This is a genomic window from Stutzerimonas frequens (genome assembly GCF_024448335.1).
GTDB classification, from domain to species: domain Bacteria; phylum Pseudomonadota; class Gammaproteobacteria; order Pseudomonadales; family Pseudomonadaceae; genus Stutzerimonas; species Stutzerimonas frequens.
Map to the genome: position 1 here is coordinate 56048 of NZ_JAMOHM010000011.1, position 103293 is coordinate 159340.

Below are 103293 nucleotides of genomic sequence, written 5' to 3' on the forward strand. Positions count from 1 at the left end.
CGCCGGGTCCAGACCGTAGTCGTGCACACAGCGGCGCCAAGAGCGCGCAATGATCGGATCGCGGTCAGCGGAAAGATGCGGCGCGTTGGCCAGCGTCAGCACCGCGTCGATGTGGCTCACGGGACCGGAGAGCAGGTTCATGCATCCTCCTCGAAGCGCTCGCAGCGGATGGCAACGGGCGCCTCAGCGAAACGCTTTATTGTTATGAAGTGTACTGAAGGATAAACGATTGAACCGTCAGGACCAGCCTGAACTTTGGAAGCATGCCTGCTTGGGCGTTTCAAATATTAGCCGCACGTTGTAAAGCGCTTTACAACGCTTTACGGGTGTAAAGCGCAACTTGCGTTACACCACCGTTACGACTATCCACTTCAAACAAGATAAATCCTTTAATTTCAGGCAGATAGGTAAATAAATATTCATACACGAAAGTTGGCATGACCCCTGCTGATCACCCTGTGCGGAACAAACTCTTCGCATAACAAGATCGCCAGCCGCCTGCTCCCCTCAGCGCTGTTGGTAATAATCAGGAGCTACTGTCATGCACGATTCAGCTCGTCCGCACGGCACGCTAAACCGTCGACGTTTTCTTTCTCTGTCCAGCCAGTCGCTGCTGGCGTTGAGCCTGAGCCAGTTGATCCCGGTGACCCTGCTCGCCGAGGAGCGGCAGGCGGAACTGCCTGACGGTCTGCTGCGCATGGGTCGCGACATCTTCCCCCACGATTTCATCAGCGATCGCCACTACGTACAGCCCCTGCTCGACCTCGCGGAACAGGAGCCGGCGCTGATCGGCGGCGGGCTCGACGAGCTGCAGCGTCAGGCACGCAAGGCCCACGGCAAGCGCTTCGATCAGCTGGACGAAGCCGAACGCGTGGCGCTGCTCAGCGACATCGAGGGCACCCCGTTTTTCAAGGCGGTGCGCAGCAGCCTGATGTTCGGCCTGTACGACAACAAGACGCTATTCCCGCTGTTCGGCTACGAGGGCTCGTCGTGGGAATACGGCGGCTACGTCAACCGCGGCTTCGACGATCTCAACTGGCTCTGAGCCAGGGCGCCTCGCGGCGCCGACAACAAGAACAAGAGAGGGATACCCCATGGCAACTTTTGCCCAGGACGACGATGGCATCGTGGTGATCATCGGCTCCGGCGCTGGCGGCGGCACGCTGGCCAACGCGCTGGCCAAACAGAAGATTCGTAGCGTGGTGCTCGAGGCGGGCAAGCGGCACACGCTGGAGGACATCGAGAACGACGAGTGGGCGATGTTCAAGAAGATCTCCTGGCTCGACAAGCGCATCGCCGCCGGCGACTGGCACCTGGCCGAGAACAACCCCAACCTGCCGGCCTGGATCGTCAAGGGCGTCGGCGGCAGCACCGTGCACTGGGCCGGCATCGCCCTGCGCTTCCGTGATTTCGAATTCAGGATGCGGAGCATCAACGGCGACATCGCCGGAGCCAACCTGCTGGACTGGCCGGTGACCCTGGAAGAAATGGCACCCTGGTACGAGAAGGCCGAGAAGCACATGGGCGTGACCGGCCCCAGCACCGGCATGGCCTATCACCCCTGGCACAACTCCTTCAAGGTGCTGGCCACCGGCGCCAAGCGGGTCGGCTACAAGGAGATCCTCTCCGGGCCGATGGCGATCAACACCGAGCCCTACGACGACCGCGCCGCCTGCCAGCAGATCGGCTTCTGCATGCAGGGCTGCAAGATGGGCGCGAAGTGGTCGACGCTCTACACCGACATTCCCCGCGCCGAAGCCAGTGGCTATTGCGAGGTGCGCCCGCAGTCGATGGTGCTGCGCATCGAGCACGACGCCAAGGGCAAGGTGAACGGCGTGGTCTATGCCGACGCCCAGGGCAACATCCAGCGGCAGAAGGCCCGGGTGGTCTGCGTGGCGGGCAATTCCATCGAGTCGCCGCGCCTGCTGCTCAACTCCGCTTCCTCGATGTTTCCCGACGGGCTGGCCAACTCCTCCGGCCAGGTCGGCAGGAACTACATGACCCACACCACTGCGGGCATCTTCGCCGTGATGCCCAAGCCGGTGAACATGCACCGCGGCACCACCTGCGCCGGGGTCATCTCCGACGAGTCGTACAACGATCCGTCGCGCGGTTTCGTCGGCGGTTACCGCCTGGAAATCCTCGCCCTCGGCCTGCCGTTCCTGTCCGCCTTCCTCGACCCGACGCCCAAGGGCTGGGGCCGCCAGTTCGCCTCGCGGATGGAAAAGTACAACCACATGTCCGGCGTCTGGCTGTGCGGCGAAGACCTGCCGCTGGAAAGCAACCGCATCACCCTGCACGCCAACGAGAAGGACCAGTACGGCCTGCCGATCCCGGTGGTGACCAAGAGCGATCACCCCATGGATGCCGCCATGCGCAAGCACGGCGTCGCCGCCACCGCCAGGTGCTACGAGGCCGCCGGCGCCACCGACGTGATCGAGCTGCCGCCCTACCCGGCCAGCCACAACATGGGCACCAACCGCATGAGCGCCAAGGCCCGTGACGGCGTGGTGAACAAGTGGGGCCAGAGCCACGACATCCCCAACCTGTTCGTTTCCGACGGCAGCCAGTTCACCACCAGCGGCGGCCAGAACCCCACCCTCACCATCGTCGCGCTGGCCCTGCGCCAGGCCGAGCAGATCGGCCGACTGCTCAACGAACGCGCGATCTGACCCGTCACTAAAAGGGAGTCCACCCATGACCCAGCCCACCCCCTCGCAGCGCCTGTGGATGTACGAGCAGATGCTGACCAGCCGCTACATGGAGGAATCCATCGAGCGCATCTACATGGAAGGCAAGACGCCGGTGTTCAACATGGCCAAGGGGCCGATTCCCGGCGAGATGCACCTCTCCAACGGCCAGGAGCCCTGCGCGGTGGGCGTCTGTGCCCACCTCGAGGCCGCGGACATCGTCACCGCCACCCACCGCCCGCACCACATCGCCGTGGCCAAGGGCGTCGACCTCAACGAGATGATGGCCGAGATCTTCGGCAAGGCCACCGGGCTTTCCGGCGGCCGCGGCGGCCACATGCACCTGTTCGATGGCCGGGTGAATTTCTCCTGCTCGGGGATCATCGCCGAGGGCATGGGCCCAGCCGTGGGTGCGGCGCTGTCGCGGCAGATGCAGGGCAAGCCCGGCGTGGCCGTGTCCTTCATCGGCGAGGGCGCGGCCAACCAGGGCGCTTTCCACGAAACGCTGAACCTCGCCGCGCTGTGGAAGCTGCCGGTGGTGTTCGTCATCGAGGACAACGCCTGGGGCATCTCGGTGGCCAAGGCCAGCGCTACCTGCATCAAGCAGCACCACGTGCGCGCCGCGGCCTACGGCATGCCCGGTGTGTTCGTCGAGAACAACGACCCGGACGGCGTGTTCCGCGCGGCCGGCGAAGCCATCGAGCGCGCCCGTGCCGGTGGCGGCCCGACCCTCATCGAGATCGAGACCTATCGCCTGGCCGGCCACTTCATGGGCGATGGCGAAACCTACCGCCCCGAGGGCGAGAAGGACGGCCTGATGAAAAAGGACCCGATTCCCGGCTACCGCCAGCGCCTGATCGACGAGGGCGTGATGACCGAGGCGCAGGCCGAGGACATCGCCGCGCGCGCCCGCGGCCGTATCGACGAAGCGGTCGAGTTCGCCCGCGAAAGCCCCTACCCGCGCCCGGAAGAGGCGCTCGAGCAAGTGTTCGTGTGAACCGATCCGAATAACACGAGGAACACCCCATGAACAGCCAAGCCACCATGACCGCCGCCGTCTGGCACGGCCGCAAGGACATCCGCCTGGAACAGGTGCCGCTACCTGACGCGCCGCAACCGGGCTGGGTGCAGATCCGCGTGCACTGGTGCGGCATCTGCGGTTCCGACCTGCACGAGTACCTCGCCGGGCCTGTGTTCATCCCGGTGGATGCGCCCCACCCGCTCACCGGCATCAAGGGCCAGTGCATTCTCGGCCACGAGTTCTGCGGCGAGATCGTCGCCCTGGGCGAAGGCGTCGAGGGCTATGCACCGGGCGACAAGGTCGCCGCCGACGCCTGCCAGCACTGCGGCCAGTGCCGTTTCTGCAAGACCGGCCAGTACAACCTCTGCGAGCAGCTCGCCTTCACGGGCCTGATGAATAACGGCGCCTTCGCCGAATTCGTCAACGTGCCCGCCGAGCTGCTCTACCGCCTGCCCGACGGCTTTCCGCTGGAGGCTGGCGCGCTGATCGAACCGTTGGCGGTCGGCATGCACGCGGTGAAGAAGGCCGGCAGCCTGTTGGGCGAGACGGTTGTGGTGGTCGGCGCCGGCACCATCGGCCTATGCACCATCATGTGCGCCAAGGCCGCCGGCGCCGGCCAGGTGATCGCCCTGGAAATGTCCGCTGCGCGCAAGGCCAAGGCGCTGGAAGTCGGCGCCACGCGGGTCATCGACCCCAGCGAGTGCGACGCCATCGCCGAGATCAAGGCACTCACCGGCGGCTACGGCGCCGACACCTCCTTCGAATGCATCGGCCACAAGGCCACCGCCAAGCTCGCCATCGACGTGATCCGCAAAGCCGGTCGCTGCGTGATGGTGGGCATCTTCGAGGAGCCCTCGGAATTCAACTTCTTCGAGATCGTCGCCACCGAGAAACAGGTGATCGGCTCGCTCGCCTACGCCGGCGAATTCGCCGACGTCATCGCCCTGATCAGCGACGGCCGCATGGACGTCACCCCGCTGATCACCGGGCGCATCGGCCTGGACAGCATCCTCGAGCAGGGCTTCGAGGAGCTGGCCAACCACAAGGACCGCAACGTCAAGATCATCGTCAGCCCCAGCGCGCTGGCCAGCTGAGCAGGAGACCACCATGACCACAGCAGTAAAGGAAAGAAAGCTCACCGTCGCCCGCGCCATGGCTGAAGCCGTGGCCCAGGAGATGCGCCTTGACCCGAAAGTGTTCGTGATGGGAGAGGACATCGGCCAGCTCGGCGGCGTGTTCGGCAACACCCGCGGGCTCTACGAGGAATTCGGCAAGGAGCGCATTCGCGACACGCCGATCTCCGAAACCGCCTTCATCGGCGCCGCCGTGGGTGCCGCCTCGGACGGCATGCGGCCGATCGTCGAGCTGATGTTCGTCGACTTCTTCGGCGTCTGCATGGACGCCATCTACAACCTGATGGCCAAGAATACCTACTTCTCCGGCGGCAAGGTGCCGGTGCCCATGGTGCTGATGGCCTCCACCGGCGCCGGTTACTCGGACGCCGCCCAGCACTCGCAGTGCCTCTACGGCACCTTCGCCCACCTGCCGGGCATGAAAGTCGTCGTGCCTAGCAACGCCTATGACGCCAAGGGCCTGATGACCGCGGCGATTCGCGATGACAACCCGGTGGTCTACCTCTTCCACAAGGCGCTGCAAGGCATGGGCTGGCTGGGCACCGAGAAAGGCGCCACCGTGCCGGTACCGGACGAGCCCTACATCGTCGAGATCGGCAAGGCCAAGACCGTGCGCGAGGGTCGTGACGTCAGCCTGGTCAGCCTCGGCGCCGGTGTGCATCACGCCCTGCGCGCCGCCGCGACGCTTGAGAAGGACGGCGTCAGCGCCGAGGTCATCGACCTGCGCAGTCTGGTGCCGCTGGACCGCGAGCACGTCATCGCTTCGGTGAAGAAAACCGGCCGGCTGATCGTGATCGACGAGGACTACCACAGCTTCGGCGTCAGCGGCGAAATCATCGCCAGTGTGGTCGAGCACGACATCGGCATGCTCAAGGCGCGCCCGCAACGGGTGGCCTTCCCCGACATCCCCATCCCCTTCACCCCGGTCATGGAGCAATGGGCCCTGCCCAACGCGGACAAGATCGTGGCCGCCTATCACGCCATGCATAAGGAATGACGTTTATGAGTACCCCCATCGTGATTGCAGACGACCTCTGGGAAGGCGACGCCGAAGCGGTGATCACCTCCTGGCTGGTCAGCGACGGCGCCGAAGTGGCCGCCGGTGACCTGGTCGCCGAGGTCATGTCGGAAAAGGCCCAGTTCGAGATCGAGGCGCCGGCTGCCGGCGTGCTGAAGATCCTCGAGGAAGAAGACGCGGTGATCGCCAAGGGTGCGGTCATCGGCCAGGTGGAATAGCCATGACTCGACTGGAAATCCTGCCCGAGCGCGCTTCCGAACGGGTGCCGCTCAAGGGCATGCGCAAGATGATCGCGGCGAAGATGCACGAAAGCCTGCAGACCACCGCGCAGCTGACCCACCACAGCGAATGCCGGCTGGATGCGCTGAAAACCCGCCGCGCCGAGCTGAAGGCCGAGGGCAGCGCGGTGTCCGTGCAGGACCTGTTGCTGCTCAAGGTGATCGAGACGCTGCAGGCCCACCCCAGCCTCAATGCCACGCTGGAAGAAGAGGTGATCCACCACCATGCGGCGGTGCATCTGGGCCTCGCCATTCCACTGCCGGGCGATCTGCTGGTCGCCCCGGCGTTGTTCAATGCCGAACAACTGGACGGCGAAAGCCTGTCCCAGGCGCGCAAGGCGCTGGTGGACAAGGCCCAGACCGGCAAGCTGTCGGTCAAGGAGCTGACCGGCGCCACCTTTACCGTCTCCAACCTGGGACTGTCGCGGGTGCACCACTTCACGCCGATCCTCAATCCGCCGCAGGTGGCTATCCTCGGGGTCGGTGGCATCCAGCGGCGGCTGGAACTCGGGCCGAGCGGCGAACTGGTGGAAGTCGAGTGGATGGGCCTGTCGCTGACCTTCGACCATCGCGCTGTCAACGGCTCACCCGCGGCTGAATTTCTCGATGATCTCTGCCGGCGCATCGAGGGGTACGCGGCATGAACGGCATCGCCCGGTTCAGCGTGGGCGCCGGCCTGAATGCCGAGCGGGCCTTGCTGCAGCGCGTCTGTGACGGACTGTTCGACTGCCAGCTGCTGCTCTGGCGCCCCACCGGCCAGGCACTGGTGATGCCCGGCAGCTTCGAGCGCCGCCCCGGTTTCGCCTTGGCCAGCCAACGCTGCGCGGCGCAGGGCTGGCCGATCCTGCTGCGCGACACCGGCGGCGAGCCGGTGCCGCAATCATCGGCGGTGCTCAACATCGCGCTGGCCTGCACCATGCCGGTCAGCGAGGAGACCGGCAAGCGCATCGTCGTCGCCTACGAGCGACTGCTCGATCCCCTGGCGCTGTGGCTCGCCGAACATGGTCTGCGGGCAGGAGTCGGCGCGGTTCCAGGCGCCTTTTGCGACGGCCGCTTCAACCTGACGTTGGAGGGCCGCAAGCTGGCCGGCACCGCGCAACGCTGGCGGCGCAGCTGCGACGGCCGCCCAGCAGTGCTCGCTCATGCGGCTGTGCTGATGGAGGACTGGCGCGAGCCCATGGCCGATGTCGTCAACCGCTTCTATCACGCCTGCGCCAGCGACCTCCGCTGCCAGGCCGACAGCCATCTGGCTCTCAGCGAGCGACTGCCGGCCGCGTGGAGCGAGGCCGAGTCATTGGCCGACCGTTATCAGCGCGTTCTGGCCTGGCAAGGTCTGCAGCTCGGCGCCCGCCCTTTGCCGTGCCCGACCGCAAGCGCGGTCGCCGGTCCCCCCTCCCCCTTGCTTTGAACAACAAAACGGTCAGCCATCCGGCCTGGCCATGCATCGGAGGCAACACCATGAGCTACCCCACCACCGCCCCGCCCAAAGTCCGTCTGCGCGACCAGCGCGGTATCCAGCCCTTCGGCCGAACAGCGCCGAACGTCAGGGAGTAAACACGTTTTAAAAACATTACCGGTAGATGCTCGCTTGACGCATGCCGGAAGCGCTGAACAACCCTAAACAAGGTAATAATAAAAATGAAATCAAGACGACCAACTCTAAGGGTACCTGTGTTAATGGCGGCTTCGCTTTTTGCAACTGCGCCATTGTATGCATCAGACAGGATGATTACCGACAAAGAACTGTCTGATGAATCAAACACTGCTGACTGGCTGGCTTATGGACGCACACACTCCGAACAGCGGTTCAGCCCCCTGAAAGATATCAATGTAGAAAATGTCAGCCAGCTGAAGCCCGAATGGTACGCCCCTCTTCCGGACCGATCCGATATGGTCGGCACGCCCTTGGTCGTCGATGGCGTCATGTATTACGTGGGCGAAATGAACAGAACGCGTGCGTTCGATGCGCGCACGGGCAAGAAGCTCTGGGAATACGACCCACAGGTTTCCAAAGAAATTCTCGACAACAACATGAAGAAGGTCTTCTGGAAACATAGCCGCGGACTTTCAACCTATGGTGACAAGTTGTTCATCGCCACCTGGGATGGCCGTCTTATAGCGATCAACAGAAAAGACGGCAAGGAAGTCTGGCAAACCCGAACCTTTGATCATGATCAGCCGTTGAATATCACCGGCCATCCCAAGGCCTTCGACGGCAAGGTATTTGTCGGTAACGGCGGAACGGAACTTGGCCCGATGCGCGGCTATGTGACCGCATATGATGCCGAAACGGGCAAGCAGGTCTGGCGTTTCTATATCGTCCCTGGCAATCCTGCCGATGGATTCGAGGATGCCGCCCAGGAAATGGCCGCTAAAACCTGGAGTGGCCGGTGGTGGGAGAACGGCGGCGGTGGCAATGCCTGGCACGGCTGGACGTATGACGAGAAATACAACCAGCTCATCTTTGGTACAGGTAACGGCGGGCCTTGGAATATCAAGGTTCGCAGCCCCGAGGGTGGCGACAACCTGTTCCTGTGCTCCGTCGTGGCTGTGGATGCGGATACAGGCGAATACAAATGGCACGTCCAGACTGCGCCAGGCGACACCTGGGACTACAACTCGAACATGGACATCGTGCTGGCCGATCTGAAAATCGACGGCAAGGATGTTGATGCTGTATTGCATGCGCCGAAAAACGGCTTCTTCTATACGATCGACCGTTCGAACGGCAAGGTACTGTCCGCCGAGAAATTCACCGATGCCAACTGGTCAACCAGGTATGACCTGAAAGAGCAGCGCCATATCGTTGCCGACGACGCCCGGTATCCCGATGGCGAGAAGAATATCTATCCTTCGGCATTCGGGGCTCACTCATGGCACGCGATGTCTTATAACCCCGAGTTGAATCTTGCCTTTATCCCAACCAACCATCTGGGCAATACCTTCAAGGATGACGGCAAGAACACGAAGTCTGACCACAAGATGGCAAGCCACAAGCTCTACCTGGGACTGACCGGTTGGGAGCTGACCAAAGACCCGCATGAAACTCGCGGTTCCTTGCAGGCCTGGGACCCGATCAAGAATGAGCGTGTGTGGCAAGTCAACCAGAAGAGCCCATGGGGTGGCGGCACCCTGACCACGGCCGGCAACCTGGTTTTCCAGGGCCAGCCTGACGGCCTGTTCAAAGCCTACGATGCCCGCACCGGCGACGAACTTTGGTCATATGACGTGGGCCTCGGTATCTCCGCACCACCGATCACTTACAAGTTGGATGGCAAGCAGATGGTTTCCCTGCTAGTGGGCCCGGGTGGCGCACTGGCCTCCAACTTCGGCGGCTCCGGTGAACTCGGTTTTGAAAGTCATGGCTGGAAATATGGTGCGCATGAGCGCCGCATCATGACGTTCTCGCTCGATGGAAAAGCGGTCGTTCCAAAACAGCCTGCGCCGCAACTTGCCAAGCCCATCATCGATGAGAAGTTCGAGGTCGACACCAAGAAAGCGGAGGCAGGCGCGGGCGTTTTTGCGGAAAACCTCTGTGTCGGCTGTCATGGCGCCGGAGCGGTTGCCGGTATGAAGGCACCCGATCTACGGGAGTCGCCGATATTGCTCACAGGCAGTGAGAAGGCGTTCGAGAGTGTCGTGCGCGGCGGCGCGTTACTTGCCAATGGCATGCCCAAGTTCCCGGATCTGACCGATGCCGAGCTGGAAAGCATCCGTCACTTCGTTCGCCGGCAAGCACACGACGGTGTGAAGTCTGGCGGCGGACATTAGGCCGGCAACTTTCGATCACCAACCAAACAGTTGAACCGGTAACGCCTGAATAGCCAGGCGTTACCAATAGCAGAAACGCACGCGAATACCGTGAATGCCCACAGGCATTGCGGCTAACGGTATTCGCTGCACGCGCACTGCTACATCCCAAAGGATCAGAACAATGACAACAAGCCTGCGCTTCGGCAGCGGCCTTCTCGCCGCCTGCCTGTTCACTTCTGCCCAAGCGGCCGAGTATTCACCCGATCAGTTCCTGTTCGGCGACTGGAACGGCAGCCGCACCCGCCTGCATGAGGCCGGCGTCGACCTGCAGATCACCTACGTCAACGAGCTGGCCTGGAACACGCAGGGCGGCGATGACCACACCGGCACCTATTCTGACCAACTGATGTTCGACGCCGCGCTGGACCTGGACAAACTGCTGGGCTGGTCCGGCGCCGGCTTTCATTTCACGGTAGTCAACCGCAACGGCGAGAACCTCAACGCCGAAGCCGACCTCGGCGTACTGCTGCAGCCGCAGGAAATCTACGGCTATGGCAGCACGACCCGGCTGGTGCAGTTCTATTACCAGCAGGCGCTGCTCGAGGACCGCCTGCTGATCAAGCTCGGCCGGCTGCCCATGAGCGGGGACATCTACCCCTTCGCCTGCCCGTTCCAGAACCTCGGCTTCTGCGGCACGGTGCCCGGCTACGTCACGCCCAACTGGTACACCTGGCCGATCAGCCAATGGGGCGCTACCGCGCGCTACCAGCTGAACGAAGAATGGTCGTTGCAGACTGCGCTTTACCAGGTCAACCCGCGCTTCACCGAGCGTGAGCAGGGCCTGAACTTCGGCAGCCCGTCGGGCACCACCGGCTACCACGCGGTCGCCGAACTCGGCTGGACGCCAACCCTGGGCGGGCAACCTGGCGCCTATAGGCTCGGCCTGTGGCGCAATACCGGTGACTTCGAAGACCTCTACCGCGACGGTGCCGGCCGGCCCATGTCGCTTTCTGGCGCCGCGGCCGCCGAGCACGACCACGCCACGGGCGGCTACCTGATGGCCGAACAGCAGGTCTGGCAGAGCGCGGCGCTGCCGGCGCGACGGTTGAAGCTGTTTGCCAACTTCATCCAGTCCGACCCGGACGTGACCTACATCGAGCGTATCTGGCAGGTTGGCGGCAGCCTCTCGGCCCCCTTCGCCTCGCGCCCGGATGACGAACTCGGCCTGGGCCTCGGCCGCCTGGAAATCAACGACGACGCCCGCAAGCGCCTGCGCGAACAGGGCGAGCCGGTGCCGGACGTGGAAGACCCCGCCGAGCTCTATTACCGCTTGGTGCTGACACCTGCGGTTTCGCTGACGCCAAACGTCCAATACTTCCACCGACCGGGCGGTTTCGACGAAGCGGAAGACGTGGTGGTGTTCGGGCTGAAGACGGTGATCAGCTTCTGACCGGCGCATGAAGCGCGGCGACCGCGCGCAAAGCCGGTCGCCGCCTGCCCTTCGCTCAAGCCTTACTCTCCACAGCTCCTCAATCTTCACCTTTGCGTACCCCCCGTGGGTGTGCCAAATCAGCGTGCTGCCGCATGAATATGGTCGTACCGATCGATGGTCCCGATCCTCTGCAGCAAGACCAGCTGGCGTAGGGATTAACCGCAGGCAATTTGAAACCGGCGGGCGGGTCGCCTCCTTTCACTGACTTGTTCCACTTGTTCTAACCGCGGCATCACCGACTGCGCCGCGTTGGGACGGCGTGACCCGGTGCGCACCATCGACGGGCGCCGAAGGGCTGGGAAGCCGCCTGATCAAGTGGTCAGCCGCAGGCCGAAATCCGTTCCCAAAACAGCAACATAGTTCCGATCCGCGGCGTTCTGGCACAGCCGGTGCACCTTCAAAAGCAGGCGTCATGCCCTGTTAGTACAAGTTGCTCAACCGCCAAGGTGAAGACAAATGGACAACCGGAATAGCCTGCTTGCGACCTCGTTACTCGGATCGGTACTGCTGTTCAGCGGCCCGCTGGCAGCGGAAACCATCCGCATCGGAATTGGCCATCAGAGCATGGTCACCAACACCGTTTCCGGCGGCATCGTGCTGGAGAAGCTCGACCTGCTGAACAAGCACCTGCCGCGAACCGGCAAGTATGCGGACGCCGACTACCGGATCGAGTTTCGCGACTACGATTCCGGCCCGCCGATCACCAACCAGATGCTCGCCGGCAAGCTCGACTTCGGTGTCATGGGCGACTACCCGCTGATCGTCAATGGCGCCAAGTTCCAGGCCACCGGCAAGCAGCAGACGCGCTTCATTGCCGTGACCGGCTACAACCTCAAGGGCACCGGAAACGGCATCGTGGTGCCCAAGGACTCACCCGTGCAGTCGCTTGCCGACCTCGCAGGCAAGAGCCTGTCCACGCCGGTCGGCAGTGCGGCCTGGGGCATGACCCTGAAGGTGCTGCGCGACGCAGGGCTGTCCGACAAGGTGACGCTGGTCAACCAGAGCCCACCGGTGGGCGCGGCGAACATTGCCGCCGGCAAGATCGACGCGCATGCCGACTTCTGCCCCTGGTCAGAGATCATGGAGTTCCGCGGCACCGCGCGGAAGATCTACGACGGCAGCGAGGCCGGCATCCCCACCTTCCACGGCATCGTGGTGCGCGACGACTTCGCCAAGCAGTACCCCGAGGTGGTCGAGGGCGTGCTCAAGGCCACCCTGGCCGCGCAGCAATGGATCAGCGACGACCCACGGCGCGCCGCGGAAAAGGTCGCCGAGTGGACCGGCGTGGAGAAGGAAGTGCTGTATCTGTATTTCAGCCAGGGCGGCATTTCGACCATGGAGGCGAGCATCAAGCCGCAGTGGGTCGAGGCGATGAAATACGACCACGCCCTGCTGCAGCAGGAAATGCAGATCCCCGATCTGGATTTCGCCGCCTGGATCGACGACAGCTACCTGAAGAAAGCCTACTCCGACATGGGCCTGGACTACGCCGCCGCGGTCGCCAGCGTGGTTAGCCCGGTCGCCCGCGCGCCAGGACGCAAACCGGCGGAGATCTGGTTCCAGGACCAGGGCATCGTCGCCTACGACAGCACCGCCGCCATGCTCGCTGCCGAAGCCAACGCCGAGGCGTCCGGCAACGCCATCAACGCCACCTACGTCTACGACAACCTCACCGGCCTGAAGCTGTTCGGCAAGGCGGCCTACCTGGTCAAGGACGCCAGCGGCGAGGTGCTGGCCTTCATGAAGAAAAGCGACTCGGAGCAGCACATCGCCCAGCACGGCGGCAACGCCCTGCTGACCGATGTACCCGTGGCGATGCTGGACTGAGCCCCTGCGCGGCCCGTGCCACGGGCCCGCCTCAAGCCGAGGAGTGACCGCATGAGCGTCAAACCGACCCCCCTGTTCGATAGCGATCCGGCAGCGCCAGAAGCCGACCGGCCGCTGCTGACCGCTGCGCCGGCTCCCCAGCCAGCGCCGGTTGCCACCCCTTCCGCGCCGCGTCGCCTGCCGCCGATGGCCGGGCGTTACCTAGTGCGCGTGCTGGCGCTGCTGGCAGCCTTGCTGATCTGGCACCTGGCGACCGCGACGGGCTTCAACCTGTTCATAAATTTCGAGAACGTGCCGGCACCGCTGCTGGTGGGCCAGACGCTGATCCAGCAGCTGGGCAGCAGCGAGTTCTACCTGCACATCGTCCACAGCCTGGAACGCATCGCGCTGGCCTATGCCTACGCCGTGGTGCTCGGCGTCCTTTGCGGCGTGCTGATCGGCCGTTCGCGCTGGGCCGAAGACATCCTGCTGCCCTACATCGAGCTGTTCCGGCCGATTCCGGCGGTGGCCTGGATTCCGTTGGCGATCCTGATGCTGCCAACCGAGCAGTCGAGCATCGTCTTCATCACCTTTCTCGGCGCCTTCTTCCCCATCGTGCTGAACACCGTGCACGGCGTGGAGCAGACGCCGGACGTGCTGGTGCGTGCCGCCCGCAGCCTGGGCGCCAGCGACCGGGCGATCCTCTGGCACGTGGTGATTCCCGGTGCGATGCCAAGCATCGTCGCCGGCCTGGCGATCGGCATGGGCGTAGCCTGGTTCTCGCTGCTGGCCGGCGAAATCATCAGCGGCCAATACGGCATCGGCTACTTCACCTGGACCAGCTACACCCTGGTCAAGTACCCGGAAATCATCATCGGCATGCTCACCATCGGCGGGCTCGGCACGCTCTGCACGCTGCTCGTGCGCAAGGCCTGCGTGCCGCTGCTGCGCTGGCAGCAGCAGGGGGGCCGGTCATGAATGCGATCGTCTCCGACAACCGCCTCGCCGTGCTCGATCACAGCCGGCTGCGCGCCAAGGCCGCGGCCAAGGGCGACGGGCGCGGCCATATCAGCGTGCGTGCGCTGTCCATCGAATTCGACCACGCCGGCGGCAAGCGCGCCGCGGTGCAACAGGCCAGCCTGGAGATTCGCCCCGGCGAGTTCGTCTGTCTGCTCGGCCCCTCGGGTTGCGGCAAGTCGACCCTGATGAACGCCATCGCCGGCTTCGTCAAACCCACCCGCGGCGAGCTGACCGTCGACGGTCAGCCCATCGCCGGACCCGGCCCGGACCGCGGCATGGTGTTCCAGCAGCACTCGCTGTTCCCCTGGAAAACGGTGCGCGAGAACGTCGCCTTCGGCCCGCTGATGGCCGGCGCCTCGCGGAACGAGGCCACCGGCGTGGCGCGCACCTTCCTTTCGCTGGTGGGGCTCGCCGCCTTCGAGGACGCCTACCCCGGCACCCTGTCCGGCGGCATGCAGCAGCGCGTCGGCATCGCCCGCGCGCTGGCCAACTACCCCAGCGTGCTGCTGATGGACGAGCCGTTCGGCGCACTGGACGCGCAGACCCGGATCATGATGCAGGAGAACCTGCTGGAGATCTGGCGCGAGTTCAGGAACACCGTGGTGTTCGTCACCCACGACATCGACGAGGCGGTGTTCCTCTCCGACCGCATCGTGGTGATGAGCGCCAGCCCCGGGCGGATCATCGCCGACATCCGCGTAGAGCTGCCGCGACCGCGCGAGCAGAGCCTGCTCACCGACCCTGCCTTCATCGACTACAAGCGCCAGTGCCTGGACCTGATCCGCCAGGAAACCCTGCGCGCCTTTCAGCAGCAGAACGGAGGCTGAGCCATGCATACCCTTCCCTTGCCTGCGCCCACGCTCGACATGACCTGTCATGACAGGCTGGAGCCACGCCCATGAGCCGCCTCGAACCGCTCGCCCCGGGTCAGTCGCCACTGCCGCTGTATGTGCAGATCCGCGACACCCTCAGACGCAAGATCCTCGAAGGCGACTATGCCGTGCATGAACGGCTGCCCTCGGAAAACGAGCTGATGACCGCCTTCGGCGTCAGCCGCATCACCATTCGCCAGGCGCTGCGCGACCTGCACAACGAAGGACTGGTGTTCAGCGCCCAGGGCAAGGGCACCTACGTCAGCAAGCCCAAGGCGGTGCAGAACGTGCAGCGCCTGCAGGGCTTCGGCGAGGCCATGGCCGCCCAGGGCTACGAGGCGACCGCGCGGCTGCTGTCGATTCAGGAGCGCAAACCACCCAAGCCGGCGGCTGCCGCGCTGAACCTCGCGCCCGGCGCGGATGTGGTCGAGGTCAAGCGCGTGCGCTTTCTCAACCGCGCCCCGGTGTGCCTGGAGCACAGCTACTTCCCCCTGGACATCGGCCAGCGCCTGTTCGGCCTGGACCTGTCCGGCGACATCTTCCCGCTGCTGGAGAACCGCTTCGGCATCGGCCTCGGCCATGCCGCCATCGGCCTCGACGCCACCCTGGCCGACGACGAACACCAGCCCTACCTCGGCCTCAAGGCCGGTGAACCCATCCTGCGCGTCGAGCGGCTGACCCATGACCGCAGCGGTCGGCCGATCGACTTCGAATACCTGTGCTACCGCGGCGACGCCTTCAAGTACCAGTTCCGGGTCGACCGGAAATAAGAGGAGACCACCATGACCACGATTCACGACATTCCCGTCATCGAAACCGACGTGCTGGTGATCGGCGGTGGCACCGCCGGCCCGATGGCCGCCGTCACCGTCAAGGAGCAGGACCCGACGCTCAAGGTGCTGCTGCTGGAGAAGGCCAACGTCAAGCGCTCCGGGGCGATCTCCATGGGCATGGACGGACTGAACAACGCGGTCGTGCCCGGCCACGCCACGCCCGAGCAGTACGTCAAGGAAATCACCATCGCCAACGACGGCATCGTTCACCAGCCGGCGCTGATGGCCTACGCCACGCGCTCGTTCTCGATGATCGAGCAGCTCGACGCCTGGGGCGTGCATTTCCAGAAGGACGAGACCGGCGACTACGACATGAAGAAGGTCCACCACCTCGGCACCTACGTGCTGCCGATGCCGGAGGGCCACAACGTCAAGAAGATCCTCTACCGCCGCCTGCGCCGGGTGCGCGTGGATATCGAGAACCGCTTCATCGCCACCCGCCTGCTGAAGGACCCGGACGGCAACATCGCCGGCATGATCGGGGTGAACACCCGCACCGCCGAGCCGATCATCATCCGTGCCAAGGCGGTGATCATGGCCACCGGTGCCGCCGGGCGCATCGGCCTGCCGAACTCGGGTTATCTCTTCGGCACCTACGAGAACCCGGCCAACTGCGGTGACGGCCACGCCATGGCCTACCACGCCGGTGCGGACCTGGCCAACCTCGAGTGTTTCCAGGTCAACCCGCTGCTCAAGGACTACAACGGCCCGGCCTGTGCCTACGTCACCGGCCCGCTCGGCGGCTTCACCGCCAACGCCTACGGCGAGCGCTTCATCGAGTGCGACTACTGGTCCGGGCAGATGATGCTGGAGTTCTTCAAGGAGCTCGAATCCGGCACCGGCCCGGTGTTCCTCAAGCTCGACCACCTGGCCGAGGAAACGATTCAAGAGATCGAGACCGTCCTGCACACCAACGAGCGGCCTTCACGCGGGCGCTTTCACGAAGGGCGGCACATCGACTACCGCCAGCGCATGGTGGAAATGCACATTTCCGAGATCGGTTTCTGCTCGGGCCACTCGGCTTCGGGCGTGTGGACCGACGAGACCGGCGCGACCACCGTACCCGGGCTGTTCTGCGCTGGCGACATGGCTTCGGTGCCACACAACTACATGCTCGGCGCCTTCGTTTACGGGCAGATCTGCGGCGAGAGCGCAGCGGCCTTCGTCAAGGACCGCGCCGAACCCCAGCTGGACGAAGCCTTCATCGCTGCCGAACTCGCCCGCATCCAGGCGCCGCTGAAAGTCACCGACGGCATCCCACCGGAGCAGATGGAATACAAGGTCCGCCGCCTGGTGAACGACTACCTGCAGCCGCCGAAAGTGACCAAGAAGATGGAGATCGGCCTGGAGCGCATCCTCGCCGTGCGCGAGGACGTCCCACGGCTGGCCGCCGCCGATCCGCACGAACTGCTCCGCGCGCTGGAAGTGCAGTCGATCATCGACTGTGCCGAGATGGCCGCCCGCGCCTCGCTGTACCGCACCGAGTCGCGCTGGGGGCTGTACCACTACCGCGTCGACCACCCCGAGCAGAACAGCGCCGAGTGGTTCTGCCACACCCGCCTGTTCAAGGACGCTAACGGCCAGATGGCCCACGGCAAGCGACCCATCGCCGACTACATCGTGCCGCTCGGCGAAGAGAAGGACGCCTACAACCGCCTGCGCGTGAAGAAGGCCGCCAATGCCTGACCGTGGGGGCGAACTCGTTCGCCCAACACCTGATGCCATGGGCGAATGAATTCGCCCCTACAGGCCGGCAGCGAGCCGACCGTACCGAGGAGATCAACCATGCCCGTCGCCACCCACCGTTCCGCCGTCCCGGTCATCGTGGACGAAGAAAAATGCATCGCCGAAAAGGGTTGCCGTGTCTGCATCGACGTCTGCCCGCTGGACGTCCTGTGGATCAACCCGGACACCGGCAAGGCGCACATGAAGTACGACGAATGCTGGTACTGCATGCCCTGCGAGGCGGACTGCCCGACCGATGCGGTGACAGTGAACATTCCCTACCTGCTGCGCTGAGGGCCGACCGATGAAAACCTACGACGACCCACTGCTGCAGGACATCGCCACCAACCTGGCCTCGAGCGACCCCGGCATCCGCCGCGTGGCCGTGCTCGAGCTGGTCGACAGCGGCGAACCGGAAGCCGCCGAGCTGCTGATCCTGGCGCTGAACGACCCGGACCCGTCGGTGCGCCAGGAGGCGGCCAAGGTGGTCGACGAGTTCGACGCCGCCGACATCGCCGACGCCCTGATTTCCGCCCTGCAGGACAGCGACGAGGTGGTGCGCAACGCCGCCGCCCACGCGCTGGCGGACCTCAAGGACCCGGCCGCCGCGCTGCCGCTGCTCGAAGCCTTGGCTGGCAGCGACGATCCCTTCGTCGTCGCCGGCATCCTCCGTGCGCTAAAACCGCTGCGCCATCCACAGGCGCAGGCGCCGGCTCTGGTGCGGATGCAGCACGCCGACCCGGGCGTGCGCCGCGAAGCGGTGGCGGTGATCGGCTGGCTCAAGCAGCCGGCCAATCTGCCGGCGCTGATCGAGCGGGCGCAGCACGACGACGATGCCGACGTCCGCCGCGCCGCCACCGGCGCGCTGGTCTATGCCGCGCCCGAACAGGTCGGCCCGGCGCTGATCGGCATCCTGCGCGACGAACACTGGCAGGTGCGCGTCGAGGCCGCTGTGAGCATCGGCAAGCTCGACTACCAGGCCGCACTGCAGCCCCTGGTCGAGGCCACGCACGACAGTTTCTGGCAGGTCCGGGAAAAGGCCGTCGATGCGCTCGGCAAGCTCGGTGCGGTGGGTGCGATCCCGGCGCTCGGCGTCTGCGCCCGCGACCCGATGAGCAACCTGCGCAAGGCCGCCATCGGCGCGCTGGGCGCCATCGCACACAACGATGGCCGCCCCTTCGTCGAACTGGCCATGGACGACCCCGACCCGGACGTCCGCAAGCTCGCCCGCTGGGCCATGTCGAAACTCGAGGCCGCGGCCTGATTTTTATGCGCTTTTTGTTGCACAGAACTTGAAGCCGAAACGTCACGAGCGCAGCGGGGCGGGGGCGCCCAGCCAAGGCGAAGGTCGCGCGCGGGAGCGGAGTTTACAGGCCGTAAATGAGCATCCCGCGCGCCGCCTTCAACGCAGCATCCGCAAGCGCAGTGGTTTCGAGGAGAACGAAATGACCTACGTCGTTACAGAGAACTGCATCCGCTGCAAATACACCGACTGCGTGGAAGTCTGCCCGGCCGACTGTTTTCACGAAGGCCCGAACTTTCTCGTCATCAACCCCGAGACCTGCATCGACTGCAGCCTCTGCGCGCCGGAATGCCCGGCCGATGCGATCTTCGCCGACAACGCCTTGCCCGAAGGCCAACAGCACTTTCTCGAACTCAACGCCGAGCTGGCCGAAGTCTGGCCGGTGATCACCCAGAGCGCCTCGCCGCTGGCCGAGGCCGAAACCTGGGTGGACCAGGGCGGCAAGCTGGCCTTTCTGGAGCGCTGAAGCATGCCCCAACTTGTCATGACGAGTGGGTTGCGCCACGGCGTACTGGCCCTGGTCACGGTCAGTGCCGCCGCGCTCGGCAGCGCCCGTCCGGTGGACACGCCGGAACGTTTCGTGCGAAGCCCGGAAGCACCCACGCTGCTCGTCAGCGGTGGCCCGGCGCCCATGCCGCGCGGCTTCGTCATGCCGTTCATTCGCTAGAGGCCGCTGGCCCGGAGAGATTCATGAACGCCTTCACCGCATCGAATCACGACGCCAACCCCCACATCGCACAGCCCCAGCGGCTGATCGACCCACCTCTCGAGATCCGCCTGCGCAAGGTGCAGCGCGTGCTGGAACTGACCTGGGCGGATGGCGCGCAGAGCCGCATCAGCTGCCTGACGCTGCGGCGGGCCTGCGCTTGCTCCAATTGCCAACGCCTCCAGCAGACCGGCGCACTGACGCTGATCGACGCCGAGGTCGGCGTGAACCGCCTGGAACTGTCCGGCATCAGCGGTCTGCAGCTGTATTTCAGCGACGGTCATTTCCGCGGCCTGTACCCCTGGGCCTACCTACGTGATCTAGGCGATCCGGCATGAATGCCCGGCTCGAGGCCCTCGCCCCACCCGTCGCGCTGTGCCGCAAGCACTACCCGGGCCTGGCCCTGTGTGCGGTGCTGGCACTGGCCGGCAGCTTTCTTGCCGATCACTACGGCGCGCCCGCGCTGCTGATGGTGTTGCTGCTAGGCCTGGGTTTCGCCAGCCAGGGCAGCGAGGCACGCATGCAGCCGGGCGTGGCGTTGTGCAGCCGGCAACTGCTGCGCATCGGTGTGGCGCTGCTCGGCGCGCGCATCGGCGTCGCACAGCTGGAAGCGGTCGGTGCACGACCCTTGTTGCTGGTGCTCGTCACGGTGCCGCTGGTGCTCGGCCTGGCGCTGCCGCTCGGCCGGCTGCTGCGACTGCCGACCCTGCACAGCCTGGTGGCGGGCGCGGCGGTGGCGATCTGCGGCGTGTCGGCGGCGATTGCCGTGGCGGCGGTGATCCCGGCCGGACGCCTGGAAGAGCGCCGGCTGCTCGCCGTGGTGGTTGGGGTGACGGCCCTCGGCACGCTGTCGATGCTGCTCTACCCGCCGCTGACCGACCTGCTCGGGCTGGATGCGCTCGACAGCGGCCTGCTGCTCGGCGCCAGCATTCATGACGTCGCGCAGGCGGCCGGTGCCGGGTACCTCGTCTCGGATACCGCCGGCGACGTCGCGACCCTGACCAAGCTGTTGCGGGTCGCCCTGCTCGCGCCGCTGGTGCTGGTGCTCGGCCTGCTGCTGCGTCGGCAGGAACCGGGCAGCCCGGATTTTCCGCTGTTTCTGCTCGGCTTTCTCGGCCTGTTCACGCTGAACAGCCTCGGCTGGCTACCGGCCTGGCTGCGCGAGGCGCTGGTCACCGGCTCGCAGGCCTGCCTGCTGCTGACCATGGCCGCGCTCGGCATGCGCACCCGAGTCGGCGAACTGTTTGCCCAGGGCTGGCAGCCCTTCGCCCACCTGGCCCTGCTCAGCGTCGCGCTGTTACTGGCGACGAGCCTGCTGCTGACCCTGTTCTGATCGACTCAAACCACGAGAGAGGAAGGCCCCATGTCTGCACTCGGCACCGAAAGCGTTCTATCCGTGCATCACTGGAACGACACCCTGTTCAGCTTTCGCACCACCCGCGACCCGGCGTTGCGCTTCGAGAACGGCCACTTCGTGATGATCGGCCTGGAAGTCGACAGCAAGCCGCTGATGCGCGCCTACAGCATCGTCAGCGCCAACCACGACGAGCACCTGGAATTCCTCAGCATCAAGGTGCCAGACGGCCCGCTGACCTCGCGCCTGCAACACCTGAAGGTCGGTGACTCGCTCATCGTCAGCCGCAAGCCGGTCGGCACCCTGGTGATGCATGACCTCAGGCCCGGCAAGCACCTCTACCTGCTCGGCACCGGCACGGGACTGGCGCCGTTCATGAGCATTGTTCGCGATCCGGAAGCCTACGAGCGTTTCGACAAGATCGTGCTCGTGCACGGGGTGCGCGAGGTCAGCGAGCTGGCCTACCACGACTACCTCACCCAGGAACTGCCGGCGCACGAATTCCTTGGCGAAGCGGTGCGGGCCAAGCTGCTCTATTACCCAACAGTGACCCGCGAGGCGTTCCGCCACACCGGCCGCATCAATGCGCTGATCGAGACCGGCAAGCTCACCGACGATCTCGGCCTGCCGCGGCTGAACCCCGAGAGCGATCGCGTGATGCTCTGTGGCAGCCCGGCGATGCTCGACACCCTCACCGGCCAGCTCGACGCCCTGGGCTTCCAGGCCTCGCCCAGTCAGGGCGTACCGGGTGATTACGTCATCGAGCGGGCGTTCGTTGAAAAGTAAGCGCATCTGAACAGGCGAGCCGGCTAGCGTCGCATCGAGGTGCTCACTAGCCGGCTCGCCTGCCTGGACACCACGCCAGCCCTCGATCGCGATGCGCTTCGCACGCCGCCGTCTCAACAGGTGGCTTCTACCACTCCAGCCACCTCCGTTCGCCTGTCCGCCTGCTTGCCGAGCTGCCAGCCGAGATAGCCCCAGAGCAGTGCGCAGAGTGCGCCGGCCACGGCGACCAGACCGGCGCCCTGCCCGAACATGTCCAGCGCCGTCTTCCCCCAACCGCTGACGGCATCGCCGGCGCGGTAGACGACGGTGTCGATGACGTTCTTCGCCTTGTACTTACTCTCCGCATCCAGCGGCGCGAAGAGCATTTCGCGGCCGGGCCGGACGAACGCGTACTCGCCGATGCGGCGCACGATCATCAACGTCGCGAGCACGGCGAAGCTGGGCATCAGCGCGAGGCCGACAAAGCCGACGCAGACCAGCAGCGGCACGATGGCCAGCAGCACGCGCACGCCGAGTTTCTGCGCCAGGCGGCCGGTGATGAAGAGTTGCGACAGCAGCGCGCCCGCCTGGACGACCACGTCGATGATGCCGAACACGCGAACCTGGGCAGCACGGTCAGGGAACAGCTCGGCCACCAGGCGCGCCTGCTCGAAGTAGAGAAAGGTGGTCACGGTAGCCAGCAGCACCACGAAACCGGCGATGCCGAGCAGATAGGGCGACTGCATCACCCGAGTCAGGCCGCTGAAGGGGTTGCCGGGCACCGGCCGACGCGTACTCTCCGCCGGAGCCGCGCCGGGGCGCCCTGCTCCGCCGATTTCGCGCCAGCGCATCAGCGAGAACTTGAGCGCCAGCGCCGCGCCCAGCAACAAGGCGGCCAGCAGCATCAGCCCCGACTCGCCCAGGCTGCCGACCAACAGCGCGCTGAGCGCCGGCCCGACCAGCCCGCCGACGCTCGCGCCGGCAGCAATGAAGGCGAACAGCCGCTTGGCCTGGGCGCTGTCGAACACATCAGCCATCAGGCTCCAGGCCACGGACACGACGAACAGGTTGTAGACCGAGATCCACACGTAGAACACCCGCGCCAGCCAGGCGCTGTCACCCCGCAGCAGAAACAGCACGGAGAAGCCCAGCAGGTTCAGGCAGAAGAAGCCGTACACCCAATCGACGAAATGCAGGCGCGGTACGTGAGTACTGAGCCAGGCAAACAGCGGTACGGCCACCAGCATGACGAAGAAGGTCGCGGTGAACAGCCATTGCAGGTTCTCCACGCCGGCGGCGATGCCCATCGACTCGCGGATCGGGCGCAGCATGAAATAGCCGGCGAACAGACAGAAAAACAGCAGGAAACCACTCAGTGCCGGACGCAGCTCATGCGCTTCGGCATTGATCACGGCACTCAGGCGATGCACAACGGATGGCGTGCTCATAGGCGCGCTCCTGAAGAATGAAGTGAGAACAGGGCGCGAGCTCAAGGCCGCGCCCGAGGATTCAGGGGTAACGCACGCCGGTCAGGCGTTCCGACAGCTGCCACAGCCGGGCGGCATCCGCTTGGTTCGCGGCGGCGTCGGGAACCCTGGCAAAGCCCAGCGGCCCGCGTTTTTCTTCCTCGCCGGTCGGCCCGTAGTAGGCACCGCCAATGGCGTCAGGCGCAGTGGCGGCATACAGCGTCGGCAGCGCGCCCTGGGCGGCGGAGTGGTAGTTGTCGCGGTCCTTGGCCCAGTTGGCGGCGAACTCACTGTCCAACCCGGGTCCGCGCTCGACCAGCTCGGTGACGGCGACCCCCGGGTGCGCGGCGATGCTGAGAAGGCCCCAGCCGGATGCGTCACTGTGGCGTTGCAGCTCCATGGCCCACATCAGCACCGCGAGCTTGGACTGCGCATAGGTGGCGTAGGGGTTGTAGCGCTGCTCGGCCTGCAGGTCCGCGAAGTCCAGCTGGCCACGACCCGCCGCGATACTGGAGAGGCTGACCACCCGGGCATCGTCGCTTTCCAGCAGCAGCGGCATGAGCAGCGCTGTCAGGGCGAACGGGCCGAGGTAGTTGGTGGCCAGCTGCAGCTCGTGGCCGTCGGCCGAGGTGCCGCGCTCAGGCGGCGCCATGATCGCGGCGTTGTTGATCAGCACGTCCAGGCGCGGCAAGCGTTCCTGAAGGCGCTCAGCGAGGCCGCGCACCGAGGCCAGGTTGGCCAGATCGACAGCCTCGAACTGCACGCGAGCATCCGGCACCTGCTCACGTATCCGCTCGATAGTCTCCTGCCCGCGCTCGACGTTGCGCGCGGCGATGATCACCTCGGCGCCGGCGCGTGACAGCGCCAGCGCATCTTCGTAGCCCATACCGCTGGTGCCGCCGGTGACCAGCACGATGCGGCCCGTCTGGGCAGGCATGTCGGCCAGGCTCCAGTCCGGTTTCGGCGCCGGTCGGTTGGCGGCTTCGACGGTCAGCGTTCCAGCCAGCGCCACCCCGGCGATCAGCGCTCTGGCCAGCTTCATAAGAGGCCAAGCATTACTGCCCGGCCCGGTTGCGTTTCTCTGCGCCATGATCGTTTCCTCGTCGTCGTGAATGGCCTGCCTCAGGCAGAGGCGGCCGACGGAGGAAGTATCAGCGTACGATCACAGGCTGATAATCCAGGCAAACATGGACGGGCTGTTCGGCCAATCGTACAGTTCGATCATTCAAGGAGGCCCCATGCGTCAACCCAACCTGAGTGATGTCGCCCTGTTCGCCGCTGTGGTCGAAGCCGGAGGGTTTCGCGCCGCGGCGCAGAAACGCGGCATGTCGGCGTCCTCGCTGAGCGACTGCATGCGCCGCCTGGAAAGCGATCTCGGCCTGCGCCTGCTCAACCGCACCACCCGTAGCGTCACCCCGACCAGCGCCGGCGAACGCCTACTGGAACGCCTGCGCCCGGCGCTGGACGAGATCAGCGCCGCATTCAACGACCTGGACGATGACGCCCAACGGCCGGTCGGCACCGTCAAGCTGAACGTGCCGGTGCCGGTGGCGCGCTTCCTGTTGCCCGACCTGCTGAGCCGCTTCCTCAAGCTCTACCCGGCTGTGAACGTCGAGGTGGTGATGGAGAACACCTTCATCGACGTCATCGCGGCGGGCTACGACGCCGGGGTGCGCTACGAGGAAAGCCTCGCCAAGGACATGATCGCCATCCCCATCGGCCCGCGCCGGCAACGCTTCGTCGCCGCCGCCGCGCCTAGCTACCTCGCCGCCCACGGCACACCGCGGCACCCGTCCGAGCTGACCGAGCACCAGCTGCTCGGTCACCGTTTCGAGAGCGGCAAGGTGGGTATTTTCGAGTTCGAGAAAGACGGCAGAATCTTGCGCGTACCGCCACAGGGCCAGCTCGTGACCTCCTCCCACGACCTGAAAACCAGTGCGGCGATCAACGGCCTGGGTGTCATCTACACCTTCGAGGACTTCATCCGAGAGCCGCTGGCCGATGGGCGCCTGACGCCCATCCTCGAGGACTGGTGGCAGTCCTTCGACGGCCCCTTCCTCTACTACCACGGCCGCCGCCACATGCCCTCGCCGCTGCGAGCCTTCGTCGACTTCCTGAAGGCCGAGGGGCGAGAGCCAGCCTGAGGGCAGCCGGTCAGGGCCGCGGCAGATAGCCCGGCAGACTTTCCAGCCGGGTCATCCAGCGCGCCACGTTGCCATACGGGCCGACGTCGACGCTGCCCTCCGGCGCCAGCACCACGTAGGGGTAGACGGCGCAATCGGCGATGGTCGGCCGCCCCATCGCCAGCCAATCGTTCGTTTCCAGATGCGCATCAAGGAGCCCGAGCACCGCAGGCGCCTTGGCCAGCGCCGCGGCCTTGTCCAGCGGGTAGCCGAACTTCTCCACCAGCCGCGCCGCGCACAGGCTGTGCTGGATCTCGTTGGCGGCGAAGGACAGCCACTGCACGATCTCGGCCTGCCCGCGGGCATGGTCCGGCCACCAGGCCAGGCCGCCGTAGCTACCGGCGAGATAAACCAGGATCGCCTGGGAATCACGTACCACATGCCCATCATCCTCGAGCACCGGCACCTGCCGCAGCGGGTTCATCTCGGACAGCGGCGGCTTCTTGTGCGCGCCATTGGCGAGGTCCACCGGCACCCGTTCCAGCTCAATGTCGGCCAGCGCCGCGAACAGGCGCACCTTGTAGCAGTTGCCGGAAGCTTGCAGGTCGTACAGTTTCATTGCGCATCTCCTTCGACGAGCTGATTGAATTCGAGAACGTTGCCGTCCGGGTCCCGGATGAACAGCGCGATCCGCCGTGGGCCGATGTGATGCGGCCCTTCGGTGATGACGATGCCCTCCTCGCCCAGCCAGCGCTGCAGCGCCTGGAGGTCATCGACGATGAACGCCGGATGGGTCATGCCCGGGCGCTTGACTGGCGCGTCCAGCAACACGTTGTGCGCATCGCGGGTACGCGCGCCGTTGAAGATCAGGTTGATGCGCACGCCATCCGGGCTGAGCATCTCGTTGGCCTCGAACAGCGGGAAGCTCGCGCTCTCGACGAAGCCCAGCGCCTGGTAGAAGGCCATGGCGCGGCGGCGGTCGCTGACGCGGATGCCGATATGGTCGTAGGCCAGGATGCGCGAGGGGTTGGATGGTGGGTTCATGTGCGAAACTCCGGAAGTCGTCGGTCCGGGACAGTGTCCGCCGCCCTGCGCATCCCAGCTATGCCGCGGACCTGACAACACCCCTGCAGCAATCGCACAAATCGAAGGTGGCAATGGACAAGCTCAAGGCGATGGCCAATTTCGTGAGGATCGTCGACAACGGCAGCCTGAGCGCGGCGGCCGACGCCAGCGGCCAGTCCGTGGCATCGGTGGTGCGCTCGCTGGCCGCGCTGGAGCGCCACCTGGGTGTGCGCCTGCTCAACCGCAGCACGCGGCGCATGGCCCTGACCGACGAGGGTGCCGAGTACCTGGCCTGGAGCCGGCGCATGCTTGCCGAGTTTGCCGACATCGAGCAGCGCCTGGACGCGCAGGACGGCGACGTCCGCGGCCTGCTGCGCCTAACCGCCCCGGTGGAGTTCGGCCAGCGCTACCTGGCGCCTCTGGTGAATGTCTTTCTCAAGGAGCACCCGCAGGTACAGGTGGAGCTGAACCTGAACGACCAGATCGTCCCGCTGCTGGACGAACGCCTCGACCTCGCCCTGCGCATCGGCCACCTGCCCGACTCGGCAATGGTCGCCCGACAGATCGGCAGCACCCGGCTGGTCACCTGCGCCAGCCCCGACTACCTGAGCACCGCCCCCGCCATCGACACCCCGGCGGCGCTGGAGGACCACGCCTGCATCCTGTTCGCCGCCCAGGGTCGCCACTGGTACTACCGCCACGGCGAGAAAGAACAGGCCGAAGAAATCACCCCACGCCTGACCTGCAACCAGATCCGCACCGCCAGCCTGGCCTGCGTGCAAGGCCTGGGCATCACCCGCCTGCTGCACTACCAGGTCGCCGATGAACTGGCTGATGGTCGTCTGGCGAGGGTGCTCAGGGAATACGAACCGAAGGACCTGCCAATCCAACTGGTCTACCCGCACGCCTTGCAGCTATCGCCAAGGGTGCGGGCTTTTGTGGAGTGGGTTTGTCCGAGATTGGAGAGGGGTTTGCCGGGGTTGGATGGTTAATAAAGGGCGGCTTTCGGCCAGAAGCAGCCACTCGTTAACCAAAAGGACAAGTTAGTCGCATCCGTCACATACTAAGTATTAGCTCATTGAAAACTCCAATACCGTTCTGCGGTAACCTCCCATTTACTCCGGCGGTAGCTAGTTACTTTGGCGGCAGCTTGCGTCGAGCTTTGTTGAGTTTAAATCCCTCAGGTACCGGCTTGAATTTATCTCCTAGCTCTGGCCAGCGCTTCGCTCTGCTTTGAAAAGCGCGTAAGGCTTCAATATCCAGTGTGGCAGCTATGACAAAATCGTTATCGCCACCTCGCACACGAGCAATGTCACGCATGAAGGATTCTTTTGCCGGGGAGCGTACCCGGCTATCACCGTATTTTCGGTTATTTACCAGGATTGTGTAGGCGTGTATATCCAGCGCAGCAGACTCAATAAGCGAAGCAAAGGTCTCCAGATCTTGGTTCCAACTCAGTACCATCAAGGCATCCACTTCCCCTTGAAACCTCACGCGAGCCTTGCTGTTTTGCAACTCCGAACAAACCATCACGCCGAAGTGAAGATTGTTATGTATGTAAACTGGCTTGCCGCGCTTTCCTTGCAGTTTGGAAAAGGCCCAAAACTTCCCATACTTCGTCGTTAACTCCTTATCTTCGCCTACCGCAGGTTCCAGCTTGGGCTGCCAAATTTTTACCGTGGCCGGGTAGCCTAGCCGGTTATCAGTAAGCACTAGACAAGCCTCACTCAGAAGCTGACCATTTTCAAAGTGACGGTACTCAGTTCCGGCAATTAAACTTATACCCATGGAGCTCAGTCGCGCCGCAAGACTATCTATCCACCTTAAAGGAATGGAAAGCTCCGGAAACAATATATAGTCGGGCCGAGGTTTGAGCCGAATAGCCTGATTGACCAATTCTGAAATGCGCTGATATCTCTCACGAGACATATTGGGCCTATTGCAGGCCATCGCCGCCCAATCCTTGTCGTCTGTCTTTATGCTCGTCAGAGCAACGGTAATTTTATTTTTGCGGTCCGTGCCAATCCTAATATATTTGCGCGATCTCTGGACGTCCGGCATGTCCTTGCCGTCCTGCTCTGTGGCGAGCAAAGTTGGCTTTATCCATACACCTCTAAGAGCCTGAGTATATTGCGCCCATACCACAGAAGGTTTCTGTTTAGAGCGTTTTCCATCCGCCCTTGGCAAGCCTACGCACTCTGGCGCAAGCTCCGATATTTCAGCCGGAGTCAGCGGGCGTGTGGGAAACAGATAAGGTAAATAGCTTTCCTTTTTTCGCTTGCCGATCTCAACTGCTTCAAGCCGACTAAAATGAGTTGATTTCAAGAAATCCTTTAGTGCCTCGGTATTCAACAGCTGCGAGTCCTCCATCAACTTTAGGATTCGACGCTCCTTTTTACTCTCACGCTGCCCCACCAATTTCCCAGCAGATATGCTGTGCAAAATCCGCTTATAAGGTTCTTTGGCTAGGTCAGCCATAGCAACCATGGGTGCTTTTTTATCAAAATCTTCCGAACCAAAGTGAAAATCAAGCAAGGTTTCAACTTCGAGCAGGCTGTCAAAGATGCCCTTCAAAAACAGGTTAGCTAGGCGCTGTTCCTTTTTGGAGCGCTGCCCGAGCAATAGTCGATTCGGGTCGTAATAGCGGGACGCTGCATCAATAAATAGCCAACTCAGAGTGCCTTTCACCATTGGCCATAGATTTTCTCCGGCCTTAGCTTCGGCTCCATTGACAGCGATGGTCCTCCCTTTGGGTATTGCCATCGCCAACTGCTGCAGGGAATTGTATGCGCGGAGTGCAATTTGTTCAGCTTGCTGCCACTCATTCAAGCTGATAGCAAAACCCAGCAAACGGGGCAAATAGGTGAAATGTGCAAATAAATTATCTGGACGAAGTATGTGATTATGGGCAAATTGATAAAACTCTAGACGCTGCTCCTGCCATTCCTGTGGAGGCAGATCACGGGCCAGCGTTTCCACATGCCGTAATTGCAACGACCAACTTAAACGCCGAATGGTCAAGCCATCGGCGCGACGTAAGGTATCTGCGCTTTCACCGACAGCACCCGCAGCTGATAGAACTCGGGCGGCAGTAGAGTCATCAAGTTGGTCCGGTGAAGGCATGAGCCTGTGCTCGCTAGAAAGCTCACCAATCTCCTTTTCGATACTGTCGAGCAAGTCAAGCCCGGCGCGACCCTGCAGCACAAAGAGCTTCTGTTTGTCTGATTGCAGAATTATCTGTGTCTGACCTTGAAAGTCCTCCCCCTGCTGAACCTTCCAAGTTTGGTCATCGGCCTTACCAACTTGAGAAACAACTTCTGGTCCCAACCTGTCCTTCAAATACTGCATAAGTTGCTGACTATTGCGGATAGTGCCGGTATCACGCAGCACCAAAAACATGTCATCAACATAGCGCCCATAATGTATCGGCGCGACTCGTTCCTTAATCAACCGATCCCAGCGACCCAGCAAAAGATTTGAGATAACTCGACTTGCAGTCAGACCAATAACAAGGCCACCAGAAATCGAAGACCTTCCTAAGGTTACTTTCTTCGAAAATTTACCAGCACCTTCTGCCCAAAGATTAAGAAATCTCGCAAAATCCGCAGTAAACCCCCGTTCTTCATCACTAAAATCAAGACCGAACTCCTTATAAAGATCAGGCAAGGCCAGCGCCATCGGATCGATAAAGTGATAAAAGCTCTTTAAGTCCAATGAGACAGCGATAACTTCTCTGTCTTGCTCAAGTTCGCTGCGAATAGCTTTTAGACCATCGCTGCGCCACTGCTGATATGGCTGAAAATACGGCGCGAAGGAACCGATAGCACTAATGTGAAATGGCTTATCTTTGAAATCGCTAAATACCTCGTCGTTACGGATGCGTCTTAGCCTAGCGCCATAACAGCTATCATCCAGCTTGGCGTCAAACTGATGTCCTACGGTATTAACCCACAGCGCAGATAGGATATGGGTATCTACCGGAAAGTCACCCACCACTCGAAACTCTGGTGTGATAAGGTGATGATCAAGCAGGTGGTCTACTGCGCGATGAGGATCGGAGAAGTGCACATGGCCATTTGCAGGGAAATTCTGCTTTGGCTTGATGGATAATTTTTTGGGTAGTAGGCGGAAATCGCCTAGCAATTTCTTGTTGCCTGAAAAACCATTTCCTTCATGCAGGCATTTAAGCAATTTTTTTAGATTGGATAGCAAATCCTGCTCATAGGTTGCAAACTTTATGGCTGCAGGGAAGGTATTTTCAAAAAAGCAATCTGCCTTAGCCTTACGGTAGGCCACCAGCAAATCTTCAAGAGTAATATTTTGCCAACCAGTAAAAACTGCCTGATATCCCATCGTAGCTTCCCTGTTATATTATTGCCGCCTGACTGCTCATTATTTTAGTTACAAATAGCCAAGAGTATTATTATCTTTCTTATTTTATTCACTCCAGGCTTTGTATATTTTCCTGAATACGACTTTAACTGACTCAATTCTATCACCAGAGGAACCCTTGGCCGTTAGCAGCTGTGCCTTGAACCCCTAAAACGGCTGAAGCAGGCGTCCGGAAAATCATTTGCTCACGCCCCACTCGAAGCCGCCAACCGCACCCCAAAACCCACCAGCACCCCACCCGTCAATCGGTCCAGCGCCCTGGTCAGCGCAGGCCGGCGCAACAGCGTCCCGAGCGGAATCGTCGCGGCGATCAGCACGGCGAACCAGGCCAGGGACAACAGCACATGCAGACACGCAAGGAAGAACGAGTAAGCGGCCACATCGGCGCCGAGCGGAACGAACTGCGGCAGGAAGGTGACGTAGAACACGCCCACTTTCGGGTTCAGCAGGTTGGTCAGCAAGCCGCGCCAGAAGGCCTGGCCGTTCGCTGCAGAGGGCGTCTCAGCCGGGCCTGAATCGAACGAGGCGCGCGGGTTGAACAGCAGTCTGGAGCCGAGCCAGATCAGATAGGCGGCGCCAGCGAACTTGACCAGGGTATAGGCCAGTTCCGAGGCCTGCAGCAGCGCACCCAGCCCGAGCGACACGGCCACACCCCAGGCCAGGCAGCCCAGGCAGATACCCGCCGCGGCCAGCACGGCCTGGCGCCGCCCTTCCAGTGTGGCGGTGCGCAGCACGATGGCCGTATCCACGCCCGGCGTGACGGTCAGCAGCGAGGCGGCTGCAGCAAAGGCGAGCAACAGCGGGAGGTCGATCATCGGTAGTGCTCCTGGGTTTCGTAGCCTGTCGGCCGAACACTGGAGGGCAGGCGGCGTGACGGGACCTGCCGGTTTTTGCGGCGGCCTGATGTGCGTTGTATCAGGCAAGCGCGTTAACGGCCAAATCGCCAATTTCGTGCAAGTCGGTGCTTCCTAGGTGTGGCGTCGCGGTGGCGCGTCACGCACGCGGTGGGCTATAGGATGACGACAAGCCCCCTGCTCCCGGAGACATCATGCCCCGCCCCACCGTAAGCGATAAACGCGCGGCCTTCCGCGAGATGCACCATGCAGGGTGCTTCCTGCTGCCCAACCCGTGGGACGCCGGCAGTGCTCGCCTGCTCGAGCGCCTCGGCTACCGGGCCCTGGCGACCACCAGCGCAGGCTATGCTTGGTCTCAGGGCCAGGCGGACGGGCAACTGTCACGCGACGACACCCTGGCGCACATGCGCTACATGGCGGCGATGAGCGACCTGCCGATCAACGCCGATTTCGAGAGCGGCTTCGGGGCCACGCCCGAGGCGGTCTTCGACAGTGTCAGCCTGGCGCTGGAGACCGGCGTGGCGGGCCTGTCCATCGAAGATTCGACCGGCGATCCCGCCCAGCCGGTGCGCGACAAGGCGCAGGCTGTCGAGCGCCTGCAGGCGGCGCGCGCCGCCATCGATGCCGGCGAGGGCGACACCCTGCTGGTGGGGCGTGCGGAAAATTACTTCGTCGGCCGCCCCGATCTGGACGACACGGTCGAGCGCCTGCTCGCCTATTCGCAGGCCGGGGCCGACTGCCTGTACGCGCCGGGTCTGAGGACGCGGGAGGAAATTCAGACGGTCGTCCAGGCAATCGCGCCGAAGCCGGTGAACGTGCTGATCGGCTGGAACAGCGAGCTGACCGTCGAGGCGCTGGCCGAGCTTGGCGTCAGGCGCATCAGTGTCGGCGGTGCCCTGGCGCGCGCGGCCTGGGGCGGGTTCATCGATGCGGCGCGGAGGATGATCGAACAGGGGCGGTTCGATGGCTTCGGCGGCACGCCATCTGGCGCGGAACTCAACGAACTGTTGCGCGCCACGGAACCGCCGCGCTGACCGGGCGTGCCGCGAACGTGGCAGAGAAGCAATATAGGCCGCGACCGGCCGCCGGCACGATGCCGGTGACCGGGCGTGAAGTGCTCAGTAGAGGCGCTTTTCGATATCGACATCCCTGAGCAGGATATCGCCGAACGTCGCCTCCCCTTCGCCATGCTGGAACAGACTGACCCCGATCAGCCAGACCCGCCGGATGCGTGCTGGCGGCTCGCCGCCGATGGCGGTGCGGTAGTGGTCCATTATGTTCTGCTCCTCGCTCAGCCACTGGCCGAGATCGGCGGTGCCCGAACGCACCACGACATGCGTCTCGCGGTCGTGCCAACCGGGCAGCGGGCAATGGAAGTGCGTGCCTTCGGGGAGATCCCGGCTCCAGTAGAAGGTGAGGTCGCGGCCGTTGTCGAACTCCACCGCGATGCTCAGGTAGTCGTGGGTGTGGATCTGGTCTTCGGCGACCGACGAGGGCAACCGGTCGACCTTCCACTTCCAGCTCAGCGTGGTGTGTGCGCTCAGCGGCAGGTCGGCGTCTTTCTGCAGGATGGAGACATCGTCACGGGTATGCAGGCGGATGGCCCGTGTCGGCGCCCGACCCGCCTGGGCCGGCGTGACAGCGGAGAACACCGTGGACGGCCCCAGCTCCCAGAGTTCCTGCCAGCCACCGGGCAAGGGCGCACGCGGTGTACGCAGGCGCGCCAGCTCGCGGCTGGCCCAGTGCGCGTCGTCGCGACCGGCCGCGGCCTGGCCCAGCAGCGCGGCGACATCGGTGCCGGGCCGCCAGTGGATGATGCCGACATTGACGCCGCCGCCCTCGTCGGGGTTGAACGCGGGTGGCTCGCCACGGTAGCGGCCACTGGCATCGAGCCAACGGTCGCGCGGGTAGAGCTTGAGCTGCAGGGGGCCGTCCTGCTCCACCGTGAAGCTCTGAGTGTCGTGCAACGCGCGGAAGATCGGTCCCCGCTCGCCGATGCGCGCCCAGGTCGCCAGCTCCGCCGAATAACGGATGCCCAGCGCCCGGGAGACCTCCACGCCACCCTCGAGCACGAAGGTCAGCCGATCGCCGGCCTTTACCTGCAGGCCGGTGTCCAGCCAGGCCCCGACACGCCAGGACAGGTACAGCGCGCGCAGCCCGAGCACCGCCTCGCCCGCCAGCGGCGCCGCGATGTCGGTGAGTTGGGCCTCGAATTGCGCCGGCGTCGACACAGAGCCGGTATTGGCGAGGGGCTCGAGCGGGATGGTGTTTGTCATTGTTTTTCCTCCGTGCGGGTGCGGACGCCTGAGCCGGGCTTTCGGCGCCAAAGTACGATGTCCCGATGCTAGAGCCGGCTGCTAGCGTGAGGCTTGTAAAAACGAGCTGACTTGAGGAGCCCGGGCATGCTGCCTTCGCACCTGCTGATGTGGCCGGACATGCTGCTGTACTTCGGCCCGCTGCGGCATCTGGACAGACGCGTCAACGGCGCCGCGGTGCTCATGGTCGGCCTCTATCGCCCGCTTGTGCTGCAACTGGCGGGCACCGCCCTGCCCTGCCAGGCCGTGGTGGTACCCGCCGGTGTGGCGCATGCGGTGGATGCACAGGGTGGCGTGCTGGCCAAGCTGTTCGTCGAGCGCGACAGCGAGTTATACGGGCGCTTCGTGCAACGCTTTGCCTGGCGCCCCGGGCAATGCGCGCTACCGCTGCACGATCCCGTGCTGATCGATACGCTGACCGCGCTCTACGAAGAGGCACCGAGCAAGGAGCAGACGCGGCAGACCCTGCTGGCGCTGATGCCCGCCGTGGACGATGCAACCGCCGCGGGCCGCCTGACGCCGGTGTTCGAGCTGTTGCGCCAGGAGGGCGACGTCAACCACGCGCTGGCGCAGGCCGCCTCGCTGGTGCACCTATCCCCCACGCGCATGGCGCACCTGTTCCGTGCCGAAACCGGCATGAGCTACCGCGGCTTCCGCATCTGGAAGCGCCTGCTGCTCGCCGCCGAGCACCTGCAGCGGACGGACTGCCTGACGCGGGCGGCCGTCGATGCGGGTTTCGCCGATGCCAGCCATTTCAGCAATTGCTACAAGCGCTATATCGGCGCCACCCCCGCGCAGGTCTTTCGCAGCCTGCAGCGATTCGAGCGCTGACTGTCGCGGGGAGCGCCTGGACGCAGCTTGCTATCGCTGACGGCCGATGACCGATACCATGCCGCGGGCGTGACGACCCGACGGTTCGTTGGAACGCTCTCGCTTGCTTGCAGTCCGCTCAAAGACAGATGCGTAGCGCGCTGTCCGCTTGTGGGCAGCCGCGTTGCTTCGCTCGGCCGATCAGGAGGGATGCTGATCGGACTACCCCATCAGCAAGGCGCAATAACGACATGGCAGGCGGAACCGCGGAAGCAAAACGCATCCTTCTCGGCATGCGCGACAGTGCGGAACGACGCGAACTCGCCACCTGGCTGACGGTCGAGGGCTACCACGTCGGCCACTGCACCGACCAGGCGGGCCTGGCACAGCGGGTCGACGCGACGGTATAGGTGGTGATACTCGCCGACGAGCTGGCAGCGGGGCCATTGGATGAGGTGAACGCCGCGCTCGAGAGGCTGCCAGCCGGCAGTGCCATCCCGTTCATTCTCCTGAGTCGCGACGCCGAACCCCATGCTGCGTTGAAAGCCCGCCTGCCGTCGACGATCAACGACTTCGTGATCCTCGGCGAGCCTGTAGGGCCGGCCACCTTGCTGAGTTGCCTGACCACGTGCATGCGCCTGCGCCAGCATCAGCGCGCGCACCACGCGGAAGCCACCGAGCGAGCCGACCAGCGAACCCGCTTCGAGCGACTGATCGAGAACCTTCCGATCGGCGTCTGCTTCATCGATGCCGACGGCAATACGCTGCTCAGCAACCCCAAGTACGACGAGTACGTGCCCAATCGAAAGATTCCTTCGACGGCGCCCGAGCGGGCACGGCGCTGGGTCGGCCTGGACAGCCATGGGCAGGTGATACCGCCGAGCCAATACGTCGGTGCCCGCGCCCTGCGCGGCGAGCAGGTCGACGGCCAGGACTATCGCTACTACCCCGAGGAATGTGGCGAACGCTGGCTGCGCCTGAGCGGCGTGCCGCTCTACGACCACGCCGAGCAACCGATGGGCGCGGCCGTGGTGATCATCGACGTCGACGCCGAGCGACGCAACGAGGTGATGCTGCGCCAGTTCAATCATGCGCTGGAGCGCGAGGTCGAGTTGCGCACCCAGGCCTTGCAGAGGGCGCTCGACCAGCTGACCGTCGAGGTTCAGGAACGCAGCCGTGCCGAGGAGCAGCTGCGCCACTCACAGAAGATGGATGCAGTCGGCCAGCTCACCGGTGGTATCGCCCACGACTTCAACAACATGCTGACCGGCATCATCGGCGCGCTGGACATGATCCGTCTGCGCGCGGCCTCCGGACGCTACAACGACCTGCCGCGCTATCTGGACGCGGCGCATGGCTCGGCGCAGCGCGCCGCCTCGCTGACCCAGCGCCTGCTGGCCTTTTCCCGCCGCCAGCCACTGCAGACCCGGCCGACCGCAGTCAATTCGCTGATCCGCTCGCTGGCCGAGCTGCTGCAGCGCAGCCTGGGCGAGACCATCCGCTTCGAACTGGCCCTCGAAGACACCGCCGGGCTCGCCCTGGTCGACCCCAGCCAGATGGAAAATGCCCTGCTCAATCTGGCGCTCAACGCCCGCGATGCGATGCCGGACGGCGGCACCTTGCGCATCGAGACGCAGCGCCTGGCGTTGCAAGCGGAGCAGGCCACCCGCCACGGCGTGCCGACTGGCGAGTATCTTTGCGTGCGGGTGATCGATAGCGGCGTCGGCATTCCCGCGGCACTGGTGGACAAGGTGTTCGAACCGTTCTTCACCACCAAACCCCTCGGCGAAGGCACCGGGCTCGGCCTGTCGATGGTCTACGGCTTCGTCCGCCAGAGCGGCGGTTTCATCTCCATCGATACCTGTCAGGGCGAAGGGACCCGCGTCGCGCTGCACATACCGGCGGCATCGGCCGACGCACAGGAGGAGTCGACTGCGGTTCCGATCCGCGTGCCCGGCGCAGGTGGCGGGCGCAAGGTTCTGCTGGTCGAGGATGACAACGCGGTGCGCCCGTTGCTGCAGAGCGCACTCGAGGACTTCGGCTATCACGTGCATGTGGCGGCCGACAGTCAGCGCGCCCTGGAGCTCGCCGCGGAACTCGACTCGCTCGACCTGCTGCTGACCGATGTCGGCCTGCCGGGGCTCAACGGCCGCCAGCTTGCCGAAATGCTTCAGCAGCGGCGCCCGGGCCTACCGGTGGTGCTGATCACCGGCTATGCCGAACAGGCCGCGACCCGCCTCGATTGCCTGGCTCCCGGCATGCGCCTGATGACCAAACCCTTCACCCTCGAACTGCTGGCCGAAACCGTCACCGACGCGCTTGCCGCACCGGTTGACTGAGGGCCGTTACCACGGCAACTCCGCCCCGCTGTAGGCATGGAACCCTCCACTCGCCTCCGGCCCCAGGCTGTCGATGACCCGCAGCAGATCCTGCGCGGCATCGGCCGCCGGCCGGCCGATCTCGGCGCCACGGAATGGCTGTGAAAGCCGCGAGTTCACCGTGCCCGGGTGCAGCGCCAGCAGCACGGCATTCGGCTGGTTGCGGCGCACTTCGATGGAAGCGGTCTTGATCAGCATGTTCAGCGCGGCCTTGGAGGCGCGGTAGCTGTACCAGCCGCCGAGGCGGTTGTCGCCAATGCTGCCGACCTTGGCCGAGAGCATGGCGAGCACGCCGCGCTGGCGGTCGAGCAGCCCGCTGAAGTGGCGCAGCAGCAGCGCCGGGCCGAAGGTGTTGATCTGGAAGATGGCGAGCAGCTGCGCCTGGTTGATGTCAGCGAGGCGTTTTTCCGGCATGAACTCGGCGCCATGCAGCACGCCGGCGGCGTTGATGATCAGGTGAAACGGCCCCTGCCCCGCCACCGCGTTCGCGGCCTGTTCGATGCTGGCGGGATCGGCAAGATCAAGCGCCGGCTCGGACGAGCGACTAAGGGCGATGACCGATGCGCAGTGCGGATCGCTGCGCAAGGCATCGACCAGTGCGGCACCGATGCCTCCGGAAGCACCGATTACCAGCGCACGGAACCCTTCGGGAAATGACTGCAGCGGCATGACGTTCTCCAGTGGTTCAGGGGCGAGCGGTAACGGCACCGCCCCGCCAACGCTCGATATGCTCGGCGAGCAGGTCGGCGATAGGCAGGCAGGCGCCGAGCCGGTAGAGGTTCCAGTAGTGGCCTTCCAGGGTGCGATTGATCAGCAGCGTACCGGAGGCTGGTTGCAGGCTGCCCAGTGCCGACATCAGCAAGGGGAACAGCTCGGACAGCTGCTGGTGCAGCGCCGCTCCGCGGAAGTCCCACTGCGCGCCAGGCTGCAACAGTGGATGCAGCATCAGGTGGATACGCCGGTACAGCCCATGCGGCGGCATGCTGCCAGGCTGGCGCCCGCCGAGCATCTGGAAGCCGGCCTCCAGCGCCTCGCTGGAAGTGCCGCGCAGCGCCTCGAAGATCTGCACGTAACCGGCCAGCAGGCGCGGCTCCAGACGCAGCACGCTGCCGAAATCGTAGACCACCAGTTCGCCCTGCTCGGTCCAGGCCAGATTGCCCGGATGCGGATCGGTGTGCAGCCGCTGCAAGCCGAACGCCTGCTCGGCGAGCCACTGGCAGAGGTTTTCGGCCAGGCGCTGGCGGATTTCGACCGGTGCGAGCTCGACCTCGGCCATGGAACGGGCCGGACGATCTTCCAACACCAGCACGCCGGGGCGGCAGAGCTCGCTGGCGGCAAAGGGAATGCCGAGGCCGGGCCAGTCGCCGAAGTGCGCGCGGAAGGCTTCAAGGTGGTCGCGTTCGGCGGCGTAGTCCAGCTCTTCATCGATTGCCCGCCGCAGCTCGGTGTAGACCGCCTCCAGCCGCGCCGCTGGCGTGCCGAACAGCCGCCCGAGCGGCATCAGCCGACGCAGTTGGCGCAGGTCCGCTTCGCAGATCGCGTGGATGCTGGGGTACTGGATCTTCATGATCAGCGCCCTGCCCTGACGATCCTGGGCGCGATGGACCTGGCCCAACGAGGCGGCCGCGGCGGGCGCAGGTTCGATGGTATCGAACAGCTCGTAGAGCTGGCCGTCGTACAGCCGCTGCAGGTTGGCTTCCAGCTCCGCGAACGGCAGCGACGGCACCTGATTCTGCAAACGGGCCAGCGCCGCGCTGATCGGATCGGGCAACAGGTCCTGCCATTGCGAGGCCTGCTGGCCGAGCTTGAGCACCGGTCCTTTCATCTGCCCGAGTGCATCACCCAGCAGCTCGCCCACCGGTTGCCAATCGATGCGCGCCTTGCCTGGCGTGACGCGTTGCACCAGCAGGTTGCCGGCGATCCGTGCACCAGTGCCGCCCAGTTGCAGAAAGCGGCCCAGCGCCGAAGCCGAGGGACGAGAGAATCGAGGCATGCAAGCGACCTGCGAAGGCAAAGGCTGATCATGGGCCAGCCCGGCGGGTGTTCCAAGGCGCAATGGTTGCAGTCTGTTGCGCCCGCCGCAGCTAGCGCCAAAGCGCAGCTCGGCGTAATGCGTGGAACGAGCCCGCAAACGGCGAGTCGGAACACTGACTGCATTCAGCGCACGTCGACTGCATTCAGCGCACGTCTCTGCGGCGGTGCCTGAGAGGTTTCGCCCATATGCCCACCCGGTGAAAACGGGTGGTTTCTCCGGGCTTGGCCCGAGACGTTTTCTGGAGCAAGGACTATGCACGCAGCGGAGCCTGCGTAAGGAGCACGAATGAATGATGCCGATCGCCCGAACAGCGGCCAGAGGGAGGAAGTGCCACGCATCTCCACGGGCAGCGAAGGGCTGGACGATATCCTTGGCGGCGGGCTCGACCCCGACCGCATGTACCTCTACGAAGGCAGCCCCGGCGCCGGCAAGACTACCCTTGCCCTGCAGTTCCTGCTCGAAGGCGCGCGCCAAGGCGAGCGGGTGCTGTACGTGACCCTGTCGGAAACCCAGGCCGAACTGGAGCTGATCGCCAAGCGGCACGGCTGGTCACTGGATGGTATTGATGTGTTCGAACTGGTCACACCTGAAGCCAGTCTCGACCCGGAACTGGAGCTGACGGTGCTGCACCCGGCCGAGATCGAGCTGGGCGAAACCACCCGCCAGCTGTTCGACCGTGTCAGCCAGACCAACCCGAGCCGAGTGGTCTTCGACAGCCTCTCGGAGATGCGCCTGCTCGCACAGAGCCCATTGCGCTACCGGCGCCAGGTGCTGGCGCTCAAGCACTTCTTCGTCACTGGCCACTGCACGGTGATCCTGCTCGACGACCAGACCTCGGAAGGCGGCAACCTCCAGCTGCACTCGATCTGCCATGGCGTGGTGATGCTCGAACAGCAATCCATCGATTACGGCGCCGAACGCAGGCGCCTACGAGTAGTAAAGATGCGCGGCATTCAGTTCCGCGGCGGCTACCACGACTTCGTGATTCGCAAGGGCGGCCTGCAGATATTCCCGCGGCTAGTTGCTGCCGAACATCATTCAGTCTTCACCAGCAGCTTGGCCTCCTCCGGCAATGAAATGCTGGACAAGATGCTGGGCGGTGGACTTGAGCGCGGCACCAACGCACTACTGGTAGGCACTGCCGGGGTGGGCAAATCGTCACTGGCGCTCAGCTACGCGGTGACGGCATGCAAGCGCGGAGAAAAAACGTCATTTTTCGTATTCGACGAGAACACCGGCACGCTGCTCGCCCGCGCTCGCGCGTTGGGGTTGCCACTCGAACCCTGGATCGATCAGGGATTGCTGCATCTGCAGCAGATCGACCCAGCGGAGCTGTCGCCAGGTGAGTTCGCCTCCACTGTGCGCTGCAGCGTCGAACAGGACGGCGCGCGCCTGATCATCGTCGACAGCCTCAACGGCTACATGCATGCGATGCCCGACGGCAAGTTCCTGATCCTGCAGATGCACGAGCTGCTGAGCTACCTGGGTCAGAAAGGCGTGGTCAGCATTCTGGTGCTGGCACAGCAAGGGGTGATCAACCCTGCCGACACGCCCGTCGATATCAGCTATCTCAGCGATGCGCTGATCATGCAGCGCTATTTCGAGCACGAAGGCACCATTCGCCGCGCGTTGTCGGTGGTGAAGAAACGCAGCGGATGGCACGAAAACACCGTGCGTGAATTTCGCCTCAGTGCCGACGGGATACAGGTCGGCCCGCCACTGAGCGGTCTGGATGGCATACTTTCCAGCGCCCCGCAGTACACCGGTGACCCCGCTAGACTACTTCCGGACGAGCATGACTACGCCTGACCCAAAACGCAGTTCTCTCGTGGTCGTCTATGCCCCCATCGGCCGCGACGGCCCGGCCTCGGCCGAACTGCTCAAGCGCAGCGGCATGCAGGCGGTGGTCAGCCATGGCGTCGAGCAGGTACTGCAACTCGCCGAAACCGACGCCGATGCAGTGTTCATCGCCGAAGAAGGTCTGTTTGGCTACGACCTCGAGAGCCTGGCCGCCTGGGTGGACAAGCAGCCGGCGTGGTCGGACTTCCCCTTCGTCGTGCTGACCAGCAAACACCAGCCTCCGGCGGTTGCCGCCTGGAGGCAGCGCATGGTGCTGGCGCTGCGAAATGTATCGCTGCTGGAGCGGCCGGTGCAGAGCATCACCCTGACCAGCGCACTGAAGGCCGCAGTGCGGGCACGTCAGCGCCAGTACGAGGTGCGGGCATTGCTGGAAGCGCAGGAATTGGCGTCCAAACAGCTCGAAGCCCTGGTGGTCGAGCGCACCCGCGAGCTGGAAAAGGCCAACCAGGAGCTGCGCACGCAGATGGCCGAGCGTGCGCGTATCGAGGAAACCCTGCGTCAGGCGCAGAAGATCGAGGCCATCGGCCAGCTCACCGGCGGTATTGCCCATGACTTCAACAACCTGCTGATGGTCATCAGCGGCGGCCTCGACATGCTCGATCGGCGCAAGGACCCGCAGCGTCGCGAGCGCCTGTTGACCGGCATGCGCCAGGCCGCCCAGCGCGGCACGGCGCTGACCCGCCAGCTGCTGGCCTTTTCCCGCAGCCAGTCATTGGCGCCGAAGGCCGTTGATCTGGCCCTGCATATCGGCGGCATGCGCGACCTGCTCGACCGCAGCCTGAGCGGTGCGGTGCAGGTCAAGGTGCAGTTCGCGCCGGACCTCTGGCCCGTCGAGGCGGACCCGGGCGAGCTGGAACTGGTCATCATCAACCTGGCGGTGAACGCCCGGGACGCCATGCCAAACGGCGGATCGATCCTCATCGAAGCCTGCAACGCACCGGACGAGGACGTCATGGGCTTACGCAGCGACTTCGTCCGGCTGACCGTGACCGACTCGGGCACCGGCATTCCGGAGGAGGTCCGGCCGCGGGTCTTCGACCCCTTCTTCACCACCAAGGAGATCGGCAAGGGCTCGGGTCTGGGGTTGGCGCAGGTATACGGCTTCGCCCGGCAATCGGGGGGCACCGTATGGATCGAAAGCGAATGCGGGCGCGGCACTCGTGTGATCATGCTGCTGCCGCGCTCGGCGGGAATTCCCAAGCAGCCTGATGCCGACGAACGTGGCAGCGATGAAGCTGAAGCCGCATCCATAGGCAGTGTGCTGCTCGTCGACGACGACAAGGAAGTCGCGGCGCTGGTCGGCGAGATGCTCGAACACCTCGGCTATCGCGTCACGCACGCCGCCAGCGCCACGGATGCGCTGAGCGCGCTGCAGAACGGTTGCAAGGTGGACATCGTGTTCTCCGACATCATGATGCCCGGCGGCATGAACGGGGTTGAACTGGCTCGCGAGATCCGCACCCGCGCGCTCGGCGTTCCCGTGTTGCTGACCAGTGGCTACGCCGAGGCCGCTCAGCAGGCGGCGGCCGCCGAAGGCGTGCACGTGCTGGCCAAGCCCTATCGGCTCGAGGATCTCGCCACCGCCCTGCGCGAAGCGATTGATGGCGCAGCGCAATCCCCGCACGGTCAGCTGCGACGTTGGTCCTAAACGATTGGCAAGACCGATCGCGGAGGATGCATGGGAAACCAGGAACAACTGGCGCTACTGGAAGAACTTCTGCTTGCACGAGGGCCGGCAGGCCAGGAAGAAGAAGTCCGCCAGGTGTGCAGGCGAGAGCTGGAGCGATGCTGCGACGCCGTCTGGCAAGACGCCGCTGACAATCTCATCGGGCGAATCAAAGCGGTCGGGGTTGCGCCCGACGAGGCGGAACGCCGGACGACCCGAATCATGGCCCATCAGGATGAGATCGCCATGGTGGTCAAACGCATAGACCCGGATGGGCGCCTGCGAGTCGCGGCGCTGGGCGGTGCGTTTCCGGTCAACTTCGGCATGTGCCCCGTGGACGTGATGGGCGACACCGGCACGGTCGCCGGTGCGCTGTCTTTCGGCACGATGCACGGGACGAGTGAATCGAGCCAGTCGATGCATGTGCTTCAGGGCAATGTGCAGTGGAACGATGTGCACGTCATCACCCGATACAGCAAGGCGGAACTCGGCGAGCTGGGCGTGCGCGCGGGCACACGGGTGGTGCTGAGCCGGCATTGGCGCAAGCCGTTCCAGATACGCGACTGCATTGCCGCGCACTTCCTCGACGATCGGGCCCCTGTGGTTGCCGCCCTCGTGGCCGCCAGGCGCCTGGCGGAGCGCAGGGAGGAATTGCACGGCGACGTGCTCATCGTGCTGACGACCAACGAAGAGGAAACCAATTCCGGGGCACAGTACGCGGCGCGCACACTGCCGGGGGCGTTGTGCATCGCCCTCGAAGTGGGGCCGATCGCAGCCGAGTACGACACGCGCCTGGCGCTCGACCCCATCGTGCTTACCGGCGATGAGAAGGGCTACTACACCAAGCGCGTTTCCGACGGCTTGCTCAGGGCCGCATCACGCTGCGGTTACTGCCCGCAACCGGCGTTGATGCCCGGCTTTGCCTCGGACGCGAGCGCAGTGCTTGGCTCGGGCTCCGCTCCGCAGGCCGGTTGCCTGGCGATCCCCACGGAGAACACGCACGGCTATGAGGTGATCATGCAGGACGCGATGCAGGCCTGCGCCGAAACACTGGTCGAGTATCTGGTCAGCCTGCAATAGCGCCCAGGAGCGGGCCGAGCGCAATCCCGCTCGAGCAGCTGAGCAGCCGACCATTATTTTTTCGGCCCGCTTCGGGCCCCGCGCACGCCCCGTTCGAGGGCGTTCCGATCGGCGTGACGCGCTGCCGAGTGACCATTCGCGCGTCACGCCTCGGCTAGACTGCGCACCAGCGCGGACCGCCCGGCGCACCACTGAAAGGCATCCCCTGCTGCTGCCGAAATGGCATCGGCTTGCTCGATATTCTCTGCTTCTGCGCACAGCATGACCCGCCAGATACTGCGCTCGCCGGCCGCCATTCCGCGGTCGGCAGAGCAGGATCGAGCCATGAACGAATCCCTTTGCGCCCGCCATCTCGAAGCCGCCGCGCTGCCGCTGATCGATATCGCCGGGCTGTTTTCTCCCGACATCGACGCGCGCGTCGCCGTGGCCAAACGCATCGGCGCGGCCTGCCGCGAGGTCGGCTTCTTCTGCATCGCCAACCATGGCGTCAACACGACGCTGCAGCAGGCGGTGTTCGAGCAGGCGCGGGCCTTCTTTGCCCTGCCGGAAGCCGACAAGTGCGCGCTGGACAAGGTGTTCTCGAAGGCCAATCGCGGCTACGAGCCGTTGCGCGGTCAGGTGCTGGAAGCCGGTGCGCCGGCCGATCTCAAGGAAGGCTTCTACATCGGCGAGGAGCTGGCCGAGGACGACCCGCGGGTACTGGCCGGGCGTTTCAACCACGGTGCCAACCAGTGGCCGAGCGAGCTCGCGGAGTTTCGCCCGACCATGGAGCGCTATCGCGATGCGATGAATGCGCTGGCGGCACGGCTGATGGGCGCTATCGCGCTGTCGCTGCAACTGCCGGAGGATCATTTCGCCGGCTTCTGCCGCGAGTCCATGAGCACCTTGCGCCTGCTGCATTATCCGCTGCAGCCGGCCAATGCCGCGCCCGGCGAGAAGGGCTGCGGCGCGCATACCGATTTCGGCGGGCTGACGCTGCTTTTGCAGGACGAGAACCCCGGCCTGCAGGTTTGGGATCGTCACAGCGAAAGCTGGATTCACGCGGCCCCTGTGCCGGGCACCTATGTGGTCAATCTGGGCGACATGACCGCTCGCTGGACCAACGACCAGTACCGTTCGACGCTGCACCGAGTGGTCAACATGTCCGGACGCGAGCGCTACAGCGTGCCGTTCTTCTTCAGCGGCAACCCGGACCATGTGGTCGAGTGCCTGCCGACCTGCCTCGCGCCCGGCGAGGCGCCGCGCTACCCCGCGGTGACGGTGGAAGAACACCATCGCGAGATGTATCGGAGGACCTATGGCTGACATCGTCCTCATCCACGGGGCCTGGGCCGGTAGCTGGGTCTGGGATTCGCTGCAGGATGGCCTGCGCGATGCCGGCCACCGCCCGCACGCGGTCGATCTGCCGGGCAACGGCAGCGACGCCACGCCGCTCGCCGAGGTCTCGCTGCAGCGCTACGTCGAGCACGTCGGCGCGCTGATCGAGACGCTGCCCGGCCCGATCCATCTGGTCGCGCATTCCGGCGGCGGCATCACCGCCACTGCAGTGGCCGAACGTTATGCCGAGCGCATCGCCGGCGTCGCCTATGTCGCCGGCATGATGCTGCCCAGCGGCATGGGCTTCGGCGAACTCTGTGCCGAGCTCGCCCGCGACTTTCCCGAGGTCAGCGGCATCGGCCCCTATCTCGAGGCCGCGCCCGGCGGCAGCCGCGTACCGGGCGATGCCGCCTGCGCCCTGTTCTTTCACGATGCACCGGCACAGGCCGCGATCACTGCCGCGCGCCGCCTGACGGTGCAGCCCGACGGCGGCCGCGATATCGCCGCACAGTGGACGGCCGCGCGTTTCGGTCGTCTGCCACGGCTGTATATCGAAGCCACCCAGGACCGCTCCGTGCTGCCACGGGTGCAACAGCGCATGCAGCAGCTGGTGCCTGGCGCCGAGCGGGTGGTGCTCGATTGCGGGCATGCGCCGCAACTGGCCATGCCCGACGCGCTGCTCGCCGCCCTGCTGGATTTCTTCGCGCGCCATCCACATCCCGTGCGCTGACCCGTTTATTGCATCGCGCTCATTACGCCGACCTTCAAGGAGCTTCACCATGTTCAAGAAAACCCTGCTCGCCAGCGCCTTGTTCGCGCTGTTCAGCCAATCCGCCCTGGCCGCCGACAAGGTGCGCTGGCTCAACGACTGGCTGCCGGCCGGCGACAAGGCGGCGATCTACCTCGGTGTCGAACAGGGCCTGTTCGCCGCCGAAGGTATCGAAGTGGAGATCGCCAGTGCCCGCGGTGGCAGCGACGTGGTGACCAAGCTGGCCACCAACAGCGCCGACTTCGGCTCGGCCGGCCTGGCCTCGCTGCTGCAGGCCAAGGCCCAGGGTGAGGTGCCGGTGGTGGCCGTGGCGCCGATCTACAACAAGCAGCCAGACGCCTTCTTCACCACCGAAGGCTCGGGCATCGAGAGCTTCAAGGACATCGTCGGCAAGACGGTCGCCACCCCGACCTTCTCCGCCTCCAACGTGGTCTGGCCGCTGCTGCTGGAGCGCAACGGCATCGACCCGGCCAGCGTCAAGCTGCTCAAGCTCGACCCCGGCGCGCTGGCACCGATGCTCGCCACCGGCAAGGTGGATGCCACCATCAACTGGCTGACCGTCGCGCCCGGCTTCGTCCGTGCCCTTGGCGAGGCGGACAAGACGCTGAAGACCATCCCCTGGTCGGAATACGGCTTCGAGGGCTACGGCCTGTCGCTGGTGGCGTCGCAGCGCTTCGTGCAGAGCCATCCCGAGGTCGCGAAGAAGTTCGTCAAGGCCTACCAGCAGGCGCAGAAGAACGCCATCGCCGACCCGGCTGCCGCGGCCGCGGCGTTGAAGAAGATGGTCGCCGAAGTCGACGAGCAGCAGGCCGAAGAGCAGTTCGTCGCCTCGGTGCCGCTGATGCAGAACGAGATCAGCGATGCCGAGGGCCCGGGCTTCGACGCCAAGCGGCTGGCCACCACCTGGGAATGGGTCGCCAAGGCACAGGGCATGCAGATCGATGCCCTCGACCCGGCCAGCGCCATCGACACCAGCCTGAGCGAGTGAAGCCATGAATGCTGCCGTCCTGCCCGCCACGCCGCGCCCCAACATCAGCTTCGATCGGGTCAGCCAGGTCTTCACCTCCTCCGATGGCAGCGAGGTGGTGGCGCTGGATAACGCCAGTTTCGACATCGGCCGTCACGAGTTCATCGCCGTGCTCGGCCCCTCGGGCTGCGGCAAATCCACGCTGCTGCGCATCCTCGCCGGGCTGGTGCGACCGACCCACGGCCAGGTCAGCATCTACGGCAGCCCGGTGGACGGCCCGCGCGACGAGATCGGCATCGTCTTCCAGAAGCCGACACTGCTGCCCTGGCTGAACATCCGCGACAACCTGACCTTTCCCATGCGCCACAAGTACGGCCGCGTCACCGCCCAGGAGATCCTCCGCGGCGAGGAGCTGCTGGAACTGGTGGGGCTCAAGGAATTCGGCAACAAGCGCCCGGACGAACTCTCCGGCGGCATGCAGCAACGCGCGGCGATCGCCCGGGCGTTGCTGCACGACCCGGAAATCCTGCTGATGGACGAGCCGTTCTCGGCACTCGACGCCCTGACCCGCGACGAGCTGAGCCTGGAGCTGCTGAATATCTGGACCCAGCGCCCGAAGACGGTGCTGTTCATCACCCACTCGATTCCCGAAGCGCTGCTGCTGGCCGACCGCATCCTGGTGATGTCGGCACGCCCCGGCCGCGTGCAGGAAATCATCGAAGTCGACCTGCCGCGTCCGCGGTCCATGCAGACCCTCACGGAGCCCCGTTTCAATGAGCTCGCCAACCATATCCGCCGCAAGGTCTTCTCGCGCCATGCCGACCATTAAGCCCAGGACACATCGCCTGAAGACGCAGGCCGATCGCCTCGCGCCCTGGCTCGCCTTCGTCGTCCTGCTGCTGGTCTGGGAGGCGGCCTGCCGCCTGCTCAAGCTGCCAAGCTTCGTGCTGCCCTCGCCCAGCGCCATTCTCGCGGCGACGCAGAAGGTCGGCCTCGGTGCCTGGGCCGAGCACATCTTCGCCACCCTGCGGGTGACACTGATGGGCTACGGCCTGTCGATCCTGATCGGCATCCCGCTGGCCATCGCCCTGGCGTCCTCGCGACTGATGTCGCGCACGCTCTATCCGCTGTTGGTCATCGTGCAGTCCACACCCATCGTCGCGGTAGCGCCGATCATCGTGGTGGTGATGGGCGCCGGCGACCTGCCGCGGGTGTTCATCACCTTCCTGATCGCCTTCTTCCCCATCGTGGTGTCCTGCGTCACCGGCCTCCTGGCGACGCCGGAAGAGCTGGTGGAACTGTCGCGCTCGCTGGGCGCGTCGAAGGCCCGCGAGTACCGCAACATCCGCCTGCCCTATGCGATTCCACACCTGTTCTCGGCGCTGCGCATCTCCATCACCCTCGCGGTGATCGGTGCGGTGGTCGCCGAGTTCGTCGCGGCGGAAAAAGGCCTGGGCTACTTCATCAACTTCTCCACCTCGATGTTCCAGGTGCCGCAAGCCTTCGCCGCGTTGATGATGCTGGTGGTGATCAGCCTGCTGCTGTTCCACCTGATCGGGCTGCTGCAGAAGATCTGCTTTCCCTGGAGCCTGCCCAAGGGCGGGCATTGAAGCCCACCACCTCTTCATCTCAGTCTGGATAACGCCATGCCTCTCGACGATCTCGCCCTGCTGCGCAAAAGCTTCGACGTCGCCCGCCGCGCGCTGGAAAACGGCACCCATCCGTTCGGCGCCATCCTGGTCGGGCCGGACGGCGAGGTGCTGCTGGAACAGGGCAACGCCTACATGCCCGACCACGACATGACCGGCCATGCCGAGCGGGTGCTGATGACCCGCGCCTCGACCCGCTACACGCCGGAATTCCTCTCGCGCTGCACCATGTACACCTCCGCCGAACCCTGCGCCATGTGCGCTGGCGCCGCCTACTGGGTCGGTCTTGGGCGCGTGGTCTACGGCCTTTCCGAGCGCAGCCTGAAGGACCTCACCGGTAACCATCCGGAAAACCCGACACTGGACTTGCCGTGCCGCATCGTCTTCGACGCCGGCCAGCGCAAGGTCGAGGTGCTCGGCCCGCTGCTGGAGGACGAAGCGGCCGCCCTGCACGAAGGCATCTGGTAGGCAGCGCCAGAATCAGGCAAGCGCCCGGCAGGATCGCCATAACGCCGGCACCGTCCTCCATCGCAGTATTCGAACCACGGCGTAACCGACGTCGCCCGAATCCACCTGCGGAGGACAACCCCATGTCGAACATCACCGGCAAAATCGTACTCATCACCGGCGCCAGCAGCGGCATCGGTGAAGCCACGGCCCGCCTGCTGGCGGCCCAGGGCGCAACCGTCGTGCTGGGCGCGCGGCGTCTCGAACGGCTGGAAAAGCTGGTCGCCGAGATCGGCGAACGCGGTGGCGTTGCCGCCTGCCGCGCGCTGGACGTAACCAGCCGCGAGGACACCCAGGCCTTCGTCGACTTCGCCGAACAGCGCTTCGGCCGCGTTGACGTGATCATCAACAACGCCGGGGTGATGCCGCTTTCGCCGCTGGATGCGCTGAAGGTCGACGAGTGGAACCGCATGATCGACGTGAACATCCGTGGCGTGCTGCACGGCATCGCCGCCGGCCTGCCGCTGATGCAGCGCCAGCGCGCCGGCCAGTTCGTCAACATCGCATCCATCGGCGTCTACGCGGTGAGCCCGACCGCGGCGGTGTACTGCGCCACCAAGTACGCGGTGCGCGCCATCTCAGAAGGCCTGCGTCAGGAGGTCGGCGGCGATATTCGCGTGACCCTGGTTTCGCCCGGCGTCACCGAATCGGAACTGGCCGAGAGCATTTCCGATGACACCGCCCGCTCGGCCATGGACGACTTCCGCCGCATCGCCATTCCGGCCGACGCCATCGCCCGCGCCATCGCCTATGCCATCGGCCAGCCGGCCGATGTCGACGTCAGCGAGCTGGTGGTGCGTCCCACCGCCAGCCCCTACTGAGGACGCCGCCATGAGCCTTCATACCAGCAACACCCTGGCGGCGGCATACCTGGCCGTGTTCAGCTCGCTTACCCTCGCCTCGCTGGACGCCGCCGGCAACGAGCGCCACGAGCGTGGCATGGCGGTCATCGAGCACCTGTCCGGCGGGGCCGGGCAACCGGTGCTCGAGGCGCTGCGCGAGGACTATCCGTTTCTCGCCGAGGGCATCACCGGCTATGCGCTGGGCGATGTCTGGGGACGCAGCGAGCTGGATGACCGCACCCGCCAGCTGGCCGCGGTCGCCGCCTTCGCCGCCCAGGGCAATCTGCCCTACATGAAGATCCACGCCGGCTACGCGCTGCGTCTGGGCGTCACCCGTGAGGAGCTGAAGGAGGTGGTCTACCTGACCACCGTGACGGCCGGCTTTCCCCGCGCCATCGATGCCGCCCAGGCATTGCGCGAGGTGCCGGACCCGGCGTCGCGCTGAATTTTAGAGCCTGTCTACGATCTAGCGAGCTAGAGTCCTGCAAGGCGCAACGACCAACGGGAGTAACAGCCGAAGGCTGGCCCGCAGGGTGAGCGCTAGCGAATCAAACAGGCGAGGACGCGGAGTTTACTGATGTAAATGAGCATCCGAGCCTGTTTTTAACGCAGCAGGGCCGACGCGCAGCAGATCGTAAACAGGCTCTCAGGCCGTGCTGCGCAGCCGGGCTAAATCCTTCACCGGCGAGGCGCCGAACAGCCGGCTGTACTCGCGGCTGAACTGCGAGGGGCTTTCGTAGCCGACCCGGTAGCCGGCGCTGGACACATCGAGCCCCTCGGCGATCAGCAGCCGCCGCGCCTCCTGCAGGCGCAGCTGCTTCTGGTACTGCAGCGGGCTCATCGAGGTGAGCGCCTTGAAGCGGTGATGCAGCGTCGAGCTGCTGAGGTTGACCCGCTGTGCCAGTTCCTCGATGCGCAGCGGCTCGACGTAGTTGCGGTTCAGCCATTCGATGGCGCGGGTGACGCGATGGCCCTGGCTGTCGCGCACTGCGATCTCATGCAGATGGCGCCCCTGGCGACCGCAGAGCAGGCGGTAGAAGATCTCGCGCATGGCCAGCGGCGCCAGCACCGGGATGTCCTGCGGGCTGGCCAAGAGCCGCACCAGGCGCAGCGTGGCGTCGAGCAACGGCGCATCGATGCGGTCCAGATAGACCCCGCGCGCAGCCCCTTCCACGGGCTGGCTCAACGGCGCGCTTTCGGCCACCAGGGTGGCGACCATCGCCGGGTCGATATCCAGGCGGATACAGAGGTACGGCTCGGCGGAGGAGGCCTCCAGCACGCGACCGGCCACCGGCACAGTGACCGAGACCACCAGGTAGTGCAGCGCATCGTAGGTGTACAGCTCATCGCCCAGGCGCACCTCCTTGCTGCCCTGCACGATGATGCACAGCGCCGGCTTGTGCAGCCCGTGCACCAGTTCGCTCGGCGCGCTGCAGCGGATCAGGAAGAGATCGTCGATGGCGGTGGGATGCATGCCGTCGTCGCACACGAGGCCATCGATCAGCCGCGCCAGGGCGGCACGCTGGGCAATCGTTTCCTCGGCGGAATGAAGGTCCAGTTGGTTCATTTGCAGGCAAACCGGTGGGAGCGGAAAGGACGGTTAGCTTAGCAGCCCATCCGGCCCCAGGTCGTCCCGCCCCATGGCGGTGCATTGGCACGACAGTGTCATCGAGTGAAGCACCAAAGCGATGCACCGGCTAACATCGTCGCATGGCCAACCGGTGGCGCAGCTGCCGTGGCCACGTCGCACCTCAATTCCTGACTGCCTGGCCAGCTTTTTGCTACACCCTGGTCATGAAAAACCCAGCGGACGCCTCCATGCCCGAATCCCAGACCGCGCGCCTCAAGCTCTGCGGCATCACCAAACAGTACCCAGGCTGCCTGGCCAACGATCGTATCGACCTGTCGATCCAGCCGGGCGAGATCCACGCCCTGCTCGGCGAGAACGGCGCCGGCAAGAGCACGCTGATGAAGATCATCTACGGCGTGACCCAGCCGGACGCCGGCGAAATCCACTGGCAGGGCGAACGGGTGACGATGCGCGATCCGGCCCAGGCCCGCGAACGCGGCATCGGCATGGTGTTCCAGCACTTCTCGCTGTTCGAGACGCTCTCGGTGGCGGAGAACATCGCCCTGGCGCTGGGCGCCAAGGCCGGTACGCCGAAGCAGCTGGAGCCGAAGATCCGTGAGGTCTCGCAGCGCTACGGCATGCCGCTGGAGCCGCAACGGCTGGTGCACAGCCTGTCCATCGGCGAGCGCCAGCGGGTGGAGATCATCCGCTGCCTGATGCAGGACATCCGCCTGCTGATCCTCGACGAACCGACCTCGGTGCTCACCCCGCAGGAGGCCGACGAGTTGTTCATCACCCTGCGCCGGCTGGCGGCCGAGGGCTGCAGCATCCTGTTCATCAGCCACAAGCTCAATGAAGTGCGCGCGCTGTGCCAGAGCGCCACGGTACTGCGCGCCGGTCGCGTATCCGGTGAATGCATACCGGCCGAATGCTCGGACCTGGAACTGGCGCGGCTGATGGTCGGCGATGCCGAAGGGCTGGAAGCCGAATACCCGAAGAGCGAGGGCCGCGCGCCGTTCCTGCGGGTGGAGCGGCTGTCCTGGCACAACGTCGATCCGTTCGGCGTGTCCCTCGAGGAGGTGGACCTGGAGGTACGCGCCGGCGAGATCGTCGGCATCGCCGGAGTCGCCGGCAACGGCCAGGACGAACTGCTCGCCCTGCTCAGTGGCGAACAGCGCCTGCCGGCCGCACAGGCCATGCGCATTCGTTTTCTCGGCGACGACGTCGCCCACCTGCGCCCCGATGCCCGCCGTCGCCACGGTATGGCCTTCGTGCCGGCCGAGCGTCTCGGTCACGGCGCGGTGCCGAGCATGAGCCTGGCCGACAACGGCCTGCTTACCGCCTTCCAGCAGACCGGCATGGTCGAGCAGGGCATGATCCGCCGCGGCAAGGTGCGCGCCTTCGCCGAACAGGTCATCCAGCGTTTCGCCGTGAAGACGCCGGACGCACAGACCCCGGCGGCGAGCCTGTCCGGTGGCAACCTGCAGAAATTCATCCTCGGGCGCGAGATCCTGCAGCAGCCGAAGCTACTGATCGCCGCGCACCCGACCTGGGGCGTCGATGTCGGCGCGGCGGCGGCGATTCATCGCGCGCTGATCGACCTGCGCGATGCCGGCGCGGCGATCCTGGTGATCTCCGAAGACCTCGAGGAGCTGTTCCAGATCAGCGACCGCATCGCCGCCCTGAGCGACGGCCGACTGTCGCCGCAGCGCGCTACCGCCAGCACCTGCCCAGTCGAAGTCGGCCGCTGGATGGCCGGCCAGTTCGAGACCAGCGACGCCCCCGTTTCCACCTCTGCCGCCTGACGAGAATCCATCATGCTGTTATCCCTGCAACCCCGCGGCGAGGCCTCACGGGCCATGCTCTGGTGCTCCCCGCTGCTGGCCGCGCTGCTGACGCTGCTGAGCGGCGCGCTGCTGTTCGCCCTGCTCGGCCATCCGCCGCTGGAAACCCTCAAGGTGCTGCTGATCGACCCGCTCGGCGATCTCTACGGCGTCTCCGAACTGCTGGTCAAGGCGCTGCCGATCCTGCTCTGCGCGCTGGGCCTGGCGGTGGTCTACAACGCACGCATCTGGAACATCGGCGCCGAAGGCCAGCTGCTCATCGGCGCCCTGGCCGGCAGCGCGCTGGCGGTCAACATCATCGACTGGGACTCGCGCTGGGCACTGGTGCTGACGCTGCTGCTCGGCACGCTCGGCGGCGCCGCCTGGGCCGGGCTCTGCGCCTGGCTGAAGACGGCGTTCAACGCCAACGAAATCCTCACCAGCATCATGCTCAACTACATCGCGCTGAACCTGCTGCTGTTCGCCGTGCACGGCCCGCTGAAGGACCCGGAAGGCTTCAACTTCCCCGAGTCGGCGATGTTCGGCGACGCCACGCGGCTGCCCGAGCTGATCGAAGGGCTGCGCGTGCATGCCGGCTTTTACTTCGCCCTGCTGGCGCTGGTAGTGGTCTGGGTGCTGCTGCAGAAGAGCTTTCTCGGCTTCCAGATCAAGGTGCTCGGCCTGGACAAGCGCGCCGCCGGCTTTGTCGGCTTCCGCGACAAGAAGCTGGTGTGGATCGCCCTGCTGATCAGCGGCGGCCTGGCCGGGCTGGCCGGCGTCGCCGAAGTCACCGGGCCGATCGGCCAGCTGGTGCCGCAGGTGTCGCCGGGCTACGGCTACGCGGCGATCACCGTGGCCTTCCTCGGCCGTCTCAACCCCATCGGCATCGTCTTCGCCAGCCTGCTGATGGCGCTGCTCTACCTCGGTGGCGAGAACGCGCAGATGGCGGCCAACCTGCCGCAGTCCATCACCCAGCTGTTCCAGGGCATGGTGCTGTTCTTCCTGCTCGCCTGCGACGTGCTGATCCTCTACCGCCCGCGCCTGAAACTGTGGGCGCGCAAGCCCCAGCTCGTCAGCGCCAAAGAGGAGCCGGCCACATGATCGTCCGCGCTGCGCTACTTCCCTTTTCACCCGCTGCCTGCCGCTTGAAGTTCGAGGCCTGACCGATGGACATGGATCTGCTGACCAATATCTTCTACGCCATGATCCGCACCGGTACGCCGCTGCTGCTGGTCGCCCTCGGCGAGCTGGTGTGCGAAAAGACCGGCGTACTCAACCTCGGCCAGGAAGGCATGATGCTGTTCGGCGCGGTGATCGGCTTCATCGTCGCCTTCGCCAGCGGCAACCTCTGGCTCGGCGTGCTGTTCGCCTGCCTGGCCGGCGTGCTGCTCTCGCTGCTGTTCGCCATGGTGGCGCTGGGCTTCAACGCCAATCAGGTCGCCACGGGCCTGGCGCTGACCATCTTCGGCGTCGGCCTGTCGTCCTTCGTCGGTGCCAGCTGGGTCGGCAAGCCACTGGCCGGCTTCGAGCCAATCGCCATTCCGCTGCTCAGCGAAATCCCCGTGATCGGCCGCATGCTGTTCGCTCAGGATCTGCTGGTGTACCTGTCCTTCGCACTGTTCGCCCTGGTGGCCTGGGTGCTGCTGAAAAGCCGCATCGGCCTGATCATCCAGGCCGTCGGCGAAAACCCCAACGCCGCCAGCGCCATGGGCCTGCCGGTGCTGCGCGTGCGCACCCTGGCGGTGATGTTCGGCGGCGCCATGGCCGGGCTTGCCGGCGGCTACATGTCGCTGGCGTACACGCCGATGTGGGCGGAAAACATGACCGCCGGCCGCGGCTGGATCGCCCTGGCCCTGGTGGTGTTCGCCAGCTGGCGGGTGAGCCGCGTCCTGCTCGGCGCCTACCTGTTCGGTCTGGCCAGCATCCTGCACCTGGTGGCCCAGGGCCTCGGCCTGGCGATCCCCGGCAACCTGCTGGCGATGCTGCCGTATGTGGCGACCATTCTGGTGCTGGTACTGCTGTCGCGGGATGCGATCCGTACGCGGCTGTACGCGCCGGTGTCGCTGGGGCAGCCCTGGCAGCCGGGGCATTGATTTGTCGGGCCGGTTGGAACGAACGGGGATCGTTGCTGGCGCTATTGGGCTGGCACTTGCATCAGGCGATTACTGAGTAAGCCGACACGGCTGGTTTCGGCCCTCCGGCCGAGTCACTTTCTCTTGTCTGGCCAAGAGAAAGTAACCAAAGAGAAGGCCACCCCGACATCCGGGTTTTGCTTCGCAAAACTTCCCTCCCTCCGGCGTTGCTCCGGGGGCCGTCGCGAAGGGACGTCCCTGTCCCTTCACTCCTCGCTCGGCGTCCTGCCTCGCGTCCCCCTACGCAACGCCTACGCTCGGCCTCCTGACGGGGGAACGAGTCCGAGTTGCCTGACAGATCGAGGAGAACCTGGTTTGTGTCTGTAATTGACTAAAGAACCCTCAGGCAACTCCAAACGCCCCTTCAGGAGGGTGAGCGGAGCCGTCGCGGAGAGGGGCGAGCCGCAGGGATGCGGCGAGAGCCGTAAAGGGCCATGGATGGCCCTTGTACGGCGACCCTCGGAGCGGCGGCGGAGAGAACGAACCCCGGCAAAGCCGGGGCCGGATGCAGGGGCAAAGCGTTTTTGGTTACTTTTTCAGCGCCTGGAAAAAGTGACTCGCCCAGCAGGGCGAAACCAAGCCTTCAAGCGACTCGGAAATCGCCAACCGCCATCACGCGAAACCCTCCGCCGCCAGACACACAGGACGCTTAAACGCCCTATATCAATCCAGGGTGTACTCAAACGTACTCACCACCCGCAACCGCTTCCCGATGGTCCGGCCACTGTCCATATCGCTGCCATCGTCATCGATCACCCGAATCACCCCCTGGTTGGCATTCTTCAAGCGCCCCAGCGTGGCACCAGCATCCTCGGCGAAGCGCGTCGCCTGCTCACGGGCATTGCTGGTCGCCGCTTCCAGCAACTGCGGCTTCAGCTCGTTGAAACCACGCAACTGATAGTGCGGCCCGGCGAAGCCGTTGACCTCGGTATCCAGCTGGACACCGGCCAAGATCAGCGGATCGACCGCATTGGCTGCCTTGCCCACGGCATCGACGCGCTCGGACTTGACCAGCACCTGACCCTGGCCGTTGAAGCGCAGCGCCACATCGCGCGAGGCCCACTCACGCGCCAGCAGATCCTGCACCTGCAACGGCCGCACCTCCAGCTCCTCGTCGGTGAAGCCCTGCTCGCGGAGGAAGTCCAGCACCCGCTGGCGATCCTCGCTGAGCCCCTTCTGCACCTCGGCGAACTGATCGCCACCACGGCGAAAGCCCAGCGTCCACACCGCGAAGTCGCTCTTCACGTCCATCTCCGCCAGGCCCTTGACCGTCACCGTGCGGTCGGCCATGCGGAAACGCTCCACGCCCTGCCCCACCGACCAGCCGGCAAAGGCCACCGCCGCGGCGATCAACGCCGCCGGCAGAAATCCGATTCGTGCTGTAGCCACGTGCTTTTCCCTGTAGGAATTGACCGAATACGCATGCTACTCCAGCGCCGGGCGAACGCCAGTTGCCAGCGCTCAACCGCGACCCAGGCGCTGCAACGCCTCCAGCCGGAAGGCGATGTGCTGCTCCAGCTCGCTCAGCTCGCGCTCCAGTCGCGCACGCTGCTGCGCATCGCTGCAGGCATCCAGCCGTTTGCGCAACGCGGCACGCTGCGCCAGCAACTCCACTTCCCGTGGCGGCACCCCGGCGCTCTTCAGCACCGAAAATGGCAAGCGCAGGCCCGGCGGCGTCTGCAGCCAGCCTTCGTCCACCACCAGCGGTTCGCCTTTTTCCTGCACGCCGCGCTGCCATCTGGCGATATCGCGGGCGATGCGTTGTTCGATGTCCTGATCGCTCATGACTCGCGCCTCTTCTACCTGCCCCGTCATGAAAACCCAGCTGCGTGACTTTGTCAGCGGCCGGCCGACGCCAGGTCATTGGCACGTCGGTTGCGTCGCGTCTGTATGATTGCACGCCGCGCGATGCGAACTTTTGCCGCAGCGTTCATTCTCTTGCTCAGCGCCACCGCTACCGATTCGAGGAGCCACCCCTTTGCCCAATCTCAACCTGCAGATTCTTATCGCGGCCTGCCTGGGTGTGGCCATCGGCTGGCTGACCGGCACGCTGCCGACCGACGCACCCTTGCGCGAAGGCGTGCTCTACGCCAGCACCCTGGCCGGCAGCATCTTCATCGGCCTGCTGAAGATGGTGCTGATCCCGCTGATCTTCACCTCCATCGTGGTCGGCGTGGCCAATCTGCAGGCGCACCATCAGGTGCACCGGGTGTGGGGCGGCGCGCTGGTCTACTTCACCCTCACCACCAGTGCGGCGATGCTGGTGGCGCTGGTCGCGGCGAACCTGTTCAAGCCGGGCGCGGGGCTGTCGCTGGATCTGTTCGCCGAGGCGATGAACGACTTCGAGGCGCGTCAGCTGACGCTACCCGAGTTCTTCCTGCACTTCTTCGCCAACCTGTTCCAGAACCCCTTCGCCGCGCTGGCCAACGGCAGCATCCTGGCCGTCGTGGTGTTCGCCATGTTCATCGGCATCGCTCTGGTAGCCGGTGGCGACCGCTATCGCAATATCCTCGTGGTGCTGCAGGAATTTCTCGAACTGATGATGCGCATCATCAGCTGGATCATGCGCCTGGCCCCGCTGGGCATCCTCGCGCTGCTGATCAAGCTGGTGGCCGAGCAGGATGTGGCGCTGCTCAGTGCGGTGGGCGGCTTCATCGTGCTGGTGTTCGCCACCACGCTGTTCCACGGCATCGTGGTGTTGCCGGGCATTCTCTTTCTCACGACCGGCAAATCGCCGCTGTGGTTCTTCCGCGGCACCCGCGAGGCGCTGATCACGGCGTTCGCCACCAGCTCCAGCGCGGCGACGTTGCCGATCTCCCTGCGCTGCGCGGAGGACAACCTCAAGGTGCGACCCGGCATCGCCGGCTTCGTGCTGCCGCTTGGCGCAACCATGAACATGGACGGCACCGCACTCTACGAAGCGGCAGCAGCGCTGTTCGTCGCCAATCTGATGGGTATCGAGCTGAGCTTGGCGCAACAGGCGGTGGTGTTCTTCACCGCGATGATCGCGTCCACCGGCGCACCGGGAATTCCCAGCGCCGGCATGGTGACCATGGTGATGGTGTTGCAGGCGGTCGGCCTGCCGGCCGAGGCGGTGGCGATCCTGCTGCCCATCGACCGCCTGCTGGATACCGTGCGCACGGCGGTCAACGTCGAGGGCGACATCATTGGCAGTGTGGTGGTGCAGCGTTTCGCCGATCGCGAATAGCCGACTCAGGAGGGCTCGTTCCGGGTGCTGACGATGATCTCCGCCTCGTTGCCCCAGCCGCCGACGGTGTGCCAATCCTCGCCGAGGATTTCAGACGGATGCATGGTGCGGTCGGCGCCATTGCCGCAGGCCAGCGAGGTGGCTGGGCAATAGCGGTCGCAGCCCCAGCAAATGCGCTCCGGATGCGGTGGGTTGAGCGGGAATTTCTTGGCCATCGCACATGCCCTCGTGGCGTTGTTGCAGGCTGTACAGGCTAAGCCTGCGTGCCGTCTCCAGACTTGATCACGCTCAAGAACGCAGGGCATCCGCGCAAAATAACTGTATGCACATACAGATAATGATTGCCTGACGCGCCATTTGTGCACATGCTTCGCGCCATCACCCACCGCCGTCATCGCCGCGCATGCAGCTCTTCCTCTGCGAAAAACCCTCCCAGGCCCGCGACATCGCCAAGGCTCTCGGCGCCAACCGGCGCGGCGACGGCTGCCTGCAGGGTGCAGGGGTGACGGTGACCTGGTGCATCGGCCACTTGCTGGAGACCGCCCCGCCGGACGCCTATGACCCACGCTACAAGCGCTGGGTGCTGGCGGACCTGCCAATCGTGCCGGAGCGCTGGAAGATGCTGGTCAAGCCGAAGACCGCCAGCCAGTTCAAGGCGGTCAAGCGTCTGCTCGGCGAATGCAGCGAACTGGTGATCGCCACCGACGCCGACCGCGAAGGCGAGATGATCGCCCGCGAGCTGGTCGAGCACTGCCGCTATCGCGGGCCGATCCGCCGGTTGTGGCTGTCGGCACTGGACGACGCCTCGATCCGCAAGGCGCTGGCTGCGCTCAAGCCCGGCGCCGAGACTTTCAATCTCTACCACGCCGCCCTCGGCCGCTCGCGCGCCGACTGGCTGATCGGCATGAACATGAGCCGGCTGTTCACCCTACTCGGCCGCCAGTCCGGTTATCAGGGCGTGCTGCCGGTGGGCCGCGTGCAGACGCCGACGCTGCGTCTGGTGGTGGACCGCGATCGCAGCATCGCCGATTTCATCCCGGTGCCGTTCTGGGCCATCGACGTGCAGCTGCTCGCCGATGGCGCCGCGTTCACCGCGCAGTGGCAGGCGCCGGACGACCTTTGCGATGACCAGGGCCGCTGCCTTGATCAGGCTCGTGCGCAGCAGGCTGCGGACGCCATGCGCAACGCCGCCAGCGCTCGCCTGCTGAAGCTCAAGACCGAGCGGCAGCGCGAAGCGGCACCCTTGCCGTTCGATCTCGGCACGCTGCAGGAAGTCTGCTCGAAGAAGCTCGGCCTCGGCGCCCAGGAAACCCTCGACATCGCCCAGGCGCTGTACGAAACCCACAAGCTGATCACCTACCCGCGCAGCGATTGCGGCTACCTGCCGCTGAGCCAGCACGGCGAAGCGCGCGCGATTGTCGCTGCGTTGACTCAAGCCGACCCGACGCTCGCGGCGCTTGAGCCGCATCTGGACCTGTCGCGCCGCTCGCGGGCCTGGAACGACGCCAAGGTCGGCTCCCACCACGGCATCATCCCAACCGCCGCCGCGCGTGGTCTGGAACGCCTGGCCGGGCGCCCGCGTGCGGTGTATGAGCTGATCCGCACGCGCTACCTGGCGCAGTTCCTGCCCAACCACGAGTACGACCGCACCCAGGCCGACTTCGACTGCGCCGCCCAGGCCTTGCGGGCGGTGGGCAAGCGGGTCGTCGAGCCCGGCTGGAAACACGCCATGCCCGAAGCGCTGGCGCCGGCAAGGGGCAATCGCGAGGCACATGCGCCGCAGAGCCTGCCAGCGCTGCAGCAGGGCCATGACTATGCCGTGGGCGAAGTCATGCTCAAGGACCAGCAGACTCAACCCCCCAAGCCCTTCACCGAAGGCGACCTGATCAAAGCGATGAAGAACGTCGCCAAGCTGGTGGATGATCCGCGGTTGAAACAGAAACTCAAGGACACCACCGGTATCGGCACCGAAGCGACTCGCGCCGGGATCATCCAGGGCCTGCTCGACCGCGGCTATCTGGTTCGCCAGGGCAAGGCGCTGGCGGCGACAGCGGCGGCGTTCAGCCTGATCGACGCCGTGCCGCGGCCGATTGCCGACCCCGGGACCACGGCGATCTGGGAGCAGGCGCTGGACATGGTGCAGAGCGGCGAAATGCCGTTGGAGGAATTCGTCGCCAAGCAATCGGCATGGATGAGCAAGCTGATGGAACGCTGCGCCGGGTTGCGCATGACCATCAGCGGTCCACCGGTGGCCGCCGGCCGCAACGGCAAACCGTGGAAGAAGAAACGCAGCGCCTCGCCACGCAGAGGGAGCGGCGCTCGGACGAGAAAACCGCGCGCGGCCGATTGAGCGGGCCTTTGCGCCGTGCCCTACAGACGCGTTGAAACCTACTCGCCCCCTGGGGTGGGCTTTAGCCCACCGCCCGCCACACCGATGCCTTCGGTGGGCTGAAGCCCACCCTACATAGCCGGCGCTACACGATCCGTAACGCTTCCTAGCCGTAGCCCAACGGACCCGTAGGGTGGGCTTTAGCCCGCCGCCCGCCACACCAATGCCCTTGGCGGGCTGAAGCCCATGCTACATACCGACGCTAGGCGATCTGCAGCACCTCATAGCGCTGCGCCTGCCCGTTCACCTTCAACTCCACCTCATCCCCCACCTCGCGGCCGAGCAGCCCCTGCCCCAATGGCGAACGCGGCGTGATGACCAGGATTTCCCGCCCGTCATGCTGCAGCTTCAACCCCGCCGCATCCGGCCCGAGAAAGAACCAGCGCTCGGCGCCGTCGTGATCCAGGCAGAGCAGCGCACCGACCCGCGCCCGGCCATCCACGCTCGCACCGGACTGCAGGTTGCGATAGGCGGCCAGCGCCGTCTCGATCTCGTGCAGGCGGCGGCGCTGGCCATCGGCAAGATAGGCCGCCTCCAGCCCGCGGGTGTCGTACTTGTTCTCGGCTTTGCTCTCGGCATGGGTGGCGGCCTCGTGGGTCGCGGCCAGCACGGACTTGGCGACCTCGCGGTCGGCTTCGAGGGTGGCGATGATCTGCTGCTGAAGGGCGCTCTTGTTCATGGGCGAGGCTTATAGCCCGACGGCGTGCCGAAGGGAATGGCGGCGTCGCCCGCAGGAACCGCGCCGGGTTCGATCACCTCGTCGGCGAGCCAGGGATTGCGTCCCTCGGCGATCCATTCCAGCGACTCGCGCCAGAAGCCGTTTCGATGCCGGTCGTGGAACAGACCGAAATGCCCGATGCGCTCGAAGCCCATCGCGCGAGGATTGAGCTGCACCAGCTGGCGCGGGCTGTTGCGGAAATAGCCGAGCCCCCGGCGCATGGCCGCCGGCGTGGCGAATTCATCGTCGCTGGTACTGACCGCCAGCATCGGCGCCCGGATCGCACCGAAACGGCTGAACAGCAGTTCGTGCTCGTCAGGCGGATAGCTGTCTTCCAGCCGTGCCCCGCGCCGGGACCACTCCAGCGCGACGCCCGCTGGCAGATCTTCCAGCCAGCCAAGGCGGCGCCCCGGAAAATAGCCAGCCAGGCGGGTCACCGCGGGCATGAACAGGTGCCACTTGGCGTACATGCGCAGGCGCTGCTCGGCGGCGTAGTCGCGCCAGTAGGCATACTGCCCGGCCACGTTGAGGTAGCGGTCCACCCCGCTGGCGGCCTCGGCAAAGCCCGGCATGAAGCCACCGGCACTGTGCCCCACCGCCACCAGCAGCCCGTGCGGATCACGCTCACGCATATAGCGCACCGCGGCGTCGAAGTCGTACTCGCCCCAGTCGCGCCAGCGCATTTGCATGTCGCGCAGGCGCTGCGGTCGCGAGCCGCCGATGCCGCGAAAGTCGTAGGTCAGTGCAGTGAAACCGTGCTCGTTGAGAAAGCTCGCATAGCGCGCGTAATAGCGCGACAGCACGCCGGTGGCGCAGCTGATGATCACCGCGCCGCGCGCCGGACCTTGCGGGTTCCACAGCTGCGCAGACAGCGCATAACCATCGCGGCAACACAGGGCAACGGACTCGGGCATGGCAAGGACCTTTCGAATTGTTGTGCCGCCACCTTGCCCCGCAGCGCACATTTTTGCCATAACCTGCTGGCACCTTTGCGCAGCAGCTGCAGTCTGTTTATGACAGCCGCATTACCCCTGCAGACGGGTGGCCTGCAGCGCAACACCTCAGCGTGGTTTCCACTGGCATTACCGCCCCGAACTACAGCGCCGATGCGCTGCGGGTTCCTGGCGGCTCGGAGAAAAGTACATGACCGGCGAACAGCTGATCGTCTTTGGCGTACTGGCGGCAACGCTGGTGCTGTTCGTCTGGAATCGCTGGCGCTACGACCTGGTCGCACTGGGTGCGCTGCTCGCCTGCGCACTGACCGGCGTGGTGCCGGCGGACGAGGTGTTCGCCGGTATCGGCCATCCGGCGGTGATTTCGGTGGCCGCGGTATTGGTGCTCAGCCGCGGCCTGCTCAATGCAGGCGTGGTGGACAGCGTGGCGCGGCGGCTGATGCAGGTCGGCGATCGGCCATGGGCACAGGTCGCCGCGCTGACCGGGATCGTCGCGCTCAGCTCGGGCTTCATGAACAACGTCGGCGCGCTGGCGCTGTTCATGCCGGTGGCGATCTGGATGTCACGCCAGAGCGGGCGCTCCCCGTCGTATCTGCTGATGCCACTGGCGTTCGGTTCGCTGCTCGGCGGCACCCTCACGCTGATCGGCACCCCGCCCAACCTGATCATCGCCGGCTACCGCGCCGAGGCCGGCGAGTCGCCCTTCGGCATGTTCGCCTTCCTGCCGGTGGGCGCCGCGGTGACGGTCGCCGGCGTGCTGTTCATTGCCCTGCTCGGCTGGCGGCTGGTGCCGCGGCGCCAGGAACAGGAAGGCAATGGCGACCTCTTCGAGATCAGCGCCTACCTCACCGAAGTGCGGGTGCCGGAAGGCTGCAAGTACGCCGGGCGCACGCTGCACGCGCTGATCGGTGCGGTGAAGGAGGAAGCCGACGTGCAGGTGATCGCCCTGGTCCGCGGCGACGAGCGCCAGCGCATGCCGTCGACCTACGAGGTGCTGCGCGAAGGCGACATCCTCTTGGTAGAAGCCGACTCCGACAGCCTCAAGGCGCTGCTCGACGTAACCGGCGTCGAACTGGCCGCCAATGTCGACGAGCATGACGATGAGGCCCGCGAAGAGCGGGACGCCACCGAGCAAGCCGTCGAGCAAGAGAAAGCACGCAAGAGCCACAAGAGCCGGCACGGCGAGCTGACGCTGGCCGAAGCCATCATCTCCCCCGGCTCGATACTGGTGGGCACGACCGCCAGCGGCCTCGATCTGCGCGAGCGCCACGGCGTCAACGTGCTAGCCGTCGCTCGCCAAGGGCAGCGGCTGCGCCAGCGGCTCGGCAAGATCCGCTTCGCCGCAGGCGACATTCTCCTGCTGCAGACCCGCGAGGATGCCCTGCAGTCGACTCTCAACAGCCTGGGTTGCCTGCCGCTGGCATCGCGCGGCCTGAGCATCACCACCCCGCGCAACGTACTGCTGGCCAGCGCGGTCTTCGCCATTACCCTCGCAACCATCGCCTTCGGCCTGCTGCCGGCTGCCACCGCGCTGGTCACCGGCGCGCTGGTGATGATCCTGGTCGGGTTGATCCCCGTCGGACGCATCTACGAGAGCATCGACATGCCGGTAATCGTGCTGGTGGCCGCGATGCTGCCGGTAGGCCAAGCGCTGGAGACCAGTGGCGGCTCGCAACTGATCGCCGACGCCCTGCTCTCGGTCGGCCAGTCACTGCCAGCAGCAGCGACGCTGGCGCTGCTGATGGTGGCGGTGATGCTGATCTCCAACGTGGTCAACAATGCCGCCGCCGCGGTGCTCGCCGCGCCAGTGGCGATCAGCCTGGCGCGTGGCATGGACGCCTCGGTCGATCCTTTCCTGATGGCGGTGGCGATCGGCGCCTCCTGTGCATTCCTGACGCCCATCGGGCATCAGTCCAACACCCTGGTGATGGCCCCGGGCGGTTACCGCTTCGGTGATTACTGGCGGCTGGGGTTGCCGCTGTCGATCCTGGTGGTGCTCTGCGCGGTGCCGACGATCCTCTGGATCTGGCCGCTGTAGCCAACTGACCAACCGGCGGCGTTCCGACGTCTACGACTGAAGGCGGAAGGGATGCCGCCCATAGAGCAATGGCGTTACAGGCGGACAGATCCGACGATGACTGCCAGATGTATAGCCGGCAATGCGCTCCGACCCACACCGGTGGAGGTCTGCTCTTAGCTCCGCCAGGCTATCGCGCCTAACTGGCCGGAACTGCGCAGTTCTACGATTGCGAGTGGCAGCTGGTCCCAGAGATCGCCGATGTTCAACCAACGCTCCAAGACTTCGCTGGTGTTCGCACTGCTCATCGCCCTGCTGATGGGCTGGGGCAGCCATGCGACCTCTTGGCTGATCAGTCCGGCGCAACATTCATTCCGCAACCACGATCATCATCACGTTCATGCGGTCGAGCAGGTGTCCAGCTGCGCCCTTTGCGAGCTGCAGCATGTGCACTCGCTCGGTGAGCACATCCACGAAACACCTCATCTCACGCTGCTGCTGAGCCTGTCTGCGCAACCCGAACGCTCAGACGTGCCTGCCTGGCCGCGCCCTGCATTACCGGAAAGCCCGGTGTCGCGCATCGAGCGCCCTCCTCGCACCTAGCCTCGCTCTGATGGCGGTCACCTGCGGTGACCTGTTCTCACCAGCTCAGGACAATTTCATGCATTCGCAATCCCTGCGCGGGCTCGCCGCGTTTTACCCACGCCTGCGCCATTCGCTGCTGCCTGTTTTCGGCATGCTGCTGTTCTTCTTCGTGCCCGACGCACTCGCCCATGGCGTGGCCGAAGGCGACAAGGGCTTCATCCAGGAAAGCTCCGGCGTGATGCTGCTGCCGTTCATTTACATGGGCGCCAAGCACATGATCACTGGCTACGATCACCTGCTGTTCCTCTTCGGGGTGATCTTCTTTCTCTACCGACTCAAGGACGTGGGGCTGTACGTCACCCTGTTCGCGGTCGGCCACTCGGTCACGCTGCTGCTCGGCGTACTGATGGAGATCAGCGTCAGCGCCTACGTAATCGACGCCATCATCGGTTTCTCGGTGGTGTACAAGGCGCTCGACAACCTGGGCGCCTTCCAGGGCTGGTTCGGCTATCAGCCGGATACCCGCGCGGCCACCCTGGTGTTCGGCCTGATCCACGGCTTCGGCCTGGCCACCAAGATCCTCGACTACCAGATCGCCGCCGATGGCCTGATCCCCAACCTGATCGCCTTCAACGTCGGCGTCGAGATCGGCCAGCTGCTGGCCCTCAGCGCCATCCTCATTGCCATGGGCTACTGGCGGCGCAGCGCCGGTTTCTGGCGCCACGCCTACACCGCCAACGTCGCCATGATGAGCGCCGGTTTCCTCTTGATGGGTTACCAGCTCACCGGCCTGATCGTGTCCCAGTAAGGAATTTTTCGTATGTACAACAACCATCGACCCGACCTGACCGAACTGCCGAGCCGCGCCCAGCTGCTGCGCTCCACCATCATCGCCCTGATCGCCGCCGGCGTGCTGCTGGTAACCGTGGTGATGCCCGCCGAGTACGCCATCGACCCGACCGGCGCCGGCCGCCTGCTGGGCCTGACCCAGATGGGCGAGCTGAAACACACCCTGACAGAGGAGGCTGCGGCACAAGCGCAGCCACCGGCCACCGCAGCAGCGGCAGAACCTGCCGTGGTGAAACCGGCCCAGGAGGAACCTGCAATCGCTCAGGCCGAACCAACCCCGGCCGCAGCACCTGCGCCTGCCGAACCGGAACCGCCGAAAGTCGCCAAGCAGCAGCACGAGGTGAATCTGACCCTGAAGCCCAACCAGGCCACCGAGATCAAGCTGGAGATGAAGGAAGGCGCCAAGGCGAACTTCCACTGGACGGCCAACGGTGGACGCCTCAACTACGACACCCACGGCGATCCCTACAAGGCGCCGAAGGGCTTCTACCATGGCTACGGCAAGGGCAAGAACACACCGGAACAGAAGGGTGAGCTGGTCGCCGCTTTCGACGGCAAGCACGGCTGGTTCTGGCGAAACCGCACCGATGAGACGGTGAAACTCACCCTGCGCACCGACGGCGAGTACATCACCATCGAACAGGTGTTGTGAGCTTCCTTTTCAGCGCTCATGCGCCCGCTTGGGGTGGAGCTGCTGTAACAGCCCAGACCTCGACGGCACCGGCGGTGCCGTCGAACGGGCTGGTGCTCAACCTGCCTTGAAGCGGCTGACGTTGTCCAGCAGGGTACCGGCCAGGTCACTCAGGCGGCTGGCGGTGTGGTGATTGCTGCCCACCGCTTCACCGTTTTCCTCGGCCATGCGGGCGATGGTGGTGACTTGCTGGGCGATCTCGGCCGATGCCGCGCTCTGCTCGCGCAACGCATTGGAAATCTCCGCCACGGTGGACAGCACCTGGTTGGCCGCTTCGCGAATGCCGCCCATGGCGTCGCCGGCGCGCTGGGCCCGGGCGACGCCCTCGTTGACCTTGGCCACACCCTGCTCCATGCCCTGCACCGCGCCCTCGGTGCCCTGTTGGATGGCCGCCACCATTTGCGCGATTTCCTTGGTGGAGTTGGCAGTGCGTTCGGCCAGCTTGCGCACCTCGTCGGCCACCACGGCGAAGCCGCGGCCCTGGTCGCCGGCACGGGCGGCTTCAATCGCCGCATTGAGCGCCAGCAGGTTGGTCTGCGCGGCGATGTCGCCGATCACCCCGACGATCGCGGATATCTGCCCGGAGCGCTCGCCCAGTTCGGCCACGGTGCGCGCCGAATCGCTCACCGAGACGGCGATCTGGCTGATCTCCTCGACCACCGCGGCCACGATCTCGCCACCCTGGCGCGACAGTTCGCCGGAGCGATGGGCCAGAGCATCGGCTTCACCGGCGTTGCGCGCGATGCTCTCGATGCCCACGGTCATCTGCTCGACTGCTGCCGCCATGCTCGAGGCCGCATCGCTCTGGCACTGCGAGGCCACATGAATCTGCCCCGAGGCAGTGACCAGGCTGCGCGCCGAGTCGGCGACGTGATCGGAGTTGTCCTTGATGCTGCCGATCAGCCGGCGCATGGCCTCGGCCATGTCGTTGAAGCTGCCGGCCACGTAGCGCAATTCATCGCGTGCCGCCAGATCGATGTGTGCCGTGAGATCCCCTGCGGCGAGTCGTTCACTGCCTTCGCGCAAACTGCGGATGCTGGTCATCACCGACAGGTAGACACCGATCGAGAGATAGCCGATCACCGCCAGTGCCACCAGCAGGACGGCCAGATTGCCATGAAGCATCAGCCGGGCATCGTCGATCCGCTGCTGCAGCAGGCTGTCCAGGCTGGGCAGCAGGACGTCGCGCATCTGTGCGTAGCCGATGTTGATCGCGTCGGTCGCCATGTCGAAGAACTGCGCCGATGAGGTGCTGGTGAAATCTCCACGCATGACCATGGCCTGCACCACCGCATCGATCGCTTCACCGCGCTCGTGCATGGTGGCGACTGCACGGCTCAGTTGCCCCTGAAGTTCAGGCCGCTGGGCGATGACCTTGGCGATGCTGCGTTCCATGTCCGCAGTCGCCGACCTGATCTCCTCGGTCAGGACGATCAACGCGGTGCGTTGCTGATCGCTCATCTCACCCTTGGCCAGCACCGCCGAGGCGCTGCCGCGCAAACGGCCCAGATACTCGACCAGAAACGGCATGCGACTCACTGCCGTGGTCATCAGGTAGTAGGTCTGCGGCTCCGGATCGAAGGTCAGGCCGTAGGCATCCGACAGCAGCGTCTGGAATGTCAGCAGCTCGCCGATCAGCGCGGTATGCGCCTGAAAATTCTCGACCTGGGTCCAGTCCAGGCCGGCGCGCTTGATCTCCTCCCAGCGGCGGCCGATGTCTTGCCACTCGCGCAGCGTGCGCTTGTCTTCGGCGAGCGCCCGCTCCATTTCCGCCAAGGCAGTCGCAACGCTGGTCTGCAGCGCATCGCGACGTCCAGCCACGGTGGCATTGCCGCCCAGCAGCATCGACGAGACGCCGCGGTGCTGCTGGGTCAGCTCGATCAGGCGGGACATCGGTCGTGCCAGCGAGGACGCCACCAGCTCGCTTTCCGCACGCTCGATGGTGCGATTCAGCTGACCGGCAATGGTCAGCATCAGGCTGGCGAACGCAAGAAACACAAGCAGGCCGATCACACCGAACTTGACTGGATAACTGAGCCGATTCATCAGCAGCTCGGCAGGCGAGAAGAGGAGTTTCATGGGGAGGTTCCTGGGCGGTACGAGGCACTGCACGAAGCCGTTCGACGTCGTGTCGCTCCAGGTGCTGGAGCCGCTGCCGGCCACATGATTTTCTGGAGCTGGTTCGCAAAATACTGAGCCGACCTGGCGGTCACCCTGACCAGAATCAAGATCATCGTCAGAATCAAGGCGCCAGCCGAACGTCCAGAGTTACGCCTCGATTCTCCGACTGACGCACCGTTCCCTTGGCGAACTCCGGCGCGCGGATGCAATCCCACCACCCTGTACATCTCCTTCTTCGGCGGTATGGCTTTACCTGCGCCCGCAGGCGTGAATAATGCCGCCCCTTTTCGACGCAACGAGGTAACCATGACGGCGCCAGCCACCGCAGCGACTCCGCCCCTGTCCGCCCGTGCCGTACTGCTGATCGAACTGGCGCTGGCCATGGGCGGCTTCGCCATCGGCACCGGCGAGTTCGCCATCATGGGCCTGATGCCCAACGTCGCAGCGGGGCTGGGCATCAGCGAACCCCAGGTGGGTAACGTGATCAGCACTTATGCGCTGGGCGTGGTGGTGGGTGCGCCGCTGCTGGCGATCCTCGGCTCGCGGCTGTACCGCCTACACCTGCTGCTGTTGCTGATGGGCTTCTTCGCCCTGGGCAACTTCGCCAGCGCCCTGGCACCGGACTACGCGACGCTGATGATCGCCCGCTTCGTCACCGGCCTGCCTCACGGGGCCTATTTCGGCGTGGCAATGCTGGTGGCCGCCTCCATGGTGCCGCCGGACAAGCGTGCCCAGGCGGTGGCGCGGGTGCTGATGGGCCTGACCGTGGCGATCCTGATCGGCAACCCGCTGGCCACCTGGCTTGGCCAATGGCTGAGCTGGCGCTACGCCTTCGCCCTTGTCGGCGCCATCGCCCTGCTGACGGTGCTGCTGGTGGGGCTGTTCCTGCCGCTGAACCGCGACGAGCCGCGAAACAGCCCGCTGCATGAGATCCGCGCGTTCAACCGGCCGCAGGTCTGGCTGGCCATGGCGATCAGCTCCATTGGTTTCGCCGGCATGTTCTGCGTGTTCAGCTACATGGCACCAACGCTGCTCGAAGTCACTGGTGTCAGCGCCGGCTGGATTCCCTTCGCCCTCGCCGCCTTCGGTCTGGGCGGCATCGTCGGCAATCTGGTCGGCGGCTGGCTGTTCGACAAGCTGCGTTTCAAGGCCGTCGCCTGGCTGCTGCTGTGGAGCGCACTGGTGCTGCTAGTGTTCCCGCTGGCGGCGCATTCGGTATGGACGATCTTTCCGGCGGTGTTCGCGGTGGGCACCATGGTCTCGCTGTCGCCGGCGCTGCAGACCCACCTGATGGATGTCGCGGCGGATGCACAGACCCTCGCCGCGGCTTCCAACCACGCCGCCTTCAACATCGCCAATGCGCTTGGGCCCTGGCTCGGCGGACTGGCGATCACCGCCGGTTTCGGCTGGACATCCACCGGCTATATCGGCGCGGCTACCGCCGTTGGCGGTCTGCTGGTGTTCGCCTGGGCCTGGAAGATCGAGCGCGCGGTGCAGGACGCCGACGCCAGGCCGGCGACCTGCTGCTCCTGAGGCCGTAGCCGACCGTCCGCCGGCGGCGACAATGGCGCGCAACATGCAGTAATCAGTGAAGCGAGGAGCCGCCTTGCAGATCGTTCGGCAAGCGGGTCCTATCTACGATTCCTGATTTCGAGACACTCACCTTGCAGCACTTCTTCCTGTTCCGCAGCAAAGCCCGGCGGATTTGCCTGTTGCTCATCGCCCTGTTCGCCGTCGGCCTGCCGGTCGGCTGCTCGGTGCTCGAACAGAAGGAGCGCGAGCTGGTGTTCCGCATCGAGCCGGGCAACGCGTCCTGGTTCAGCGGCCTGCCGCGCGGCGTCGAGGAGCTCCAGCTGACCGATTCGGCATTCGGCGACGAGCAGAACATCCATGCCTGGTGGTGGCCGGCGGCTGAAGCCGACGCACCGGCGCTGCTCTACCTGCACGGCGTGCGCTGGAATCTCACCGGCCATCTGTTCCGCCTCGAGCAGCTGCGCAAGCTGGGCTTCTCGGTGCTGGCCATCGACTACCGCGGCTTTGGCCAGAGCCTTGGCGATCTGCCGTCGGAGCGCAGCGTGTATGCCGACGCACGCATCGGCTGGGAACGCCTGAAGCAACTGCAGCCGGATCCCAGCAAGCGCTTCATCTACGGCCATTCCCTCGGCGGCGCGGTGGCCGTCGACCTGGCCGCCGAACTCGGGCAGCAGGCCGAACGCGACGAAACACCCGCCGAGGCGCGCGCGCTGATCATCGAGTCGACCTTCACCTCGCTGGCCGACGTGGCGACGGCCGTGTCCGACACCACGCTGCCGGTGCGCTGGCTGCTATCGCAGAAGTTCGATTCGCTGGAGAAGATCGACCAGATCGGCATGCCGCTGCTGGTGGTGCACGGCAGCGATGACCGCTATGTGCCGCCGCGCTTCAGCGAGCAGCTGTATGAGGCCGCGCGCCAGCCCAAGCAGTTGCTGCTGGTCGAGGGTGCGACCCACAACAACAGCCTGCGCGTAGCGCTCGGCGCCTATGGCCGTGCCTTGCAGGCGCTGCTGGAATCCGGCGAGCAGCGCCTGGGAGCCGCACAGGCGCCCCAGGCAAACGCTGCGGAGCGCGGCTGATCGGCCTTAGCGCTTGGCCTCCAATCCTTCGAGCAAGGCACGGTGAAACGCTTCCGGCGCCTCGACCTGGGGTGAATGCCCCAGATCGGGGAAGGCCACCAGCTTGGCATCGGGAATCATCGCGGCCGCCTGCCGACCCAGCTCGGGGTAGTTGCCCAGGCGCTTGGCGACATCCGCCGGTGCACGGTTGGCGCCCGGCGCGGTGCGGTCCAGCCCGCCGATCAGCAGCAGGGTCGGCATCTCGAGCCGCGAGAACTCATGGATCACCGGCTGGGTGAAGACCATCTCCGAGGTCTGCGCCTGGTTCCAGGCGACCTGCTCCTTGCCTTCGCCGGCATACATCCCGGCAAGCATTTTCACCCAGCGGTCGTACTCCGGCTTCCAGTCGCCGTTGTAGTAGAACTTCTGCTGGTAGGCCTTGATGCTGTCGAAGTCGGTCTTGAGCTCCGACTGGTAGAGCTGATCGATGGTGGCGTAGGGCACGCCCTCGGCCTGCCAGTCTTCCAGGCCGATGGGGTTGACCAGCACCAGCCGCTCGACCCGCTGCGGATAGTTCAGCGCCAGTCGCGCCGCCAGCATGCCGCCCATGGAGTGGCCGATCACGGTCACCTGTCCGATGTTCTCCTGTTCCAGCAGCGCCTGGGTGTTGTGTGCCAGTTGGGCGAAGCTGAACTGGTAACCCTCGGGCTTGCTCGAGCTGCAAAAACCGACCTGATCGGGGGCGATGACCCGGTAGCCGGCCTTACTGAGCACCTCGATGGTGCGCTCCCAGGTCGCCCCGCAGAAGTTCTTGCCATGCAGCAGCAGCGCCGTGCGGCCATTGGCCCGGCCGGTCGGCGCGACGTCCATGTAGGCCATCTCCAGCGCCTTGCCCTGGGACTCGAAGCGGTAATGCTCAAGCGGGTGCGGATAGCTGAAGCCTTCCAGCTGCGGGCCATAGACCGGTCGGTCTTCAGCCAGCAGCGGCAAGCTCAGGGTAAGACCGGCGGCAAGCGCCAGGGCGGACACGGCAGTTCTCACGTGCGACTCCTCGTTTGGTACGGATCGGGACAAAGCTCCGTACATAGGAATGCATTCGTGCTGCCGGGTTCGCGGCCGGAGTGCCACAACACATGTCCCGACCGCGTCCGACGAGCCGCTTCAGAGGCGGAAGCGGCCGACCAGCTGGTTGAGCTGGGTAGCCAGGCGCGCCAGCTCGTCGCTGGCCACCGAGGTCTGCTGCGCGCCGGTGGCGCTCTGTTCGGAGATGTCGCGGATGGCCACCAGGTTGCGGTCCACCTCGCGCGCGACCTGCGCCTGTTCCTCGGCGGCACTGGCGATCACCAGGTTCATCTCGTTGATCTGCCCGACTCGCTCGGCGATCAGCCCCAGCGCCTGGTCGGCCTCACCCGCCATACGCTGGCTGCGCGCGGCAAACTCGCTGCTCTGCTGCATGTCGCGCACCGACTCCTCAGTGGCACCCTGAATGGCGCCGATCATGCGTTCGATCTCCTGGGTCGAGCTCTGCGTGCGCTGCGCCAGATTTCGCACCTCGTCGGCGACCACCGCGAATCCGCGTCCGGCCTCGCCGGCCCGCGCCGCTTCGATGGCCGCGTTGAGCGCGAGCAGGTTGGTCTGGTCGGCGATCGCACGAATCACATCCACCACCTGCCCGATGCTCGCCGCCTCTTCGGCCAGATGGGTCACGGTCGCTGCGGTCTGCTGCAGCTTGTCACTCAACTGGTCGATGGTCTGCCGCGTGGCGGTGACCTGCCGGCGTCCGTCGTCGGCGACTGACTCGGCATCGCGCGAGGCATCGGAGGTGCGGTTGGCGTTGCCGGCCACTTCGTCGACCGCCGCGGACATCTCGGTGACCGCGGTGGCAGCCATCTGCACTTCCTCGTTCTGCTGATGGATGCCCTGAGCGGTGTGCTGGGTGACCGCGTGCAGCTCCTCGGCGGCTGATGCCAGTTGGGTCGCCGAGCCCTGGATGTCCTGCAGCGTATCGCGCAGGGTCTGCTGCATCTGGCGGATCGACCGCTGCACCTCGGTGATTTCGTCACGCCCGCGGCACTCGATGGCGCGGCTCAGATCGCCCGCGGCCACCGAGGCCGCCGCCTGCTTCAGCTCATCCAGCGGCCGGCTGATGCTGCGCAGCATGACCGTCGCGAACAGTCCACCACCTACCAGCAGCGCCAGCAGCAGGCCGATATTTAGCAGGCGATTGCGCTGATAAAGCGCCTGCGCCTGCTCGTACTCGGCCTTGGCCTCGCCGAGCTGCAGTTCGATCAGCTGGTTGAAGCCTTCGGAGATAGGGTCGATCAACGGGTACAGGTCGTTGATGACGAATGCCGCCAGGCGTTTCTCACTGTGGCGGTCCAACGTACGCTCGAGAGCATCGAGCGGCTCGTCCGCAGCCTTCATCAGCGTCTCGATACGCGAGGCAATCTGCCGCTCGGCATCGACCAGCCGAGTGTTCATGTAGGCGCTCCAGAGGCGGCTGATCTCTGCACGCGCGCTGCGCACCTCGTCCCGTGCCTGCGGGTAGCTGAGCATGCCGCTGCGGGTCTTGTGCGTGGTATCGACGATCTTCACCGCGTACAGATCGGCGATCAGCTTGAGATCGCGCAGCGGCACCACGCGATCCAGGTACACGGTGTTGAGACCGGCGACGCTGCGCTGCTGCGCGTTCAGCCCGGTCAGGCCGATGACCAGGCAGGCCGCGAGCATGGCCCCGACCAGCATCAGCAGGCGGGCTCGGATAGTCAGTTGCTGCATCATTCGTTCTTTTCCATATGGCGTGCCGTCCGGCGGATCGGCAATTGGCAAAGGCATGAGGTTCGAACCGGCAGGCCAGACGACAGGCCGTGCCGCATGGTCCTGTTGCAGGACGCGTATCCAAGAGACGGAGCAGATGCGTGGCGAATTGTTGTTGAGCCCCCGCAGGTGCCGGCGGCCATCAAGGCCATATGCCAGCAAGCGAACTGCTATCGGCCGAGGACTTCCCGGCTTTAGCGAAAAGATCGTCGCAATGGGCATGCCAGAGCGGCCGGCGTGTCACGACAAGCGGAACTTTCGCGCCCGTGGTCGGCCGCCTCAGTCTTTTCCCAAATCGCCGTGGCATCAGCAGGACAGAAGTCCGCGCGACCGCACCGCCAGCCAATCAGCAGGCGCATGCGACTAATGGCGCAGCGCAGACTGTGCGCTGCCACACATCGTCCGGATGAGCAGGTGATACCTTCGCGCCCGACATTTTTCCAGCAAGGGATCTTTCGTGAAAACGCTCATCCGGACCGCCGCCCTGGCGCTGACCACTCTCGCCACCGGCCATGTGCTGGCCGACGCACAGCCGTCGCGCAACCTGGCCGAAGCGGTGAAGAATTTCTCCGACTACAACTCGCGCCTCGAACAGGCTCTGGCGCAGGGCCAGACGCCGGAGAACATGGCGCACATCCACGAGCTGACCTACACGTTGAAAGCGGCCCTGGAAAAGATCGTCGAGGAAATGGATGGCCTGAACGACACGCTGGAAGAGATCCACATCGCCTCGGAAGCCGAGAATGCCGACGACCTGAAGAGCTACGGCGCCGACTACCTGAAGACCGCGCGGACGGTGATCAAGTAACCGAGCTCGTCCCGCCGCCCGTTACGCCGGGCGATCAGCGCTCGACCGGCACAATATCGAAGCCGATGCGGTTGTCGCTGATGACGCGGTACTCCAACACCTGCCCCGCCTGCACCTGCGCCAGCTTCTCGCGGCGCAGGCTGAGCTTGCCGCACAGGGTGTCATCCAGCGGATCGGTGCCGATGCTGACGATCCGCGCACCGGCCGGCACCTGGAAGCGCACCACCTCACCGACATGAATGCGCGCCGCCAGCTGGCGATCGATCAGCACGGCGATGTAGCAACCGCCACCACGCAGGCCGAAGTCCCGCGTCACCACCACCTCGCCGGCGTTGTCCAGCGGCTGCTGGTAGGCCAGCACCCGCTCGGCCGGCACCGGCTCGATATCCTCGGCGTCGGGCTGCCAGGACGAGCAGCCGGCCAGCGAAAGCAGTGCGGTGAAGACAAGCAACGGGCGCATGTGAACTCCTTGTTCGGAAGGCGAAGCGGCGAGCCGGACGATCGAGCATGCCAGAGCGGCGGATGATTGCTAGAGTCAGACCCCAGTTTCGTATCGATGACGGCAGGCGCAACGTGAATAACCCGGACGACGATCAACCCCGCTTCTGGCGCGACCCGGCCCTGCCGTTCCTCGAAGCGCGTGTCGTCGCCGACGGGCGCAAGGTCTGCTACGCGCCGCACTGTCACGAGACCTTCTCCATCGGCGCGATCACCGCCGGTGCCAGCACCTACTTCAACGGCGACGCCCGTGAACGGGTCGCCCGCGGCACCCTGGTCTTGATCAACCCGCAGACCGTGCATGCCTGCAACCCCATCGACGGTCAGCCCTGGTCGTACCTGATGTTCTATGTCGACAGCCGCTGGCTGGGCGCCCTGCAACACGAGCTGGGTGCGAGCCCCGATGGGACGTTCGTGCCGTACGGCCCCATCCAGAGCACCGACCCACTGCTTTTCAGCGCGCTGACGCAACTTCACGGCACCTTGCTCGATCCGCGCGCCGACACATTGCACAAGCAAAGTGCAGCGGTCGAATACTTCACTCTGCTGCTGCAGACCCTGGCTCCGTCTGTCGCCGGGCGCGGCATAGAGCCGATCGAGCAGCTGCGACGGGCGGCCGACTACATCGCCGAGCACTGCACCCGCGCGTTGCGGCTGGAAGACATCTGCCAGGCCGCCGGGTTGTCGCCTTCCTACCTGATTCGTACCTTCCGCCAGCACTACGGCATGACACCGCATGCCTACCTGCTCAACCGTCGGATCCAGCGCAGCCAGCACTGGCTGCGCCAGGGCCGAGACCTGGCCGAAGTGGCGCTGGCCGCCGGTTTCGCCGATCAGGCGCATTTCCAGCGCACCTTCAAGCGCCAGCTCGCGGCAACCCCCGGCCAATACCGCGACCGCCCATCGTCATCGGCGCGCCGTTAGCCGACCATGAGATACAGCGCGCTGCCGACCAGCAGCACGGCCATTGACCGGTTCAGCCAGCGCACTCGCTGCGGCTCCTGCAGGTAACGCGCGAGAAAGGCACCGGCGCCGGCCCAGCAGGCGATCGAGGAGTAACAGATCACGAAGTACAGCCCGGCGAACAGCCAGACCCGCAGTACGTCACCGCTCGCGGCGAACAGCCCCATGCCGGCAACCGACGCCAGCCAGGCCTTGGGGTTGAGCCACTGCATCAGCGCGCCGGCGAACAGCGAAAGCCCACTCGTGGCGCCTTCAGGCTGCAGCCGCCCGTCATCGGCCGCCAGACGCCAGGCCATGTAGAACAGAAACGCCACCCCGCCCCACTGGATCCCGCGCAGCAGTATCGGGGCGCGTTCCAGCAGTTCGTACAGACCGAGGCCGATCAACAGCAATAGCAGTGTGAAGCCGATGGTGGCACCGGCGACGTGACGCGCGCTGGCGCGAAAACCGAAGCGCGCGCCGCAGCTCAGCGCCACCAGATTGACCGGCCCCGGCGTGATCGAAGAGGCCAGGGCAAACGCGGCCATTGAAAGATAAGGGTCCATTAGTACTCTGCTCGCCAGTCCGAAGATGGCTGCAGGCTACCGGCGTCGGCAACTCGCCTTATTGAAGGAAATTGCCCTACCGCCTCAGAGGTGGTGACTACCCGGATAGGGCCGCTCTTCCTCCAGCTCGCCGTCACGCCCGATGACTTCCACCGAAGCCGTGCGCCCCTCCATGAACGCATCCAGCGCGCTGTACATCTCGTCCTTCGTGAGGGTGCGCAATACCGTCTTCTGCGTCTGCTGGTCTTCAAGCTCCCAGCCGATCGCGGTAGGCCTGACCTGATAGATATCCATGATGACGCCTCCTGGCGCGAACTAGCCGCCGGCCGGCGGGCACAAAATGACCATTAGCTCGGCTCGTCGGAACCGTCCTGACCGAGGATATCCGGATCGTCCGGAAGCACTTCAGGCTCGTCCGGATTGTCCAGGCGCGACGGTTGCTCGTCGTAATCAGGATCTTCGCCGGCGTTCTTCTCGCCGCCGTCGGTCATGGTGACGTCAGGCTCATCGCCGGTCTGCGGGTCGTTAGCGTTCATGATCGCCTCGGCTTGCGGTGGTGGCTGTCATTCGATTGGAGGCGGCAAACATCACCGCGTTCGGCACGACAGGCACCGGCCGTCCGAACGGTGGACAGAATCGCCACGCCCGACGCCCTTGGCAGGCGCGACCATGCAACCGATTGCGCTGCCTGTGCGGCTACACCACACTGGCCACTCACACCCCACCGCAGTCGGAGATTCCATGCAGACACTCACCCCACAATCCCGCGCGGCCATTCTCGAAAACCCGGACGCTCTGGAATGCACCCTCTACCGCCCCGACGAATATGACGAGGAAGCGGAAGAGCAGGATCTCGGAGACGCGCGCATCGTCATCAGCGGCCCTTTCCAGGCGCCGACCGAATGGGATGCCAAGGACCGTGACGACTACTTCGACGGCACCGCGCCGGAAGCCTTCGTCGTCGCCCGCATCGCCTGTCAGGCGGCACCCGATTCCGGCGTTTATTTCACTGCCGTGCCCGGCGACTATGCCGCGGTCACGGAAAGCCCAGGCAAGATCTCGATGTTCTATGTCTGGGACTGCCTGAACGATGCCGAAGGCCAGTACGTGCTGATCCGCGAGGAAGAAGACGAGGTCTGATTCACAAGGCAACGCCCACCTCACGGCTTCGTGAGAACCGTAGGGTGGGCTTCATACCGCAGATTCAGCGGTGGGCTGAAGCCGCACCCTACAGCTGGCCCGCGGAAAGAGCGGTCTGGCCTGCACCTACCGACCTCGCACCCCTGCTTCGCTGTCTACTGCACACGAGCCCACCATCGACACGAGGAACCGCATGCGTTCGCTGATCAGCGCCTGGCAGTCACCGGTTTCGCGAATGAAGCTGGTCGCCGGCCTTCTGTTGCTGCTGGCCGCCCTGCTGTACATCGCCGCGATCCGTTTCGAGACCGTTCACCCGGCCTGGGGCTATGTCGCCTCCTTCGCCGAGGCTGCCATGGTCGGCGCGATCGCCGACTGGTTCGCCGTCACCGCCCTGTTCCGCCACCCGCTCGGCCTGCCGATTCCGCACACGGCGATCATCCCGCGCAGCAAGGCGCGCATCGGCCGCAACCTGTCGAGCTTCATCACCACCCACTTCCTCGCCACGCCGCTGGTACTGGCCAAGCTGCAGGAGCTGGACCTCGCCTCGCGCCTGGCCGGCTGGCTGCGCCATCCACGCAATGCCGAAGCGGTCGGCCGCCGCCTCACCGGGGTCGCGCACTTCGGCATCGCCGCGCTGCATGACGAGCGCGTGCGCGCCTTTGTCGAAGCCAAGGTGATCTGCCGCCTGCGCAAGTTCGACCTCGCCCCGCCGCTGGCCCAGGCGCTGCGCGTGCTGACCAGCCAGGGCCGGCATCAGGCGATGCTTGACGAACTGCTGATCCGCCTCGACTCGATCATGCAGGATGAGGAAACCCGCGCGCTGGTCGCCGACGCCATCAGCCGGGAAATTCGCACTCTGCGCTACCTCGGCCTGAGCCGGCCGGTGAGCGGCTGGTCGGCGAACAAGTTCGTCGACGGCCTGTCCGCGCTGATCGCCGAGATCGCCGCCGACCCAGAACACCTGATCCGCCAGCGTTTCGACGAGCATGTCGGCGAATACATCGAGCGCCTGGAACAGGACCCGCACTACGCCCTGGAGGTCGAGCGCATCCTCGCGCAGCTCTTGGAGCATCCAGCCACCAGCGCCTATTTCGGCAATCTCTGGCAGGAGCTGACGGCCTGGCTGGAAAGCGACCTGGCCAGCGACGACTCACGCATCGGCCGGCGCATCGTCTCGCTCTGCCGCGGCCTCGGCGACGGCCTGGCCGCGGACGAGTCCATGCGCAACTGGATCAACGAACAGCTGCTCGCCGCCGCCCCCGGGCTGCTGGAACGCTACCGCGGGCAGATCGGCGCCTATATCGCTCAGCGCGTGGAGAACTGGGAAAGCCGCGAACTGGTCGAGCAGCTGGAACAGAGCGTCGGCAAGGACCTGCAGTACATCCGCATCAACGGCACTCTGGTCGGTGGCCTGGTCGGGCTGCTACTGCATGCGCTGACGCAGCTCGTGGCCGGCTGAAGGGTTCAGGCCCTACGCAGCGGCGCACCGATCTGGCTACCAGCCGCCAGCGGTTCATCGCAGCGCAGCGTCGCCGGACGGCCGGAGAGCCACCACCGGCGGTTGGCCAGTTCGTCGGCATCGCGCGGGTCATGGGTCACGCAGATCATGGCCATCCCGGGGTGCCGATCGAGCAGGCGCGCGATCAGGCCGCGCAGCTCGGCGGCGCGCTCGGCATCCAGCGAGGCGAAGGGTTCGTCGAGCAGCAGCAGATCCGGCTCGATCGCCAGACAGCGCGCCAACGCCGCGCGGCGGGCCATGCCCAGCGACAGCTGGTCCGGCAGGCAGTCGCCGGCGCCGGCCAGCCCCACCTCGGCCAGTAGCCGCTCGATGTCGGCCGGGCTGGCGCCGACCAGCGCCAGGTTCTGCCGCACCGTACGCCAGGGCAGCAGGCGGTGTTCCTGGAACAGATAGCCGACGCGCAAGCCGGCGCGCTGCTCGATCATCGGCCGCAGCTGCGGATCGAGCCCGGCGATGCCGTTGAGCAGCGTCGTCTTGCCGACACCGGACGGCCCGAGCACACAGATGCGATCGCCGGCGCGCACCTGCGCCTCGATCACACCGAGCACCGGGTGACGGCCATCCAGGCGCAGCTCAAGCATGGCGCACACCCGCTTCGCGCCAGGACGATGCGCGACGCTCCAACGGCTGCAACAGCGCCAGTTCGATCAGCTGCACCACGGCGATGAACGCCAGGCTGTAGGCGAGGATGCTGGCCACGTCGAACACCTGGAAGGCCATGTGCAGCTGGAAGCCGATGCCATCGGAGCGCCCGAGCAACTCCACCACCAGCACGATCTTCCAGATCAGCGCCAGCCCGCCGCGGGTCGCCGCCATCAGGTAGGGAAACAGCTGCGGTAGCCAGACATGCCTGATCCGCTGCCAGCGCGTGAAACGGTAGACCATAGCCATCTGTTCCAGCTTGGGATCGATACTGCGTGCGCCTTCGCGCACCGTCACCGCCACGTTGGGCACCTTGTTGACCACCACCGCGAGCACCGCCGCCGCTTCCACCAGGCCGAACCAGACGTAGAGCAGGATGATGGAGACCAGCGCAGGCAGGTTGAGAAACAGCACCAGCAGCGGATCGAGCAGCGCGTTGGCCAGCCGCGAACGGCCCATCCACACACCGAGCAGCGTGCCCAGCGCCATGGCCAGGGCGAAAGCGATCAGCACCCGGCGCAGGGTCACCAGCAGATGCTCGGGCAACTCGCCGCTCTGCAGCGCCTGCCAGAAGGTCTCGAGCACGGCAGCGGGCGTGGGCAGCAACGGCGTCTGCACCATCAGTGCGATGCCGGCCCAGAGCAGCAGCGCCAACGGCAACGCGACCCAGCAGGCCCAGCGCGAGCCGTTCATTGCGTGCTCTGGAACAGCGCGGCCGGCATCAACTTGGCCGAATTGCTGCCGGTCAGCACCAGCAGCCGCTGCAGGTCGGCGATACGTGCCGCGTCCAGCGGCTGCGGAATGCCCGCGACGAAGCTGTCGCGCAGCGCGGCGAACACTGCCTCATCGTCGGCGCGCATGAGCGGACGGATCGCTTGCCAGTACGCCGGCTCGGTGGCGAGCTCGTGCTTGCTCTGGCGCAGCGCGCTGGCGAAGCGCTGCAGCAGCACCTCGTTGGCCTGCGCCCAGGGTTCGGGAAACAGATAGCCGAGTACCGGCAACTGCGCATCGAGTTGCAGATCGCTCAGCAAGTCATCCAGGCCGAAGGCAGCCTGCACCCCGCCCTCGCCGCGCATGCGCGCGGAGAAATGCCAGAAGGTCAGCAGCGCATCCAGCTGGCCGCGTCGTAGCGCCTGACCCAGCAGCGGCGGCGCGGCGTATTGCACGCGGGCCTCCCTGGCGAGATCGATGCCCTGCTCCGCCGCGGCACGTTGCAGCAGCCGCCAGCCGAGGCCGTCCGGCCCACCGGCGACGCCGATACGCTTGCCGCGCAGATCGGCCAGGGTGCGGACTCCGCTGCCGGTCGGCACCAGCACTTCACCGAGCTGCGAGGAAAACGGCAGGTAGCGATAGCTGCTGCCCGCCTCATGCCGCGCCTGCGCCCAGGGCAGGTCGCTTACCGCGCCATCGACGCTGCCGCTGGACAATGCCAGGCGCGACGCCGGCACATCGGCCGCCAGGCGCACCTTCAGTTCGAAGCCGTTGGCGTGGTCCAGCTGACGTCGTTTGAGGTGTTCCAGCTCCCAGTGCGGCGTGCCGAACTGCAGCACGCTCAGGGTGAACACCGGCAGCGCCTCGGCGCGGGCGCACCAGGGCAGCACGGCGAGGATCAGCAGCAAGCCGAATCGCAGCCTCCCGGCGCAGGCGCTGAAGGCATGCTGAAAACGGCGAATAAGGACAAGCGTAGAAGGCATCATGCCCGCAGGGTACGAAGCCCCCCGGCGGGCACGAATTGTACTTTGGTGCCTGTTTGCTGCTGCGATGGTCGCGAGGCGCGCCGGGTGCCGACGTGCCCGGCGCCCGCGATCAGGCCAGCGCGGCGATGCGTTGCAGCAGGCGCGCCTGCAGCTTCTCCAGCTCCGCCGGATCGGCCTTGCCCGCCGCGTGGGTGCCCAGCCCTTCGCCGGCATAGCGCGGCACGATGTGCATGTGGATATGGAACACCGTCTGCCCGGCCGGCGCGCCATTGAACTGGGCGACCTGCACGCCGTCGGGCTCGAGTTCGGCGACGATGGCCCGGGTCAGCTTCTGCACCACCTTGATCACCTTGGCCAGCGCCTCGCTGTCCACGTCGAGGATGTTGCAGGCCGCCGAGCGCTTGGGGATCACCAGCGTGTGGCCGAAGGACTGCGGGAACAGATCGAGAAAGGCGAGCACGTCGTCGTCCTCGTAGAGCTTGTAGCAGGGGGCATCGCCGCGAATGATCTGGGCGAAGATGTTCTGCGGATCGTAGGTCGTGGTCAGGGACACCTGGTGTTCTCCGGCGAATGGAAAAGGCTGACCTTAGCATTCTCCAGGCGCCGGCGAAGCGAGCAAGAGGCCCGCCATCATCCAGCAACGCGCAACGGTGCAGCCCGAACGACATCGGCGAGTTGTGCGCGGGCAGCAGCACAGCGGCGCTGAACACGAGCCAGACGGCCACGCGCTGCGGCACAATCGGCGCTTCGCCAGCCGCCTTCAGCAAGGAGCCCCGCATGCAACTGGCCAGGATCGAACAGCTGCTCGTCGGCAGAGCCGTGCCCTTCACCCGCCCCGGCAGCCACAGCGCCATCGCCAAGCAGCCCACTGCCGGGCCGGTGGCGGTCGGCAGCGAAGGGCTCGCCGGCGACGAACAGGGCGATCGCCGTGTGCATGGCGGCGTCTACAAGGCCCTGCATCACTACCCGTTCGACCACTATCACCACTGGCGTGCTCAGCTCGGCCATTCGCCGCTGCTCGAGCAGCCCGGCGCCTTCGGCGAGAACATCAGCACCACCGGCCTCGGCGAAGCCGACCTCTGCCTGGGCGACGTGCTGCGCTGTGGCGACGTTCTGCTGCAGGTGGCGCAGACGCGCCAGCCCTGCTGGAAGCTCAACGACCGCTTCGGCGTTCCGGATATGGCCTTGCGTGTGCAGCAGAGCGGGCTGACCGGTTGGTATTACCAGGTGCTGGAGCCCGGTCAGCTGCAAGCCGGACAGATGCTCGTGCTCGAGCAGCGCCCCTTTCCTGGCTGGCCGCTGACACGGGTAATGGACGTGCTGTACCGACGCACGCTGGACCGCGCCGAGCTCCATGCACTGGCCGAGCTGCCGCTGGTGCCGAACTGGCGCAAGCTGGTGGACCGCAGGCTGGAAAGCAATGCGGTGGAGGACTGGAACAAGCGGCTACAAGGTCTTGCCGATGCCTGACCGGTCCGTAGCGAGCACACCAAGGCAGTAGGCGAAATCCGGCGGTACAGGTATCTTCGCCAACCTCTCAACACAGGACCGCCCGCTCGATGCTTCGCCTCGCCACCCTTTGCGCCCTGGCGCTGTTCGCCTGCACCGCCCACGCCAAGGTCGAGGTCCTGCCGCTGGAGCACGAGGACCAGGGGCTGGTACTGGTGGCGCGGGTTACCGAGCAGATCGCGCCGGGCGACTACGAGGCGTTGCTCAAGGGCATCATGGCTCATCCCGGCAAATACGCGCGCAAGCTGCTGATCCTCGACAACATCGGCGGCAGCGCGCCGGAGGCCATGCGCATGGGCTACCTGCTGCGCGAAACCGGCTTCGATGCGCTGGTGCCGGCGAGCGCGGTCTGCCAGGGCAGTTGCATCTACCTGCTCGCGGCTGGCCGGCAACGCACGATACGCGGGCATGTCGGCCTGCATCGGCCGTATATCGCCAACGGCGAGTCGGCACTGTCCAGCGGCCAGCGACCGCGGCGCACGCCAAAGGCGTACCTGCGCGACATGGGCGCCAACCCGCGGCTGGCCGAAGACATGCAACTGATCGATCCGTGGCGCATGCGCGTACTGACCCACCGTGAGCTGGCGCGCTATCGGCTGCAGTGACATGCGCACGACACTGCCCTACGGCCTTCCTCTCACCGCGCTGCTGGGCGGCCTGGCACTCGGCCTGATCGAGCCGATCGGGGCGCTGCTCGTGCTGGCGTTCGCCGGCTGGCTACTGGCCGAGCCGCACCTGCCACGGCTGCCGTGGCTGGCAACCACCTTGATTGGGGCCCTCCTGCTTGCCGCGCATCTGCTGCCCGGCTTCAACCCGCTGCCCCTGGGGCCGCCGCAGGACCTGGGCGGTGCTCTCCCCTGGCAATTGCGGCTCAGCCCCGACAAGGCGATGGTCGCCGCGCTGCTGCTCGCCTGGTGGCTGGGCCAGCCGCGCGCAGCCTGGCGCTCGAAGCGCTGCACATGGCTGGTCGCGGTCGCGTGCCTGGCATCCGTGCCGCTGCTGGCGGTGGTCGGCGGCGTCCTCGCCTGGCAGCCGAAGTGGCCGGCGCAGTTCCTCGCCTGGCTGGCGGTCAACCTGGCCGTCACCTGCCTGGCCGAGGAGCTGATCTTCCGAGGGCTGTTGCAACGCGAGCTGGTCGCCCGCTTTGGCGCGGCCATCGGCATCGGCCTGGCGACAACCCTGTTCGGCGCGGCGCATCTGCCGTTCGGGGTCGGCTTCGCCCTGCTCGCCAGCGTGGCCGGGTTGGGCTACGGCCTGGCGTTCCACTGTGCCGGCGATCGGCTGTGGGTGGCCGTGCTGCTGCATGGCGCACTCAATTGCCTGCATCTGCTCCTGCTGAGCTATCCGCTGCGCTGATCGGAAATTTTCCAGCGCCCTGTCGATTCGTCCCGCGCTCGTTCGACCAATGATCGGAGCCGGCGGAAATCTCGACAACCCCGTCTAGGCTCCTTTTCCATCCAACGAAGGAGTCGACCGATGCGTTTCATGGTGATGATCAAGGCCACGCCGCAAACCGAAGCCGGCCAGATGCCCGACGAGGACGTGCTTGCGGCCATGGGCCGCTACAACGAAGAACTGGCCAACGCTGGCGTGCTGCTCGGCGGCGAGGGCCTGCAGCCCAGCAGCAAGGGCGCGCGGGTGCGCTTCGAGGGCGAGCGCTGCAGCGTCATCGACGGCCCGTTCGCCGAGACCCGCGAGCTGATCGCCGGCTTCTGGCTGTTCCAGACCGCTTCGCTGCAGGAGGCGATCGACTGGGTCAGGCGCTGCCCGCCGTCCGCCATCGGCGAGGCGGAGATCGAGATCCGCCAGGTCTTCGAAGCGGAGGACTTCGGCGCCGAGTTCACCCCGGAACTGCGCGAGCAGGAAGAACGCCTGCGTGCGCAACTCAACCACTGACAGCAAGGAGCACGAAGATGAAGCTTTCCACCTACCTCACCTATGACGGCAATGCCCGCGAGGCCTTCACCTTCTACCAGCAGGTACTGGGCGGCACCCTGGAGCTGATGACCTTCGCCCAGGCGCCGGATGCCGAGCAGTTCCCCGCCGAGTACCGCGAGCGGATCATGCATGCCTGCCTCAACCTCGGCGACAGCACGCTGATGGCCTCCGACACGCTGCCCGGAGACACCTGTGGCGGAGGACCGTACGAAGGCATCAAGGGCTGCTCGATTTCCCTGCACCCGACCCGCGTGGCGGAGGCCGAGCAACTGTTCGCTGCCCTGGGCGAAGGCGGTACGGTGATCATGCCGCTGGAGAAGACCTTCTGGGCCGAGCGTTTCGGCATGCTGACCGACCGCTTCGGTCTGTCCTGGATGGTCAACTGCGAGTAACGCCCGCCTCGCCCCGGCGCCGCTGTCGCCCCTGAAGCAGCACAGCGGCGCGCGGACGGACAGGCGTTTGGATGCACGGCACTTTTGTTATAACGTATCGCACCTTTGCCGGGCGTCACCGTAGCCAGGCCGTGAGGCATCACGTCCTCATGGCTCCGCGCCCGTTGTCCGCGAACTTCTGCCATGAGCCGTGCATGCCCGCCCCCGACCTGACCTCGCCCGTTGCGGCGCGCCTTCAATCCATCGACGCGCTGCGCGGCCTGGTGATTCTGTTCATGCTGCTGGACCATGTCCGCGAAACCTTTCTGCTGCACATGCAGGTGCCGGATCCGATGGACGTGGCGGTCACCGAGCCCGCACTTTTCTTCAGCCGCACCCTGGCGCACCTGTGCGCACCGGTATTCATCTTCCTGACCGGGTTATCAGCGTTCCTCTATGGCGAAAAGCATCAGGGCCGCCACGCGGTGTCGAGCTTTCTGCTCAAGCGCGGGCTGTTTCTGGTGGCGCTCGAGTTCACCCTGGTCAACTTCGCCTGGACCTTCCAGTTCCCGCCGCAGGTCATCTACCTCCAGGTGATCTGGGCCATCGGCCTGAGCATGCTCGCCCTCTCGGCGCTGCTCTGGCTGCCACGCCCGTGGCTGGTGCTGCTCGGACTGCTGATCATCGGCGGGCACAACCTGCTCGATCCGCTGCACTTCCCCGTCGGATCACCCATGCACCTGCCGTGGGCCATCCTGCATGATCGCGGCTGGCTTGAGGTCTCGGACAGCCTGCGGCTGCGCACCTCCTACCCGCTGTTGCCCTGGATCGGCGTGATCGCCCTGGGCTACGCCGCCGGCCCCTGGTTCGGACGCAACGCCGATGCTGAACGCCGTCAGCACAACCTCGCCAACTGGGGCAGGGCCGCGCTGCTGCTGTTCGTTCTGCTACGCCTGATCAACGGTTACGGCGAGCGGCCCTGGGTGGTTGGCGAGGATGGACTGCGGACACTGATGAGCCTGCTGAACATCACCAAATATCCGCCGTCGCTGCTGTTCCTCTGCCTGACCCTGGGCACCGGCCTGCTTTTGCTGCGCCACTTCGAGCGTCGCCAGGATCGCGCCTGGCTGCGCCCGCTGACGGTGTTCGGCGCAGCGCCGATGTTCTTCTACCTGCTGCACCTCTACGTGCTGAAGCTGCTCTACCTCGCCGCCGTGGCGATCTGGGGCCTGAACCGTGGCAGCCACTTCGGCTTCGAGGCGGTCTGGCCGCTGTGGTTGTGGACTGTCGTGCTGGCAGTGGCGCTGTATCCGGCGGTGCGCTGGTTTGCACGGCTGAAGGCCCGGCGCCGGGATATCACCTGGCTCAAGTACCTGTAGGCGAGACAGCACAAGCCGCCCATGCCACTGATCCGAAAAATGTGAACTATCTAGCAAATTGCCATCACTCCGGACATCATAGCCAGCACGAGCGTTCGCTACGGGCCGGCTGACTGCCACAGGCCGCCCGCGGCCGGGTTTCCTTGCGCGGAACCTCGACCAAAGCCCTGCTGGCACCCGGAATGTTTATGTCGTCGTTTCGTCTTGCCGTTTGGCCTTTCATCCTGCTTGCCGCCTGCTACACACCCCTGGCCAGTGCCCTGGGGCTGGGCGAGATCAGCCTGCATTCGGCGCTGGCCGAGCCGCTCGAGGCGGACATCGAGCTGATCGACGCACGCGGACTGGGCGCCGATGACATTAAAGTGCGCCTGGCGCCGAACCATGTGTTCGCCCGCGCCGGCGTCGAGCGGCCAGACATTCTCGCCAAGCTGAACTTCGTGCCGGCGCTCGACGCTGGCGGTCAGCGTATCCGCGTGAGTTCTACCACACCGGTGAACGAGCCCTATCTGAATTTCATCGTCGAGCTGACCCTACCGGGCGGCCAGCTACTGCGCGAGTACACCCTGCTGCTCGACCCGCCGCTGTACCAACCGGATCTGCCGGCGCTGCCGCTTGCCCGGCCGACGCCGGCCGTGGTCGGCATGCCGCCAGCTGAACCGGCACCAGCACGCACGCTGCCGATGGCCGAACAGGGCAAGCGGTATCGGATCCAGCCCGGCGACAGCCTCTGGGCCATCACCGCGCGACTGCAAGGTGGCAAGGCCGGCTCACGCGAAGCGCTGATGGCGGACCTCTATGCGCTGAACCCGGATGCCTTCATCGGCGGTGACCGCAACCGCCTGCGGGTCGGCGCCGAGATGCTGCTGCCAGACCACGTCGAGGCTTCTGCACCCCGACCATCATCGTCAGCGATTGAGCACGAGCCCGTCGCGGCGGCGCCAGCGGTCGAGCACGTCGCCTTCGAGCCTTCAGCGACGCCCGATCGCAGCCTGGAACAGGTGCTCGGCCAGCTCGAAGCCCAGGTGGTGAGCCTGCAGGCGCAGATGGAGGCGCAGAACCGCCTGCTCGCCGAAGCGCAGCAAAGCCTGGCCCAGCGCGAGGCAAGCCCGGCCGTCACCGAACCTTCCATCGCCCAGGTAGCGCCGTCCGACCTCGGCGCCGAGGCGCATCAGCCATCCGCCGCGCCGTTCGCCTCGGCGTTGGCTGCGCCGGCACTGGCGGAGCAGCCGGATAGTTCGCTCAGCAGCTCGTTACTGGTTGTGCCTGCGTTGCTTCTTCTTCTCGCGGGCCTGCTGCTGCGCCGACGCTCACGGGCGGCCGCAGCGGCCGCAGCGGCAGCGCTGATGGTCGAACCCCGTCCCGTTGGCGCCAAGCGGGCGGAGGCATCCTTCCCGGACATCAACCCCTTCCAGCGCCAGGTGCCGATGGTCACCGAGATGACCGTGGACGAATACCTCGGCCATCACCCAACCGAACGGCCGGCTCCCGTCGCAGCACTGCCGCAGCCAACCGCGCCGGGCCTCGTTGGCCTGCGTCAGCCAAGCGAACTGGACGAGCTGATCGCTAGCGCATCCACCGGAAACAGGGATGCCGTTTGGCGCGCGGGCCTCAGCGAAGCCCTCGGCTGCCTCGACCGCGGAGAGCTCGACCGCGCGACCAGTCTGCTGGCGACCCTGCTCGACCAGGACGACAGCGCTCAGCGCGGCAGCGACGCGCAACTCGCACAAAGCGCCTGATAGCGAAGCGGCGCGTACGCTAGCGCATCGACGCTCGCCCTGGCCTCGTCACCGCAATACTCAGCCGGCGGCACACGTCGAGGAACAGTTACGCAACCGACAGCTGACGCACCAGTCGTACAGGCATACTGATCAGACCCCTTCTGGAGAACATGCCTCGTGGACCTGCTATTTCTCGGCACCTCATCCGGCACACCGACCCGCGCGCGCAACGTCAGCGCGCTGGCGCTGCTGGAAGACACCGGCAAGGCCTGGTACCTGATCGATTGCGGCGAAGGCACCCAGCATCGTCTGCTGCGCACGCCGCTGTCGCTGCACGACCTGCGCGCCATCTGCATCACCCACGTGCATGGCGATCACTGCTATGGCCTGCCCGGCCTGCTGGCCAGTGCCGGCATGATGGGGCGCAAGGCACCGCTGACGATCATCGCCCCGCAGGGCATCGAGACCTGGGTGCGGGCGACCCTGAGCATGAGCCAGAGCTGGCTGAGCTACGAGCTGGACTTTCATGCGGTCGAGACGCTGAGCGAGTGGCGCAGCCCGAACATGCGCATCGAGGCGACCGAGCTGTCCCATCGCGTGCCCTGCTACGGCTACAGCTTCAGCGAGGCGCGCCCCGACCCGCGCCTGGACATCGAACGCCTGGAACGTGACGGCGTGCCGCGCGGCCCACTCTGGGGCCAGCTGGCACGCGGCTTCGACATCGAGCATGAAGGCCGAGTGCTACGCAGCGACGATTACCTGAGCTTCAGCCGCACCCCGCGACGCATCGTCATCGGTGGCGATAACGACCGACCCGAGCTGTTCGCCGAAGCCTGTCGTGACGCGCAGCTGCTGGTACACGAGGCGACCTATACCGAGGCCGTGGCCAACGACGCGCGCAATGACTTCGGCCACAGCACCGCAGCAGCGGTGGCGCGCTTTGCACAGGCGGTCGGGCTGCCGAACCTGGTGCTCACCCACTTCAGCGCGCGCTACCAGAAGAGCGCCGGTCGCGGCCATTCGATCGAGCATCTGCGGGCCGAAGCCGCTGCACTGTACGCCGGCCAGCTGCTGCTCGCCGAGGACTACATGCGCCTGCATCTGGGCAAGGACGGCAACCTGACCCGCGTCGAACCACCCGACAGCTCGCGTCCGCCACGCCGCGGCAGCGAGAGCGGCGCCTGATGCGGCAGGGGGAAGCCAGCCGCCACCGAACCGCCGATACATTCGCAGGCGCATGTTGACGTTTACGTAAAAGAGCAGTACTGCTATGCGCTCCGCCTACGCCAGGAGCGCCCGATGACCCTCAGCACCAAGCTCGGCAACAGCCCGACCGATCTATGGCTGGAGGGCTCCGGAGGACGGCTGTTCATTCGCAGCTGGTTTCCCGATGCCGATGCGTTGCGCCCGAACCGCGCCCCTATCCTGCTGCTGCACGAATCGCTCGGCTGCATCGAGCAGTGGCGGGACTTCCCGGCCGCCCTCAGTCAGGCCACTGGACGAACGGTGGTGGCCTATGATCGCCTCGGTTATGGTCGCTCCGATCGCCTGACTGCGCCGCCTGTGGCGAGCTTCGTCGAGGACGAGGCCAGCACCGGCTTCGCCGCAGTACGCGAGCACCTGGGTATCGAGCACTTCGTGGTGGTCGGCCACAGCGTTGGGGGCAGCATGGCAGTGCATTGTGCCGCGCGATTCGCCGAGGCCTGCCAGGCACTGATCACCCTGTCCGCGGTGACCTTCGTCGAGTCGCAGACGCTGGACGGCATCCGTCAGGCCAGGAACTGGTTCGCCGACCCTACCCAACGCGAGCGTCTGCGCCGCTATCACGGCGAGCGCAGCGACTGGGTGCTGAGCGCCTGGATCGACACCTGGCTCGCCCCGAACTTCAGCAACTGGTCACTGGAAGCGGCACTGCCGGCCGTGAGTTGCCCGACGCTGGCCATCCATGGCGAAGGCGACGAGTTCGGCTCGGCGAGACATCCGCAGCTGGTCGCCCGCCACGCCGGCGGGCCGGTGGAACAGGTACTGCTGGCAGGCGTCGGTCATGTGCCGCACCGCGAACAACCGGAGCAAGTGCTGGCACGCATCGCACAGTTCCTGCGGCCGGTCAGCTAACGCATGCATGCGAGCGCAGGCCAAGCGCATCAAAGCGGCCGGCTGCTGGTCCGGGCGCGTTCGATTGCTTCGCCCCTGTGCGCGAGTTAACAGTGTTGCGCTTGCCTCGGTACCAGCCGATGACAGTACCCGAGGCCCAACGCATCATGCTCGCTCGATGTCATGCCGCAGCGGGTCAACGCATGCAACCTACCCTCACCGACTCCTTGCTGGACTACGCCGGAATCAGCTCGCCCGGGCGCAGGCGCAGCCACAATGAAGATGCCCTGCTTTGCGCGCCGGCACTGGGCCTCTGGGCGATCGCCGACGGCATGGGCGGGCACCAGTGCGGTGAGGTCGCCAGCAGCGTGGCGCTGGAGGCACTGCAGCGGGCCATTGAAGCCGGCGAGCCGCTGGAACCGGCGGTCCACCTGGCCAATCAGGCCGTACTGGACGCCGCCGGCGACGACGGTATGGGCACCACACTGGTGGCAGCGCAGTTCCATGGCGTCGATTTCGAGCTGGCCTGGGTTGGTGACAGCCGGGCCTATCTGGTCAGCGCCACCGGCATCGAGCAGCTCACCCGCGACCACAGCTGGGTACAGATGATGATCGACGCCGGCGAGCTGAAGCCTGCCGAGGCCGAGGGCCACGCCTGGCGCAACATCATCCTGCACTGCCTGGGTCGCGAGGAACCGCTGGAGATCGGCGTCACCTGTGGCACGCTGAAGCCCGACGAGCTGCTGTTGCTGTGCAGCGACGGCCTGACCAACGAACTGACCGATGCACAGATCCAGGCCAGCTGCACCTTCGCCGACACGCTCGAGAACCTGGTGGAACAGCTGATCGCTCAGGCCAACGAGCATGGCGGGCGGGACAATATTTCCTGCATCGTGATCGGCCGTACCGCAACACCGCCAGCGACCGAGTCGCGCGGGCGCCGCTTCATCAACATGCTGTTGAAACCCCTCAAGTCGTAACCAGGCACGAGCTTTTCCATGACGCATCGGATGCTAGAAATTCCCGGCTATCGCCTGCACAAACGACTCGGCAAGGGCGGCATGGCCGAGGTCTACCTCGCCACCCAGCTGTCCCTGGATCGCGAGGTGGCAGTCAAGGTGCTGCTGCGCACCGAGGATGCCGCCTTTACCGAACGCTTCATCCAGGAAGGCCATATCGTCGCCTCGCTGCGCCATCCGGCCATCATCACCATCCACGACATCGGCCAGATCGCCGATGGCCGCCACTATCTGGCCATGGAATACCTCGGCGGCGGCGATCTGGCGCAGCATCGCGGCATCGTCTTTTCACCGGCCCGGGCTCTGGACATCATTCGCCAGCTGGCCGGCGGCCTCGCGGTGGTGCATGACGGCGGCCTGGTCCACCGCGACGTGAAGCCGGCCAACATTCTCTTTCGCGACGATGGCAGCGTGGTGCTCACCGACTTCGGCGTGGCTAAGGCGGTGGAACTGGACAACGAGCTCACGCATTTCGGTATCGCCGTCGGCAGCCCGGCCTACAGCAGCCCGGAACAGGCCCAGTGCCAGCCGCTGGATGCCCGCAGCGACATCTACAGCCTCGGCGTGATCCTCGCCGAGATGCTCACCGGGACCAACCCGTTCCGCGCCAGCAGCTATCCGCAAACCGTGCTCAACCACGTGCAGATGCCGCTGCCGCAGTTGCCGCCGGCGCTGGCGGGCTACCAGCCGCTGCTCGATCGCATGCTGGCCAAGCTACCGGACGAGCGCTTCGCCAGCTGTCGCGAACTGCTGGCCGCCATCGACACCCTCACCGAACCGGACATGGACCAGACGCGCATCGCGCCGGCCGTCATCATCGAAGCCAAGCCCAGTCGCCGTCGCCGGCGGAGTGGGCGCGGCCTCGGCCGCTGGGCGGCAATCAGCGCAGCCGTGGTGGCCACGGTGGCCGTGCTCGGCTTCGGTGGTTACCAGTGGTGGCAGTACAGCCGCATCAGCGACTTCCTCGGCCGTGCCGAGTCACGCCTGGCCGTCGGACAGCTGACCACGCCCGCGTTCGACAATGCCGACTACTACTTCCGCCAGGCCCTGCGCCTAGATGCCGATAACCCCGAAGCGCTCGACGGCCTGCGCCGCGTGCTCGATGCGCGCATCGCCGAAGCCCTGGAGCTGGCGGCGCAGCGGCTGGCCAGCGACCAGCTGCTGGAGCCGGCCGAAGACAGCGCCGTGCACTATTACCAGCAGGTGCTCGGCTGGCTGCCGGAGCATCAGGCCGCACGCGAAGGTCTGACACGGGTCAGCGAACGCTATGTCCAACTTGCCGAATCGGCCTATGCACAACGCGAGTTCGCCCTGGCGTTGGAATACATCCAGCAGGGCCTGGAGGCTGCGCCGCAATACGCGCCGCTGCTCGCACTGCACGACGCTCACGCTCAGCGCGTTGCCAAAGCGCGTGCACCACGGCCCAAGCCGCGTACCGCCGCTAGCACCTCGCGCACGGCGCCAACAACCACGCAAAGCTCCCAGGCGCCGGCCAACCCGGTCAAGCGCCTGTGGAACCGGATCTTCAACCAGTAATCACGGGCGATCGCTCGGCTCGCGCCCGATCGCCTCTCTGCTCAGGGTGATTCAGAGATGCTCAGGATTCATTTCGTCGACAACCGGCAGAGCCCCATCTGGCTGGCCGATGAACGTTTCACCCTCGGCTCGGACCGCAGCAACAAGCTGGTCGCGAACGATGCCGGGATAGAGCCGTTCCACGCCGAACTGCTGCTGGAACACCGCTTCTACTACCTCACCGACCTCGGCACGGTGGGCGGCACCTACGTCAACGACGAGAAGGTCGGCGAGCGCTACCAGATTCGCGCCGGTGATCGCCTGCGGCTAGGCACGCTTGAGCTGCAGATCGTCGATCCGGCCAAGGCCGGCGCCAAGGTGGCGTCCGCGCCCCGCTGGTTGCTGCAGGTCGTGAAGGGCGAGAACCAGGGCCACAAGTACCACATCACCGGCTCGATGACCTTCGGCCGCTCGGTGAAGTGCGAGCTCTGCTTCAGCGACGCCGAACTGTCGCGCCGCCATGCCGAATTCTTTCTCAAGGGCGACGTGCTGGAAGTGAAGGACCTGGCCTCGGCCAACGGTGTGCTGGTGAACCGGCAGAAGGTCAGCACCGCGGTGCTGCAGCCGGGCGATCAGATCCAGCTGGGCAACACCACCCTGTTGGTGATCGGGCCAAAGGTCAGCGCGCCGGAAGTCGTCGACGAGGACGCCACGGTGTTCGTTCGCGCCGCCGACCTGCCCACGCCTCTGCCCAAACCCGCACGTCCGCGCCCGGCTACACCGAACCCGTTGCATGCCGCCACCACAGCGGCAGCCGTGATACCCGCTGGCGACCCTTCGCGCAGGTCCGGCTGGCGCATCGGCCTGCTGCTCGGGGTACTGGCAGTAGCGCTCGTCGCAGCCCTCCTGGCGCAAAGGATGTTGTAGTCGTCAGCGTTCGACCACAGTGCTCGGCGAGTTCGTCAGTTTCCGGCCGAGTCGCCATAAACGTCACGCCAGCTCCAGCCATCCGATTCAAGCAAGGCACTCAGCAGCCTGCGGCGCTGGTCGTGCGCCGCGATGGCGACGCGGTCTTCATCCAGCGGTATGGCTGCGGCCGCCAACGGCGTCAGATCGACATCACCCTCGCCCACGCTCGGGCGGGTTCGACCAAGGTAGCTGGCACGTTGCAGCTCCAGGTGCCGAGTCACCGCCGAACCCAGCATCTGCCGTTTGCCGATCCTGGGGAATCTCGGCACTGACGCTTTGCAGCAGCCTCAACACCTCATTGAGCGTAACCACCGCCGGCACCACGTTCTTGCCGGCATCGCAATTGTGAAAGCACTGGATCACCGGGTATGCATGATGGTTCAGGGTGTGCTGGACCAGCATCTGCCGCAGCTCCGGGACGTTGTCGTAGAAACTGGAGAAATCCGCACCATTCCAGCTGTTGACCAGGATTTCCTGCGGCGTTCGGCCCATGCTGCTGACCAGTAGGCTGAGCTGGTTCTGCAGACTGACCGCCGACAGCACCGGAACGATATAGGTGATCGCCGCAGTGATGAACGTCAGGCCGCAGAACGCGGCCGCGCTGGTCAGCACACGCCAGCCGTCCGCGGCTGCGGCGTAGTCGCCGACGCCCAGCGTTGAAAGGGTGAAACCGGCGTAGTAGAAGGTTTCCCACAAATCGGCAGGCAGCTTGGTCGCGTCGTCAACAATCGAGCCGGGGTGCGAGGCAAAAAGCAGGAACAAGCTCGCCCAGAGGCCCAGTATCCAGCTCAGCAGCACCGAGAGCACGACGAATTGCCCGGCATACTGCAGCACTCCGGATCGCCCCTGGCGCCCCGCCGCCCTGAAGAAAAGCGCCCATACCGACCGAGTGACAGCGTTGGTGAGCATTCCGCCGCCGCGTGTCGAAAGCGTGGTCTTGATGATGTCGGCGGCAATGAGCAGAAACAGCAGGATACCGAGGGTGAATAGCGCCATGAGCTTGAAGCCTTGCTCCTTGATCAGGGTTCACCGATTAGGAAAAGCGCAACGCTCCACAAGTTCACCCGGCGCGCTCCGCGCAAGCAACCCACCCGGACAGCTGGCGGTGCCGGTTTCAGCCAGGCCCTGCGCTGGCCCCACGGCTGCGACGCAAAGCAGCCACGCCCTCGACGACCAGAACTCCGATCGCCGCCCAGATTGCCCCATAGGTCAGCCACTGGCCTGCCGTGATGGTCTCGCCGAGCAGCAGCGCCACCACCACCAGCAATACCGGTTCGACGTAGCTGAGCAGGCCGAACAGGGCCAGGTTCAGCTGTTTGCTGGCGACGATCATCAGCGCCAGGGCCAGCGCGCTGAGCGCACCGAGGCCGGCGATCAGCACCAGCAGCCGCGGGCTGGCGGTCAGCAACTGCAAGGTGTCGCGGTCGGCGACGGCGAACAATGCGGCGACCGGCAGGCTGATCACCAGGTCCAGCCAGAGGCCGCCTAGATTGGCGGTGCCCATCCTGCGGCGCAGGGCGAAGTAGCACGGATAGCCGAGGGCGACCGCCAGCACCGGCCAGGACAGCGACGCGGCGCCGAGCAGTTCGTTGCCGACGCCGATCGCGGCGAGCAGGCAGGCCAGGCGCTGCAGCCGGCTGATCGCCTCGCCGAACAGCAGCCGCCCGGTGAGCACCAGGGTCAGCGGCAGCAGGAAGTAGCCGAGCGAGACGTCCAGGCCGTGGCCGTTGATCGGCGCCCACATGAACAGCCACAGCTGCAGCCCGACCAGCGCCGAGGACAATGGCAGCGCCAGCCATAGCCGCGGCTCGGCGGGCAAGCGCGCAACAATCTGCCGTACCTCACCCCAGCGGCCGATGGCGAGCAGCAGCAGTGCCAGGCAGGGGGCGGTCAGCAGGATGCGCCAGCCGTAGACCTGCTGGCCGTCCAGCGGCTCGAGCAGCGTGGTGTAGTAGTACAGCGTGGCGAACAGCGCCGAAGCGCCGAGCGAACTGGCCACGCCCGGCAGACTGTTGTGGCTGTGCATGGCTCGATCCAGATGAGAGGCCGACCCTGAACTCAGGGCTCGACCTGGCTCCATTGCTTGTTCAGGCGCTTGTCGGATACCGGCATTTTCGTACCCAACTGCTGTGCCCAGAGCGAGACGCGATATTCCTCGAGCATCCAGCGATAGAGCGCCAGTTCAGGATCGCGCTTGCCCTCCTGCTGGTGCTTGTGCAGCCGCGCCTGGTACTGCTCCCAGTAGCCGCCCAGCTCGCCGGACCAGACGCGGTCGCGCTGCAGCTGCGCGCCGATCTTCTCGAAGCGTTGCTCGATGGCCTTCAGATAGCGCGGGTATTCCTTCAGCCACTCGGCCGGCGTTTCGCGAACAAAGCCCGGATAGACCAGGTTGCCCAGCTGCGCCTTGATGTCGTTGAGCGCCACCGCCTGGGCCAGGTCGATCTTGCCCTTGAAGCGCTTCTGCAGGCCGTGCCAGTGCTTGAGGATTTCCAGTGTCAGGCGCGCCAGCCGTTCGGCATGCGCGGTCCAGTCGCCGCGCTTGCGCTCGGCCAGCGACGCCAGCGCCGCACCGTCACGCGGCAGCGCGGCCTCGCCGTCGAGGATGCAGCTGTCGAGGCTGGCCAGCAGGATGTCCTCAACCAGCGCATCGACCTTGCCCATGTCACGGTAGAGCAAGCCCAGCTCGGTAAGGCCCGGCAGCTTGTGGCGCAGGTACTTGGCGGGTTCCGCCAGCTGTTGCAGCAACAGGCGCTGCAGGGCGCGGCGGTGCTGCCAGTCGGCCTCGGCCTGGGTCGGGAAGCGCGCCTCCTTGACCACCCCGCCCTCCTCGACCAGCGCCGGGTAGACCGTCATCGACAGGCCGGCCATCTTCGCCTGCGCCTTTTCCGCGACCTGGGCAAAACCCTTGGCCTCGACCGGCTTCTGCTCGGCCTTCTCCTGCGGCGGCGCCAGGGCCGCCTGGCTGGCCTCGGCGAAGCGCGCGGTCAGCTCGGCCAGGTCGCGGCCTTCGCCGAGGAACTTGCCGCGCGCATCGACCACCTCGATGTTCATCTTCAGGTGGTTTTCCAGCCCGGCAGCGGCCTCGGCCCAGGCCTCGTCCGGCACGCGGGCGCCGGTCATGCGGGTGAGCTCGCGGCCCAGCGCCTCGGGCAAGGCGCCTTCGCCAAAGCTGATCTTGGCCAGTGCCGCGCCGACGAAGTCAGGCACCGGCACGAAGTTCTTGCGGATCGCCTTGGGCAGGCCGCGCACCAGTGCGACCGCCTTCGCCTCGATCAGCCCGGGCACGAGCCAATCGAGCCGCTCGCGGCGCAGTTGCGGCAGCAGCGGCGCCGGCACGCGCAGGGTCACGCCGTCGCGCGGGTGGTTGGGTTCGAAGTGGTATTCCAGCGGCAGCTGCAACTCGCCGATGCGCAGGTGATCCGGATACTGCGCGGCGGTGACTTCGCGCGCCTCTCGGGCGAGCACGTCTTCCTCGCGCATGATCAACAGCTGCGGGTCTTTCTGGCTCTCGCGCTTGTACCAGTTCTCGAAGCTGGCGGTCTGGTAGATGTCCGCTGGCACACGCGCATCGTAGTAACCGAACAGGGTTTCCTCGTCGGCAAGGATGTCGCGACGCCGCGCCTTGGCCTCAAGCTCGTCCATGCGCTCGAGCAGCTCGCGGTTGGCTGTCAGCGCGCGGGCACGGCTGTTGATCTCGCCACGCACCAGGCCCTCGCGGATGAACAGCTCGCGTGCCGCCGGAGGGTCGATGGGCCCGTAGTGCACCGGGCGGCGGCCAACCACGATCAGCCCGTAGAGCGTAACCTGCTCGTAGGCCACCACCTGGCCGCGCTTCTTCTCCCAGTGCGGCTCGAAGTGGTTCTTCTTGACCAGGTGGCCGGCCAGCGGCTCGATCCAGTCCGGTTCGATCTTGGCGACCATGCGCGCGAACAGCTTGGTGGTTTCCACGAGTTCCGCGGCCATCAGCCAGTTGGGTTTCTTGCGCCCGATCACGCTGGAAGGATGCACCCAGAAGCGTCGCTGGCGGGCACCGAGGAAGTCGCCCTCCTCGGTCTTGTTGCCGATCTGGCTGAGCAGGCCGGCAAGAATCGCCTTGTGCACCGCGGCGTAACCCTTGGCTTTCTGCGCGGCCTCGCTGGCTTCGGCCTGCTGGCGGAGGATGACATTGACCTTGTTGTCCTTGGTTGGCACGGGTTGGACGCTAGCCCCCGCCGAACGCGCGGAAGAGGCTGCGCCTTCTTCCACCCGACGAGCCTTGGCGGCGTGCAGTAGTTGGCCGGAGCCATCCGCCGACCTGCCCGAACCAAGCTTGAGCTCGCGCACGATCAGCGTCAGCTGGCGATGCGCGTCGCGCCACTCGCGCAGGCGCAGGTAGTTGAGGAAGTTCTTACGGCACCAACTGCGCAGCGCATTGGAGCCCAGCGCCTGGCGTTGTTCCTCGAAGCCGCGCCAGAGGTTGATCAGCGCGGCGAAGTCCGAGTCCGGGTCCTTCCACTGCGCATGGGCCTGGTCGGCGGCCTGCTGGCGGTCCGCCGGGCGCTCGCGCACATCCTGCACCGACAGCGCGCTGGCGACGATCAGCACCTCGGCCAGACTGCCCTGTTGCGCGGCTTCGAGCAGCATGCGGCCCAGGCGCGGGTCGATCGGCAGCCGCGCCAGCTGGCGTCCCAGCGGGGTCAGCTGGTTCTCGCGGTTGACCGCCGAGAGCTCCTGCAACAGGTTGAAGCCGTCGCTGATGGCCTTGCCATCCGGCGGCTCGATGAAGGGGAAATCCTGAATGTCGCCCAGGCGCAGATGCAGCATCTGCAGGATCACCGCGGCGAGGTTGGTGCGCAGGATCTCCGGGTCGGTGAATTCCGGCCGACCGAGGAAATCCTCCTCGCTGTACAGACGGATGCAGATGCCCGGCTCGACCCGTCCGCAGCGACCCTTGCGCTGGTTGGCGCTGGCCTGGGACACCGCCTCGATGGGCAGGCGCTGAACCTTGGCGCGGTAGCTGTAGCGGCTGATGCGCGCGGTGCCGGAATCGATCACGTAGCGGATGCCCGGCACGGTCAGCGAAGTCTCGGCGACGTTGGTGGCCAGCACGATCTTGCGCCCCGGGCGCGGCTGGAAGATTTTCTGCTGCTCGGCCGGCGTCAGGCGCGCATACAGCGGCAGCACCTCGGTGAATTTCAGATTGGCCTTGCGCAACACCTCGGCGGCGTCGCGAATCTCGCGTTCGCCGGGCAGGAACACCAGCACGTCGCCGGGGCGCTGGCCAACGCTGCGCTCGTGGGCGGCAATCTCGTCCAATGCAGCGAGGATGCCCTGATCGACGGTGAGGTCATCCTCGACGCGGTTGCCGTCCTCGTCGATCTCGGCAGCCAGCGGGCGATACCAGGTTTCCACCGGGTAGGTACGCCCGGACACCTCGACGATGGGTGCACCGTCGAAGTGCTCGGAAAAGCGCTCCAGGTCGATGGTCGCCGAGGTGATGATCACCTTCAGATCCGGCCGGCGTGGCAGCAGCGTCTTGAGGAAGCCCAGCAGGAAGTCGATATTCAGCGAACGCTCATGGGCCTCGTCGACGATGATCGTGTCGTACTTCTCCAGAAAGCGATCGTGCTGCGTCTCCGCCAGCAGGATGCCGTCGGTCATCAGCTTGATCAGCGTGCGCTCGGTACTCTGGTCCTCGAAGCGCACCTGATAGCCCACCAACTCGCCCAGCGGCGCGCCGAGCTCCTCGGCGACGCGGGTGGCGACGCTGCGCGCGGCCAGGCGCCGCGGTTGGGTATGGCCGATCAGCCCGTGTACGCCCCGGCCGATCTCCAGACAGATCTTCGGCAGCTGGGTGGTCTTCCCCGAGCCGGTCTCACCGGCGATCACCAGCACCTGATGCTTTTCCAGCGCGGCCTTGATCTCGTCGCGCTTGGCGGCGATCGGCAGGCTGTCGTCGTAGCGGATGCGCGGCACGCTTTGCCGGCGCGCCTCGACCTTGGCGGCGGACGCCTGGAAGCGCTCCAGCCACTGGGCGAGCCTGGCTTCGTCCGGTTGCTTTCTCAGCTCGTGCAGCTGACGACGCAGGCGGTGGCGATCCGCGAACAGGGCCTGGTCTAGGTTCTTCAGCAGGGTATCGATAGCGGGCGTTGCGTCGGTCATGGACAGCCGTGGGCAATTTCGTGAAGGGCGCGATTGTCGCAGATTTGCCGGGCCGACCGTAGGAAAAGGGGGACCGCGCCGGCATGCCGGCGCGGTATTCAGGCGATCAACGGATCCAGTGACCCCAGCGCGACTTCTCCTGCACCTGCTGGATGCGCATGCTGCCGATGCTCTGCTCGGCCGCCGCGGCGATCTCGTCATCGATCATCTTGGTGGACAGCGACAGCCAGCTGGTGGCGAAGGCCAGTGCATCGCCGTGCAGCTCCAGCGCCTCGATGGATATGTTGCCGAGGTTGTCGCATGGCGTGTGGTAGCACTGATCGAACGACTGCCCGGCCGTTCCGCCGTAACGCTGCGCCTGCTCCTCGGTCTTGATGTCCTCGGCACCGGTGAACAGCCCGCCGAAGGCGATGCCGTCCTCGAAGAACTGCGCATAGTCGGAGCGGAAGTCGATCTCGGTGCCTTCAGACGGGGCGTTGCGCAGCTTGAAGTAGGTGCGCAGCAGCCGCTCGATGGCAGCCGAGCCGGGCGGACCCTGCAGGCCGAAATCCGAGCCGTCGCCGTCATAGATGAAGTTGGCGTAGTTCGGCGAGCCGATCATGTCGACGTTCAGGTAGGCCTTGATGCGCTGCTTCTGTTCGTCCGGCAGCTGGTTGACGTAGTAGGTCGAGCCCACCAGCCCCGACTCCTCCGCGCCCCACCAGGCGAAGCGAACCTTGTTCTCCGGCCGCGCCTTGCTCATCAGCAGCGCCATCTCCAGCAGCGCCGCACTGCCGGAACCGTTGTCGTTGATGCCCGCACCTTCGAACACCGAATCCAGGTGCGCGCCGACCATCACCACGTTGCTCGGATCACCCCGCCGCGTTTCGGCCAGCAGGTTGTAGGTCTCGGTCTGCTCGCGCACCACGTCGACGTTCATGCTCAGCTGCAGCCCGGCGGTCTGCGACCAGGCCACGCCGTTGTCGTAGGTCGAAAACAGCACCGGAATGCCGCCCGCATAGTCCTCGCCCAGGGTGGCGACCAGCAGGCCCTTGCGGTCCTCGGTGTCGCCCTGATTGAAGATGATGGCTCCGGCCGCGCCGGCTGCGGCGGCATTCGTCGCCTTCTGCCCGAACGGACAGGTGCCGCGCTGCATCAGCGCGATGGCGCCGGCCGGGAAGCCGGCGAAGTCTTCCGGTTCGCAGCCGCTGGTAGATGTGTTGCCGGCGCCGAGCGCCAGATCCACCGGCACCACCGGTGCGGTGACGTTGCCCGGATCGGTCTGGTCGGCATAGGCGAAATCCTCTTCCCAGACATATTGCACCGTCTGCGGCGCCACCGCGCTCAGCGTGCCGGGATTGGCCGGATAGAAGGCGAGGAAGGGAAACGCCTGCACCTCGACGCGATAGCCAGCGCGCTGTAGCCGGCTGCGCACATAGTCGAGAGACGCCTGGTAGCCCGGCTGGCCGGAGGCGCGATTGCCTCCATTGAGCGTGGCGATATCCTGCAGCGCTTCCAGGTGCTTCATGACGTTGCTCGCCTGCATGCAGCGCGGCAGGCCGACAGGCGTGCCGACCAGCAGCGGCGAACGACACAGCGCCGCATTCGGCTTGGCCGGCGTCCAGAAGTCGTTGAATTGAGCGGTATCGGCCTTTGGCGCGGCAAGTGCCGCGCTGCTGGCGATCAATGCGAGAGAAGCAACTACCCGAACAGCATTGTTTTTCTTGTGCATGGGTAACTCATCCTTGCAACGAGATTGATGGGCAGGCCGCCTGGCTTGCGCCATCGTCCCCTACGGCAATCAGCGGACGCGGCCATAGGGAGCTAGACCGAACGGCCACCGTCTCGTTCTGGCGCAACCGCCCACCGGTATTACCGTTGATCGGGATGAGGGAACTTCGCTGAAGATCAAAGGCGTTCGGCAACGAATGCCGCGCCTTGGCGACAGGCATTGCGCCTGCCGCCTGCGGGGGTGATCAGATGCGGAACTGACCCACCAGTTGTTGCAGTCGCTCGGCCAGGCCGTTGAGCTCGCGAGAGGTCTGCGCGCCCTGGGCGGCATCACTGGCGACGCCATCCACCGCATCGGCAATATGGTGCACGCTGCGGTTGATCTCCTCGGCCACCGCGGTCTGCTCCTCAGCGGCGGCGGCGATCTGCGCGTTCATCGAATTGATGGTGCCGATCAGAGCGGAGATGGCGTCCAGCGATTCGCCGGCCTGGTTGGCCTGGTCACGGGTGCTCTCGCCCTTCTCGCCCGCCCGCAGCATGGTGGCGACGGTGTTGGAGGTGGCACTCTGCAGGCGGTCGATCATGCCCTGGATCTCGCCAGTGCTTTGCTGGGTGCGGCTGGCCAGCGCGCGAACTTCGTCGGCGACCACGGCGAAGCCGCGCCCGGCCTCACCCGCACGGGCCGCCTCGATGGCCGCATTGAGCGCCAGCAGGTTGGTCTGCTCGGCAATGGCGCGGATCACGTCGAGCACGCCGACGATGCCTTTCACGTCCTGCTGCAGGCCTTCCA

99 protein-coding genes (1 of these 99 running past the window's edge) are annotated in these 103293 nt (G+C 65.5%); 66 read left to right on the forward strand and 33 right to left on the reverse strand.

Features of this window, described 5'->3' with window-relative positions; translation table 11 throughout:
* Positions 1–141, reverse strand: partial view of a sigma-54-dependent Fis family transcriptional regulator gene (locus NAO55_RS15365; RefSeq protein WP_102839997.1) — the 5' end (the start) only. 1791 nt of this gene lie to the left of the window's left edge; the window shows 141 of its 1932 coding nt (coding positions 1–141); it begins with the start codon at positions 139–141; the stop codon falls past the left edge of the window.
* A gap of 400 nt (positions 142–541) precedes the next feature.
* On the opposite strand from NAO55_RS15365, the gene NAO55_RS15370 reads away from it, so the two are divergent.
* The 22 genes from NAO55_RS15370 to NAO55_RS15475 all read left to right on the forward strand — a co-directional run bounded on the left by NAO55_RS15370 (position 542) and on the right by NAO55_RS15475 (position 21790).
* Positions 542–1045, forward strand: a complete 504-nt coding sequence (locus NAO55_RS15370; RefSeq protein WP_102839996.1) for a gluconate 2-dehydrogenase subunit 3 family protein — start codon at positions 542–544, stop codon at positions 1043–1045.
* Between the two features lie 49 nt (positions 1046–1094).
* Positions 1095–2672: a GMC family oxidoreductase gene (locus NAO55_RS15375; protein WP_102839995.1), complete on the forward strand. Its 1578-nt coding sequence runs from the start codon at positions 1095–1097 to the stop codon at positions 2670–2672.
* 25 nt (positions 2673–2697) lie between these two features.
* Entirely contained in the window at positions 2698–3687 is a 990-nt protein-coding gene (locus NAO55_RS15380; RefSeq protein ID WP_102839994.1) for a thiamine pyrophosphate-dependent dehydrogenase E1 component subunit alpha, read from the forward strand.
* A gap of 47 nt (positions 3688–3734) precedes the next feature.
* Positions 3735–4805 carry a 2,3-butanediol dehydrogenase gene (locus NAO55_RS15385; protein ID WP_102840396.1) on the forward strand — a complete coding sequence of 357 codons (1071 nt, stop codon included), beginning with the start codon at positions 3735–3737 and terminating at the stop codon, positions 4803–4805.
* 13 nt (positions 4806–4818) lie between these two features.
* The gene (locus NAO55_RS15390) at positions 4819–5841 is read left to right on the forward strand and encodes an alpha-ketoacid dehydrogenase subunit beta (protein WP_102839993.1); all 1023 of its coding nucleotides are present in this window, start codon (positions 4819–4821) and stop codon (positions 5839–5841) included.
* A gap of 5 nt (positions 5842–5846) precedes the next feature.
* Positions 5847–6080 (forward strand): lipoyl domain-containing protein, encoded by a 234-nt coding sequence (locus NAO55_RS15395; protein WP_102839992.1) that lies wholly within the window; start codon positions 5847–5849, stop codon positions 6078–6080.
* Positions 6081–6082: 2 nt separating this feature from the next.
* The gene (locus NAO55_RS15400) at positions 6083–6784 is read left to right on the forward strand and encodes a 2-oxo acid dehydrogenase subunit E2 (RefSeq protein ID WP_102839991.1); all 702 of its coding nucleotides are present in this window, start codon (positions 6083–6085) and stop codon (positions 6782–6784) included.
* A complete protein-coding gene (locus tag NAO55_RS15405; RefSeq protein ID WP_102839990.1) occupies positions 6781–7548 on the forward strand; it encodes a lipoate--protein ligase family protein in 768 nt (255 codons plus the stop codon). The genes NAO55_RS15400 and NAO55_RS15405 overlap by 4 nt, the downstream gene beginning before the upstream one ends.
* A gap of 317 nt (positions 7549–7865) precedes the next feature.
* On the forward strand, positions 7866–9911 hold the full coding sequence (locus tag NAO55_RS15410; protein ID WP_232244558.1) for a PQQ-dependent dehydrogenase, methanol/ethanol family: 2046 nt from the start codon (positions 7866–7868) through the stop codon (positions 9909–9911).
* A gap of 163 nt (positions 9912–10074) precedes the next feature.
* Entirely contained in the window at positions 10075–11343 is a 1269-nt protein-coding gene (locus NAO55_RS15415) for a carbohydrate porin (protein WP_102839988.1), read from the forward strand.
* A gap of 498 nt (positions 11344–11841) precedes the next feature.
* A complete protein-coding gene (locus NAO55_RS15420) occupies positions 11842–13212 on the forward strand; it encodes an ABC transporter substrate-binding protein (RefSeq protein WP_102839987.1) in 1371 nt (456 codons plus the stop codon).
* A 51-nt stretch (positions 13213–13263) separates the two neighbouring features.
* On the forward strand, positions 13264–14169 hold the full coding sequence (locus NAO55_RS15425) for an ABC transporter permease (RefSeq protein ID WP_102839986.1): 906 nt from the start codon (positions 13264–13266) through the stop codon (positions 14167–14169).
* The gene (locus tag NAO55_RS15430) at positions 14166–15038 is read left to right on the forward strand and encodes an ABC transporter ATP-binding protein (protein ID WP_197932479.1); all 873 of its coding nucleotides are present in this window, start codon (positions 14166–14168) and stop codon (positions 15036–15038) included. The genes NAO55_RS15425 and NAO55_RS15430 overlap by 4 nt, the downstream gene beginning before the upstream one ends.
* 71 nt (positions 15039–15109) lie before the next feature.
* Positions 15110–15853, forward strand: coding sequence for a GntR family transcriptional regulator (locus NAO55_RS15435; RefSeq protein WP_003301428.1), 744 nt, complete (start codon positions 15110–15112; stop codon positions 15851–15853).
* A gap of 12 nt (positions 15854–15865) precedes the next feature.
* Complete coding sequence (locus NAO55_RS15440; RefSeq protein WP_014597288.1) at positions 15866–17602, forward strand: fumarate reductase/succinate dehydrogenase flavoprotein subunit; 1737 nt, start codon at positions 15866–15868, stop codon at positions 17600–17602.
* Between the two features lie 99 nt (positions 17603–17701).
* Entirely contained in the window at positions 17702–17935 is a 234-nt protein-coding gene (locus tag NAO55_RS15445; protein WP_014597289.1) for a 4Fe-4S dicluster domain-containing protein, read from the forward strand.
* 10 nt (positions 17936–17945) lie between these two features.
* A complete protein-coding gene (locus tag NAO55_RS15450) occupies positions 17946–18905 on the forward strand; it encodes a HEAT repeat domain-containing protein (RefSeq protein ID WP_102839985.1) in 960 nt (319 codons plus the stop codon).
* A 181-nt stretch (positions 18906–19086) separates the two neighbouring features.
* Positions 19087–19410, forward strand: a complete 324-nt coding sequence (gene fdxA / locus NAO55_RS15455; RefSeq protein WP_041014673.1) for a ferredoxin FdxA — start codon at positions 19087–19089, stop codon at positions 19408–19410.
* Between the two features lie 3 nt (positions 19411–19413).
* Positions 19414–19611, forward strand: coding sequence for a hypothetical protein (locus NAO55_RS15460; RefSeq protein WP_043221379.1), 198 nt, complete (start codon positions 19414–19416; stop codon positions 19609–19611).
* A gap of 23 nt (positions 19612–19634) precedes the next feature.
* A complete protein-coding gene (locus NAO55_RS15465; RefSeq protein ID WP_102839984.1) occupies positions 19635–19988 on the forward strand; it encodes a DUF971 domain-containing protein in 354 nt (117 codons plus the stop codon).
* A complete protein-coding gene (locus tag NAO55_RS15470; protein ID WP_102839983.1) occupies positions 19985–20983 on the forward strand; it encodes a YeiH family protein in 999 nt (332 codons plus the stop codon). The genes NAO55_RS15465 and NAO55_RS15470 overlap by 4 nt, the downstream gene beginning before the upstream one ends.
* A 30-nt stretch (positions 20984–21013) precedes the next feature.
* Complete coding sequence (locus NAO55_RS15475; RefSeq protein WP_102839982.1) at positions 21014–21790, forward strand: ferredoxin--NADP reductase; 777 nt, start codon at positions 21014–21016, stop codon at positions 21788–21790.
* A 113-nt stretch (positions 21791–21903) separates the two neighbouring features.
* Here the strand turns inward: NAO55_RS15475 and NAO55_RS15480 are convergent, their stop codons facing one another.
* Both NAO55_RS15480 and NAO55_RS15485 read right to left on the reverse strand, forming a co-directional pair.
* Complete coding sequence (locus tag NAO55_RS15480; protein ID WP_102839981.1) at positions 21904–23217, reverse strand: NTP/NDP exchange transporter; 1314 nt, start codon at positions 23215–23217, stop codon at positions 21904–21906.
* A 61-nt stretch (positions 23218–23278) separates the two neighbouring features.
* Positions 23279–24325, reverse strand: coding sequence for an SDR family oxidoreductase (locus NAO55_RS15485; protein ID WP_102839980.1), 1047 nt, complete (start codon positions 24323–24325; stop codon positions 23279–23281).
* Positions 24326–24473: 148 nt separating this feature from the next.
* Between NAO55_RS15485 and NAO55_RS15490 the strand changes: the two genes are divergently transcribed.
* Positions 24474–25379, forward strand: coding sequence for a LysR family transcriptional regulator (locus tag NAO55_RS15490; protein ID WP_102839979.1), 906 nt, complete (start codon positions 24474–24476; stop codon positions 25377–25379).
* A gap of 10 nt (positions 25380–25389) precedes the next feature.
* Here the strand turns inward: NAO55_RS15490 and NAO55_RS15495 are convergent, their stop codons facing one another.
* A complete protein-coding gene (locus NAO55_RS15495; protein ID WP_102839978.1) occupies positions 25390–25977 on the reverse strand; it encodes a glutathione S-transferase family protein in 588 nt (195 codons plus the stop codon).
* On the reverse strand, positions 25974–26402 hold the full coding sequence (locus NAO55_RS15500; protein WP_102839977.1) for a VOC family protein: 429 nt from the start codon (positions 26400–26402) through the stop codon (positions 25974–25976). The genes NAO55_RS15495 and NAO55_RS15500 overlap by 4 nt, the downstream gene beginning before the upstream one ends.
* A gap of 113 nt (positions 26403–26515) precedes the next feature.
* Between NAO55_RS15500 and NAO55_RS15505 the strand changes: the two genes are divergently transcribed.
* A complete protein-coding gene (locus NAO55_RS15505) occupies positions 26516–27415 on the forward strand; it encodes a LysR family transcriptional regulator (RefSeq protein ID WP_102839976.1) in 900 nt (299 codons plus the stop codon).
* Between the two features lie 142 nt (positions 27416–27557).
* Here NAO55_RS15505 and NAO55_RS15510 read toward each other — a convergent pair whose 3' ends face one another.
* The gene (locus tag NAO55_RS15510) at positions 27558–30776 is read right to left on the reverse strand and encodes an RNA-directed DNA polymerase (RefSeq protein WP_102839975.1); all 3219 of its coding nucleotides are present in this window, start codon (positions 30774–30776) and stop codon (positions 27558–27560) included.
* 224 nt (positions 30777–31000) lie between these two features.
* On the reverse strand, positions 31001–31630 hold the full coding sequence (locus NAO55_RS15515; RefSeq protein ID WP_102839974.1) for a LysE family translocator: 630 nt from the start codon (positions 31628–31630) through the stop codon (positions 31001–31003).
* A gap of 233 nt (positions 31631–31863) precedes the next feature.
* Between NAO55_RS15515 and NAO55_RS15520 the strand changes: the two genes are divergently transcribed.
* Complete coding sequence (locus NAO55_RS15520; protein ID WP_102839973.1) at positions 31864–32703, forward strand: isocitrate lyase/PEP mutase family protein; 840 nt, start codon at positions 31864–31866, stop codon at positions 32701–32703.
* Positions 32704–32787: 84 nt separating this feature from the next.
* Here the strand turns inward: NAO55_RS15520 and NAO55_RS15525 are convergent, their stop codons facing one another.
* Positions 32788–33945 (reverse strand): DUF3047 domain-containing protein, encoded by a 1158-nt coding sequence (locus tag NAO55_RS15525; RefSeq protein WP_102839972.1) that lies wholly within the window; start codon positions 33943–33945, stop codon positions 32788–32790.
* Positions 33946–34071: 126 nt separating this feature from the next.
* Here NAO55_RS15525 and NAO55_RS15530 point away from each other — a divergent pair, with 126 nt between their 5' ends.
* The 3 genes from NAO55_RS15530 (at position 34072) to NAO55_RS20995 (ending at position 37133) form a co-directional block, all read left to right on the forward strand.
* Positions 34072–34815: a helix-turn-helix domain-containing protein gene (locus NAO55_RS15530; RefSeq protein ID WP_102839971.1), complete on the forward strand. Its 744-nt coding sequence runs from the start codon at positions 34072–34074 to the stop codon at positions 34813–34815.
* 230 nt (positions 34816–35045) lie between these two features.
* Complete coding sequence (locus NAO55_RS15535) at positions 35046–35204, forward strand: hypothetical protein (RefSeq protein WP_232244559.1); 159 nt, start codon at positions 35046–35048, stop codon at positions 35202–35204.
* A 3-nt stretch (positions 35205–35207) separates the two neighbouring features.
* Positions 35208–37133: a response regulator gene (locus NAO55_RS20995; protein ID WP_232244560.1), complete on the forward strand. Its 1926-nt coding sequence runs from the start codon at positions 35208–35210 to the stop codon at positions 37131–37133.
* A gap of 6 nt (positions 37134–37139) precedes the next feature.
* Here NAO55_RS20995 and NAO55_RS15545 read toward each other — a convergent pair whose 3' ends face one another.
* Together NAO55_RS15545 and NAO55_RS15550 are read right to left on the reverse strand one after the other, a co-directional pair.
* Positions 37140–37841 carry an SDR family NAD(P)-dependent oxidoreductase gene (locus NAO55_RS15545; RefSeq protein WP_102839970.1) on the reverse strand — a complete coding sequence of 234 codons (702 nt, stop codon included), beginning with the start codon at positions 37839–37841 and terminating at the stop codon, positions 37140–37142.
* A 16-nt stretch (positions 37842–37857) separates the two neighbouring features.
* On the reverse strand, positions 37858–39165 hold the full coding sequence (locus NAO55_RS15550) for an ABC1 kinase family protein (protein ID WP_102839969.1): 1308 nt from the start codon (positions 39163–39165) through the stop codon (positions 37858–37860).
* A 327-nt stretch (positions 39166–39492) separates the two neighbouring features.
* Here NAO55_RS15550 and NAO55_RS15555 point away from each other — a divergent pair, with 327 nt between their 5' ends.
* The 11 genes from NAO55_RS15555 (at position 39493) to NAO55_RS15605 (ending at position 50309) form a co-directional block, all read left to right on the forward strand.
* Positions 39493–41016: an ATPase domain-containing protein gene (locus tag NAO55_RS15555; protein ID WP_102839968.1), complete on the forward strand. Its 1524-nt coding sequence runs from the start codon at positions 39493–39495 to the stop codon at positions 41014–41016.
* A gap of 85 nt (positions 41017–41101) precedes the next feature.
* A complete protein-coding gene (locus tag NAO55_RS15560; protein WP_102840395.1) occupies positions 41102–42715 on the forward strand; it encodes a response regulator in 1614 nt (537 codons plus the stop codon).
* A 30-nt stretch (positions 42716–42745) separates the two neighbouring features.
* A complete protein-coding gene (locus NAO55_RS15565; protein ID WP_102839967.1) occupies positions 42746–43813 on the forward strand; it encodes a zinc-binding metallopeptidase family protein in 1068 nt (355 codons plus the stop codon).
* A 324-nt stretch (positions 43814–44137) separates the two neighbouring features.
* On the forward strand, positions 44138–45118 hold the full coding sequence (locus NAO55_RS15570; RefSeq protein WP_102839965.1) for an isopenicillin N synthase family dioxygenase: 981 nt from the start codon (positions 44138–44140) through the stop codon (positions 45116–45118).
* A complete protein-coding gene (locus NAO55_RS15575; RefSeq protein WP_102839964.1) occupies positions 45111–45860 on the forward strand; it encodes an alpha/beta fold hydrolase in 750 nt (249 codons plus the stop codon). Before NAO55_RS15570 ends, NAO55_RS15575 begins: the two co-directional genes overlap by 8 nt.
* Before the next feature lie 49 nt (positions 45861–45909).
* Positions 45910–46887: an ABC transporter substrate-binding protein gene (locus tag NAO55_RS15580; RefSeq protein WP_102839963.1), complete on the forward strand. Its 978-nt coding sequence runs from the start codon at positions 45910–45912 to the stop codon at positions 46885–46887.
* 4 nt (positions 46888–46891) lie between these two features.
* Positions 46892–47695, forward strand: coding sequence for an ABC transporter ATP-binding protein (locus NAO55_RS15585; RefSeq protein ID WP_102839962.1), 804 nt, complete (start codon positions 46892–46894; stop codon positions 47693–47695).
* Positions 47682–48476, forward strand: coding sequence for an ABC transporter permease (locus tag NAO55_RS15590; RefSeq protein ID WP_102839961.1), 795 nt, complete (start codon positions 47682–47684; stop codon positions 48474–48476). The genes NAO55_RS15585 and NAO55_RS15590 overlap by 14 nt, the downstream gene beginning before the upstream one ends.
* Positions 48477–48512: 36 nt before the next feature.
* Positions 48513–48983 (forward strand): nucleoside deaminase, encoded by a 471-nt coding sequence (locus tag NAO55_RS15595; RefSeq protein ID WP_003280143.1) that lies wholly within the window; start codon positions 48513–48515, stop codon positions 48981–48983.
* A gap of 122 nt (positions 48984–49105) precedes the next feature.
* On the forward strand, positions 49106–49843 hold the full coding sequence (locus NAO55_RS15600; RefSeq protein WP_102839960.1) for an SDR family oxidoreductase: 738 nt from the start codon (positions 49106–49108) through the stop codon (positions 49841–49843).
* Positions 49844–49853: 10 nt separating this feature from the next.
* The gene (locus tag NAO55_RS15605) at positions 49854–50309 is read left to right on the forward strand and encodes a carboxymuconolactone decarboxylase family protein (protein ID WP_102839959.1); all 456 of its coding nucleotides are present in this window, start codon (positions 49854–49856) and stop codon (positions 50307–50309) included.
* 201 nt (positions 50310–50510) lie between these two features.
* Here the strand turns inward: NAO55_RS15605 and NAO55_RS15610 are convergent, their stop codons facing one another.
* Positions 50511–51431, reverse strand: a complete 921-nt coding sequence (locus NAO55_RS15610; RefSeq protein WP_102839958.1) for an AraC family transcriptional regulator — start codon at positions 51429–51431, stop codon at positions 50511–50513.
* Between the two features lie 251 nt (positions 51432–51682).
* On the opposite strand from NAO55_RS15610, the gene NAO55_RS15615 reads away from it, so the two are divergent.
* The 3 genes from NAO55_RS15615 (at position 51683) to NAO55_RS15625 (ending at position 55350) form a co-directional block, all read left to right on the forward strand.
* Entirely contained in the window at positions 51683–53239 is a 1557-nt protein-coding gene (locus NAO55_RS15615; protein ID WP_102839957.1) for an ABC transporter ATP-binding protein, read from the forward strand.
* A gap of 12 nt (positions 53240–53251) precedes the next feature.
* Complete coding sequence (locus NAO55_RS15620; protein WP_102839956.1) at positions 53252–54358, forward strand: ABC transporter permease; 1107 nt, start codon at positions 53252–53254, stop codon at positions 54356–54358.
* A 65-nt stretch (positions 54359–54423) separates the two neighbouring features.
* Complete coding sequence (locus NAO55_RS15625; RefSeq protein WP_011914010.1) at positions 54424–55350, forward strand: ABC transporter permease; 927 nt, start codon at positions 54424–54426, stop codon at positions 55348–55350.
* A gap of 702 nt (positions 55351–56052) precedes the next feature.
* Here the strand turns inward: NAO55_RS15625 and NAO55_RS15630 are convergent.
* Both NAO55_RS15630 and NAO55_RS15635 read right to left on the reverse strand, forming a co-directional pair.
* Positions 56053–56778: an SIMPL domain-containing protein gene (locus NAO55_RS15630; RefSeq protein ID WP_102839955.1), complete on the reverse strand. Its 726-nt coding sequence runs from the start codon at positions 56776–56778 to the stop codon at positions 56053–56055.
* 72 nt (positions 56779–56850) lie between these two features.
* Positions 56851–57174, reverse strand: a complete 324-nt coding sequence (locus NAO55_RS15635) for a hypothetical protein (RefSeq protein ID WP_014821140.1) — start codon at positions 57172–57174, stop codon at positions 56851–56853.
* A 193-nt stretch (positions 57175–57367) separates the two neighbouring features.
* Between NAO55_RS15635 and NAO55_RS15640 the strand changes: the two genes are divergently transcribed.
* Complete coding sequence (locus tag NAO55_RS15640) at positions 57368–58597, forward strand: dicarboxylate/amino acid:cation symporter (protein ID WP_102839954.1); 1230 nt, start codon at positions 57368–57370, stop codon at positions 58595–58597.
* Between the two features lie 5 nt (positions 58598–58602).
* Here the strand turns inward: NAO55_RS15640 and NAO55_RS15645 are convergent, their stop codons facing one another.
* On the reverse strand, positions 58603–58812 hold the full coding sequence (locus NAO55_RS15645) for a DUF3079 domain-containing protein (protein ID WP_063542673.1): 210 nt from the start codon (positions 58810–58812) through the stop codon (positions 58603–58605).
* A gap of 188 nt (positions 58813–59000) precedes the next feature.
* Here NAO55_RS15645 and NAO55_RS15650 point away from each other — a divergent pair, with 188 nt between their 5' ends.
* On the forward strand, positions 59001–60947 hold the full coding sequence (locus NAO55_RS15650) for a DNA topoisomerase III (protein ID WP_102839953.1): 1947 nt from the start codon (positions 59001–59003) through the stop codon (positions 60945–60947).
* Positions 60948–61188: 241 nt separating this feature from the next.
* Here NAO55_RS15650 and NAO55_RS15655 read toward each other — a convergent pair whose 3' ends face one another.
* Entirely contained in the window at positions 61189–61665 is a 477-nt protein-coding gene (locus tag NAO55_RS15655; RefSeq protein ID WP_102839952.1) for a GreA/GreB family elongation factor, read from the reverse strand.
* The gene (locus NAO55_RS15660; RefSeq protein ID WP_102839951.1) at positions 61662–62618 is read right to left on the reverse strand and encodes an alpha/beta hydrolase family protein; all 957 of its coding nucleotides are present in this window, start codon (positions 62616–62618) and stop codon (positions 61662–61664) included. Before NAO55_RS15660 ends, NAO55_RS15655 begins: the two co-directional genes overlap by 4 nt.
* A 229-nt stretch (positions 62619–62847) precedes the next feature.
* On the opposite strand from NAO55_RS15660, the gene NAO55_RS15665 reads away from it, so the two are divergent.
* The 4 genes from NAO55_RS15665 to NAO55_RS15680 all read left to right on the forward strand — a co-directional run bounded on the left by NAO55_RS15665 (position 62848) and on the right by NAO55_RS15680 (position 66760).
* On the forward strand, positions 62848–64695 hold the full coding sequence (locus NAO55_RS15665; protein ID WP_102839950.1) for an SLC13 family permease: 1848 nt from the start codon (positions 62848–62850) through the stop codon (positions 64693–64695).
* 240 nt (positions 64696–64935) lie between these two features.
* A complete protein-coding gene (locus tag NAO55_RS15670; protein WP_063542663.1) occupies positions 64936–65277 on the forward strand; it encodes a hypothetical protein in 342 nt (113 codons plus the stop codon).
* Positions 65278–65335: 58 nt separating this feature from the next.
* Positions 65336–66067: a HupE/UreJ family protein gene (locus tag NAO55_RS15675; RefSeq protein ID WP_102840394.1), complete on the forward strand. Its 732-nt coding sequence runs from the start codon at positions 65336–65338 to the stop codon at positions 66065–66067.
* Positions 66068–66079: 12 nt separating this feature from the next.
* Complete coding sequence (locus NAO55_RS15680) at positions 66080–66760, forward strand: transmembrane anchor protein (protein WP_102839949.1); 681 nt, start codon at positions 66080–66082, stop codon at positions 66758–66760.
* Positions 66761–66856: 96 nt separating this feature from the next.
* Here NAO55_RS15680 and NAO55_RS15685 read toward each other — a convergent pair whose 3' ends face one another.
* Complete coding sequence (locus NAO55_RS15685; RefSeq protein WP_256070241.1) at positions 66857–68878, reverse strand: methyl-accepting chemotaxis protein; 2022 nt, start codon at positions 68876–68878, stop codon at positions 66857–66859.
* Positions 68879–69226: 348 nt separating this feature from the next.
* Between NAO55_RS15685 and NAO55_RS15690 the strand changes: the two genes are divergently transcribed.
* Together NAO55_RS15690 and NAO55_RS15695 are read left to right on the forward strand one after the other, a co-directional pair.
* Entirely contained in the window at positions 69227–70453 is a 1227-nt protein-coding gene (locus tag NAO55_RS15690; RefSeq protein ID WP_102839947.1) for an MFS transporter, read from the forward strand.
* Positions 70454–70584: 131 nt separating this feature from the next.
* Complete coding sequence (locus NAO55_RS15695) at positions 70585–71532, forward strand: alpha/beta hydrolase (protein WP_102839946.1); 948 nt, start codon at positions 70585–70587, stop codon at positions 71530–71532.
* A gap of 6 nt (positions 71533–71538) precedes the next feature.
* On the opposite strand, the gene NAO55_RS15700 is transcribed toward NAO55_RS15695, so the two are convergent.
* Together NAO55_RS15700 and NAO55_RS15705 are read right to left on the reverse strand one after the other, a co-directional pair.
* Entirely contained in the window at positions 71539–72552 is a 1014-nt protein-coding gene (locus tag NAO55_RS15700) for an alpha/beta fold hydrolase (protein ID WP_102839945.1), read from the reverse strand.
* A 120-nt stretch (positions 72553–72672) separates the two neighbouring features.
* On the reverse strand, positions 72673–74292 hold the full coding sequence (locus NAO55_RS15705) for a methyl-accepting chemotaxis protein (RefSeq protein WP_102839944.1): 1620 nt from the start codon (positions 74290–74292) through the stop codon (positions 72673–72675).
* 493 nt (positions 74293–74785) lie between these two features.
* Between NAO55_RS15705 and NAO55_RS15710 the strand changes: the two genes are divergently transcribed.
* Entirely contained in the window at positions 74786–75136 is a 351-nt protein-coding gene (locus NAO55_RS15710) for a DUF6746 family protein (RefSeq protein ID WP_102839943.1), read from the forward strand.
* 34 nt (positions 75137–75170) lie between these two features.
* Here the strand turns inward: NAO55_RS15710 and NAO55_RS15715 are convergent, their stop codons facing one another.
* Entirely contained in the window at positions 75171–75596 is a 426-nt protein-coding gene (locus tag NAO55_RS15715) for a 3-isopropylmalate dehydratase (RefSeq protein WP_044313768.1), read from the reverse strand.
* Positions 75597–75709: 113 nt separating this feature from the next.
* Between NAO55_RS15715 and NAO55_RS15720 the strand changes: the two genes are divergently transcribed.
* Positions 75710–76558: an AraC family transcriptional regulator gene (locus tag NAO55_RS15720; protein WP_102839942.1), complete on the forward strand. Its 849-nt coding sequence runs from the start codon at positions 75710–75712 to the stop codon at positions 76556–76558.
* On the opposite strand, the gene NAO55_RS15725 is transcribed toward NAO55_RS15720, so the two are convergent.
* The 3 genes from NAO55_RS15725 to NAO55_RS15735 form a co-directional block, all read right to left on the reverse strand.
* Positions 76555–77142 carry a LysE family translocator gene (locus NAO55_RS15725; RefSeq protein ID WP_102839941.1) on the reverse strand — a complete coding sequence of 196 codons (588 nt, stop codon included), beginning with the start codon at positions 77140–77142 and terminating at the stop codon, positions 76555–76557. The genes NAO55_RS15720 and NAO55_RS15725 overlap by 4 nt on opposite strands.
* Positions 77143–77226: 84 nt before the next feature.
* Positions 77227–77436, reverse strand: coding sequence for a hypothetical protein (locus NAO55_RS15730; RefSeq protein ID WP_063542643.1), 210 nt, complete (start codon positions 77434–77436; stop codon positions 77227–77229).
* A gap of 53 nt (positions 77437–77489) precedes the next feature.
* Positions 77490–77678 (reverse strand): hypothetical protein, encoded by a 189-nt coding sequence (locus NAO55_RS15735; protein ID WP_102839940.1) that lies wholly within the window; start codon positions 77676–77678, stop codon positions 77490–77492.
* 205 nt (positions 77679–77883) lie between these two features.
* On the opposite strand from NAO55_RS15735, the gene NAO55_RS15740 reads away from it, so the two are divergent.
* Together NAO55_RS15740 and NAO55_RS15745 are read left to right on the forward strand one after the other, a co-directional pair.
* Positions 77884–78282, forward strand: a complete 399-nt coding sequence (locus NAO55_RS15740) for a hypothetical protein (protein WP_063542639.1) — start codon at positions 77884–77886, stop codon at positions 78280–78282.
* Positions 78283–78475: 193 nt separating this feature from the next.
* Positions 78476–79741 (forward strand): DUF445 domain-containing protein, encoded by a 1266-nt coding sequence (locus tag NAO55_RS15745; RefSeq protein WP_102839939.1) that lies wholly within the window; start codon positions 78476–78478, stop codon positions 79739–79741.
* Between the two features lie 5 nt (positions 79742–79746).
* Here the strand turns inward: NAO55_RS15745 and NAO55_RS15750 are convergent, their stop codons facing one another.
* From NAO55_RS15750 to NAO55_RS15765, 4 genes are all read right to left on the reverse strand, one after another.
* A complete protein-coding gene (locus NAO55_RS15750) occupies positions 79747–80382 on the reverse strand; it encodes an ABC transporter ATP-binding protein (RefSeq protein ID WP_102839938.1) in 636 nt (211 codons plus the stop codon).
* Complete coding sequence (locus NAO55_RS15755) at positions 80375–81136, reverse strand: ABC transporter permease (RefSeq protein WP_102839937.1); 762 nt, start codon at positions 81134–81136, stop codon at positions 80375–80377. The genes NAO55_RS15750 and NAO55_RS15755 overlap by 8 nt, the downstream gene beginning before the upstream one ends.
* A complete protein-coding gene (locus NAO55_RS15760) occupies positions 81133–82140 on the reverse strand; it encodes an ABC transporter substrate-binding protein (RefSeq protein ID WP_180981629.1) in 1008 nt (335 codons plus the stop codon). Before NAO55_RS15760 ends, NAO55_RS15755 begins: the two co-directional genes overlap by 4 nt.
* A 109-nt stretch (positions 82141–82249) precedes the next feature.
* Positions 82250–82693, reverse strand: coding sequence for an HIT family protein (locus tag NAO55_RS15765; protein WP_102839936.1), 444 nt, complete (start codon positions 82691–82693; stop codon positions 82250–82252).
* Positions 82694–82917: 224 nt separating this feature from the next.
* Here NAO55_RS15765 and NAO55_RS15770 point away from each other — a divergent pair, with 224 nt between their 5' ends.
* The 12 genes from NAO55_RS15770 to NAO55_RS15825 all read left to right on the forward strand — a co-directional run bounded on the left by NAO55_RS15770 (position 82918) and on the right by NAO55_RS15825 (position 94610).
* Positions 82918–83610 carry an MOSC domain-containing protein gene (locus tag NAO55_RS15770; RefSeq protein WP_102839935.1) on the forward strand — a complete coding sequence of 231 codons (693 nt, stop codon included), beginning with the start codon at positions 82918–82920 and terminating at the stop codon, positions 83608–83610.
* An 89-nt stretch (positions 83611–83699) separates the two neighbouring features.
* Positions 83700–84254, forward strand: a complete 555-nt coding sequence (locus NAO55_RS15775) for a COG3904 family protein (RefSeq protein ID WP_063542627.1) — start codon at positions 83700–83702, stop codon at positions 84252–84254.
* A gap of 1 nt (position 84255) precedes the next feature.
* Positions 84256–85005, forward strand: a complete 750-nt coding sequence (locus NAO55_RS15780) for a CPBP family intramembrane glutamic endopeptidase (RefSeq protein ID WP_102839934.1) — start codon at positions 84256–84258, stop codon at positions 85003–85005.
* 120 nt (positions 85006–85125) lie between these two features.
* Positions 85126–85545: a YciI family protein gene (locus NAO55_RS15785; RefSeq protein ID WP_102839933.1), complete on the forward strand. Its 420-nt coding sequence runs from the start codon at positions 85126–85128 to the stop codon at positions 85543–85545.
* 17 nt (positions 85546–85562) lie between these two features.
* Positions 85563–85979: a VOC family protein gene (locus tag NAO55_RS15790; RefSeq protein WP_011914041.1), complete on the forward strand. Its 417-nt coding sequence runs from the start codon at positions 85563–85565 to the stop codon at positions 85977–85979.
* Between the two features lie 194 nt (positions 85980–86173).
* Positions 86174–87337 carry an acetyltransferase domain-containing protein gene (locus NAO55_RS15795; RefSeq protein ID WP_102839932.1) on the forward strand — a complete coding sequence of 388 codons (1164 nt, stop codon included), beginning with the start codon at positions 86174–86176 and terminating at the stop codon, positions 87335–87337.
* A gap of 188 nt (positions 87338–87525) precedes the next feature.
* Positions 87526–89073: a type IV pilus assembly protein FimV gene (locus NAO55_RS15800; RefSeq protein WP_102839931.1), complete on the forward strand. Its 1548-nt coding sequence runs from the start codon at positions 87526–87528 to the stop codon at positions 89071–89073.
* Positions 89074–89232: 159 nt separating this feature from the next.
* Positions 89233–90240, forward strand: a complete 1008-nt coding sequence (locus tag NAO55_RS15805; RefSeq protein WP_102839930.1) for a ribonuclease Z — start codon at positions 89233–89235, stop codon at positions 90238–90240.
* Between the two features lie 114 nt (positions 90241–90354).
* Complete coding sequence (locus tag NAO55_RS15810) at positions 90355–91170, forward strand: alpha/beta fold hydrolase (RefSeq protein WP_102839929.1); 816 nt, start codon at positions 90355–90357, stop codon at positions 91168–91170.
* A 182-nt stretch (positions 91171–91352) separates the two neighbouring features.
* Entirely contained in the window at positions 91353–92129 is a 777-nt protein-coding gene (locus tag NAO55_RS15815; RefSeq protein ID WP_102839928.1) for a PP2C family protein-serine/threonine phosphatase, read from the forward strand.
* Positions 92130–92147: 18 nt separating this feature from the next.
* Positions 92148–93704 carry a serine/threonine-protein kinase gene (locus tag NAO55_RS15820; protein ID WP_102839927.1) on the forward strand — a complete coding sequence of 519 codons (1557 nt, stop codon included), beginning with the start codon at positions 92148–92150 and terminating at the stop codon, positions 93702–93704.
* 57 nt (positions 93705–93761) lie between these two features.
* On the forward strand, positions 93762–94610 hold the full coding sequence (locus NAO55_RS15825; protein WP_102839926.1) for an FHA domain-containing protein: 849 nt from the start codon (positions 93762–93764) through the stop codon (positions 94608–94610).
* 35 nt (positions 94611–94645) lie between these two features.
* On the opposite strand, the gene NAO55_RS15830 is transcribed toward NAO55_RS15825, so the two are convergent.
* From NAO55_RS15830 to NAO55_RS15855, 6 genes are all read right to left on the reverse strand, one after another.
* Positions 94646–94816: a hypothetical protein gene (locus NAO55_RS15830; protein WP_197932480.1), complete on the reverse strand. Its 171-nt coding sequence runs from the start codon at positions 94814–94816 to the stop codon at positions 94646–94648.
* A complete protein-coding gene (locus NAO55_RS15835) occupies positions 94803–95648 on the reverse strand; it encodes a potassium channel family protein (RefSeq protein WP_197932481.1) in 846 nt (281 codons plus the stop codon). The genes NAO55_RS15830 and NAO55_RS15835 overlap by 14 nt, the downstream gene beginning before the upstream one ends.
* Positions 95649–95766: 118 nt before the next feature.
* Positions 95767–96678 (reverse strand): EamA family transporter RarD, encoded by a 912-nt coding sequence (gene rarD / locus NAO55_RS15840; RefSeq protein ID WP_102839925.1) that lies wholly within the window; start codon positions 96676–96678, stop codon positions 95767–95769.
* 32 nt (positions 96679–96710) lie between these two features.
* Entirely contained in the window at positions 96711–100793 is a 4083-nt protein-coding gene (gene hrpA, locus NAO55_RS15845; RefSeq protein ID WP_102839924.1) for an ATP-dependent RNA helicase HrpA, read from the reverse strand.
* 106 nt (positions 100794–100899) lie between these two features.
* Positions 100900–102504 carry a M28 family metallopeptidase gene (locus tag NAO55_RS15850; protein WP_102839923.1) on the reverse strand — a complete coding sequence of 535 codons (1605 nt, stop codon included), beginning with the start codon at positions 102502–102504 and terminating at the stop codon, positions 100900–100902.
* Between the two features lie 244 nt (positions 102505–102748).
* On the reverse strand, positions 102749–103293 hold a 545-nt coding region (locus tag NAO55_RS15855), incomplete at its 5' end, for a methyl-accepting chemotaxis protein (RefSeq protein ID WP_256070243.1).

Coding starts and splice junctions, on each gene's coding strand:
- NAO55_RS15370 (WP_102839996.1), top strand. CDS start 542: ATGCACGATTCAGCTCGTCCGCACGGCACGCTAAACCGTCGACGTTTT.
- NAO55_RS15375 (WP_102839995.1), top strand. CDS start 1,095: ATGGCAACTTTTGCCCAGGACGACGATGGCATCGTGGTGATCATCGGC.
- NAO55_RS15380 (WP_102839994.1), top strand. CDS start 2,698: ATGACCCAGCCCACCCCCTCGCAGCGCCTGTGGATGTACGAGCAGATG.
- NAO55_RS15385 (WP_102840396.1), top strand. CDS start 3,735: ATGACCGCCGCCGTCTGGCACGGCCGCAAGGACATCCGCCTGGAACAG.
- NAO55_RS15390 (WP_102839993.1), top strand. CDS start 4,819: ATGACCACAGCAGTAAAGGAAAGAAAGCTCACCGTCGCCCGCGCCATG.
- NAO55_RS15395 (WP_102839992.1), top strand. CDS start 5,847: ATGAGTACCCCCATCGTGATTGCAGACGACCTCTGGGAAGGCGACGCC.
- NAO55_RS15400 (WP_102839991.1), top strand. CDS start 6,083: ATGACTCGACTGGAAATCCTGCCCGAGCGCGCTTCCGAACGGGTGCCG.
- NAO55_RS15405 (WP_102839990.1), top strand. CDS start 6,781: ATGAACGGCATCGCCCGGTTCAGCGTGGGCGCCGGCCTGAATGCCGAG.
- NAO55_RS15410 (WP_232244558.1), top strand. CDS start 7,866: ATGATTACCGACAAAGAACTGTCTGATGAATCAAACACTGCTGACTGG.
- NAO55_RS15415 (WP_102839988.1), top strand. CDS start 10,075: ATGACAACAAGCCTGCGCTTCGGCAGCGGCCTTCTCGCCGCCTGCCTG.
- NAO55_RS15420 (WP_102839987.1), top strand. CDS start 11,842: ATGGACAACCGGAATAGCCTGCTTGCGACCTCGTTACTCGGATCGGTA.
- NAO55_RS15425 (WP_102839986.1), top strand. CDS start 13,264: ATGAGCGTCAAACCGACCCCCCTGTTCGATAGCGATCCGGCAGCGCCA.
- NAO55_RS15430 (WP_197932479.1), top strand. CDS start 14,166: ATGAATGCGATCGTCTCCGACAACCGCCTCGCCGTGCTCGATCACAGC.
- NAO55_RS15435 (WP_003301428.1), top strand. CDS start 15,110: ATGAGCCGCCTCGAACCGCTCGCCCCGGGTCAGTCGCCACTGCCGCTG.
- NAO55_RS15440 (WP_014597288.1), top strand. CDS start 15,866: ATGACCACGATTCACGACATTCCCGTCATCGAAACCGACGTGCTGGTG.
- NAO55_RS15445 (WP_014597289.1), top strand. CDS start 17,702: ATGCCCGTCGCCACCCACCGTTCCGCCGTCCCGGTCATCGTGGACGAA.
- NAO55_RS15450 (WP_102839985.1), top strand. CDS start 17,946: ATGAAAACCTACGACGACCCACTGCTGCAGGACATCGCCACCAACCTG.
- fdxA (WP_041014673.1), top strand. CDS start 19,087: ATGACCTACGTCGTTACAGAGAACTGCATCCGCTGCAAATACACCGAC.
- NAO55_RS15460 (WP_043221379.1), top strand. CDS start 19,414: ATGCCCCAACTTGTCATGACGAGTGGGTTGCGCCACGGCGTACTGGCC.
- NAO55_RS15465 (WP_102839984.1), top strand. CDS start 19,635: ATGAACGCCTTCACCGCATCGAATCACGACGCCAACCCCCACATCGCA.
- NAO55_RS15470 (WP_102839983.1), top strand. CDS start 19,985: ATGAATGCCCGGCTCGAGGCCCTCGCCCCACCCGTCGCGCTGTGCCGC.
- NAO55_RS15475 (WP_102839982.1), top strand. CDS start 21,014: ATGTCTGCACTCGGCACCGAAAGCGTTCTATCCGTGCATCACTGGAAC.
- NAO55_RS15480 (WP_102839981.1), bottom strand. CDS start 23,217: ATGAGCACGCCATCCGTTGTGCATCGCCTGAGTGCCGTGATCAATGCC.
- NAO55_RS15485 (WP_102839980.1), bottom strand. CDS start 24,325: ATGGCGCAGAGAAACGCAACCGGGCCGGGCAGTAATGCTTGGCCTCTT.
- NAO55_RS15490 (WP_102839979.1), top strand. CDS start 24,474: ATGCGTCAACCCAACCTGAGTGATGTCGCCCTGTTCGCCGCTGTGGTC.
- NAO55_RS15495 (WP_102839978.1), bottom strand. CDS start 25,977: ATGAAACTGTACGACCTGCAAGCTTCCGGCAACTGCTACAAGGTGCGC.
- NAO55_RS15500 (WP_102839977.1), bottom strand. CDS start 26,402: ATGAACCCACCATCCAACCCCTCGCGCATCCTGGCCTACGACCATATC.
- NAO55_RS15505 (WP_102839976.1), top strand. CDS start 26,516: ATGGACAAGCTCAAGGCGATGGCCAATTTCGTGAGGATCGTCGACAAC.
- NAO55_RS15510 (WP_102839975.1), bottom strand. CDS start 30,776: ATGGGATATCAGGCAGTTTTTACTGGTTGGCAAAATATTACTCTTGAA.
- NAO55_RS15515 (WP_102839974.1), bottom strand. CDS start 31,630: ATGATCGACCTCCCGCTGTTGCTCGCCTTTGCTGCAGCCGCCTCGCTG.
- NAO55_RS15520 (WP_102839973.1), top strand. CDS start 31,864: ATGCCCCGCCCCACCGTAAGCGATAAACGCGCGGCCTTCCGCGAGATG.
- NAO55_RS15525 (WP_102839972.1), bottom strand. CDS start 33,945: ATGACAAACACCATCCCGCTCGAGCCCCTCGCCAATACCGGCTCTGTG.
- NAO55_RS15530 (WP_102839971.1), top strand. CDS start 34,072: ATGCTGCCTTCGCACCTGCTGATGTGGCCGGACATGCTGCTGTACTTC.
- NAO55_RS15535 (WP_232244559.1), top strand. CDS start 35,046: ATGGCAGGCGGAACCGCGGAAGCAAAACGCATCCTTCTCGGCATGCGC.
- NAO55_RS15545 (WP_102839970.1), bottom strand. CDS start 37,841: ATGCCGCTGCAGTCATTTCCCGAAGGGTTCCGTGCGCTGGTAATCGGT.
- NAO55_RS15550 (WP_102839969.1), bottom strand. CDS start 39,165: ATGCCTCGATTCTCTCGTCCCTCGGCTTCGGCGCTGGGCCGCTTTCTG.
- NAO55_RS15555 (WP_102839968.1), top strand. CDS start 39,493: ATGAATGATGCCGATCGCCCGAACAGCGGCCAGAGGGAGGAAGTGCCA.
- NAO55_RS15560 (WP_102840395.1), top strand. CDS start 41,102: ATGCAGGCGGTGGTCAGCCATGGCGTCGAGCAGGTACTGCAACTCGCC.
- NAO55_RS15565 (WP_102839967.1), top strand. CDS start 42,746: ATGGGAAACCAGGAACAACTGGCGCTACTGGAAGAACTTCTGCTTGCA.
- NAO55_RS15570 (WP_102839965.1), top strand. CDS start 44,138: ATGAACGAATCCCTTTGCGCCCGCCATCTCGAAGCCGCCGCGCTGCCG.
- NAO55_RS15575 (WP_102839964.1), top strand. CDS start 45,111: ATGGCTGACATCGTCCTCATCCACGGGGCCTGGGCCGGTAGCTGGGTC.
- NAO55_RS15580 (WP_102839963.1), top strand. CDS start 45,910: ATGTTCAAGAAAACCCTGCTCGCCAGCGCCTTGTTCGCGCTGTTCAGC.
- NAO55_RS15585 (WP_102839962.1), top strand. CDS start 46,892: ATGAATGCTGCCGTCCTGCCCGCCACGCCGCGCCCCAACATCAGCTTC.
- NAO55_RS15590 (WP_102839961.1), top strand. CDS start 47,682: ATGCCGACCATTAAGCCCAGGACACATCGCCTGAAGACGCAGGCCGAT.
- NAO55_RS15595 (WP_003280143.1), top strand. CDS start 48,513: ATGCCTCTCGACGATCTCGCCCTGCTGCGCAAAAGCTTCGACGTCGCC.
- NAO55_RS15600 (WP_102839960.1), top strand. CDS start 49,106: ATGTCGAACATCACCGGCAAAATCGTACTCATCACCGGCGCCAGCAGC.
- NAO55_RS15605 (WP_102839959.1), top strand. CDS start 49,854: ATGAGCCTTCATACCAGCAACACCCTGGCGGCGGCATACCTGGCCGTG.
- NAO55_RS15610 (WP_102839958.1), bottom strand. CDS start 51,431: ATGAACCAACTGGACCTTCATTCCGCCGAGGAAACGATTGCCCAGCGT.
- NAO55_RS15615 (WP_102839957.1), top strand. CDS start 51,683: ATGCCCGAATCCCAGACCGCGCGCCTCAAGCTCTGCGGCATCACCAAA.
- NAO55_RS15620 (WP_102839956.1), top strand. CDS start 53,252: ATGCTGTTATCCCTGCAACCCCGCGGCGAGGCCTCACGGGCCATGCTC.
- NAO55_RS15625 (WP_011914010.1), top strand. CDS start 54,424: ATGGACATGGATCTGCTGACCAATATCTTCTACGCCATGATCCGCACC.
- NAO55_RS15635 (WP_014821140.1), bottom strand. CDS start 57,174: ATGAGCGATCAGGACATCGAACAACGCATCGCCCGCGATATCGCCAGA.
- NAO55_RS15645 (WP_063542673.1), bottom strand. CDS start 58,812: ATGGCCAAGAAATTCCCGCTCAACCCACCGCATCCGGAGCGCATTTGC.
- NAO55_RS15650 (WP_102839953.1), top strand. CDS start 59,001: ATGCAGCTCTTCCTCTGCGAAAAACCCTCCCAGGCCCGCGACATCGCC.
- NAO55_RS15655 (WP_102839952.1), bottom strand. CDS start 61,665: ATGAACAAGAGCGCCCTTCAGCAGCAGATCATCGCCACCCTCGAAGCC.
- NAO55_RS15660 (WP_102839951.1), bottom strand. CDS start 62,618: ATGCCCGAGTCCGTTGCCCTGTGTTGCCGCGATGGTTATGCGCTGTCT.
- NAO55_RS15665 (WP_102839950.1), top strand. CDS start 62,848: ATGACCGGCGAACAGCTGATCGTCTTTGGCGTACTGGCGGCAACGCTG.
- NAO55_RS15670 (WP_063542663.1), top strand. CDS start 64,936: ATGTTCAACCAACGCTCCAAGACTTCGCTGGTGTTCGCACTGCTCATC.
- NAO55_RS15675 (WP_102840394.1), top strand. CDS start 65,336: ATGCATTCGCAATCCCTGCGCGGGCTCGCCGCGTTTTACCCACGCCTG.
- NAO55_RS15680 (WP_102839949.1), top strand. CDS start 66,080: ATGTACAACAACCATCGACCCGACCTGACCGAACTGCCGAGCCGCGCC.
- NAO55_RS15685 (WP_256070241.1), bottom strand. CDS start 68,878: ATGAAACTCCTCTTCTCGCCTGCCGAGCTGCTGATGAATCGGCTCAGT.
- NAO55_RS15690 (WP_102839947.1), top strand. CDS start 69,227: ATGACGGCGCCAGCCACCGCAGCGACTCCGCCCCTGTCCGCCCGTGCC.
- NAO55_RS15705 (WP_102839944.1), bottom strand. CDS start 74,292: ATGATGCAGCAACTGACTATCCGAGCCCGCCTGCTGATGCTGGTCGGG.
- NAO55_RS15715 (WP_044313768.1), bottom strand. CDS start 75,596: ATGCGCCCGTTGCTTGTCTTCACCGCACTGCTTTCGCTGGCCGGCTGC.
- NAO55_RS15725 (WP_102839941.1), bottom strand. CDS start 77,142: ATGGACCCTTATCTTTCAATGGCCGCGTTTGCCCTGGCCTCTTCGATC.
- NAO55_RS15730 (WP_063542643.1), bottom strand. CDS start 77,436: ATGGATATCTATCAGGTCAGGCCTACCGCGATCGGCTGGGAGCTTGAA.
- NAO55_RS15735 (WP_102839940.1), bottom strand. CDS start 77,678: ATGAACGCTAACGACCCGCAGACCGGCGATGAGCCTGACGTCACCATG.
- NAO55_RS15740 (WP_063542639.1), top strand. CDS start 77,884: ATGCAGACACTCACCCCACAATCCCGCGCGGCCATTCTCGAAAACCCG.
- NAO55_RS15745 (WP_102839939.1), top strand. CDS start 78,476: ATGCGTTCGCTGATCAGCGCCTGGCAGTCACCGGTTTCGCGAATGAAG.
- NAO55_RS15750 (WP_102839938.1), bottom strand. CDS start 80,382: ATGCTTGAGCTGCGCCTGGATGGCCGTCACCCGGTGCTCGGTGTGATC.
- NAO55_RS15755 (WP_102839937.1), bottom strand. CDS start 81,136: ATGAACGGCTCGCGCTGGGCCTGCTGGGTCGCGTTGCCGTTGGCGCTG.
- NAO55_RS15760 (WP_180981629.1), bottom strand. CDS start 82,140: ATGATGCCTTCTACGCTTGTCCTTATTCGCCGTTTTCAGCATGCCTTC.
- NAO55_RS15770 (WP_102839935.1), top strand. CDS start 82,918: ATGCAACTGGCCAGGATCGAACAGCTGCTCGTCGGCAGAGCCGTGCCC.
- NAO55_RS15775 (WP_063542627.1), top strand. CDS start 83,700: ATGCTTCGCCTCGCCACCCTTTGCGCCCTGGCGCTGTTCGCCTGCACC.
- NAO55_RS15780 (WP_102839934.1), top strand. CDS start 84,256: ATGCGCACGACACTGCCCTACGGCCTTCCTCTCACCGCGCTGCTGGGC.
- NAO55_RS15785 (WP_102839933.1), top strand. CDS start 85,126: ATGCGTTTCATGGTGATGATCAAGGCCACGCCGCAAACCGAAGCCGGC.
- NAO55_RS15790 (WP_011914041.1), top strand. CDS start 85,563: ATGAAGCTTTCCACCTACCTCACCTATGACGGCAATGCCCGCGAGGCC.
- NAO55_RS15795 (WP_102839932.1), top strand. CDS start 86,174: ATGCCCGCCCCCGACCTGACCTCGCCCGTTGCGGCGCGCCTTCAATCC.
- NAO55_RS15800 (WP_102839931.1), top strand. CDS start 87,526: ATGTCGTCGTTTCGTCTTGCCGTTTGGCCTTTCATCCTGCTTGCCGCC.
- NAO55_RS15810 (WP_102839929.1), top strand. CDS start 90,355: ATGACCCTCAGCACCAAGCTCGGCAACAGCCCGACCGATCTATGGCTG.
- NAO55_RS15815 (WP_102839928.1), top strand. CDS start 91,353: ATGCAACCTACCCTCACCGACTCCTTGCTGGACTACGCCGGAATCAGC.
- NAO55_RS15820 (WP_102839927.1), top strand. CDS start 92,148: ATGACGCATCGGATGCTAGAAATTCCCGGCTATCGCCTGCACAAACGA.
- NAO55_RS15825 (WP_102839926.1), top strand. CDS start 93,762: ATGCTCAGGATTCATTTCGTCGACAACCGGCAGAGCCCCATCTGGCTG.
- NAO55_RS15835 (WP_197932481.1), bottom strand. CDS start 95,648: ATGGCGCTATTCACCCTCGGTATCCTGCTGTTTCTGCTCATTGCCGCC.
- rarD (WP_102839925.1), bottom strand. CDS start 96,678: ATGCACAGCCACAACAGTCTGCCGGGCGTGGCCAGTTCGCTCGGCGCT.
- hrpA (WP_102839924.1), bottom strand. CDS start 100,793: ATGACCGACGCAACGCCCGCTATCGATACCCTGCTGAAGAACCTAGAC.
- NAO55_RS15850 (WP_102839923.1), bottom strand. CDS start 102,504: ATGCACAAGAAAAACAATGCTGTTCGGGTAGTTGCTTCTCTCGCATTG.